At 39.9% G+C, this 111613-nt stretch carries 98 protein-coding genes and 2 tRNA genes (1 of these 100 running past the window's edge); 38 read left to right on the top strand and 62 right to left on the bottom strand.

The features are described 5' to 3' along the window. Positions 1-568, top strand: the 3' portion of a protein-coding gene (locus tag CWC16_RS07705; protein ID WP_138541121.1) for a Vat family streptogramin A O-acetyltransferase. It extends 71 nt beyond the left edge of the window; only the last 568 of its 639 coding nucleotides appear in the window; its start codon lies beyond the left edge, outside the window; it ends in the stop codon at positions 566-568. Positions 569-586: 18 nt separating this feature from the next. Here CWC16_RS07705 and CWC16_RS07710 read toward each other — a convergent pair whose 3' ends face one another. Continuing rightward, positions 587-1021 carry an ATP-binding protein gene (locus CWC16_RS07710; RefSeq protein ID WP_055014843.1) on the bottom strand — a complete coding sequence of 145 codons (435 nt, stop codon included), beginning with the start codon at positions 1019-1021 and terminating at the stop codon, positions 587-589. A gap of 283 nt (positions 1022-1304) precedes the next feature. On the opposite strand from CWC16_RS07710, the gene asnS reads away from it, so the two are divergent. Beyond that, a complete protein-coding gene (asnS, locus tag CWC16_RS07715; protein WP_138541122.1) occupies positions 1305-2702 on the top strand; it encodes an asparagine--tRNA ligase in 1398 nt (465 codons plus the stop codon). A 148-nt stretch (positions 2703-2850) separates the two neighbouring features. After that, a complete protein-coding gene (locus CWC16_RS07720) occupies positions 2851-3783 on the top strand; it encodes a PstS family phosphate ABC transporter substrate-binding protein (protein WP_138541123.1) in 933 nt (310 codons plus the stop codon). 49 nt (positions 3784-3832) lie between these two features. On the opposite strand, the gene CWC16_RS07725 is transcribed toward CWC16_RS07720, so the two are convergent. Both CWC16_RS07725 and CWC16_RS07730 read right to left on the bottom strand, forming a co-directional pair. Next, a complete protein-coding gene (locus tag CWC16_RS07725; RefSeq protein WP_138541124.1) occupies positions 3833-4759 on the bottom strand; it encodes an FAD-binding protein in 927 nt (308 codons plus the stop codon). After that, on the bottom strand, positions 4760-5509 hold the full coding sequence (locus CWC16_RS07730; protein WP_138541125.1) for an electron transfer flavoprotein subunit beta/FixA family protein: 750 nt from the start codon (positions 5507-5509) through the stop codon (positions 4760-4762). It lies immediately after the preceding gene. 206 nt (positions 5510-5715) lie between these two features. Here CWC16_RS07730 and CWC16_RS07735 point away from each other — a divergent pair, with 206 nt between their 5' ends. The 6 genes from CWC16_RS07735 to CWC16_RS07760 all read left to right on the top strand — a co-directional run bounded on the left by CWC16_RS07735 (position 5716) and on the right by CWC16_RS07760 (position 12549). Then, complete coding sequence (locus CWC16_RS07735) at positions 5716-7362, top strand: electron transfer flavoprotein-ubiquinone oxidoreductase (RefSeq protein WP_138541126.1); 1647 nt, start codon at positions 5716-5718, stop codon at positions 7360-7362. Between the two features lie 133 nt (positions 7363-7495). Next, a complete protein-coding gene (locus CWC16_RS07740) occupies positions 7496-7960 on the top strand; it encodes an acyl-CoA thioesterase (RefSeq protein ID WP_055014849.1) in 465 nt (154 codons plus the stop codon). A 239-nt stretch (positions 7961-8199) separates the two neighbouring features. Then, positions 8200-8769 (top strand): outer membrane beta-barrel protein, encoded by a 570-nt coding sequence (locus CWC16_RS07745; RefSeq protein WP_055019747.1) that lies wholly within the window; start codon positions 8200-8202, stop codon positions 8767-8769. Between the two features lie 191 nt (positions 8770-8960). Continuing rightward, positions 8961-9665 carry a tRNA (N6-threonylcarbamoyladenosine(37)-N6)-methyltransferase TrmO gene (tsaA, locus tag CWC16_RS07750; protein WP_055014851.1) on the top strand — a complete coding sequence of 235 codons (705 nt, stop codon included), beginning with the start codon at positions 8961-8963 and terminating at the stop codon, positions 9663-9665. 90 nt (positions 9666-9755) lie between these two features. Next, a complete protein-coding gene (locus tag CWC16_RS07755) occupies positions 9756-11480 on the top strand; it encodes a proline--tRNA ligase (RefSeq protein ID WP_138541127.1) in 1725 nt (574 codons plus the stop codon). A gap of 229 nt (positions 11481-11709) precedes the next feature. Continuing rightward, a complete protein-coding gene (locus CWC16_RS07760; RefSeq protein ID WP_138541128.1) occupies positions 11710-12549 on the top strand; it encodes a UDP-2,3-diacylglucosamine diphosphatase in 840 nt (279 codons plus the stop codon). Between the two features lie 17 nt (positions 12550-12566). Here CWC16_RS07760 and CWC16_RS07765 read toward each other — a convergent pair whose 3' ends face one another. The 4 genes from CWC16_RS07765 to CWC16_RS07780 all read right to left on the bottom strand — a co-directional run bounded on the left by CWC16_RS07765 (position 12567) and on the right by CWC16_RS07780 (position 18709). Beyond that, positions 12567-15623: an ATP-binding protein gene (locus CWC16_RS07765; protein WP_138541129.1), complete on the bottom strand. Its 3057-nt coding sequence runs from the start codon at positions 15621-15623 to the stop codon at positions 12567-12569. 287 nt (positions 15624-15910) lie between these two features. Then, positions 15911-17119: an ABC transporter permease gene (locus CWC16_RS07770; protein ID WP_055017670.1), complete on the bottom strand. Its 1209-nt coding sequence runs from the start codon at positions 17117-17119 to the stop codon at positions 15911-15913. Continuing rightward, entirely contained in the window at positions 17112-17900 is a 789-nt protein-coding gene (locus tag CWC16_RS07775; RefSeq protein WP_138541130.1) for an ABC transporter ATP-binding protein, read from the bottom strand. The genes CWC16_RS07770 and CWC16_RS07775 overlap by 8 nt, the downstream gene beginning before the upstream one ends. After that, the gene (locus tag CWC16_RS07780) at positions 17897-18709 is read right to left on the bottom strand and encodes a DUF3025 domain-containing protein (RefSeq protein WP_138541131.1); all 813 of its coding nucleotides are present in this window, start codon (positions 18707-18709) and stop codon (positions 17897-17899) included. The genes CWC16_RS07775 and CWC16_RS07780 overlap by 4 nt, the downstream gene beginning before the upstream one ends. A gap of 113 nt (positions 18710-18822) precedes the next feature. Here CWC16_RS07780 and CWC16_RS07785 point away from each other — a divergent pair, with 113 nt between their 5' ends. Together CWC16_RS07785 and CWC16_RS07790 are read left to right on the top strand one after the other, a co-directional pair. Continuing rightward, positions 18823-20448 carry a M28 family metallopeptidase gene (locus tag CWC16_RS07785; protein ID WP_138541132.1) on the top strand — a complete coding sequence of 542 codons (1626 nt, stop codon included), beginning with the start codon at positions 18823-18825 and terminating at the stop codon, positions 20446-20448. A 123-nt stretch (positions 20449-20571) separates the two neighbouring features. Beyond that, positions 20572-21741 (top strand): putative manganese transporter, encoded by a 1170-nt coding sequence (locus CWC16_RS07790; protein ID WP_138541133.1) that lies wholly within the window; start codon positions 20572-20574, stop codon positions 21739-21741. 68 nt (positions 21742-21809) lie between these two features. On the opposite strand, the gene CWC16_RS07795 is transcribed toward CWC16_RS07790, so the two are convergent. From CWC16_RS07795 to seqA, 7 genes are all read right to left on the bottom strand, one after another. Further along, entirely contained in the window at positions 21810-22175 is a 366-nt protein-coding gene (locus CWC16_RS07795) for a DUF805 domain-containing protein (RefSeq protein WP_138541134.1), read from the bottom strand. Between the two features lie 138 nt (positions 22176-22313). Next, a complete protein-coding gene (locus CWC16_RS07800; protein WP_138541135.1) occupies positions 22314-23900 on the bottom strand; it encodes a dihydrolipoyllysine-residue acetyltransferase in 1587 nt (528 codons plus the stop codon). Between the two features lie 8 nt (positions 23901-23908). Further along, positions 23909-24886 (bottom strand): alpha-ketoacid dehydrogenase subunit beta, encoded by a 978-nt coding sequence (locus CWC16_RS07805; RefSeq protein WP_138541136.1) that lies wholly within the window; start codon positions 24884-24886, stop codon positions 23909-23911. After that, complete coding sequence (locus tag CWC16_RS07810) at positions 24886-26100, bottom strand: thiamine pyrophosphate-dependent dehydrogenase E1 component subunit alpha (protein ID WP_138541137.1); 1215 nt, start codon at positions 26098-26100, stop codon at positions 24886-24888. The genes CWC16_RS07805 and CWC16_RS07810 overlap by 1 nt, the downstream gene beginning before the upstream one ends. A gap of 265 nt (positions 26101-26365) precedes the next feature. Then, entirely contained in the window at positions 26366-27418 is a 1053-nt protein-coding gene (gene astE, locus CWC16_RS07815; RefSeq protein ID WP_138541138.1) for a succinylglutamate desuccinylase, read from the bottom strand. Between the two features lie 79 nt (positions 27419-27497). Next, positions 27498-29135 carry a phosphoglucomutase (alpha-D-glucose-1,6-bisphosphate-dependent) gene (pgm, locus tag CWC16_RS07820; protein WP_138541139.1) on the bottom strand — a complete coding sequence of 546 codons (1638 nt, stop codon included), beginning with the start codon at positions 29133-29135 and terminating at the stop codon, positions 27498-27500. Between the two features lie 10 nt (positions 29136-29145). Next, positions 29146-29721 carry a replication initiation negative regulator SeqA gene (gene seqA / locus CWC16_RS07825; RefSeq protein ID WP_138541140.1) on the bottom strand — a complete coding sequence of 192 codons (576 nt, stop codon included), beginning with the start codon at positions 29719-29721 and terminating at the stop codon, positions 29146-29148. A 351-nt stretch (positions 29722-30072) separates the two neighbouring features. Between seqA and CWC16_RS07830 the strand changes: the two genes are divergently transcribed. The 5 genes from CWC16_RS07830 to fur all read left to right on the top strand — a co-directional run bounded on the left by CWC16_RS07830 (position 30073) and on the right by fur (position 32614). Beyond that, positions 30073-30840, top strand: coding sequence for an alpha/beta fold hydrolase (locus CWC16_RS07830; protein ID WP_138541141.1), 768 nt, complete (start codon positions 30073-30075; stop codon positions 30838-30840). Positions 30841-30935: 95 nt separating this feature from the next. Then, the gene (locus tag CWC16_RS07835; RefSeq protein WP_004586672.1) at positions 30936-31157 is read left to right on the top strand and encodes a DUF2788 domain-containing protein; all 222 of its coding nucleotides are present in this window, start codon (positions 30936-30938) and stop codon (positions 31155-31157) included. Between the two features lie 2 nt (positions 31158-31159). Next, the gene (gene ybfE / locus CWC16_RS07840; protein ID WP_004586673.1) at positions 31160-31438 is read left to right on the top strand and encodes a LexA regulated protein; all 279 of its coding nucleotides are present in this window, start codon (positions 31160-31162) and stop codon (positions 31436-31438) included. 14 nt (positions 31439-31452) lie between these two features. After that, positions 31453-31980, top strand: coding sequence for a flavodoxin FldA (gene fldA / locus CWC16_RS07845; RefSeq protein ID WP_138541142.1), 528 nt, complete (start codon positions 31453-31455; stop codon positions 31978-31980). A gap of 190 nt (positions 31981-32170) precedes the next feature. Next, on the top strand, positions 32171-32614 hold the full coding sequence (fur, locus tag CWC16_RS07850; RefSeq protein WP_055015979.1) for a ferric iron uptake transcriptional regulator: 444 nt from the start codon (positions 32171-32173) through the stop codon (positions 32612-32614). Between the two features lie 130 nt (positions 32615-32744). Here the strand turns inward: fur and glnS are convergent, their stop codons facing one another. Then, the gene (gene glnS, locus CWC16_RS07855; RefSeq protein WP_138541143.1) at positions 32745-34409 is read right to left on the bottom strand and encodes a glutamine--tRNA ligase; all 1665 of its coding nucleotides are present in this window, start codon (positions 34407-34409) and stop codon (positions 32745-32747) included. A gap of 208 nt (positions 34410-34617) precedes the next feature. On the opposite strand from glnS, the gene CWC16_RS07860 reads away from it, so the two are divergent. After that, entirely contained in the window at positions 34618-35688 is a 1071-nt protein-coding gene (locus CWC16_RS07860) for a DUF3083 family protein (protein WP_138541144.1), read from the top strand. 63 nt (positions 35689-35751) lie between these two features. On the opposite strand, the gene sucD is transcribed toward CWC16_RS07860, so the two are convergent. The 8 genes from sucD to sdhC form a co-directional block, all read right to left on the bottom strand. Then, positions 35752-36624 carry a succinate--CoA ligase subunit alpha gene (gene sucD / locus CWC16_RS07865; protein ID WP_004586678.1) on the bottom strand — a complete coding sequence of 291 codons (873 nt, stop codon included), beginning with the start codon at positions 36622-36624 and terminating at the stop codon, positions 35752-35754. Next, on the bottom strand, positions 36624-37790 hold the full coding sequence (sucC, locus tag CWC16_RS07870; protein ID WP_004586679.1) for an ADP-forming succinate--CoA ligase subunit beta: 1167 nt from the start codon (positions 37788-37790) through the stop codon (positions 36624-36626). The genes sucD and sucC overlap by 1 nt, the downstream gene beginning before the upstream one ends. A gap of 177 nt (positions 37791-37967) precedes the next feature. Beyond that, positions 37968-39491 carry a 2-oxoglutarate dehydrogenase complex dihydrolipoyllysine-residue succinyltransferase gene (odhB, locus tag CWC16_RS07875; protein WP_138541145.1) on the bottom strand — a complete coding sequence of 508 codons (1524 nt, stop codon included), beginning with the start codon at positions 39489-39491 and terminating at the stop codon, positions 37968-37970. Positions 39492-39494: 3 nt separating this feature from the next. Then, positions 39495-42314, bottom strand: a complete 2820-nt coding sequence (gene sucA / locus CWC16_RS07880) for a 2-oxoglutarate dehydrogenase E1 component (protein WP_138541146.1) — start codon at positions 42312-42314, stop codon at positions 39495-39497. 89 nt (positions 42315-42403) lie between these two features. Beyond that, on the bottom strand, positions 42404-43120 hold the full coding sequence (locus CWC16_RS07885) for a succinate dehydrogenase iron-sulfur subunit (protein WP_004586682.1): 717 nt from the start codon (positions 43118-43120) through the stop codon (positions 42404-42406). 10 nt (positions 43121-43130) lie between these two features. Continuing rightward, positions 43131-44903 (bottom strand): succinate dehydrogenase flavoprotein subunit, encoded by a 1773-nt coding sequence (gene sdhA / locus CWC16_RS07890; protein WP_055015984.1) that lies wholly within the window; start codon positions 44901-44903, stop codon positions 43131-43133. Then, complete coding sequence (gene sdhD / locus CWC16_RS07895; RefSeq protein ID WP_055015985.1) at positions 44904-45251, bottom strand: succinate dehydrogenase, hydrophobic membrane anchor protein; 348 nt, start codon at positions 45249-45251, stop codon at positions 44904-44906. Next, positions 45242-45619 carry a succinate dehydrogenase, cytochrome b556 subunit gene (sdhC, locus tag CWC16_RS07900; protein ID WP_082429331.1) on the bottom strand — a complete coding sequence of 126 codons (378 nt, stop codon included), beginning with the start codon at positions 45617-45619 and terminating at the stop codon, positions 45242-45244. The genes sdhD and sdhC overlap by 10 nt, the downstream gene beginning before the upstream one ends. Positions 45620-46035: 416 nt before the next feature. Here sdhC and CWC16_RS07905 point away from each other — a divergent pair, with 416 nt between their 5' ends. The 3 genes from CWC16_RS07905 to CWC16_RS07915 all read left to right on the top strand — a co-directional run bounded on the left by CWC16_RS07905 (position 46036) and on the right by CWC16_RS07915 (position 49089). Next, positions 46036-47322, top strand: coding sequence for a citrate synthase (locus tag CWC16_RS07905; protein WP_138541147.1), 1287 nt, complete (start codon positions 46036-46038; stop codon positions 47320-47322). 110 nt (positions 47323-47432) lie between these two features. Beyond that, positions 47433-48659 (top strand): aminotransferase class V-fold PLP-dependent enzyme, encoded by a 1227-nt coding sequence (locus CWC16_RS07910; RefSeq protein ID WP_138541148.1) that lies wholly within the window; start codon positions 47433-47435, stop codon positions 48657-48659. Positions 48660-48672: 13 nt separating this feature from the next. After that, positions 48673-49089 (top strand): SufE family protein, encoded by a 417-nt coding sequence (locus tag CWC16_RS07915; RefSeq protein ID WP_055019756.1) that lies wholly within the window; start codon positions 48673-48675, stop codon positions 49087-49089. Between the two features lies 1 nt (position 49090). Here the strand turns inward: CWC16_RS07915 and tcdA are convergent, their stop codons facing one another. Genes tcdA through CWC16_RS07950 form a run of 7 tightly spaced genes read right to left on the bottom strand, consistent with a single transcriptional unit; the run spans position 49091 to position 56552 of the window. Then, positions 49091-49894 (bottom strand): tRNA cyclic N6-threonylcarbamoyladenosine(37) synthase TcdA, encoded by an 804-nt coding sequence (gene tcdA / locus CWC16_RS07920; protein WP_138541149.1) that lies wholly within the window; start codon positions 49892-49894, stop codon positions 49091-49093. Beyond that, positions 49895-50566 carry a TIGR01621 family pseudouridine synthase gene (locus tag CWC16_RS07925; protein ID WP_064387338.1) on the bottom strand — a complete coding sequence of 224 codons (672 nt, stop codon included), beginning with the start codon at positions 50564-50566 and terminating at the stop codon, positions 49895-49897. Between the two features lie 2 nt (positions 50567-50568). Further along, the gene (gene kdsB / locus CWC16_RS07930) at positions 50569-51330 is read right to left on the bottom strand and encodes a 3-deoxy-manno-octulosonate cytidylyltransferase (RefSeq protein WP_138541150.1); all 762 of its coding nucleotides are present in this window, start codon (positions 51328-51330) and stop codon (positions 50569-50571) included. After that, positions 51318-51515 carry a Trm112 family protein gene (locus tag CWC16_RS07935; protein ID WP_055015993.1) on the bottom strand — a complete coding sequence of 66 codons (198 nt, stop codon included), beginning with the start codon at positions 51513-51515 and terminating at the stop codon, positions 51318-51320. Before CWC16_RS07935 ends, kdsB begins: the two co-directional genes overlap by 13 nt. Then, on the bottom strand, positions 51505-52485 hold the full coding sequence (gene lpxK, locus CWC16_RS07940) for a tetraacyldisaccharide 4'-kinase (RefSeq protein ID WP_138541151.1): 981 nt from the start codon (positions 52483-52485) through the stop codon (positions 51505-51507). Before lpxK ends, CWC16_RS07935 begins: the two co-directional genes overlap by 11 nt. Beyond that, complete coding sequence (gene msbA, locus CWC16_RS07945; protein WP_138541152.1) at positions 52482-54227, bottom strand: lipid A export permease/ATP-binding protein MsbA; 1746 nt, start codon at positions 54225-54227, stop codon at positions 52482-52484. Before msbA ends, lpxK begins: the two co-directional genes overlap by 4 nt. Positions 54228-54287: 60 nt before the next feature. Then, the gene (locus CWC16_RS07950) at positions 54288-56552 is read right to left on the bottom strand and encodes a DNA internalization-related competence protein ComEC/Rec2 (RefSeq protein WP_138541153.1); all 2265 of its coding nucleotides are present in this window, start codon (positions 56550-56552) and stop codon (positions 54288-54290) included. On the opposite strand from CWC16_RS07950, the gene CWC16_RS07955 reads away from it, so the two are divergent. Beyond that, positions 56532-57038 (top strand): DUF2062 domain-containing protein, encoded by a 507-nt coding sequence (locus CWC16_RS07955; RefSeq protein WP_055016018.1) that lies wholly within the window; start codon positions 56532-56534, stop codon positions 57036-57038. The two genes, CWC16_RS07950 and CWC16_RS07955, sit on opposite strands and share 21 nt — an antisense overlap. Before the next feature lie 59 nt (positions 57039-57097). On the opposite strand, the gene CWC16_RS07960 is transcribed toward CWC16_RS07955, so the two are convergent. The 23 genes from CWC16_RS07960 to CWC16_RS08070 all read right to left on the bottom strand — a co-directional run bounded on the left by CWC16_RS07960 (position 57098) and on the right by CWC16_RS08070 (position 88455). After that, positions 57098-58834: a DUF3466 family protein gene (locus CWC16_RS07960; protein WP_138541154.1), complete on the bottom strand. Its 1737-nt coding sequence runs from the start codon at positions 58832-58834 to the stop codon at positions 57098-57100. 11 nt (positions 58835-58845) lie between these two features. Continuing rightward, a complete protein-coding gene (gene uup, locus CWC16_RS07965) occupies positions 58846-60756 on the bottom strand; it encodes an ATP-binding cassette ATPase Uup (RefSeq protein WP_138541155.1) in 1911 nt (636 codons plus the stop codon). A 13-nt stretch (positions 60757-60769) separates the two neighbouring features. Beyond that, entirely contained in the window at positions 60770-61006 is a 237-nt protein-coding gene (locus CWC16_RS07970) for a glutaredoxin family protein (protein ID WP_138541156.1), read from the bottom strand. Further along, positions 60999-63116, bottom strand: a complete 2118-nt coding sequence (rlmKL, locus tag CWC16_RS07975) for a bifunctional 23S rRNA (guanine(2069)-N(7))-methyltransferase RlmK/23S rRNA (guanine(2445)-N(2))-methyltransferase RlmL (RefSeq protein WP_138541157.1) — start codon at positions 63114-63116, stop codon at positions 60999-61001. Before rlmKL ends, CWC16_RS07970 begins: the two co-directional genes overlap by 8 nt. Positions 63117-63205: 89 nt before the next feature. Beyond that, positions 63206-63736: a cell division protein ZapC gene (locus tag CWC16_RS07980; protein WP_055016001.1), complete on the bottom strand. Its 531-nt coding sequence runs from the start codon at positions 63734-63736 to the stop codon at positions 63206-63208. 130 nt (positions 63737-63866) lie between these two features. Beyond that, positions 63867-64877: a quinone-dependent dihydroorotate dehydrogenase gene (pyrD, locus tag CWC16_RS07985; protein ID WP_138541158.1), complete on the bottom strand. Its 1011-nt coding sequence runs from the start codon at positions 64875-64877 to the stop codon at positions 63867-63869. 117 nt (positions 64878-64994) lie between these two features. Next, a complete protein-coding gene (locus tag CWC16_RS07990) occupies positions 64995-69836 on the bottom strand; it encodes an NAD-glutamate dehydrogenase (RefSeq protein WP_138541159.1) in 4842 nt (1613 codons plus the stop codon). A 213-nt stretch (positions 69837-70049) separates the two neighbouring features. Next, positions 70050-72371, bottom strand: coding sequence for an efflux RND transporter permease subunit (locus tag CWC16_RS07995; RefSeq protein ID WP_138541160.1), 2322 nt, complete (start codon positions 72369-72371; stop codon positions 70050-70052). Further along, positions 72371-73366, bottom strand: coding sequence for a WD40/YVTN/BNR-like repeat-containing protein (locus CWC16_RS08000; protein ID WP_138541161.1), 996 nt, complete (start codon positions 73364-73366; stop codon positions 72371-72373). Before CWC16_RS08000 ends, CWC16_RS07995 begins: the two co-directional genes overlap by 1 nt. Before the next feature lie 127 nt (positions 73367-73493). Beyond that, positions 73494-74858: a DUF1329 domain-containing protein gene (locus tag CWC16_RS08005; protein WP_055016006.1), complete on the bottom strand. Its 1365-nt coding sequence runs from the start codon at positions 74856-74858 to the stop codon at positions 73494-73496. A 13-nt stretch (positions 74859-74871) separates the two neighbouring features. Further along, positions 74872-76965: a DUF1302 domain-containing protein gene (locus tag CWC16_RS08010; RefSeq protein WP_138541162.1), complete on the bottom strand. Its 2094-nt coding sequence runs from the start codon at positions 76963-76965 to the stop codon at positions 74872-74874. Positions 76966-77215: 250 nt separating this feature from the next. Further along, complete coding sequence (locus CWC16_RS08015; protein WP_055016008.1) at positions 77216-77437, bottom strand: DUF2835 domain-containing protein; 222 nt, start codon at positions 77435-77437, stop codon at positions 77216-77218. Continuing rightward, on the bottom strand, positions 77438-80032 hold the full coding sequence (gene pepN, locus CWC16_RS08020) for an aminopeptidase N (RefSeq protein WP_138541163.1): 2595 nt from the start codon (positions 80030-80032) through the stop codon (positions 77438-77440). It abuts the gene before it with no gap. Positions 80033-80075: 43 nt separating this feature from the next. After that, positions 80076-81536 carry a Na+/H+ antiporter NhaC gene (nhaC, locus tag CWC16_RS08025; protein WP_171037636.1) on the bottom strand — a complete coding sequence of 487 codons (1461 nt, stop codon included), beginning with the start codon at positions 81534-81536 and terminating at the stop codon, positions 80076-80078. Between the two features lie 183 nt (positions 81537-81719). Beyond that, positions 81720-83744, bottom strand: a complete 2025-nt coding sequence (prc, locus tag CWC16_RS08030; RefSeq protein WP_138541164.1) for a carboxy terminal-processing peptidase — start codon at positions 83742-83744, stop codon at positions 81720-81722. 26 nt (positions 83745-83770) lie between these two features. Then, positions 83771-84409, bottom strand: a complete 639-nt coding sequence (proQ, locus tag CWC16_RS08035) for an RNA chaperone ProQ (protein WP_138541165.1) — start codon at positions 84407-84409, stop codon at positions 83771-83773. A 15-nt stretch (positions 84410-84424) separates the two neighbouring features. Continuing rightward, positions 84425-84703 (bottom strand): hypothetical protein, encoded by a 279-nt coding sequence (locus tag CWC16_RS08040; protein WP_138541166.1) that lies wholly within the window; start codon positions 84701-84703, stop codon positions 84425-84427. After that, positions 84703-85161 (bottom strand): free L-methionine (R)-S-oxide reductase MsrC, encoded by a 459-nt coding sequence (msrC, locus tag CWC16_RS08045; protein ID WP_055016014.1) that lies wholly within the window; start codon positions 85159-85161, stop codon positions 84703-84705. Before msrC ends, CWC16_RS08040 begins: the two co-directional genes overlap by 1 nt. Before the next feature lie 128 nt (positions 85162-85289). After that, a complete protein-coding gene (locus CWC16_RS08050) occupies positions 85290-85670 on the bottom strand; it encodes a hypothetical protein (RefSeq protein ID WP_138541167.1) in 381 nt (126 codons plus the stop codon). A 579-nt stretch (positions 85671-86249) separates the two neighbouring features. Beyond that, positions 86250-87077 (bottom strand): CPBP family intramembrane glutamic endopeptidase, encoded by an 828-nt coding sequence (locus CWC16_RS08055; RefSeq protein ID WP_138541168.1) that lies wholly within the window; start codon positions 87075-87077, stop codon positions 86250-86252. A 119-nt stretch (positions 87078-87196) separates the two neighbouring features. Beyond that, positions 87197-88042, bottom strand: a complete 846-nt coding sequence (locus tag CWC16_RS08060; RefSeq protein WP_138541169.1) for a LytTR family DNA-binding domain-containing protein — start codon at positions 88040-88042, stop codon at positions 87197-87199. A 179-nt stretch (positions 88043-88221) separates the two neighbouring features. Beyond that, a tRNA-Ser gene (locus CWC16_RS08065) sits at positions 88222-88312 on the bottom strand. 52 nt (positions 88313-88364) lie between these two features. Then, positions 88365-88455, bottom strand: a tRNA-Ser gene (locus tag CWC16_RS08070). 251 nt (positions 88456-88706) lie between these two features. On the opposite strand from CWC16_RS08070, the gene CWC16_RS08075 reads away from it, so the two are divergent. From CWC16_RS08075 to CWC16_RS08105, 7 genes are read left to right on the top strand one after another with little or no spacing between them, the layout of a single operon-like run. Continuing rightward, positions 88707-89372 (top strand): Bax inhibitor-1/YccA family protein, encoded by a 666-nt coding sequence (locus CWC16_RS08075; RefSeq protein WP_004586716.1) that lies wholly within the window; start codon positions 88707-88709, stop codon positions 89370-89372. A 55-nt stretch (positions 89373-89427) separates the two neighbouring features. Then, positions 89428-89781: a sulfurtransferase complex subunit TusD gene (tusD, locus tag CWC16_RS08080; RefSeq protein ID WP_055014280.1), complete on the top strand. Its 354-nt coding sequence runs from the start codon at positions 89428-89430 to the stop codon at positions 89779-89781. Further along, positions 89778-90134, top strand: a complete 357-nt coding sequence (locus CWC16_RS08085) for a DsrE family protein (protein WP_055014281.1) — start codon at positions 89778-89780, stop codon at positions 90132-90134. Before tusD ends, CWC16_RS08085 begins: the two co-directional genes overlap by 4 nt. After that, complete coding sequence (tusB, locus tag CWC16_RS08090; protein WP_138541170.1) at positions 90131-90397, top strand: sulfurtransferase complex subunit TusB; 267 nt, start codon at positions 90131-90133, stop codon at positions 90395-90397. Before CWC16_RS08085 ends, tusB begins: the two co-directional genes overlap by 4 nt. A 3-nt stretch (positions 90398-90400) precedes the next feature. After that, positions 90401-90730: a TusE/DsrC/DsvC family sulfur relay protein gene (locus tag CWC16_RS08095; RefSeq protein WP_138541171.1), complete on the top strand. Its 330-nt coding sequence runs from the start codon at positions 90401-90403 to the stop codon at positions 90728-90730. A 14-nt stretch (positions 90731-90744) separates the two neighbouring features. Continuing rightward, positions 90745-91416, top strand: a complete 672-nt coding sequence (locus CWC16_RS08100) for a pseudouridine synthase (protein ID WP_138541190.1) — start codon at positions 90745-90747, stop codon at positions 91414-91416. Further along, positions 91409-91852, top strand: coding sequence for an NUDIX domain-containing protein (locus CWC16_RS08105; RefSeq protein WP_138541172.1), 444 nt, complete (start codon positions 91409-91411; stop codon positions 91850-91852). The genes CWC16_RS08100 and CWC16_RS08105 overlap by 8 nt, the downstream gene beginning before the upstream one ends. 54 nt (positions 91853-91906) lie before the next feature. Here CWC16_RS08105 and CWC16_RS08110 read toward each other — a convergent pair whose 3' ends face one another. After that, complete coding sequence (locus CWC16_RS08110; RefSeq protein WP_138541173.1) at positions 91907-93175, bottom strand: sensor domain-containing diguanylate cyclase; 1269 nt, start codon at positions 93173-93175, stop codon at positions 91907-91909. Positions 93176-93513: 338 nt separating this feature from the next. Here CWC16_RS08110 and mnmA point away from each other — a divergent pair, with 338 nt between their 5' ends. The 5 genes from mnmA (at position 93514) to CWC16_RS08135 (ending at position 98310) form a co-directional block, all read left to right on the top strand. Further along, the gene (gene mnmA, locus CWC16_RS08115; protein ID WP_055014287.1) at positions 93514-94614 is read left to right on the top strand and encodes a tRNA 2-thiouridine(34) synthase MnmA; all 1101 of its coding nucleotides are present in this window, start codon (positions 93514-93516) and stop codon (positions 94612-94614) included. Beyond that, on the top strand, positions 94614-95216 hold the full coding sequence (hflD, locus tag CWC16_RS08120; RefSeq protein WP_055014288.1) for a high frequency lysogenization protein HflD: 603 nt from the start codon (positions 94614-94616) through the stop codon (positions 95214-95216). The genes mnmA and hflD overlap by 1 nt, the downstream gene beginning before the upstream one ends. Before the next feature lie 32 nt (positions 95217-95248). Beyond that, positions 95249-96619: an adenylosuccinate lyase gene (gene purB / locus CWC16_RS08125; RefSeq protein ID WP_138541174.1), complete on the top strand. Its 1371-nt coding sequence runs from the start codon at positions 95249-95251 to the stop codon at positions 96617-96619. Positions 96620-96696: 77 nt separating this feature from the next. Continuing rightward, positions 96697-97842 carry a cupin domain-containing protein gene (locus CWC16_RS08130; RefSeq protein ID WP_138541175.1) on the top strand — a complete coding sequence of 382 codons (1146 nt, stop codon included), beginning with the start codon at positions 96697-96699 and terminating at the stop codon, positions 97840-97842. Positions 97843-97851: 9 nt separating this feature from the next. Then, positions 97852-98310, top strand: a complete 459-nt coding sequence (locus CWC16_RS08135; protein WP_138541176.1) for a GNAT family N-acetyltransferase — start codon at positions 97852-97854, stop codon at positions 98308-98310. 45 nt (positions 98311-98355) lie between these two features. Here CWC16_RS08135 and CWC16_RS08140 read toward each other — a convergent pair whose 3' ends face one another. Continuing rightward, positions 98356-98796, bottom strand: coding sequence for a DUF4826 family protein (locus CWC16_RS08140; RefSeq protein ID WP_138541177.1), 441 nt, complete (start codon positions 98794-98796; stop codon positions 98356-98358). 141 nt (positions 98797-98937) lie between these two features. Further along, complete coding sequence (locus CWC16_RS08145) at positions 98938-100341, bottom strand: M28 family peptidase (protein WP_138541178.1); 1404 nt, start codon at positions 100339-100341, stop codon at positions 98938-98940. A 230-nt stretch (positions 100342-100571) separates the two neighbouring features. On the opposite strand from CWC16_RS08145, the gene CWC16_RS08150 reads away from it, so the two are divergent. Beyond that, positions 100572-101369 (top strand): class I SAM-dependent methyltransferase, encoded by a 798-nt coding sequence (locus CWC16_RS08150; protein ID WP_138541179.1) that lies wholly within the window; start codon positions 100572-100574, stop codon positions 101367-101369. A 1-nt stretch (position 101370) separates the two neighbouring features. Here CWC16_RS08150 and CWC16_RS08155 read toward each other — a convergent pair whose 3' ends face one another. After that, on the bottom strand, positions 101371-101775 hold the full coding sequence (locus tag CWC16_RS08155; RefSeq protein ID WP_138541180.1) for a GFA family protein: 405 nt from the start codon (positions 101773-101775) through the stop codon (positions 101371-101373). Positions 101776-101973: 198 nt separating this feature from the next. Here CWC16_RS08155 and CWC16_RS08160 point away from each other — a divergent pair, with 198 nt between their 5' ends. Next, complete coding sequence (locus tag CWC16_RS08160) at positions 101974-102813, top strand: hypothetical protein (RefSeq protein ID WP_138541181.1); 840 nt, start codon at positions 101974-101976, stop codon at positions 102811-102813. A gap of 91 nt (positions 102814-102904) precedes the next feature. Further along, the gene (locus CWC16_RS08165; protein ID WP_055014296.1) at positions 102905-104752 is read left to right on the top strand and encodes an ABC transporter ATP-binding protein; all 1848 of its coding nucleotides are present in this window, start codon (positions 102905-102907) and stop codon (positions 104750-104752) included. A gap of 89 nt (positions 104753-104841) precedes the next feature. Here CWC16_RS08165 and CWC16_RS08170 read toward each other — a convergent pair whose 3' ends face one another. After that, entirely contained in the window at positions 104842-105261 is a 420-nt protein-coding gene (locus CWC16_RS08170) for an MAPEG family protein (RefSeq protein WP_138541182.1), read from the bottom strand. A 144-nt stretch (positions 105262-105405) separates the two neighbouring features. Then, complete coding sequence (locus CWC16_RS08175; RefSeq protein WP_249929196.1) at positions 105406-106551, bottom strand: endonuclease/exonuclease/phosphatase family protein; 1146 nt, start codon at positions 106549-106551, stop codon at positions 105406-105408. 240 nt (positions 106552-106791) lie between these two features. Between CWC16_RS08175 and CWC16_RS08180 the strand changes: the two genes are divergently transcribed. Further along, on the top strand, positions 106792-108054 hold the full coding sequence (locus CWC16_RS08180) for a valine--pyruvate transaminase (RefSeq protein WP_138541183.1): 1263 nt from the start codon (positions 106792-106794) through the stop codon (positions 108052-108054). A gap of 78 nt (positions 108055-108132) precedes the next feature. Here the strand turns inward: CWC16_RS08180 and CWC16_RS08185 are convergent, their stop codons facing one another. Further along, on the bottom strand, positions 108133-108579 hold the full coding sequence (locus CWC16_RS08185; protein ID WP_138541184.1) for a hypothetical protein: 447 nt from the start codon (positions 108577-108579) through the stop codon (positions 108133-108135). Between CWC16_RS08185 and CWC16_RS08190 the strand changes: the two genes are divergently transcribed. Beyond that, complete coding sequence (locus CWC16_RS08190) at positions 108564-109751, top strand: PQQ-dependent sugar dehydrogenase (RefSeq protein WP_138541185.1); 1188 nt, start codon at positions 108564-108566, stop codon at positions 109749-109751. The genes CWC16_RS08185 and CWC16_RS08190 overlap by 16 nt on opposite strands. Positions 109752-109897: 146 nt before the next feature. Here CWC16_RS08190 and CWC16_RS08195 read toward each other — a convergent pair whose 3' ends face one another. Both CWC16_RS08195 and CWC16_RS08200 read right to left on the bottom strand, forming a co-directional pair. Then, a complete protein-coding gene (locus tag CWC16_RS08195; RefSeq protein ID WP_055014303.1) occupies positions 109898-110290 on the bottom strand; it encodes a hypothetical protein in 393 nt (130 codons plus the stop codon). After that, positions 110278-111087 (bottom strand): hypothetical protein, encoded by an 810-nt coding sequence (locus CWC16_RS08200; protein ID WP_138541186.1) that lies wholly within the window; start codon positions 111085-111087, stop codon positions 110278-110280. The genes CWC16_RS08195 and CWC16_RS08200 overlap by 13 nt, the downstream gene beginning before the upstream one ends. Positions 111088-111613: the final 526 nt, after the last annotated feature.

Below are 111613 nucleotides of genomic sequence, written 5' to 3' on the forward strand. Positions count from 1 at the left end.
AAACTTTATTACCTCGCCTAATATAGTTGTGGGTGATTATACCTATTACGACGATCCTGACGGCCCTGAAAACTTCGAAAAAAATGTTCTTTACCATTTCGATTTTATTGGAGACCGCCTCATTATTGGGAAATTTTGCGCCATAGCTAAAAACGTAACCTTTATAATGAACGGCGCTAATCATCAAACCGCGGGGTTTTCTACCTATCCATTTTTTATATTTGGCAACGGCTGGGAAAAATCAGCCCCGCAGGCTGGCGAGTTACCCTTTAAAGGCAATACAGTTATTGGTCACGATGTATGGATTGGTTATGACGCAACTGTAATGCCGGGGGTTAATATTGGCAGTGGCTCTATCATTGCAAGTAAATCGGTGGTGACCTGTGATGTACCTGCTTATAGTGTGGTAGGTGGTAACCCAGCAAAAGTAATTAAAACTAGGTTTGATAGCAACACTATAAGCACCTTATTAGAAATAGCCTGGTGGGATTGGAGCAATGAAAAAATCACTGCTCATCTAGATGCCATTACTCAGTGTAACTTAAGCGCTTTAATAAAGCTTAAGTAATCCATAAGTAACACTCACCTACCATTCAAACATATACGCCATTTTGCTAATAGTTTTTAAGGGCACATTATGCGTATTGCGCTTGGCGTATAAGTGTTGCATAGATTTATCTTTAACCTCACCTACAATCACTTCTTTAACTTGGTAGCCAAGTGCATGAGCTGCTTGAGAGTACGCAATAAACTCCCATTTTTTTATATTGGTGTTATCAACAATGACAAGCGGAATATTTTGCGCTAACGCATTTATAAAGCGCGCTAAATTTAAGTTATGATATTGCGGTAATTTAAATTTATCAAAGTGGTATTCACCTTGCTCATTAACGAAGTAGTCATCGGTTGAACAAATCAAATACTGGCTTGAATCTACTCCACCTAGCTCATCTGCTAGGGTTTGGGCATAGTAAGACTTACCACTTCCTGGTAGCCCTCTTAAAATAAAAACTTGTTTCATAGCATCCATTTTTGGGTAATGGTAAACGTTTATACGAATATTTTAATAATGCCACAAAATCAGTAAATTTAAGAGTACCAAATAATAATAGTGGTAATTTAAAGCAAAAAACGCTGTAAAAGTAACCCACATGCATAAAAACTTTTAAAGAGTTGCTCACAATAGTTTTTTTATTTTATTTAACTAGGTAAGATACACGGTTCAAGTTCAACGCACTAAATTTAACCGCTGCGTTGAGTAGTTAATATTATACAGTTAGCCAACTTATATCATTGGAGTGAAGATGAGCCATTTAGCGATTTCAGAGCTATTAAAAGGCAATGTTGCGGTAGACAGCCAAGTAACAGTAAAAGGCTGGATCCGTACACGCCGCGATTCAAAAGCAGGAATATCATTTTTAGCCGTTCATGACGGTTCGTGTTTTGATCCTATACAAGCGGTAGTTCCTAATTCACTAAATAATTATGATGAAGTTACTAGCCTAACAGCCGGTTGTTCTGTGTCGGTTACTGGTGTGTTAGTACAATCTGCAGGTAAAGGACAGTCTTTTGAAATTCAAGCTAATTCTGTCACTGTGTTAGGTTGGGTAGAAAACCCTGATTCATACCCTATGTCGGCTAAACGCCACAGCATTGAATATTTACGTGAGCACGCTCACCTTCGCCCTCGCACAAACATGATTGGCGCAGTAACACGTGTACGTAACTGTTTAGCACAAGCTATTCACCGTTTTTACCACGAGCAAGGTTTTTACTGGATCAGTACACCAATCATCACAGCAAGTGACTGTGAAGGTGCAGGTGAAATGTTCCGCGTTTCAACGCTAGATATGCAAAACTTGCCGCGCACTGATAAAGGCGATGTTGATTACAGCGAAGACTTTTTTGGTAAAGAAGCCTTTTTAACTGTATCTGGCCAATTAAATGGTGAAACATACGCATCGGCCATGTCAAAAATTTACACCTTTGGTCCTACGTTCCGCGCAGAAAACTCAAACACATCTCGCCACTTGGCTGAGTTTTGGATGGTTGAGCCTGAAGTTGCATTTGCTGATTTAGAAGACATTGCAAAACTTGCTGAAAACATGCTTAAGTATGTATTTAAAGCGGTACTAGAAGAGCGCCGTGACGATATGGAGTTTTTTGCTCAGCGTATCGAAAGAACAGCGATTAGCCGTTTAGAAGAATTTGTAGAAAAAGACTTCGCGCAAGTTGATTACACTGATGCCGTAGAAATACTTAAGTCATGTGGTAAAAAGTTTGAATACGCAGTTGAATGGGGTGTAGATTTACAATCAGAGCATGAGCGCTACTTAGCAGAAGAGCACTTTAAAGCACCGGTTGTTATTAAAAACTACCCGCGCGATATTAAAGCGTTTTACATGCGCCAAAACGAAGACGGTAAAACCGTTGCCGCTATGGACGTTGTAGCACCTGGCATTGGTGAAATTATTGGTGGTTCACAACGTGAAGAGCGCCTTGATGTACTTGACGCGCGTTTAGATGAAATGGGCTTAAACAAAGAAGACTACAGCTGGTACCGCGATTTACGTAAATACGGTAGCGTGCCACACTCTGGCTTTGGTTTAGGTTTTGAACGCCTGGTTGCCTATGTAACAGGTATGGGCAACGTACGTGATGTAATCGCCTTCCCTCGTACTAAAGGTAGCGCGACCTACTAGTCAAGTTAATTGGTTTTAAAAGCCAGCTTTTTTGCTGGCTTTTTAATGCCTAGCGTATTTTAATGCCTGTGTAAGATACTGTATATAAATTAGAGATTTATAAATTTTGAGCTATAGTTTTATAACAAATTCGTTTTGGACTAATAGCATGATAAAAAACCTTATTTTAGCAGCTACCGTACTGCTTTCTTCATCAAACATAGCAACATCCGTTTCCAATATTGATCCACAACACAAACCGTTACTTATTGGTGGCTCCTCTTCGGTTACACACCTTTTGCATTTAATAAAACCTACCTTTGAAAAACAAACCAATACCGCCATGCAAATTCGCTCTATGGGAAGTACCAAAGGCATTAAAGCCATAGCAGAGAACATTATAGATATTGGCACGTCTTCGCGTTATTTAACCAACGCCGAACAAGAAAAATACCCTCACGTTCGCCAAATTATTATTGCGCAAGATGCGTTGGTCTTTTTCACTAACAAGAAAAATAATATCGACTCGCTAAGCATTGAGCAGCTTAGTAATATTTATGCGGGTAAATATAAAACATGGCAAGAAGTTAACCCAGATTATGTACCAGAGACACAAAGAGATAACAAAATTTTACTTTTTAGTAAGGCCTATAATCATGGCACATTTGATATTTTGTTAGAGTTTTTAAACCTAACGTTTATGCGCGTACCAAACGCCAATACCATTAAAATAAAGCAAACCGGTAACCGCGGTTTATTTCCAAAAACTGAAGTACAAATGTACGACGAATTTAACCAAGCGCTTGGCATAGTACAACGTATGCCTAATGCTATTGCCTTTGACTCTTATGGCGCTGTATCTCAACTACAGGGGTCTAAAAAAATTAATAAAATAAATTTACTGGGTATCAATGGCGTTGACGTTTCTGATGAAACCATTAAAAACGGTGAATATACGTTTGTTCGCCCCCTTATTTTATTAGTAAATAGTCAATCTAGCCGCTCTGTAGAACAAACCGATTTGTTGCTTAATTTATTAAAAAATAAACGTGTTTTAGATACTTTGTCAGCACATCATTACTCTATGGTTGAGGTGGAATAAAAAAGCCGCAGGAACCTAAGTTCACCGCGGCTTTACAACCAGAATATGTTTAAAGCGCGTTTTCAAGCTGCGGTAATACGTCAAATAAATCAGCAACTAGACCGTAATCTGCTACCTGAAATATTGGCGCGTCTGGGTCTTTGTTTATTGCAACAATGACTTTTGAATCTTTCATACCTGCTAAGTGCTGAATAGCACCACTAATACCTACGGCAATATATAAGTTAGGGGCAACAATTTTACCTGTTTGCCCTACTTGCATATCATTAGGAACAAAGCCTGCATCAACGGCTGCGCGCGATGCACCAATAGCTGCACCTAACTTATCGGCAATACCGTTTAATAACGCGAAATTTTCACCGTTTTGCATACCACGACCACCAGAAATAACCACTTCTGCAGCTGTAAGCTCCGGACGTTCCGACTCAGTTTGCTCAACGCTTACAAAGTCACTTAGCTGCACATCATTCGCAGCTTCCAATGCACTAATATTGGCAGGCGATTGTTCGTTTTGTAAGTCAAAGCTGCTCGCACGTACGGTGATTACTTTATTGTTATCTAGCGACTTAACCGTAGCAATGGCATTACCAGCGTAAATTGGACGTTTAAAAGTTTCGCTATCTACCACTTCAATTATTTCTGAGATTTGCGCCACATCCAAAAGAGCGGCCACGCGAGGCATAAAGTTTTTACCCGTGGTCGTTGCACTGGCAACAATATGTGTATAGTCATCGGCTATGCTTAAAACAAGCTCAGCCATATTTTCAGCTAATTGATGCTCATAAAGGGTATTGTCAGCGGTCAATACATTAGTAACCCCTTCAATACAGGCCGCTTTCTCACTCATTGCGCCTAGGTTTGACCCTGCTATAAGCACATCTATATCAAAACCTAATTTACTTGCCGCATTTATTGTTTTTGAGGTTTCTGGTTTTAGTGCACCGTTATCGTGCTCTGCAATTACAAGTGTTTTCATTTAAATCACCTTTGCCTCTGTTTTAAGTTTTTCAACTAGTTGGGCAACATCTTCAACAATAATGCCCCCACTGCGCTTAGCCGGCTCTTCTACTTTTATTAATTCTACGCGCGGTGTTAAGTCAACACCTAATGAATCTGCTGCTATGACATCGAGAGGTTTGCGCTTCGCTTTCATAATATTAGGCAGCGATGCATAACGCGGCTCGTTTAAGCGCAAATCGGTAGTTACAATAGCGGGCAGTTTTAGAGCAACCGTTTGTAAGCCACCATCTACTTCTCGGGTAACATTAACTGTATTGCCGTTTATATCTACTTTAGAAGCAAATGTACCTTGGCTGCGCTTAGTTAAAGCCGCTAACATTTGGCCTGTTTGATTGTTGTCTGAATCAATAGATTGCTTGCCAAGGATAACCAGTTCAGGAGCCTCTTGCTCCACTAATTTTGCTAATAATTTAGCGATGTGCAGTGACTCTAGTTTTTCATCTGTTTCGATGTGAATGGCTTTATCTGCACCTAATGCAAGTGCAGTGCGTAGCTGCTCTTGAGCAGCTTTTGCACCAATTGTTACTGCGATAACCTCAGTGGCTGTACCCGCTTCTTTTAATCGAATCGCTTCTTCTATAGCAATTTCACAAAATGGGTTCATTGCCATTTTTACATTTGCTAAGTCAACGTCACTGTTATCAGCCTTTACGCGTGCTTTAACGTTGTAATCGATCACTCTTTTTATTGGAACGAGAACTTTCATAGGAACTCCATCTATATTTAAACCTACAAGCTAACGTGTACGTCAACCTATTTATTTTATGAATTCAGACTACTTCCTGTTGACGTAAACGTCAACCTAAAATAACCTTAAAGTATTCACAGCCTGTAACATTTAATGTGCAAGTATTAAAAAGGCTGCATTGCTTATCTAATTTAGCTAAGCCCGTCATTGATTAAGAGGTTATTATGGTCGAACGTGAAACCATGGAATTTGATGTAGTTATTGTAGGCGCGGGCCCAGCAGGTCTTGCCAGTGCCATTAAGCTCGCGCAACTAGCTCAAGAAAAACAACAAGAACTGAATATTTGTGTAGTAGAAAAAGGCTCCGAAGTAGGCGCGCATATTCTTTCAGGGGCGGTATTTGAAACTAAAGCCTTAGACGAGCTTTTACCAAACTGGCAAGAACTTAACGCGCCTATTACAACGCAAGTCTCCCACGATGAAATTTATTGGTTTAATAACGGTGAAAAAGCCACCGCCCTCCCTCGCTTTGCGACCCCTAAAACATTTCATAATGAAGGCAATTACATTGTATCGATGGGGAATGTGTGCAGGTGGCTTGCAGAGCAAGCCGAAAACTTGGGCGTTGAGATATTCCCAGGCTTTAGTGCTCACTCTTTAATTATTGAGCAAGACATTGTCAAAGGGATTATCACGGGTGATATGGGTGTTGATAAAGATGGCAATGAAAAAGATGGCTATATGCCAGGTATGGAGCTTCGTGCCAAATACACGATATTTGCTGAGGGTTGTCGCGGCCATTTAGGGAAACAACTTATCAATGAGTTTGCGCTTGATAAAGAAGCTTCGCCACAACACTATGGCTTAGGCTTTAAAGAAATATGGCAAATTGATGCAAGCAAACACCAACAAGGCAAAGTAGTTCATGGTACGGGCTGGCCACTGAGTGGCGATACTAATGGCGGCTCATTTATGTACCATTGTGAAAACAATCAGGTGGTTGTAGGTTTAATTGTTGACTTAAATTACACGAACCCTCACCTAAGTCCATTTGATGAGTTCCAACGAATGAAACACCACCCTGTGTTTAAACACACCCTTGAAGGGGGGGAACGTATTGCTTATGGTGCTCGCGCTATTGCCAAAGGCGGCCTTTATTCATTACCAAAAATGCATTTTGCAGGTGGGCTATTAATAGGTTGCGATGCCGGTACACTCAATTTTGCCAAAATCAAGGGTAATCATACTGCAATGAAGTCGGGGATGGTGGCGGCAGAAGTTATTTTTAATGCACTTAACATGGGCCACGCCAATACAGATTTAGCTGAATACACAAACGAGTTTGAAAATTCATGGGCTTATAAAGAGCTATACCAATCGCGTAATTTTGGCCCTGCGATGCATACATTGGGTAAATTTGTTGGAGGTGCGTACAACACCCTAGATCAAAACATCTTCAACGGTGCTCTGCCCTTTACCTTTAAAGATAACACGCCAGATTACGACACGCTTAAAGATGCAGCTAACAGCCCTAACATTGACTACCCTAAGCCTGATGGCCTACTTAGCTTTGATAAACTCTCTAGCGTGTTTTTATCTAATACTAACCATGAAGAGTCGCAGCCTTGCCATTTAAAGCTTAGAGATCCCGCCATTCCTATTGCGGTTAATTTAGTAAAGTTTGATGAACCCGCACAGCGCTATTGCCCTGCAGGGGTATATGAAGTGCAACAAATTGAAGGTGAAGATCAGTTTGTGATTAATGCTCAAAACTGTGTGCACTGTAAAACCTGCGACATAAAAGACCCAAGCCAAAACATTACTTGGGTAACACCCGAAGGTGCTGGCGGGCCAAACTACCCAAATATGTAACTATTTTATGCATAAAGGCGTATAAAAAACGCCTCTTTTACATATAAATTATAAACTTATCCTAAATTGCAGGGGCTTCGGCCCCTTTTTTACGTTATGCTCTTAATTAAGTTTAACAAAGTGAGAGTTTAATATGCCGTCGTCAAATGTTGTATTTCGTTTTTTAGCAGAGCCAACCGATGTAAATTTTGGGGGAAAGGTCCACGGTGGTGTGGTCATGAAATGGATTGACCAAGCGGGCTATGCCTGTGCTGCCGGATGGAGTGGTCATTACTGTGTGACTGTTTCTGTAGCTGGGGTTAAATTTAGACGTCCTATCCTTGTAGGTCAAATTGTAGAGGTAGAAGCCAAAATAGCGCATACAGGCTCAACCAGCATGCAAATATTTATTCAAGTGCGCTGTGGCGATCCTAAAACACAAAACATGGTTGAAACTAACCACTGTGTTATTAGTTTTGTAGCTATGGACGAAACAGGTTACCCAGTAGAGGTTCCTGCATTTAAAGCAGTAACAGATGAAGATAAAAAATTAGAAAACTATGCAATTAAGATGAAACAGATTGCGATAGAAACAGAAAACTTGCTTCATAAAGTATAAACGTACAATGTAAAACTCACAAAAAACCGTGTAAAAGGTACAAACCTTATTTAGAAAACAAAAATTCAAAAAAGTTCACTCTGCTTATAAAAAATACAAAAACAACCTATATTAGCCGTAAATGTCCTTTTTGCGGCTATTTTGTAATCAATTATTGTTATTGGCATGCTCGCTGCAAATATCTAATTGTCGTTTGATAAGTTGGTCAAACATATATTATTTTTTAAAGGAGCTATACAATGATTAAAACACTTTCTCTTTCTGCAATTGCTTTAGCAACACTGGGTTTTAACTCTGCAGCACACGCTGATATTACGGATTTTGATTCTCCTCGCATTTATACAGGTGTAGGCTATGGTCAATACTCGTTTGAATTTGAAGACAGCGAAAATGACACTGAATTTGACGACGATGCACAAATGCTTAAAGGGTACATTGGTACACAGTTTAATGAACACTTTGGCCTTGAATTGGCTTATCAAAACTTTGATGAAGTAAGTGACATTGACAGTAAAGCGGAAGTCGATGGTGTATCATTAGCAGCCACTTTAGCGGCACCGCTTTCTGAAAGCTTTTCGGTATATGCTAAAGGTGGTTGGTTTGAATGGGATGCAGATGTAGAACAAGAGCTTCCTGTTGGTAGCATTTCAGCATCACAAGACGGCGGCGACGTATTTTACGGTGCAGGTATTCAGTACGCGTTTTCTAGCAATGTTCAAATGCGTTTAGAATACGAACGTTACGAATTAGATGATGACATTGACCCAGAAATGGACGTAGCATCAGTGTCAATTCAATACATGTTTTAATAGTAATTAAATTAAAGTTAAGGGTGAGCCATGTGCTCACCTTTTTTAATTAACCCATGTTTACCCACCACCTTAACTTTTGTTTTGGATGCATATAAACCATACGGTCTAAAATATTACCCTCTAACTGTACTGCTATAACTTATAAATAGAGGTAGAATACTCCCCTATTTTTTAAATAAATAAGCATTATGAGCGAATATAGCATTTCGGCAGTTGGTCACATTCAGTCTCCCTATAAACAAAAGTTTGCAATACCTAGACAACCTCGTTTAGTACCTCAAGCAAAAGCCAAACTTATTTTTACCACTGAGTTTAACCGCGAAGAATTTGTACGTGGTATTGAAGAATTTAGCCACATTTGGTTATTGTTTAGATTTCATGAAACTGCCGATAAAGGCTACTCTGCGATGGTGCGCCCTCCACGATTAGGCGGAAATGAGCGTAAAGGGGTATTTGCAACCCGTGCTACGTTTAGACCCAACGCTATTGGTATGAGCGCTGTAAAACTTGAAGGTGTAGAGTATAAAAACGGCCAACTTAGTTTACTGCTTGCTGGTATAGATTTACTCGATGGCACGCCTATTGTGGATATAAAGCCTTACTTACCGTATTCAGATGCAATGCATGACGCCAGTGCAGGCTTTGCCGATACGCGACCAGAAACACAAATGAGTGTTGAGTTTACACCCGAGGCAATTGACTTTATTGCCACACAAACACACTACCCAGAGCTCAAAGATTTTATTGCTAATGTATTAAAACAAGACCCACGCCCAGCTTATAAAAAACAAAAACAAGGCGAACAAAGTTATGGCATGACACTGTATAATTATAATATACGCTGGCAAGTCAACGGCGAGCATAACTTAGTAACAAGTATAGAAAATACCTAAAAAGTGCAGTTAGCGCTTTAGTGTAAAAGCAAGCGCTGGTAAACTTAGCGCCCTATTAAAAAGAACATATTACTTAATTTCGGAAAAATCATGCGTACCAGTCAATATATACTCGCAACACTTAAAGAAACGCCATCAGATGCTGAAATTATTTCGCATCAATTAATGCTTAGAGCCGGTATGATCCGTCGCGTCGCTTCGGGTTTATATACTTGGTTGCCCTCTGGTTTACGCGTACTTCGTAAAGTAGAAAATATTGTTCGTGAAGAAATGGATAAAGCCGGTGCAATAGAGATGCTTATGCCGGTAATTCAACCTGCCGATTTATGGCAAGAGTCTGGCCGTTGGGAACAATTTGGCCCTGAGCTGGTACGATTTAACGACCGTCATAATCGTGAATTTGCGCTTGGTCCTACTCATGAAGAAGTGATCACCGATTTTGTTCGTAAAGAAATTAGCAGCTACAAACAACTGCCTGTTACTTTGTACCAAGTACAAACTAAAGTACGTGATGAAAGACGCCCTCGTTTTGGTGTAATGCGTGCGCGTGAATTTACGATGAAAGACGCCTATTCATTTCACTTAAGTGAAGCGTGTTTAGACGAAACCTATCAAGTTATGCATAAAGCATACTGCAATATTTTTGAACGTTTAAACCTTGAATACCGCCCTGTGCTTGCCGATACAGGCTCTATTGGTGGTAGCTTGTCGCATGAGTTCCATGTACTTGCTGAATCGGGTGAAGATGCAATTGCCTTTAGTGATGCAAGCGATTATGCAGCTAACATTGAAAAAGCAGAAGCGCTAGCACCAACACAAAGTCGCCCTGAGCCATCTAAAGAGCTTAAAGCGTTTCCTACACCGGATGCTAAAACAATTAGCGAGCTTAAAAAGCACTACGGTGTTAAACCACACCGCGGCGTTAAAACATTAATTGTGTACGGGACACCAGATGAAAACGGTCAACGTGGTTTAGTTGCTCTTGTACTGCGTGGCGATCATGAGTTAAACGAATTAAAAGCTGAAAAGCACCCACTGGTTGATTCACCGCTAGAAATGGCAACTGAGGCCGACATAGTTGCTGCCGTGGGTGCAAAGCCTGGGTCACTTGGCCCTGTGGGCTTAACAATGCCTATTATCGTTGATAGAACTGCTAACGTAATGGCTGATTTTGTAGCTGGTGCTAATAAAGATGACGAGCACTTTAGCGGAATTAACTGGGATCGCGATGTTAAAGAATATCAAGTTGCTGATATTCGTAACATTGTTGAAGGCGATCCAAGCCCGTGTGGACAAGGCTCTTTACAAATTAAACGCGGTATTGAAGTTGGTCATATTTTCCAACTGGGTACAAAGTACTCAGAAGCCATGAAAGCAGGCGTACTGAGCGAGTCGGGTAAAAACCAAGTAATGACGATGGGTTGTTACGGTATTGGTGTATCGCGCATTGTAGCAGCGGCTATTGAGCAAAATAATGATGATTACGGTATCATTTGGCCACAATCTATCGCTCCATTTGATTTAGCGATTGTACCAATGAACATGCATAAGTCGCATCGTATTCCTGATATTGCTAATAACCTATACCAAGGTTTAAAAGATGCAGGCCTAGATGTTTTATTTGATGACCGTAAAGAGCGCCCAGGCGTTATGTTTAACGACATGGAATTAATGGGTGTACCTTATACTTTAGTGATTGGTGAGCGTAATCTTGATGAAAACAAGGTTGAGCTTAAAAATCGCCGCACCGGCGAAAAGTTAATGGTTGATCTAGACACCGCAATTGAGACTATCAAAGCGGCTGTTAAAGGTTAATAACATCTACGCTTAAGCACACTACGAGGCCGCATTTAAACATGCGGCCTTTTTTATGTGCCTTTAATCGTAATGTATATAAGAGCCGCTCGGCTAATCGCCTCTTCCAACACAATAAACTTTTAATTGCGTGGCATAAGATAATTGTCATGGAGGCTTCGCTAAAGTGTCTCATAAGTGTCATTAGATTTATCTACATTGTTTAATTATTGCACTATGGATGACGGGCATGACAAACAATCAACAGCGCAAAAAGCAACATTATCCAGCCGTTTGGATATCGGATGTACACTTAGGGTATAAAGACTGTAAAGCCGACTATTTATTAGATTTTTTAAACGCAATTGAATGCGATACGCTTTATTTAGTGGGTGATATTGTTGATTTATGGTCGATGAAACGGCACTTTTATTGGCACCCATCCCATTACCAAGTGCTTAGTTGCATTCAACAAAAAGCCCTTGATGGCACCCGTGTAATATATATACCTGGCAATCACGACGAGACCTTTCGCCACTACATAAATCAAACTTTATTTGGTGTAGAAGTCCACCAGCAGTTTATTCACACCACTAAAGCCAATAAGCGCTTTTTGCTGCTACACGGTGATGATTTTGACTCGGCAACCCGCTACAACAAGCTAATTAGTATTGCAGGCGATGCAGGTTACGACTTGCTACTGTTTTTAAATCGTTGGACTAACCGCGTTCGTAAAGTGTTTGGCGGTGACTACTATTCGCTTGCTGCGTGGATAAAAGCACGCGTACATAAAGCCCGTGAAGCCATTTCTGCTTTTGAAGATGCCGCTATTCATGAGGCAAAAAAACAAAAGGTCGATGGCATTATTTGCGGACACATCCACCACCCTAAAATTAAAGTGGTAGATGGCATAGTGTACTGTAATGATGGTGATTGGGTTGAAAGCTGTACCGCATTAGTTGAGCAACCAAGCGGAAAAATAGCGCTGTTGCATTGGTCTGATACGCAAAAAGTACTTGATACAGCCGATGTAACCAGCTTAGTTAAACCTATTCAAACTGATACCAAACCAAATAAGTCAGCAGCGTAACTGCTGACTTAACCTATTTAGTTTAACCAGGTTAACAGCCTATTTTTAAGCGTTTTAGGCTTTATTGGCTTGGTAATATAATCATTCATGCCGGCGGTAATACAGCGCTCTCTGTCGCCTTCCATAGCACTTGCGGTCATAGCAATAATTGGGATGCTAATATACTCAACCCCCGCTTTAGCATTTCTTATCTCGCTGGTGGTATCGTAGCCATCTAGGTTAGGCATTTGGCAGTCCATTAAAATTAAGTCAAACGGTTGCTCTTGATTAAATTTAAGTGCAGAGAGCGCTTCTATACCATCATTGGCACAGGTAATTTTTAAACCAGTGCGTTTTAAAATGGCTTTAGCTACCTCAATATTGATCATGTTGTCATCAACCAATAATACATGATACCGCGATAACTCCGGCTCTGGCTCTAAGTCATTTGGTTGTTTGGGTGCGGTTAAAACAAACTCACTATTAGCGCCAAAAATACTGCCAAGCTTATAAGTAAATTGATCTTGCGTGAGCGGTTTGTGTAAAATGTGGCTATGATCAGGAAACACTTTTTTAGATTGTTTATTAACTACCATGTCTCGCAATATAAGTACGTATTTTTTATCTGCCTTTTCGCAATAGCTTATTAGCGCATTAACTTGCGGGTGCTCGTCATCAATAATCAGTAAATCGGCGTCAAACTCACTGTGCTCGCTAAAATAGTCGAGTCGTGTAATGCGGCTTGGCAAGATTTTACAGGTTTGGGTTAGTAAACCACACACATTTTTAAATACATTATCACGTGCAATAAGTGCTGCAACGCTTACCTCTTTTGCAAGCTCAATACCCGTATTAAGTTTTTTCTGTTGCGCCACATGTAACTCTACCGTTGCAACAAATGTGCTGCCCACTCCTTTCTCACTGTTCACAGTGATATTGCCACCCATTAACTGTGCCAGCTTTTTACAAATAGATAACCCTAACCCCGTGCCACCAAAATGGCGCGTCGTGCTTGAATCCTCTTGAGTAAATACATCAAAGAGTTTATCTATGTTTTCAGGAGCAATACCAATACCAGTGTCTTTAATTATAAAGCTCATTAAAATTTTACTGTCGGTAATGTATTTAGAATTTAGCGTTAAACTTACTTCGCCTTTATGCGTAAACTTAAACGCATTATTGATTAAATTAATTAAAATTTGCTTAAGTCGGTGGCTATCTCCAATAACCATTCTATCAATAACATTTTGGGTATTTAAAAACACCTCTAACCCTTTACGCTGACCTTGAAGTGCAATCGAATTAATCATATCGCTGCAAACCGAGATTACGTCAAACGAGTGATTATCAATATCTAACTTACCAGCTTCAATTTTAGAAAAGTCTAAAATATCGTTAATTAAATTCATTAACGAGTGAGCGCTGTTATTAGCCAATTTTAAATAATGCTGTTGTTGCTCAGAGAGGCTGTCTTCTTTTAGCATTTCAAGCATGCCTAAAACGCCGTTCATAGGGGTGCGTATTTCGTGGGAAATATTAGCTACAAAGTCACTTTTTGCTTGGCTTGCAGCAAGAGCCTGATCAATTGCTCGCTCTAGCTCTACAGTACGCTGAGTTACCTTAAGTTCTAACGTGCTATTGAGCCCCTGTAATTGTGATTGAATATGCTTTAACGAGCTAATATTACGTAAAATAGCAGCCACTTGATAACGATTGCTAAATACATCAAATACACTGGTAAGCGTAATTGAATAATATTCTTTTGTGCCGTCATCATCAGTATACATCGCTTCAAATGGCATTTTAGAACCCTGTTCAATGGTTTCTCTAATACAGTCTTTGTCTTCATCTGCAAGGGTAAATAAGTCATTAAAGCGGATGGTGTCATTACCAAGCCTAGTTGCAAATACCTTTTTAGCGGTTTGATTACAATGAATAATAGTCTCATCATTGTTTATGGTAAAAATGGCATCGAGTGAATTTTCAATTACTTTATTATTTTGCTCTGTTAAAGAGTTTATCAGCAGCTTGCGGTTAATATAACGCAGGTACAATAACGTAATAATTATAAATATGGTAAAAAATGAAGCAATTATAGCAATAAAGCTTTCTCGCCTTTTTGCAACGCGTTCAAGTAACGTTTTTGAATCAATAGAAACCGCAAGCTCTAATGGCAGCATGGCAACATCGCCTTCAAAACTTACCCGTTTATTTAAAAAATACTGCTTTGGTATATCACCTATTAACAAGGTTTCGTGTAATTTCATATTTTGTGAAGGGCTAAATTCATCACCCCACGTTTTGCCTTGGTTAAATTCAAAACCAAAACGTAAACCAGGGTTTGGATGGTATAAAAACTCGCTTTCATTGTTAAGCAAGTAAATATTAACCCCAGGAGGGAGTTCAAAAGTTAAACTTTCAAACAATTTATCGGCAGAATAATTTGTCACCAAAATAGCAAATACTTGCTTTAAGTTATCAAAAACAGGTTTAGCTACACGGTATGTGCTTACAAAGGGCTTTTGTATTTCACCGTTTTCGCGATTGTAATTAATTGGCGATATATACACGCTTTTTTCATCAAGCATACTGGCTTTGAGTACATAATCTCGCTCCCCTTTTTTTTGTAATTGCGCGCCCTCAAGTCTATTTATATCTCCTAGCATGCGATCAACACGTACTATTTCTTGGCCGTTTTCTGCCAGCATAATGTATCGTGCTTGCAAAATAGAATCGTCTGTACGCATAAACCCACTAAAAATATCCGCAAGGCGGTCTTGCCATACAGCAATGGGGGTTTGTAAAAGTGGGTCAATTAATTGGTTGTCGGTTGCTCTAGAAATACCTTGAATGGGTGGTGTCGCGTTTAAAAAGCGAATAGCGGTAATACTGTCGTTTAAATGATTTTTTAAAGACGCCGCTTTTGTTTCAAGCTCACGACTAAGCTCATTGTGCGCATCGCTGTATATTTCTGCACGCACTTTTTGTTCAAACACATACGCTGAAGGCAATGCAATAACTAAAAAAACAATAATAGCAACAAGTAATAATTTATTACCTCTTGCTGCTGTTATAAATACATTCCTTTTTAGCATTGAACCCTTACTCCTCACTATTTTCTAGCTTAGATTATAGAGGATTATTTAATAAAAAATAGAAGTTAAAATAATTAGTTATTTAAAAATACGTAATTAAAATTCGAACAAATACTCTAAATTAATTACTTAGTATTACTATTGAGTTGCAGTATTAATTTAAGATGAATCAAAGACAAAAAACACACAAATAAGAGTGTTTTAAGAATAAACGCGCTAAAAAATTACACTTATAAAAATACACAAACGGGCAAGATAAAACCCTGCCCGCTTACAAAAGTATTTAATTACCTAAACAATACATCTTCGCGGTTAAACCACTTAACACAAAAGGCAAGTAATGCCCCGGCAATTAATGCCGTTGCTAAAAAGATTAAGCCTACTAAGGTGTAATCAACGGTGCCTTTTACTATTTCTTTTATAGCCAGTGCTACGTTAGTGACAGGTATGAATGCTGTTTTGGCTGTAAGTTCCATATTCGGCATGATAGAAACAATTATAGGAAAAAACACCCCCATGCTTAAAGGAGCCATATAATTTTGTGCTTCTTTAAAGGTGCGTGCATATATTGATATAGCCAATGCAAGGGCTGAAAATATAGCTGCAATGGGTAATAACAGAACAAAAATCATCAATAAGTCACTTACCGCAAGTGAACTAAACGCTGTTTTAATTACTTCTAGGTCAGCAAATGCAAGGGCTACGGCTATCCACCCGCCCATACTCAACACTGTTATAGTGGTAGATGCAATTGAGGTGGTTAATAAAGTGATAAATTTTCCCAATACCAACTCTGTACGCGTTATAGGTGTAAGCAGTAAAGTCTCTAATGTGCCGCGCTCTTTTTCACCTGCACCTAAATCAATTGCTGGGTAAGTCGCCCCCATCAAAACTAAAGGTATAAGTAAATAAGGTAAAAATCCGCCGAGCTTTTCACCTAGGTTTTCTCGTTTATCTGCGGTGTCAACTTTCACAACTTCAATAGGAGTAAGTAAAGCTGTGTGGGCCTTTTTATCAATACCAAAGCTTTCTAATTTTTCGCTTTGCAGCACGTCGCTGTATTCTTTAGCCAGCTCTTTTACACGCTGGAATAAAAAGTTTATAGACTTAGCATCATTGAATACTACTTGCCATTTACTTTGTTCAAATTGATCTAAAGATTGCTTAGCGTTGGCTGGTAAATAAATACCCATATCAATCTCACCATCAATAACACCCGCTTTTAGCTCTTCAATGTTGTTAAAGGTTCTAGACCCTTTATAAAGCTCAAAGCTTTTATGGTAAAACACGTTTTCGGTAAATTCTGGGGCGTATTCGCCATTAATAATTGCGTAGGTATGTACTTCTTGTTCAGCGTCTAATGCAGCTTGAGAGCTAATGAAAGCCATCACAGCAAACAAGAGTGGAAATACGGCAACAGGTAGTGCCACTACAAATAACAGGGTTTTTTTGTCGCGTAGGAGTTCTTTTAATTCCTTTTTAAACACTTCAAACATCATGCTTCTCCGTTAATATATTCATAAACGCTTGGTTTAGCTCTTCACTGTTGCCTTTTTGTTTAAATTCAGCAAGCGTGCCATCAAAACAGCTAACCCCTTCATTAATTACCGCTACGCGGTCACATAAAAGTGCGACTTCATCTAAATGGTGCGTTGAAAAAATAACAGGCGTGCCTTGCACCTTTAACCCTTTAATAAAGTTAATCACTGTTTGTGTTGTCATGATGTCGAGGCCTGTTGTTGGCTCATCGAGTACCACTACCTCTGGGTGGTGTACCACAGCGCGAGCAATATTGGCTTTTTGCTTCATGCCGGTAGATAAGTTTTCTGCACGTTTATCAATAAATTTATGCATGTCGAGCAAAGTAAAAAGCTCTTCACAACGCGCCGCTATCTGCTCTTTGTTCATGCCATGAAGCTTTGCAAAGTATTCAATATTTTCTTTAACAGTCAGACGACCATATAAGCCCGTCGAGCCTGATAAAAAACCTATTGATTTACGCCCTACTAACGGTTTTTTAATTATGTCATTGCCGGCAACAGTGATTGTACCTTCATCAGGCTTAAGTGCAGTTGAGAGCATGCGTAAGGTAGTGGTCTTTCCTGCGCCATTAGGGCCAAGTAAGCCTAATACTTCGCCTTTTGCGCATTGAAAGCTGACATCTCTTACTGAATGAAAAAAATCTTTATCTTCACGGGGGTCTATATCATCAACTTTATTTTTCTTATGATCCTTGGTTAACTTAAACTTTTTTTTAAGCCCTGCGACTTCTATCATTTTCGTATCCTTCGTTTAGCTCTAAAGTAGTCGGTATTATCATAGAACGATTCATTTACATTTGCGTCATGCCATCCTGGTACACCTAATAATGGCAATGGAGAAAGCTGTTTATTATCGGCTAAGCAATGCTCTATTTTTATCTTCTCATAAAGTAATTGGTCTAGGTACTGATATTGAGTAACTAAATCTTTACAAAATATTTCATCAGGTACACATACAAATAATGCTTTACCCGTGAGCCCTATATATGGCTTTGTCATCATTTCATAATTAGCATGTCCAAACATAAATGGTTTTATTGTTTTGCCCCACTCATCTCGGTGCGTAACAAATGCAGTTTTCCATTGGTGCTCTTTTAAAAGTGCTTGCCACTTAGACTCACTAATGGCAAGCACCACACCACATTCGTCAAACAAGGTAAGAGCATTGCGATGCTTAGTACGCTGTTTTAAACCATGTTGCGCTATTTCTTCTACGTGTCGCTGATTTATAAGTGCCTTTGTTTTTGGAAACAAGCACCAAATAAACCCACCAAACAAATCGTGCCAATTTTTAGTTCGGGTTGGGACTATGCCGGTTTCAAAAATAACTTGTTCATAATAGCGCTCACCAAAATCTATGGTTGCATCGTCTTCAAACTTTATTGGGAGGTTATTTGCATTAATGGCATTTAAATACGGGGCAAACCAATCAGGGCATGGCCAATCAGTTTGTTTATCAATATTAAACAGTGTTCGTAAGTGCTCAAACGCACCGCTTTTTAAACTACTAACTTGCCATTGCTCAGGCGGAGTAAAGCGCTTCATTTATACCTTTAACAATTTATCCTGTTAATTTGCGGGCAGTTTACCGCAAAAACTGGTTCTAATTAATAGAAGTTAATATACTAATCTCATCTTAGAACAAGAATAGAGCTACTATGAAACGATATTTCTCTCTCACACTGATTGCTGGCGCTGTTTTAGCTGGCTGTGCAACAACAAGTATTACGCCTACCGATGTAACAAATGGTTACAACAGTATTAAAGAAGATGAACTTGCTGCTCACATTAAGGTACTTGCATCTGACAAATTTGGCGGCAGAGCGCCTTCATCTGAAGGTGAAAAACTAACTTTAGATTACTTAACTACACAATTTAAAGCATTAGGGTTTGAACCCGGTAATGGTGATAGCTTTTTACAAGAAGTGCCGCTTGTTTCATTAGAAGCTGATTCAAATATGGTATTAAGTATTGGTGGTAAAGACTATCAATATAAAAAAGATATGGTTATGGGCAGTAGCCGTATCAGTGAACAAGAAGGCATAGAAAATTCAGAGCTTGTATTTGTTGGTTACGGTGTAAACGCCCCCGAATATAACTGGAACGATTACGAAGGCCTAGACGTAAAAGGCAAAACTGTTGTTATGCTAGTTAACGACCCAGGTTTTGCGACTAAAGATCCTGCGCTATTTACGGGTGATGCAATGACCTATTACGGACGTTGGACCTATAAGTACGAAGAAGCGAGTCGTCAAGGCGCCGCAGGTGCAATTATCATTCACGAGACAGCCCCTGCGTCATACCCATGGTCAGTGGTTGAAAACTCGTGGAGTGGAGAGCAGTTTGGCTTTCAAAAAGAAAACAACAATATGGACCGCGTTGCGGTTGAGGGTTGGGTCACCACGGATGTAGCTAAAGAGTTATTTGCTAAAGCGGGCCTTGATTTTGAGACTGCTAAGGCCAATGCTGCTAAAGGTGCTTATAACATTGATATGGGCGATTTAACTGCAACGGTTAATGTAAAAAACACGATTAAGAAGTCAGTATCGTATAATTTTATCGCCACGCTACCGGGTAGCGAGAAAGCAGATGAGCATGTTATTTATTCAGCGCATTGGGATCACTTAGGGACAGATACAACCCGTAAGGGCGATCAAATTTATAATGGTGCACACGATAACGCCACAGGTACCGCAGGGCTAATTGAAGTAGCAGAGGCATTTACTAAGTTGCCAACGCACCCTACTCGCTCAATGACTTTTTTAGCTGTTACGGCTGAAGAGCAAGGCTTACTTGGCTCTAAATACTACGCTGCAAACCCAGTTATTGCGGCTGATAAAACTGTCGCCAATATAAACATGGATAGTCTAAACTTATTAGGTAAAGTAAAAGACATGAACGTCGTAGGTTTAGGTAAGTCACAAATGGACGACCTGCTAGCAAAAGCCGCAAAAGAGCAAGGTAGAACCATAGCTGGCGACCCTAAACCTTCATCAGGTGGTTATTACCGCTCTGATCACTTTGCATTTGCAAACATGGGTATTCCGGCTATGTATGCAGGCGGCGGTACGATTGCCGCTGATGAGGATACAGCTAATTACCGAAAGCGTATGAGCTTAGTTCTACGTGGATGTTACCATCAGCCATGTGATAGATACCGCGACGAGTGGGATTTATCGGGTGCGGTGCAAGACTTACAGCTGTTTTATAAAGTAGGCTTTGATATTTCAGAGCAAGCACAATGGCCCTTATGGTACGAAAACTCAGAATTTCAACGTAAATAACAAATAGCCCGTAATCGATAAACTCAAACTGAGCCATCGATTTAAATAGATGCAAATGATATTGATTATCATTTGCAAAAATTATACAGTGTGCCCTAGATAAAATAAAACTGGGGCACACTTATGATTTTACTCTCTCAAATAGGATTTATTACGCCAGCTTCCAAACGGTTTGTTAGCCAAAATAAACGCTTACTCCTACCACTTTTTTTATTGGTATGTTTAGCTGTACCTAGCCTTCGCGAAATAACCATTACTGCACTCAGTGATGCGTTTTTTCAAGTTAGTGTATTTGTAGCAGCTACGTTACTTATTTACTACTACGCAATAGAACATATCCCTCAGTTAGAAATGAGCTACTTAAGCGCTAAATCTAAACCACTTGAGGTATTGTTTGCATCCGTCCTTGGCGCTTTACCTGGCTGTGGTGGTGCTATTATTGTGGTGACTCAATATACTAAAGGCCAAGCAAGTTTCGGGGCCATTGTTGCTGTACTTACCGCTACAATGGGTGATGCTGCTTTTTTACTGCTTGCTACGCGCCCTACTGAAGGCTTAACAATAATGGCTATAGGTTTAGTGGTAGGCACACTATGTGGGTTAATAGTCAATGCAATTCATACACCTGATTTTTTACGCCCAAGCGCACAAGAGCAAAAACACCAAGTAAAAATTTTGCCTACTAAAATAATAAAAGTAAGCAAACCTGTGTGGATGTTTGCCATTATTCCAAGTTTAATCATTGCACTTTTAATTGCATTTAATGTGGACTTTAGCCAATTTGGTCAGTATACCAGCACCGGAATTAGCTTATTTGGTGCAGCAATGGCCCTGTTTACGGTTGTTATTTGGGCCTACTCTTCTAAAGGTGAAACCTATAAAGAGATAACCTCAGAGGAGGATGAATGTAATCCGCCTTCAAAGCTTATAAAAGTACTTCAAGATACACATTTTGTTACTGCATGGGTGGTTGCTTCGTTCATGCTGTTTGAAATATTAGTCAGTGTGGTAGGCCTTGATTTAAAAACGTGGTTTATGCACTACGCCTATTTAGCACCGTTGATTGCAGTCATCATTGGTTTTTTACCTGGCTGTGGGCCACAAATAATCGTAACCACACTTTATATACAAGGCATTATTCCTTTTAGTGCATTAGCTGCTAATGCAATTTCAAACGATGGTGATGCACTATTTCCAGCAATTGCAATGGCGCCAAAGGCAGCTGTAATTGCTACCTTGTATACGTCTATACCTGCTTTAGTTGTTGGTTACGGGCTTTACTTTTTAAGTTAACAGTTTTAAAAATCATAAGTACAAAAAAGCTCAGCAATTGCTGAGCTTTTTTAATACTCACGTGTTATTTATACCGAAGCAGGTTCAGCCGTTAACTCTTTAGGATTTGGACCAAAATCATTCTCACCTTCATGTGAGTCTTGCGCAAGGAACACAATTAAGACAATCCAACCAATAATTGGCACTAACCAAAGTAGCTGCCACCAGCCAGAACGGCCAGTATCGTGTAAACGGCGTGCGCCAGCGCTCAATTGAGGTATTAACAGTGCCAAGCTATAGATAGTGCCAATTACAGCTACACCCATTAGCTCATCAACAAAACCTAGTACAATGCTAATTAATAAATTTATTAAGTAAAACATCCAAAATGCTTTACGGCGATTACGCCCTGAAAAATCTGCGTAGCTACGCAGCGCGTTCATATAATGTTCCATTACAATTCCTTAGTGTTAGTTTTTATATTCCCTAGCGGGTTTTAGTTATTACTTTTTAGTAACAATTGTATCTTAATTAAAAACACAGCGTTTTAAAACAAAAAACCAGCAAATTGCTGGTTTTTTACGAGGCTAATTTTAGCTCATTGCCATCATCATTACTGATGGGTTTTCTAAATACGACTTCCACAAATTATTGAAGCGCGCAATTGTACCGCCATCAATAACACGGTGATCACCCGACCAACTTACTTGCATAATAGCTTTGCTAACAACTTGGCCGCTTTCATCAAAACGCGGTAAGTGTTGTAACTTTCCTAGGGCAACAATTGCAACCTCGGGCTTATTAATGATTGGGGTCGCAATAGTGCCACCAATTGCACCAATATTTGAAATGCTAATGGTGCCCCCTTTTAGGTCATCGGGTGATACGCGCCCTTCGCGTGCAGCATCAGTTAAGCGAGTTAGGCTGTTTGCAAGTTCAACAACACTCTTAGATTGGCACGATTTAATGTTAGGGACTAATAAACCCACCTTGGAGTCCACCGCTACCCCTATATTGTGGTCGTCATAGTAGCTAAGCTCAGTGCAGTCATCATTTACTTTAGAATTAAGCACTGGGTACTCTTTCATCGCAAGTGATAACGCTTTGATAAAAAATGGCATCATAGTGAGCTTTATGCCTTGCGCTTTATACTGCTCTTTTAAGCTGGCTCGTAGGGCAATTAATTGCGTTAAGTCTATCTCGTCACTAAAAGTAAAATGCGGGATTGTTGAGACCGAGGCCATCATTTGCTTTGCCATAGCCGCTTTAATGCCTTTAATTGGCTCTGTACGCATACCCCCGCTTTGTGTTTTTGGTTCTGTGCTTTGTGTCACACTATTTTTAGAACTAGCGCCGCTAAGTGGTGATGTATCTATTGTGTTAGGTACCTCACCTTTAATAAATTCTTCTATGTCTTGTTTATAAATACGGCCATTTTTTCCGCTGCCCGGCACGCATGTTAAATCAACATCTAACTCGCGTGCTTTTCGCCTTACAGCAGGTGAGGCAACCGCTTTTTTATTAACAATTTTATTTGCTGCTGTTTGTGGCGTTGCCACAGCTTTATCTGCCGCTTTGCTTTGAGCTTTTACAACGGCTTCGTTTACATCAACATTTGGTTTTGCTGAACTGCCAGCTATGCTCATTTGAAATAGCGGGCTGTGTACTTGGGCAATTTCACCTTTTTGATAGTAAAGCTTTTGCACTGTACCTGTATATTTAGCAGGAATTTGTACCAGCGCTTTGTCGGTCATTACATCACACACAGCCTGATCTTCTTGTATTTCATCGCCTTCGGCTACCAGCCAATCGACAATTTCACACTCAACAATTCCTTCACCAATATCCGGTAGGATAAAATCTTCTAATTGTGATGAGGATGAGGTATCACTTTGTGTATTTTTTACTTCATCTGTGGGAGTTTCCTCGCTTTGGCTTTCGCCAACTACATCCATAGCAAACAAGGGGGCATGAACCTGCGCTATCTCCCCTTTTTGATAATACAATTTGGTGATTACGCCATCGTGCACAGCCGGTATTTGTACGAGTGCTTTGTCTGTCATTACATCACAAATGGGTTGATCTTCTTTTACTGTGTCACCCTCTTGTATTAGCCACTCAACCACTTCGCACTCAACAATGCCTTCACCAATATCGGGTAATATAAAATCTTTAGCCATGGTATCCCCTAAAAATCCATTGATTGTTTAATTGCGGCCATTACTTTTAGCGCATCAGGTACATATTCTTTTTCAAGCGCAAGTGGATAAGGTGTATCTAAACCACAAACCCGCATAATGGGTGACTCTAGGTGTAAAAAGCATTCTTGCTGAATAGTCGCCGCAATTTCGGCGCCAAAACCATTGGTAATAGGCGCTTCGTGGCTTATCACTAAACGTCCTGTTTTAGTGACAGACTTAGCAATTGTCTCAACATCCCACGGTAATATGCTTCTAAGGTCAATCACCTCACAACTAATGCCTTGTTCATTGGCTTGTTCTGCAGCGCTTTCAACAATTTCCATTTGCGCACCCCAAGCAAGCACGGTGATATCTGTGCCTTCTTGTACGACTTCGGCTTTACCAAGCTCAATGCTGTAATCACCCTCTGGTACTTCGCCGGTAGAAGCGCGGTATAAGCGTTTAGGCTCAAAGAAAATGACGGGGTTATCGTCTTTAATGCAAGCGCGTAGTAACCCTTTTGCTTGGTAAGGGTTACGCGGCACCACTATTTTTAGCCCTGGCGTATGGGCAAAATAGGCCTCTGGTGATTGTGAGTGATATAAGCCCCCCGCAATACCGCCACCATACGGTGTGCGAATCGTTAAATTGCCCACATTAAATTCATTACCACTACGGTATCTAAATTTGGCAGACTCATTCACTATTTGGTCAAATGCCGGAAAAATATAATCAGCAAACTGTATTTCGGCAAGTGCAGGTGCGCCAAACGCAGCTAAGCCATTGGCAAAACCTAAAATACCTTGCTCTGTAAGCGGGGTGTTAAATACGCGGTGTTTACCGTACTTTTCTTGCAAACCTGAGGTCGCTCTAAAAACCCCCCCAAAATAGCCAACATCTTCACCAAAAATACACGCCTGAGGGTGCTCATTCATGGTGATATCGAGTGCAGAATTAATTGCGTGTAGCATGTTCATTTTAGCCATTACTTAATTCTCCCTGCTGTGATTGGGTACGCATCTGGGTGCTGCTTTATATGTGCTTTTAAATCGTTATATTGGCGCTCAAGTGAAGGAATTGGCGTATCGTAAACATCTGATATTAGCTCTTCAAGCGCTGGCTTTTGCACTTTTTCAGCACGTTTAAGGGCGGCTAAAATATCTTCTCGAATAACCTCTTTCGCTTTAGCATCGTCCTCTTCGTTTAACCACTCTTGTTTGATCAACCATTTTTTAAATTTATCAATTGGGCAAACTTTATGTGTAGCTTCTTCATCTTTTGAGCGATAGCCACTTGGATCATCTGAGGTTGAGTGAGCGCCTAATCTGTAGGCTATTGACTCAATTAATACCGGCTCACCTTGCGTTGCTGCAATGTCGCGAGCCTTTTGTGTTGCTGCAAACACAGCTAATGCGTCTGAACCATCAACACGTATGGTTTTAATACCATAGCCCACACCGCGAGAAGCAATGCCATCACCTTTAAATTGCTCATCAGCAGGCGTTGAAATAGCATAACCATTATTTCGTGCAAAAAATATCACAGGGGCTTTGTGCACCGCAGCCATATTTAACCCCGCATGAAAGTCTCCTTCAGATGCCGCGCCTTCACCAAAGTAACATATCGTTACATTATCTATGGTGCTTGCAAGCTCGCCGGTTTTTGCGTCAATGTGTTTTACTTTTTGGCCATAGGCATACCCTGTCGCTTGAGGGATTTGCGTACCGAGAGGCGATGATATGGTCATATAATTTAATTCTTTTGAACCATAATGAATCGGCATTTGGCGCCCTTTTCCTAAATCTAATTCATTAGAAAACATCTGATTCATAAATTGATCAAGCGTAAACCCGCGGTAATGCAAAGCGGCTTGTTCGCGGTATTGCGCCATAATCATATCGTTTTGGTCAAGTGCAGCAGCAGACGCTGTAACAGCAGCCTCTTCGCCTAAACACTGCATATAAAAGCTTACGCGGCCTTGGCGCTGCGCGCCTTGCATACGCTCATCAAGTAAGCGAATAAAACGCATTGTTTCATAGAGTTTAAGTGCTGTGTGTTTAGAAATAGTCGGTGCGGTAGCACTAGGATGAATGTCGCCGTCCTCAGTTAAAATACTAAGGGTTGGAATAGTTAGCGCATGACCGTCTATAAACTCGAGGTCGTGGTTAATATTCAGCGATACGTTATTTGGATTACTCATAACCTACCTTCTCTTGTTGTCTGTGATACAGCACCCCTTTTAAGTTTTTGTTATGGGTGAGGCTTGCGAATAAACTTTGCAGCATCTGCGCTGTATTTAATTAAAGCTGCCACCACCTTACGTTAACGTAAGCTGTTATTCAACACGTGTAAGACGAAACAAAAGTAAAATACGATTAAAAATATGGAAAGTTAACTGTACGCATTTATTAAACCAATAAAAACATACAGTTAAACATTTGAGGCGAGTGGTCTGATGAGCTTTATTAGACGAAATTACTATCTACTTGCATAGGAGTAACGGTAAGCAATGCCCTTTGCCCAAGCGCAACGTGCGCATTTGGAAAAATAATCGCTTCCCCTTCCACATCGGCATAATAAGGGGTATCGCCGTCTGTTGCTAGCAACTCACCTTTAGCAAACCCTGTGAAATTTTCTGCATCATCAGAAAACGGAAAGCTAAAGTCCTGCTGCGTTCTATTAATTGTGCGATGCACGGCAAACAGCTCAAAGTCACTTGCATTAAAATGTGGGTATTGCACTTCTTTTTGGCTAATTAATGCAGTTAGCGTTTGCTTAGTTTTTGCAAAGCGTGCCATGTCGTTTTCACCAAACGGTTTAACTTGACCTAATTCAACCGTAAATGAATCTGCGCCGTGCACATACGAAGAATAATAACTAAATGTGGTTGCTGGTGATTTCATCATCAATACGGTATTTACACCGCAGCTAAGTAAAAATTGTAACTGCGATTTTTTCCATGGTTTACCATGAAGATAAGGATACACAGCAAATTTTTCATTTTTTGAGCCACGAATAGCAGTATGCAAATCATAATGGTATCGAGCACTGCCATGCTGACCACGAGCAAAGAAGTCAGTTACATATTGCTCTAGTTTTGCCGCACGTTTGCGCTCGTCATTCATTGGCACACCTTCAACAGTGTGGTGCCCGTTAAACAAACGATTTAAGTTTTCTTCTACAAAACGCAGGCCAATATTTATTGATTTTGGGTTACCAAAAATAAAGAGCACACGCTGATTTAATTCAAGCTCACCTTTTATTATTGTTTTTATTAAATCGTCACATATTTCTATGGGTGCGGTTTCGTTACCATGTACCGCACTTGACAGTACTATATCTTTTGACGTTGTAACCTTTGGTTGAAACTCAATAACACCTGTATCGTGAACAGTAACGCCTGTGCCATTCTCTAACGTAAATTCACTTGCCTCTAAATGCCATTCATTATTACGACTAAGCGTTAAAAAATCACCGGTATTTTTTAAATCATTTAAATAATTTGGTTTGGCTAACATGATAAGCCCTTTTCTAATGTGAGAGATACAAACAAAAACGGCTGAATAAATCAGCCGTTTTAAACTAGTTTTACTTGTTTTAGCTGATCACAGAATCAACTAATTGTTTAGCTTCTTTTTCCAGTAGCGCCAAGTGTTCTTCACCTTTGAACGACTCAAGGTATATTTTATAAATATCTTCGGTTCCTGAAGGGCGAGCTGCAAACCAGCCATTTTCAGTCACTACTTTTAAGCCGCCGATCGCTGCATCATTACCTGGAGCATGCGTCAGTTTTTGTAAAATAGGTTCGCCAGCCAGCGTATCCGCTTTTACATCACTTGCACTAAGCGCTTTTAAGCGTGACTTTTGTTCACTGCTAGCAGGGGCATCTAAACGCTTGTATAGCGGAGAGCCAAATTCTTGCTCTAACTCTTTATAAAGCGCTGATGGTGTTTTACCCGTCACAGCTAGTATTTCAGCTGCAAGTAAACCCATAATAAAGCCGTCTTTGTCGGTACACCACACGCTACCATCGAAACGCAAAAATGCAGCGCCAGCACTTTCTTCTCCACCAAAAGCAAGTTTGCCTTTATTCAAGCCATCTACAAACCACTTAAAGCCAACCGGTACTTCTTTAACTTTGCGCTCGTTGCGAGCAACAACACGGTCAATCATAGAGCTAGAAACCAGCGTTTTACCAATTTCTACACTGCTGTCCCAGTCGCGGTGCTTTAATAAATAATCAATCGCTACAGCTAAAAAATGATTAGGGTTCATTAACCCATCTGGCGTAACAATACCGTGGCGGTCGTAATCTGGGTCATTGCCTATGGCAATATCAAAGTCGTCTTTTAACTTAATTAAATTTGCCATTGAATACGGTGATGAACAATCCATACGGATTTTGCCGTCTTTATCAAGGGGCATAAATGCAAAACGCGGATCAACACTGTCGTTTACTACGGTTAAATCTAAATTATATTTTTGCGCTATTACCGGCCAAAAGTTAATACCAGAGCCACCAAGCGGGTCAATACCCACTTTAATACCCGCATCGCTAACAGCTTTTAAATTAACAATATTTTCTAAGTCATTAATGTATGGCGTCATTAAATCTTCGTATTTAATAAAACCAGAGCGAGATGCTTTAGCAAATGGAAATAGCTCAACTTCGACTAAATCTTCTAATAGCAATTGATTTGCTCTATCTTCAATCCATTTAGTTACATCGGTATCTGCTGGGCCGCCGTTTGGTGGATTGTATTTAAAGCCACCGTCTTCTGGCGGGTTATGTGAAGGTGTTACCACAATACCATCGGCTAATTCGTTAGGGTTTAATTTGTTATGGCAAACAATCGCATGGCTAATAACAGGGGTCGGAGTGTAATCGTGATTTTGCTGGGTGATTACTTGCACCTCATTAGCGACTAATACTTCTATGGCAGAGTTAAAAGCAGCTTCACTTAACGCATGTGTATCTTTACCTAAGAAAAGCGGACCAAAAATATCGTTTTGCTTTCTGTAGTCACAAATAGCTTGTGTAATGGCTAAAATATGAGATTCGTTAAACTTAACATCGTAAGAGCAACCACGGTGACCCGACGTACCAAAAGCAACACAATGCTCTGGGTTTTGTTCTAAATCTGGCTCATTTAAGTAATAAGCCGATACCAATTTTGGTACGTTAACTAAAGATGATTGTGGCGCAGATTTCCCAGCACCTGAATGAATAGCCATGTTTATTTCCTTACAAGTAATCGCGAATTTCTTCTGCTTGCTCTGCTGAATAACCTAAGCACAGTGCAACCTCGTGTAGCATCATTTTTTTACGTGTTGTGTTTGAATTCGTCATAACCCAGTACTCACTGTCAGTAATATTTTTAGGATTCATACTACTGCCGCTATTAATTAAGTCTTCTTTGCTGGTGGCAAAGTAAACGCGGTCACGCCCTTTTATATCAAGCACAGCACTAAATTCTTTTTTATGTGTTCTATAAAAAGCACTTAAAATAAATAAAAACCTACCGACAACCCCTTTTTGCATTGCTAGTTCTTCTTTATTTAAGATATTAAATACATTAGCGTTTGTTTGCTTCACGGGTGTGACAACCTCTTGCTCTTGGCTGTCGTCGTTAGCTGGCGTGTCATCAAGTGGGGCTTGAGTCGTTGTTTGGTTGTTTTGATTGTTGTTAGCAACGGGCGTGTTGTCAGTGCCGTTTAGATTTAATAAACGACGTAAAATAGTGGATGCGCTTTCGCCAATACTTTGTGTATTGCTAGCAATATACTGATATAACTCGTCGTCTATGTCGATTTGTTTCATGTTGTTCCTGTCATTACGGGCCACATTTTTCTTTCCCCGTGATTATACCCAAACCAAATATAAATGCGAGTTACAACAAGCACTCGCATAAATATATCCGTTAAGCGCGTAAATTGAAGTGTGTTGTTTATTTTTTCATAAACCCAATGTAGTAAATATCAGTCACTAAAAATTTAAAGTGTTTACTTTGTTTATTTATAAACCGCTTTGGACTGATATCTCTAAATAGCAAAAGTGGCGTAAAAATAAACTTTCTGTCGTTTAAAAACGCGTACAGCAAAGTTAGCCGCTATATTTTTTGCTTTTTAAAGCAATGCTCGGCAAACTAAGCCAAAATTTGAGGAGACGGTCATGCTTTTAAACTATAAACAATATGGTGAAGGCCCTGATGTAGTGATTATTCATGGTTTATTTGGCTCTTTAGAAAACCTAAATGTTATTGCAAAACCATTAAGCGAGTACTTTAGGGTAACTAATGTGGACTTACGTAACCATGGCGCGTCACCGCATAGCGAAGAAATGAACTACCCAGCAATGGCGGCGGATATTGTTGAGCTGATGAACGCATTAAATATTAATAATGCGCACCTGATTGGCCACTCAATGGGCGGTAAAGTGGCGATGGAAGTGGCGCTAATGCATAGCCAAAAAGTAAATAAACTGGTGGTACTTGATATAGCCCCTGTGAGTTACCCTGCCCGCCACACACAAATTATTAGCGCACTTAAAGACGTAGCAACCAGTCATATTACTGATAGAAAACAAGCCGATGCAATTATGAGCGAGTACATTAATGAGCTAGGTGTTAGGCAGTTTTTGTTAAAAAGCTTGGTTAAAAACGAAGATGGTGAGTACCACTGGCGTTTTAATTTAGATGTACTTGATAAAAAATATTCGACGATCACAGCCAATGTTAATGAAAACAATTCTTGTTTGTGCGATACTTTATTTATCAAAGGGAATGACTCTGATTATATACTGCCAGAATACCGCGATGAAATAACAAAGCGCTTTAAAAATACTCGAGCAAAAATTATACACGGTGCAGGACATTGGCTTCATGCACAAAAACCTGTTGCGGTTAATAAAGCAATAAATGACTTTTTAACAGGGCTTTAATGCAATTTTAATCATGTGTTTTTGGTTATCCGTACTAAATTAATGCATATTTATATGCTATAGTACGCGCCGTTTAATTTAAAGGTTATACGTTGATGGTCAGTCAGTTTATTAACGAATTTGATACCCTAGGGTTGTACTTTGGCTTAGCCGGTATTTTTGTATTCATCGGCTTGGCAATTAAAGACGTACTTAATAGTGGTAATGTACCTAAGTTTGGTCGCTACATTGTGTGGGGCGTCCTCTTTTTAGGTTGTTCTGGCTTTATTGCGAAAGGGCTTATACAAGTTTTTTGGCAAGGCGCAGGTGTAGGTTAGGCATGGCGAAGTCAGAAACAGATAGAACAACTCCCGATTTATTTGAATACGAAAAGCGCCCTGGTAGGCCGAAAACAAACCCTTTACCAAGGGATATGCAGTTAAAGGTTAATAAACGTAATCAAATAAAACGAGATAAAGCACGTGGTTTAAAGCGTGTAGAATTTAAAGTTTCATCACAGTTATATCAGGCACTGAGTGATATGGCGGATGCACAAAATATTAGCCGTAGTGCGCTGATTGAAACAATTTTACAAGAAAGATTGGCTATTGATAGATAAAAGGTTTGAAGTCCATGGCAAGTGTAGGCATTTTTTTCGGAAGTGACACAGGTAATACAGAGCACGTAGCAAAAATGATCCAAAAAGAATTGGGTAAAAAGCTAGTGGCTGTTCACGACATTGCAAAAAGCTCTAAAGAAGAGATTGCAGAGTTCGATTTAATCTTATTCGGTATTCCTACTTGGTACTACGGTGAAGCACAATGTGATTGGGATGATTTTTTCCCTGAACTTGAAGAGGTAGACTTTGAAGGTAAGCTAGTGGCTATTTTTGGCTGTGGCGACCAAGAAGACTACGCTGAATACTTCTTAGATGCTATGGGAATGATTAACGATATCGTTACCGAGCGTGGCGCTATTGTTGTTGGACATTGGTCAACTGAAGGATACGATTTCGAAGCATCTAAAGGCATGGCCGATGACACCCATTTTGTAGGTTTAGGCATTGATGAAGACCGCCAACCAGAACTGACAGAGCAACGTGTTAAAGCATGGTGCGCGCAAGTGTATGACGAAATGTGCTTAAGCGAACTAGCAGACTAACCTCCCCCCCCTTTTTATCGCTAACTGTTTAAATATTTATCAAACAGTTAGCGACTTTAGATTTAATAGCAAAATTGATCAATTGTTCTTTGCACTCAGTGCTTAGGCGCGTTATCCTTGTTATTGCTAATGTGTCGTGTGCATCTGTAAGAGATGTCTAGTATAACCAAACAAATTTGAGACAGATTTAATGACTGATCATAACTTGGAACTTAAAAAAGCCGGTCTAAAAGTAACTTTACCGCGTATTAAAATCTTAGAAATTTTACAATCTCCAGATAACCAACACATCAGCGCTGAAGATGTATACAAAATTCTATTAGATTTAGGTGAAGAAATTGGTCTTGCGACTGTTTACCGCGTACTAAACCAATTTGACGACGCAGGTATTGTAAGCCGTCACCATTTTGAAGGCGGAAAATCAGTATTCGAACTTTCTGGCAGCACTCACCACGACCACCTTGTGTGTTTGAAGTGTGGTAAGGTTGTTGAATTTGAAGATGACCTAATTGAGCGTCGCCAGTTAGAAATAGCCGAAGAAAACGGCATCACGCTGACGAATCACTCTTTATACCTATACGGTGAGTGTCAAGATAAAGTAGCGTGCAAAGCATTTAGCGATTCAAATAGCTAACAACAACGCTTAATGAATTATAAAAAAACCTGCAATTGCAGGTTTTTTTATGTTCTAAATTAAGCATTTAAACTATGTTAAATACCAATTTGCAATAATGATATATTATGCAAATTGGTATTTTAAAGCGTTACTGCTTCTCGATTTTAGCCCAAGAATCTCTAAGGCCAACCGTTTGGTTGAATACTAAATGTTCTGATTTAGTATCACGTGAGAAATAGCCGGTACGCTCAAACTGAAAACCTTGTGCTGGTTCTGCTTTAGCAAGCGACGCTTCTAGTTTTGCATTTGCAAGTACAACTAACGAATCAGGGTTTAATGTAGATTCGAACTCTTCAGCCGCAGCTGGGTTTGGCACATTAAATAAACGGTCATACAATCTAACTTCTGCATTAACCGATTCAGGCACTGAAACCCAATGAATAACCCCTTTTACTTTACGGCCATCAGTTGGGTTTTTACCTAAAGTTTCGCTGTCGTAAGTACAGTAAATAGTGGTGATTTCACCACTTTCGTCTTTTTCTACACGCTGAGCTTTAATTACATAAGCACCACGTAAGCGTACTTCTTTATCGAGTACTAAGCGTTTAAATTTATTATTCGCTTCTTCGCGGAAATCTTCACGCTCGATGTAAAGCTCACGAGTAAACGGTACTTCACGACGCCCCATTTCTTCTTTATTCGGGTGGTTAGCTACCGACAATGTTTCTACTTTATCTGCATCAAAGTTTTCTATTACCACTTTAACAGGATCGAGTACTGCCATTGCCCGTGGTGCATTTTCATTTAAGTCTTCACGGATACATGCTTCAAGCATGCCCATTTCAACCATGTTTTCTTGCTTAGTCACACCTATACGTAAACAAAACTCACGAATAGAAGCCGGTGTATAACCACGACGACGTAAACCAGCAATCGTTGGCATACGTGGGTCATCCCACCCTTCAACATAGTTATTCACAACTAAATCGTTTAGCTTACGCTTAGACATAATTGTGTATTCAAGATTTAAGCGCGAAAACTCAATTTGTTGTGGGTGGCATTCAAGGCTAATGTTATCAAGTACCCAATCGTATAAACGGCGGTTATCTTGAAACTCAAGCGTACACAATGAATGGGTTATGCCCTCAAGTGCATCAGAAATACAGTGCGTAAAGTCATACATTGGGTATATGCACCACTTGTCACCTGTTTGATGGTGGTGAGCAAAACGAACGCGATAAATAATTGGATCGCGAAGCACCATAAATGAGCTTGCCATATCAATCTTAGCGCGCAGAACACACTCGCCTTCTTTGAATTCACCCGCACGCATTTTTTCAAATAATGCCAGGTTTTCTTCTACTGAAGTGTCTCTGTATGGGCTGTTTTTTCCTGGCTCTTTCAACGTACCGCGATACTCACGTGCTTGATCGGCAGTTAAAAAACACACATACGCTAAGCCTTTTTCAATAAGCTCAACTGCATAGCCGTATAGAGTATCAAAATAGTTTGACGAGTATTTTATCTCGCCACTCCAATTAAAGCCTAACCACTGTACGTCTTCTTTGATTGAATTAACGTAGTTAATATCTTCTTTTTCTGGATTTGTATCATCAAAGCGTAGGTTACATAAACCATCGTAATCTTTTGCAATGCCAAAATTCAAACAAATTGATTTTGCATGGCCAATATGTAAAAAGCCATTTGGTTCAGGTGGAAAACGTGTATGCGTAGTTGCATGTTTGCCACTTGCTAAATCTTCATCAATTCGAGTTCTTATAAAGTTACTTGGGCGATTCTCAATTTCCGCCATAGGAGTGCGATCCTCTGAATATTCGTGATAACAAAACTAATGCATTATTACAAAAACAAACACTAACATACAGCACTAGATGCGCCTTTATTCTAGTTATTATGGCAATGCTGCATTAGTTTATTACTTAAATTTGTTTTAGCGCAATATTTGAGTCATGAAAGCCATTTATAGTACCTAAACTTAAGCACCATAAAAGGATTCTAAAATGGCCAGTTCTACACAACACAGAGTTTATATTCCAACAAATGCGCGCGCTAATCACTATTTACTCGCTGAAATTACCCCCTCTGATGACTTTTATACTAGCTTTACAAACATTGATAGTTGCTATAACCGTATTGCTAAACAGCTATTCGCAAGCTGTGATGAATACGAGCTGCATAATGTACACTTACTGGCTAACGACAAGTTACCCGTTGTGAGATTTCATGATGAGTCGTATCAATTAGAAACAGCAAAGCAAATGTTATTTTTTTACAACCCGCGTTACCACGAAGCGCATAAACTACACTACACCCCTACTTTTAAAAGTAAAAAAATTCGCTTGTTATTTTTAGCTACTGGTGATGATTTACGTGCAAGCTCGGCACAGTTTCACGGCAAAGTGCAAAAAGTGTTAGATAATTTACAATCCCAATTATTTATTGAACAGCCTCAGTTTAAACTTCGCGATCACCAACATTTAACCTATGACTTATTTGCTAAGAACAAAGGCTGCAACCAAAGTTACGGCTACAAGCTAAGAAGCCTGTATCCTCGCTATTTAGCTCGCCAATGTAAAATACCCGCAGAGCATGCAGAAATGACCTATGCAACATTTTCTATACCGGTTTCTCGGGGCATTAAAACGCAGTTTCAAAGCTTAATAAATAAAAATAACTACACTGATTTTTACAATTACTTTGCCACATCTTTTAAAGACTGCTGTGAGCGATGCGCTTTAACTCACGGTGCTATGGTTGCCAACGGTGCAAGGCCAATAGTGCGTAATAGCCAAATAGATAAAAATGATGGGAATGCAGAATTACAAAAAATAAGTTTTGATGTAAATGGTACAGCCACACAAATACATATTTTTTTCAATGCTGAAAAGTTAGTTGAGTCTCTACATTTTGTGATTGTTGCCACTCATAAAGATAAACATGAAATGGGCTATGGCCGCTTTATGAATCAAGTAGAGAAAACAATACACGCTATGTGCTCAGAATTGGCAATAAATAAAGAACGGCAAGATTTATCAGTACGATTTTTTCAACACATTAGTTACCCGTACTAATTTTTTAACTAATAACAAAAAGGCTCGCATTCGCGAGCCTTTTTTAAAGATTAAGCAAACTGATTACCAGCCTGTTTTCTCTTTAAGTGCCTTACCAATATCAGCAAGTGAACGTACAGTTTGTACGCCAGCAGCTTCAAGTGCAGCAAATTTTTCATCAGCAGTACCTTTACCGCCTGCGATGATTGCGCCAGCGTGACCCATACGCTTACCTTCAGGTGCAGTTACACCCGCAATGTAAGAAACAACAGGCTTAGTTACGTTAGCTTTAATGTACTCTGCAGCTTCTTCTTCTGCAGTACCACCGATTTCACCAATCATCACGATTGCTTCAGTTTGTGGATCTTTTTCGAACATTTCTAGCACGTCGATAAAGTTAGTACCTGGGATTGGGTCGCCACCAATACCAACACACGTAGACTGACCAAAACCAGCGTCTGTAGTTTGTTTAACTGCTTCGTACGTTAAAGTACCAGAGCGAGAAACAATACCTACTTTACCAGGTTTGTGGATGTGACCAGGCATGATACCAATCTTAGTCTCGCCCGGAGTGATAACACCTGGACAGTTAGGACCGATCATACGAACACCCGAGTTATCAAGCTTAACTTTAACGTCAACCATGTCGAGTGTTGGGATACCTTCAGTGATACAAACAATTAGCTCGATGCCCGCATCGATAGCTTCTAAGATTGCATCTTTACAGAACGGTGCTGGTACGTAGATAACTGACGCTGTTGCGCCTGTTTCTTTAACTGCATCGCGTACTGTGTTGAATACTGGAAGACCAAGGTGCGTTTGACCGCCTTTACCTGGGCTTACACCACCAACCATTTGTGTACCGTACTCAAGCGCTTGCTCAGAGTGGAAAGTACCTTGACCACCAGTGAAACCTTGACAGATAACTTTTGTATCTTTATTGATTAATACAGACATTATTTGCCCTCCGCAGCAGCTACAACTTTCTCAGCAGCGTCTGTTAGTGATTCAGCAGCGATGATATCAAGGCCTGAGTTCTTAAGAACGTCACGACCTAGTTCAGCGTTAGTACCTTCTAAACGTACAACTACAGGCACGTTTACACCTACTTCTTTAACTGCGCCAATGATACCTTCAGCAATCATGTCACAACGTACGATACCACCAAAGATGTTAACTAAAACAGCTTTTACGTTATCGTCAGAAAGGATGATTTTGAATGCTTCAGAAACACGCTCTTTAGTTGCGCCGCCACCAACATCTAGGAAGTTAGCTGGCTTGCCGCCGTGTAGGTTTACGATGTCCATAGTACCCATCGCTAGGCCAGCACCGTTAACCATACAACCTACGTTACCATCTAGTGCTACGTAGTTAAGCTCGAAGCTTGCTGCGTGTGCTTCACGAGCATCTTCTTGAGATGGATCATGCATTTCACGGATTTTTGGTTGACGGTAAAGTGCATTACCATCGATACCGATTTTGCCGTCAAGACAGTGAAGGTTACCTTCGTCTGTGATTACTAGCGGGTTGATTTCAAGAAGTGCGAAATCAAAATCGTTGAACATGTTGCCAAGACCCATAAAGATCTTAACGAACTGCTTCATTTGTGTAGGGTTAAGACCCAGTTTAAAACCTAACTCACGTGCTTGGTAAGCTTGAGGACCCACTAATGGATCGATCTCTGCTTTGTGGATAAGCTCTGGAGTTTCTTCAGCAACCGTTTCAATTTCAACACCGCCTTCAGTAGACGCCATGAAAACAACTTTGCGAGAAGCACGGTCAACAACTGCACCTAAGTACAATTCGTTAGCGATATCTGTACAGCTTTCTACTAAAATTTTAGCAACAGGCTGACCATTTTCGTCTGTTTGGTAAGTAACTAAGTTTTTACCTAACCAGTTAGCAGCGAATTCTTTTACTTCTTCGATTGTTTTAACTAGCTTAACACCGCCAGCTTTACCACGGCCACCTGCGTGAACCTGAGTCTTAACAACCCACATATCACCGCCGATTTTTTCGGCAGCTGCTGCAGCTTCTTCAGGTGTATCGCAAGCGAAACCCTGAGAAACTGGTAAACCATATTCGGCAAAAAGTTGTTTTGCCTGATACTCATGCAAATTCATGATGCTTTATCCAATTTTTTATACTAAAAGAGCTGAATATTTATGCAAATAAACAGCTATCCCAAATTGCGCACCTAGTATAGATCCCAAGGCTTAACATGAAAACCCCAGTAAGACCAAAGGCGCAAAAAAAAAGCTGTGAATTGTCATTCACAGCTTATATTTCATACTACTCGATTAAACATCCAGTAATAAGCGAGTTGGATCTTCAAGTAACTCTTTAATAGTCACTAGGAAACCAACTGATTCTTTACCATCGATTTGGCGGTGATCGTAAGATAGTGCCAAATACATCATTGGAAGAATTTCAACTTTACCATTTACAGCCATAGGACGCTCTTGGATTTTGTGCATACCCAAAATTGATGACTGTGGTAAGTTGATAATAGGCGTAGAAAGTAACGAGCCAAATACACCACCGTTAGTAATGGTAAAGTTGCCACCTGTCATATCGTCAAGTGTTAGTTTACCGTCACGGCCTTTAAGGGCTAATTCACGAATACCTTTTTCGATTTCTGCAACAGACAACTTGTCACAATCTTTAAGTACTGGTGTAACCAAACCACGTGGCGTAGATACAGCGATGCTGATATCAAAGTAATTGTGATAAACAATATCATCGCCATCAATTGATGCATTTACTTCAGGGAAGCGTTTAAGTGCTTCAGTTACTGCTTTCACGTAGAAAGACATAAAGCCTAAACGAATACCGTGACGCTTTTCAAATACTTCTTGGTACTGCTTACGAAGGTCCATAATAGGCTTCATGTTTACTTCGTTAAACGTAGTTAACATTGCTGTTGAGTTTTTCGCTTCTAATAAACGATTAGCAATGGTTTTACGTAAGCGCGTCATTGGTACACGTTTTTGTGTACGGTCACCCATAGGTGCAGCTGGTGCTGAAGTATCTTCTTTCTTAGCCGCTGGAGCAGGCGCTTTTAGGAAAGTATCAACGTCTTCTTTCGTCACGCGGCCATTTTTACCTGTGCCTTTAATTTTAGACGCATCAAGACCTTTTTCAGCAATTAAACGACGTACAGAAGGCGTTAACACATCTGAGCTATCGTTAGACTCACTTGCAGCAGGCGCTTCTTCTGCTTTAGCTGTAGGTGCTGCTGGAGCACCGCCCGCTTTAACGTTACCAATAACTTGTTCACCAAGTACAGTATCGCCTTCTGCGTTTAGTTGCTCGCCCATGATACCGTCTTCTTGAGCTACTACTTCAAGAACAACTTTATCAGTTTCAATATCTACCAAGTTTTGGTCGCGAGTTACCGCTTCACCTGGTTGTACATGCCATGTAGCAATTGTTGCGTCTGCAACTGATTCTGGAAGTACAGGTACTTTAATGTCCACTTCTTTACCTTCTGATGCTGGAGCTGATTGCGCCGCAGGCGCGTCTTCTGATTTTTCAGGTGCGGCTTCTTCTTTTGCCGGAGCACTGTCACTTGCTGGTGCTGCATCAGCATCATCAAGTAAACCGATAACTTGATCACCAAGTACCGTTGCACCTTCTTCTTGTGATATTTCAGTAATTACACCGTCATTTTGTGCAACCACTTCTAAAACCACTTTATCTGTTTCAATGTCTACTAAGTTTTGGTCACGGCTTACTTTGTCGCCTACACTTACATGCCATGTAGCAACGGTAGCATCTGCAACCGACTCAGGAAGAACAGGAACTTTAATTTCTGTGCTCATTGCTTATCCTTTCTTTTGTATAGTAAGCGCGTCTGCAACGAGCGCTTGTTGTTCTTTAGTATGTACTGACATGTAACCACACGCTGGAGATGCTGATGCCTTACGTCCCGCGTAAGTTAATTTAGCACCTTGTGGGATTGCATCAATAAAGTGATGTTGCGAACAGTACCAAGCACCTTGGTTTTGTGGCTCTTCTTGACACCAAACAAAATCAGTAACGTGCTGGTAACGCTCCATAATCGTGTCCATTTCTGCATGTGGGAACGGGTAAAGTTGCTCCACACGTACAATAGCAATGTTGTCTTGCTCAAGCTTACGACGCTCTTGTAATAGTTCGTAATAAACTTTACCACTACAAAATACCACGCGCTCTACTTTCTCAGGATTAATATCATCGATTTCGTCGATCATATTATGGAATACACCCTGTGAAAGTTCTTCGAGCGAAGATACCGCAAGTGGATGACGAAGTAATGATTTTGGTGTCATTACAATCAGTGGTCGACGAAGTGGTCTAACAGATTGACGACGTAGCATAGCGTAAACTTGTGCAGGTGTTGAAGGAACACACACTTGCATGTTGTGATCAGCACATAGTTGTAAAAAACGCTCTAAACGTGCAGAGCTATGCTCTGGACCTTGTCCCTCGTAACCATGCGGCAGTAAACACGTTAGGCCACATAAACGACCCCACTTTTGTTCGCCAGAACTTAAGAATTGGTCAAATACTACCTGTGCACCATTAGCAAAGTCACCAAATTGGGCTTCCCACAGTACTAATGAAGTAGGTTCAGCTGTTGCATAACCATACTCAAAAGCAAGCACGGCTTCTTCAGATAATACTGAATCGTATACTTCAAACGTACCTTGTTCTTCACTTAAGTGCTGAAGAGGTAAGTACGTTGAACCATCTGATTGACTATGCACTACAGCATGGCGGTGGAAGAAAGTTCCACGGCCTGAATCTTGACCCGTTAGACGAATATCAGTGCCTTCAGAGGCAATTGTTGCATATGCAAGTGTTTCTGCCATACCCCAATCTAGTGGTTTTTCGCCATTGGCCATAAGCTTACGGTCATCGTAAATCTTTTTAACACGAGACTGTGCTTTATATTCTTCAGGGAACTGCGCAACTTGTTCGCCAAGTGCTTTTAGCTTGTCTACCGGTACGCTTGCGTCGTAGTCAACGTTCCACTCGTGTCCTACATACTTAGCCCAATCAGATGAGTGTGAAGTCTCTGGCTGGATTTCTTCAACAACACAGTTACCTTCATCTAAGCCGTTACGATATTCATCGGCTAAAGCTTTCACCTCATTCTCTGTGAATGAACCTTCAGAAATAAGTTGATCAGCGTAGATAAGGCGAGGTACCGCATGTTTTTTAATTTTTTGATACATAAGAGGCTGTGTAGCATTAGGCTCATCAGCTTCGTTATGGCCATGGCGGCGGTAACATACTAAATCGATTACTACATCACGTTTAAACTGATTTCTGAAATCAAGTGCAAGTTGAGTAACAAATGCAACGGCTTCAGGATCATCAGAATTAACGTGGAAGATTGGCGACTGAACCATTTTTGCAATGTCAGTACAGTAATCAGTAGAACGTACGTCATCTTGTTTTGAGGTTGTAAAACCAACTTGGTTATTTACAACTATACGGATACTACCACCACATGAGAAGGCGTTTGTTTGTGACAAGTTAAATGTTTCTTGTACAACACCTTGGCCTGTAATTGCCGAGTCACCGTGGATGGTAATTGGTAATGCTTTACTACCTGAGCTGTCACCTAAGCGATCTAAACGAGCTCTTACAGAACCCATAACCACAGGATTAACAATTTCTAGGTGAGATGGGTTGAACGCAAGCGCCATGTGAACATTGCCACCTTTGGTCGCAAAGTCAGAAGAATAACCCATATGGTATTTAACATCACCCGAGCCTAACGTATCGTTGTGTTTGCCAGCAAACTCATCAAACAACTCAGATGGGTTTTTACCTAACACGTTAACTAGTACGTTTAGACGCCCGCGGTGAGCCATACCGATAACAGCTTCTTTTTGCCCGCTTTCGCCAGCACGGTGAATAAGTTCTTTAAGCATAGGAACTAACGCATCACCACCTTCGAGTGAGAAACGTTTAGCACCAGGGAACTTTGCACCTAAATATTTTTCAAGACCATCTGCTGCGGTTAATCCTTTAAGGATACGCAATTTTTCTTCTTTAGAAAAAGTAGGTCGTGATTGAACAGACTCTAAACGCTGTTGTAACCAACGCTTTTCTTCTGTTGATGTGATGTGCATATACTCAGCACCGATAGAACCACAATAAGTAGTTTTTAGTGCTTGGTATAGTTCACCTAAAGGCATAGTATCGCGGCCTACGGCAAACGATCCTACATTAAATTCGCGGTCAAAATCAGCTTTAGATAAGTCGTGGTACTCTAGCTCTAAATCTCGAACACGCTCTCGTTGCCAAATGCCTAGCGGATCTAGGTTAGCATTTTGGTGTCCTCGAAAGCGGAAAGCATTAATAAGTTGTAGTACTCTGACCTGTTTAAGATCACCGCCACTACCCTCAGCTACCACTACCTCTCTATGCTTGTTTTTAGCAAGCGCCGCAAACTGTGAACGAACTTCTGAATGCTTTACTTCAACATCCACACCATCTACTTTTGGTAATTGTTCGAACACTTCTCGCCATTCTTCTGGCACAGAAGTCGCATCATCTAAATACGCTTCATAAAGCTCTTCTACATAAGCAACGTTGCCGCCGTTTAAATGTGAAGATTCTAGCCATGCCTTCATCACACCTTCGTGCATTTATAAGCCCTTTTCTTTAGCGCAGAAATTAATAGTTGTTATAACAAGATGGCTAATAAAAATATTAGCCATCTTACGTTACTAAGTGATTAAACCGCGCGGTTTAATAACATAGATTTGATTTGTCCAATTGCTTTGGTCGGGTTAAGACCCTTAGGACAAACGCTAACACAGTTCATGATACTGTGGCAACGGAACACACTGAACGCATCGTCTAAGTCTGCTAAACGCTCTTCAGTTGCCGTATCGCGGCTATCAGCCAAGAAACGGTAAGCATGAAGAAGGCCTGCTGGACCAATGAACTTGTCTGGATTCCACCAGAACGAAGGACACGATGTAGAACAACATGCACATAAAATACACTCGTAAAGCCCATCTAATTTATCACGTTCTTCAATAGATTGAAGACGTTCACCAGCCGCTGGCTGATCGTTAATTAAGTATGGTTTAACTTTTTCGTACTGAGTGTAGAACTGACTCATGTCAATAACAAGGTCACGTACCACAGGTAAGCCAGGTAAAGGACGAATTACAATAGTACCTTTGCCACCTTTTTGCAGCGTAGATAATGGTGTAATACATGCTAAACCATTTTTACCATTCATGTTAACGCCATCAGAACCACACACGCCTTCACGACATGAGCGACGGAATGATAAAGTAGGATCTTGCTCTTTTAGTAATAAAAGTGCGTCCAATACCATCATGTCCTGACCTTCCTCTGTTTGCAAAGTGTATTCTTGCATTCGAGGTGCGTTATCAACGTCCGGATTGTAACGATAAACTGAAAATTGTACTTGTGCCATCGTCTCGCTCCTAGTAGGTACGTGCTTTAGGTGGGAACGCTTCACGCGTCTTAGGCGCGTAGTTTACTTCACGCTTGCTCATTTCATCCGTAACAGGATTGAATACTGAGTGACATAGCCAGTTTTCGTCATCACGATCTGGGTAGTCAAAGCGAGAGTGTGCACCACGGCTTTCAGTACGGAAGTTTGCAGCAACTGCAGTCGAGTATGCTGTTTCCATAAGGTTGTCTAGTTCAAGACATTCGATACGCTGCGTATTAAAGTCAGATGATTTATCATCAAGACGCGCATGTTGCAGACGTTCACGAATCTCTTTAAGCTCTTTAAGACCTGTCGCCATAGAGTCACCTTCACGGAATACCGAGAAGTTAAGCTGCATACATTGTTGTAAGTCTTTTTTGATTTGTACTGGGTCTTCACCTTGACCAGCCGTTGAATTTTCCCAACGATTAAAGCGAGCAAGCGAAGCATCTATATCAGATGCAGAAGGCGCTTTAGTAATTTCAACTTCGTTTAGGTATTTACCTAAGAAGTTACCAGCAGCACGACCAAACACAACTAAATCAAGTAATGAGTTACCACCTAGGCGGTTTGCACCATGCACAGATACACAGGCAATCTCACCAACTGCAAACAAGCCTTCTACTACTTTTTCGTTACCATTAGCATCGATTTGTAGCGCTTGACCATTTACGTTAGTTGGAACACCACCCATCATGTAATGACACGTAGGTATTACCGGAATTGGCTCTTTAGCAGGGTCAACGTGAGCAAATGTTTTAGCAAGATCACAAACACCTGGTAGGCGTAGATTAAGCGTCTCTTCACCTAAGTGGTCAAGTTTCAACTTAATATGTGGGCCCCACGGACCATCACAACCACGACCTTCACGGATTTCAGTCATCATTGAACGTGCAACTACATCACGAGACGCTAAGTCTTTTGCGTTTGGTGCATAACGTTCCATGAAGCGTTCGCCATCTTTATTTAAAAGATAACCCCCTTCACCACGACAACCTTCTGTTACAAGTGTACCAGCACCTGCTATACCCGTTGGGTGGAATTGCCACATTTCCATATCTTGCATAGCAACGCCAGCGCGGGCTGCCATACCAACACCATCACCCGTATTAATGTGGGCATTAGTTGTCGATGCGAAAATACGACCAGCACCGCCGGTTGCAAGCACAACAGCTTTTGATTTGAAGAAAGTGATTTCACCTGTTTCAATCTCAATTGCTGTACAACCTACTACATCACCATTATCGTTTTTAACTAAATCAAGTGCATACCATTCAGAGAATACATTGGTTTGGTTTTTTACGTTTTGTTGGTATAGAAGGTGTAATAAAGCATGACCAGTACGGTCAGCTGCTGCTGCAGTACGTGCAGCTTGTTCACCACCAAAGTTTTTCGATTGACCACCGAAAGGACGTTGGTAAACACGGCCATTTTCAAAACGCGAAAATGGTAAACCCATGTTTTCTAATTCAGTAATAGCTTCTGGGCCAGTTTGACACATGTATTCGATAGCGTCTTGGTCGCCGATAAAATCGGAACCTTTAACGGTATCGTACATATGCCATTCCCAGTTATCTTCGTGCGAATTACCTAGCGCTACTGTAATACCACCCTGTGCAGATACAGTGTGAGAGCGTGTTGGGAATACTTTAGATATTAACGCACACGTTTTGCCTGATTCAGTAATGGCAAGAGCGGCGCGCATACCTGCACCACCTGCACCAATTACAACGGCGTCAAATTCACGAACAGAATATTTCACTTAAACACCCCATAAAACGATTAGACCAATAGCTACGTAAGCAACGGCCATCAGGTTTAATACAAAGCCTAAAACAGCGCGTAGTTTAGCGTTTTTAACGTAATCCGTTAAAACTTGCCAAAGGCCAATGCGGGTATGAACCATCATGCATACTAGGGTAATTAGCGTAAAACCCTTCATAGCAAGATTAGAGAATAGGCCTGTCCAGGCTTCGAAAGTGACTTCTGGCATTGCTAAAAAATAGCCGATAATAAAAATCGCATATGCGGTGATTACTAGAGCCGTGGTACGTAAAGATACGAAATCTTGTACACCATCACGTTTAAGAGTTGCTTGATTTAAGACCATATCCACACCCCTGCCAGTACGGCAAATACAACGCCAAGTGCCATTGCAACTTTAGCGCTCAGGTTACCCGATTCAAGTTCTTCCCAGTGGCCCATATCCATAATGATGTGACGGATACCACCAATAAGGTGATAACCCAATACAGAAAGTGTGCCCCAAGCTATGAATTTGGCAATGAATCCGCTAAACAGACCCTTGACGAATTCAAAACCTTCAGCTGAAGAAAGAGACTCAGACCAAGCCCAAATGACAAACGTTAAAGCAAAAAATAATGCAACACCGGTGACGCGGTGAAAAATTGATGCTTTAGCCGTTGCCGGCATAGATATAGTTGTTAGATCTAGATTTACAGGTCTTTGCTTTTTCACAGTTACTTGCCCATCTTGCTCACATTGGAGCTCATCTACTTGTTTTTCTAAAACCCACCAAAATTTCTGGTGGAACTATCAAAGTAAACGTGTCAATACAGCAAAAGTTCACAAATCTGCAAAAATTACGCTGTAAAAATATGTTTACCTAAATACAAAGCGGTTTAAAACCTCCGATAGTATATATACCCAAAGGTTGTTTTACAATTCTTGTTTAGTTAGAGACGTTTGCGAATTAGCCGATAGTATAATATTTAATTGATGGCGAATATTTATTATACATATGTGCATAATGTTTATAAAAATTGACTTTAACCCCCTCTTTCACGTTAAAATGCGAAGATGTGCTTAAAACAAGATTTCAGAACTTTAAAAATCTAAAAATCAGAATAGATATCTTAATAGGAGATACATAGATGGCAGATAAAAAAGCCACAGTCCATATTGATGGACTAGATCCAATCGAACTTCCAATTTATCAAGGCACTGCTGGCCAAGATGTAATCGACGTACGTACGTTAGGTTCACACGGTCACTTTACTTATGACCCAGGTTTCATGTCGACTGGCTCTTGTGAATCTGCAATCACCTACATTGATGGTGGTAAAGGTGTATTACTTCACCGTGGTTACCCAATTGAGCAATTAGCTGAAGACTCTAACTACATCGAGCTTTGTTACTTACTATTAAACGGTGAGTTACCAACTAAAGAGCAATACGATTCATTTGCAAAAGAAATCACGCATAACACCATGCTTGATGAGAAAATTGCTAACTTTTTCCAAGGTTTCCGCTTCGATGCTCACCCAATGGCCATGTTATGTGGTGTAGTAGGCGCATTATCTTCTTTTTACCACGAAGATCTTGATATTACTGATGCAAGCCAACGTAAAACAAGCGCTATTAAACTTGTCGCTAAATTACCGACTATTGCAGCTATGGCGTACAAAACAAACATTGGTCAGCCGTTTGTTTACCCACGTAACGATTTAAGCTACGCAGAAAACTTCTTACACATGATGTTCTCTGTACCGGCTGAAGAATACAAAGTTAACCCTGTAACAGCTAAAGCAATGGACAAAATCTTCATGCTTCATGCTGATCACGAGCAAAACGCTTCAACGTCAACAGTACGTTTAGCCGGTTCTTCAGGCGCTAACCCATATGCATGTATTGCAGCGGGTATCGCATCTCTTTGGGGTCCTGCTCACGGTGGTGCTAACGAAGCATGTTTAAACATGTTAGAAGAGATTGGTTCTGTTGATCGTATTGATGAGTACGTTGCAAAAGCAAAAGATAAGTCTGACCCGTTCCGTCTTATGGGCTTTGGCCACCGTGTTTACAAAAACTTCGACCCACGCGCTACGGTAATGCGTCAAACATGTCATGAAGTTTTAGCAGAGCTTAACATTCAAGATCCACTTCTTGATATCGCTATGAAGCTAGAACAAATTGCCCTTGAAGACCCATACTTTGTAGAGAAGAAACTTTACCCTAACGTTGATTTCTACTCAGGTATTATCTTAAAAGCGATTGGTATTCCAACAAGCATGTTCACTGTAATTTTTGCAATGGCACGTACAGTTGGTTGGATCACTCACTGGGATGAGATGCTATCTCAACCTGGCCATAAGATCAGCCGCCCTCGTCAAATGTATACTGGTTACACGCAACGTGACTTCGTATCAACTGACAAGCGCTAAACTTAGTTAGTTAAAAAAGGCCGCTTTTGCGGCCTTTTTTGTGCGCTTTGCTTGTCAATTTTATGAAACCGATTACAATTCCTGCCTAAATTTATAGATGTTGAATAGCCATGCCTTCTCAAGAGTTTGATATAACAAAAATCCGCAATGACTTCCCTACTTTAAACCAAACCCTTAATGGCAACCCTTTAGTTTATTTAGACTCTGGCGCAACGTCGCAAAAGCCACAAAGCGTGATTGATGCAACCACTCGTTTTTATAATTTAAGCAACGCAAATGTTCACAGAGGCCGTCACACCTTAAGCGAGCGCGCTACTGAGCAGTATGAAGCAGCAAGATTAAAAATAGCAGATTACTTTAACGTAAAGGCTAATGAAATAGTCTGGACAAAAGGTGCAACAGAGGCGCTAAATTTACTTGCTCATGGCCTACAAAGTCAAATTACTCACGAAGATACGGTATTAATTACGCCACTTGAGCACCATGCTAATATCGTTCCTTGGCAGGTATTAACGCAAAATACGGGGGCAACGCTATCTGTACTCCCTCTTGAGCAAAACGCGACGTTTAATATAGCGCGCTGCATAGACTTTATCACACACACTAAAGCAAAGGTGCTATGTATCAGCCAGGCCTCTAACACATTAGGTAATATTACCAATTTAGCTCCACTAATAGCTGCAGCGAAAGCAGTCGGCACATTAGTTGTTGTCGATGGCGCACAAGGAGCTATGCATTTACGCCCTAATTTAAAACAGCTCGGGTGCGATTTTTATGTTTTCTCAGCACATAAAATGCTTGGCCCTACGGGTGTTGGGGGCTTATATGGACGCTATGAATTACTCAATGCGCTTACCCCGTACCAAACGGGTGGTGAGATGATTGATACCGTTACCCTTGAAAAAAGCACCTACCGAGCCGCTCCTGCAAAATTTGAGACTGGCACCCCAAACATAGCCGGAGTAATTGGCTTTAGTGCAGCAATTGATTATTTATCAGCCCTAAACATACAACAATTACAGCGCTATGAGCGGACAATTTTTAATTATGCAGCGACACAGCTAAGCAAAATTGATGGGGTTACTATCTATAGTGACCTAAACAATAATATTGGTACCCTTAGTTTCAATTATAAAGCTGAACACCCTTACGATTTGGCAACTTTGCTTGACGGATTTGGCGTTGCAGTGCGCAGCGGTCACCATTGTACGCAACCATTAATGCATCATTTAGGGGTAAAAGGCACTGTTAGAGCAAGCTTTGCATTTTACAATACTCATCAAGATGTAGATAATTTCATCCATGCCTTGAAAGAATCGATTGATTTATTAGACTAATTTAGGATAACTCATGACAAATACGTTTAACAGCGTAATTAAACCTATACAACATGCGCAATCTTGGCAGCAAAAATATCGCGAAATAATGCTTTTGGGCAAAACACTTCCCGCTTTAGCGGATGTACTTAAAACCGATGACGCACTTGTTCCTGGGTGTGAGAGCAAAGTGTGGATGTTTATGGAGTTTGACGATAGCGAGAATCGTTTAGTGGTTATTGGCGATTCAGACACCCGCATTGTAAAAGGCTTATTAGCGATAATTTTAGCGCTTTATAATGGCTTAACACCTGAAGAAGTCGTGAATATTAATGCGTATGACGAATTTGAAAAGTTAGGCTTGATTAAACACCTTAGTGCATCTCGTGGGAACGGAATAAAAGCCATGGTAGAGGCAATTCAAAGCATGGCAGCAAACAAGCTCAATTAAACTATTGAGCTTGTTGTAAACGCTGTTTTTTATCTAAATATTTACGTACCGCTTTAGCCGCTACAAAAAAGCCAAAACTTCCTGTGATCATAGTGACCGAGCCAAACCCGTTATTACAATCCATATTCATTGTACCATCAGCATTTTGTTTAGCATGGCATACACTGCCATCACTGCCTGGGTAAACTAGTTGCTCAGTTGAGTACACACAATCAATATTAAATTTGCGTTTTGGGTTGTTACTAAAATTATATTGTTTGCGTAAAATATAACGCACTTTAGCAAGTAGCGGATCTTGCGTGGTTTTAGCCACATCACCAAATGTTATTTGGCTAGGATCAGTTTGCCCGCCCGCGCCGCCTGTAGTAATAATAGGCATTTTATTGCGCTTACAATGAGCAATAAGCGCTGCTTTTTCCTTAACTGCATCAATACAGTCAATAACGTAATCAAAACCTTGAATATGCTCACGAATATTTTCAAGAGTAATAAAGTCATCTATCACAGTTACTTCACACTCTGGGTTTATCAGTTCGCAGCGACTTTTCATTGCATCTACTTTGGCCTGACCAATACTGCCGCTAAGCGCATGAATTTGCCTATTTACGTTCGTCGCGCAAATATCATCTAAGTCAATTAAAGTGATCTTACCCACGCCTGTACGTGCTAAAGCTTCGGCGGTCCAACTTCCTACACCGCCTATTCCCACTACACAAAAATGGGCTTGTTGTAGCCAATCAAATTGTTGGTTACCGTATAGGCGTTTAATTCCGCCAAAACGAATATCGGTTACTTTTTCGCTCATTTACCAATCCAGTTCCCACGGCGATTGCCATGCTTGAAATTCTTGATGATTAATTAATTGCTGGTACTCATCACCCTTAGTAGGCAGCAAAGTGCAATTAATTTGCTCCCCATGCCATACAAAACTTAACGCATAGGCATGAAGATACGCTCGCTCAGCTGCGCTACCGCTATAGAGTGAATCGCCTAAAATTGGCGTCCCTAAACTTTTTAATGCCACTCTAAGTTGGTGAGTTTTACCCGAATATGGCTTTAATATATACGCCCTAAACCCCGGCTTATAACTAAAAGAATAAAAGCGGGTAATGGCTGGGTTTTGCATGGTCGGTAAAAGCTTAAACATGCCCCTGCGAGACTTAGCCATATCACCTTTTATCCACCCTTGCTTTTTTTTAGGTTTAGCATTGCTTATTGCTAAATAAAACTTGTTTATTGCATGCTCAGTAAAAAGAGACGTAAATTTAGCAGCGGCATCTTTATTGCGACTAAGAATAATAAGGCCAGAGGTCACTTTATCAAGGCGGTGAACAGCAAATAATTTTTCGCCCGTTTGCTGCTCAGCTAATACCACAAACCCTTTTTCACCTTCTGAGTGAAAATTAAGCCCCGCTGGTTTTTCAAATATGTAAAAATCAGCGTGGCTAAACACGATGGGTAATTCTCTTTTTACCATTATTAAGCTTGCTTAGCTTTTAGGTAGGCAATCACTTTTTCTAGATCCTCGGGCGTATCAACCCCAGCATGTGGCGTTACTTTAGCCTGCTCAATTTTGATAGCGTAACCATGGTATAACATCCTAAGTTGCTCTAGCGACTCAAGTACTTCAAGCGGCGATACACTTAGCTCAATATACTGCTTAATGAAGCCCGCGCGATAAGCATATATACCCACATGACGTTGAAAAGGCGTTATATCTAACACACTGTCGTTATTTAACATTGCGCTTCTGTCAAACGGAATACTGGCACGTGAAAAGTACAACGCATTTTTATTAATATCACTAACTACTTTCACTGCATTAGGATTAAATACTTCCTCTTGTTCTTCAATGGCTACACTTAATGTTGCCATTGGCGCGCTCGAATTATTGAGTAAAGTGGCAACTTGAGATACGTTTTCGCTGGCAAGTAATGGCTCATCGCCTTGTACATTTACCACCACGGTTTCAGCATCTAGCTTAAGTAAGTCAACCACCTCTGCCAAGCGCTCAGTACCTGATTGATGATCTTCTCTTGTCATGAGCACATCATTTGTGAACGATTTAACAGCATCAAACACTTTTTGATGATCGGTTGCAATAACCACTTTACTTGCACCTGACAAACACGCTTTTTCATACACATGTTGAATCATAGGTTTACCGCAAATGTCGGCTAATGGTTTGCCAGGTAAACGGGTAGACGCGTAACGTGCAGGTATTACAACTACGAATTCCACTTATCAACCTCATCTTGAGATAGCTCACGTGCTTCATTTTCTAAAAGTACTGGTATATCGTCGCGTACAGGGTATGCAAGTTTGGCTGCGGTGCTGATAAGTTCTGCATTGTCTTTATCAAAACGAAGCTTTCCTTTACACACAGGGCAAGCAATTATTTCAAGTAATTTTGTATCAAAGGCCATTGAGGATCCCTTTTTGTTTTAATAATAAATCTAATTTATGTATAACAGCGTCTGTAGGTTTTGCATTAACAGGTAGGTAGTACCAATTATCTTTTGCAAAGTCTCTACATTTTACCGCATCTTTTTCTGTCATTAATACGTTGTCGTCATTAAATTGAGTAAAATCAGCCAAACTATAAGCATAGTGATCTCTAAAATGATGCGTTGAAAGCAGCTGAATATTTTGATCTTCTAGTGTATTTTCAAAACGCTTCGGGTTACCAATAGCACTAACCGCATGGCCTTGTTCAATTGTTTTGTTCACTGAAGTATTGTCAGCAACGTGCCTGAGCCCACTCGTTTTTAAAACGTAGCTATGTGGTGCGCCCCCACCATTTTCAATCACTAAATCAACGCTATTTAATCTGTGTTTTGTTTCACGTAATGGTCCTGCGGGCATAACAAAGCCATTGCCAAACCGCCTTTGGCTATCAACAATGCAACACTCTATATCGCGCGCCATTTTATAATGTTGCATACCATCATCAGAAATAATGACATCCAGACAAAATTGCTGCTCTAATAATGTAATATTGGCTTCTCTATCCGGCCCAACCACTAGAGGACACTTTAAACGATTAAATAAAAGTATTGGCTCATCACCGGCTTGCGCACTTGTTACACCGCGCTCTACCACCAGCGGGTAGCTTTTTGCTTTACCGCCGTAGCCACGGCTAATAATACCCACTTTTAGGCCTTGCTCTGACAAGTATTCGTACAGCCATAATACAAATGGCGTTTTGCCATTTCCACCTACACTTATATTGCCCACCACAATCACTTTAGATTTAGCTTTAAAAGATTTAGCAATACCACATTGATAAAACCCTTTTCTAATACTGGCAATTAACCAAAAAAGTGCAGCTAACGGCAATAAAAGTAGTGTTATAAAACCAAATGGTTTATACCAGCTTTGCTCGATTTTACTCACCCGTGTTCACCAAATTGCATTTTGCAAAGCGCAGAATACGTGCCGTCTTTGGCAAGTAAACTTTGGTGATCACCACTTTCAATCACCCGGCCGCCGTCGATAACGTATATTTTGTCGCTGTTTTCAATTGTTGATAGACGATGCGCAATAACAATCGACGTTTTATCTTGCATTAACGTATCTAGTGCTTGCTGAATGAGCTTTTCTGACTCGGTGTCTAGTGCTGATGTTGCTTCATCTAAGATTAAAATAGGCGCATCTTTTAATATAGCGCGCGCAATTGCTATACGTTGACGTTGACCACCAGAGAGCATCACCCCGTTTTCACCAACCATGGTATTGAGCTGTTCAGGTAAATCTTTAACAAATTCCCATACGTGGGCTTGTTTGATCACCTCTTCTAACTGCTGCGGTGTTATTTTACGGGTTAGTCCATAACAAATATTGTTAGCAATTGTGTCGTTAAATAACACCACCTGCTGAGATACCAAAGCAAACTGGCGGCGTAAATCTGCCAGTTTATATTTATCAAGTGCAACGCCGTCGAGCAAAATTTCACTGGGTGCTTCTAAGTCATAATAACGTGGTAATAAATTAGAAATAGTTGACTTACCCGAGCCTGAACGCCCTACAAGCGCGATGCTTTCACCGGCTTTTATACTTATTGATAGGTTATTTAAAACAGCTTCATCTTTAGTGGGGTATTTAAAGGTCACGTTTTTAACCTCAATTTCGCCCTTCACTTTATCTACGCTGTAAGTACCTTTATCTTTTTCTATTTCTTCATCTAAAACTAAAAAAATACTTTGCGCTGCAGAAATACCACGCTGCATATCACTGTTCACATTTGCTAATTGTTTAAGCGGGCGTAAAAGCATCATCATAGATGAAATAAGTACAACAAAATCGCCAGAGCTAATCGTATCTATCATAGAGGGCATAGAAACAACCCATAAAATAACAGCCATTGCACTGGCCGCTAGTACTTGAATGACCGACACGCTTAACGCTTTAGTGGCATCCATTTTAATTCGTTGCTGGCGATTATGATTATTGATTTTAGCAAACTGGTCGATTTCCTGTTGTTGGCCACCAAACCCATGAATAACCTTATGGCCACTCAACATTTGCTCAGAGCTTCGGGTAACCTGGCCCATGGCAGACTGTATGTTCTTCGAAATATGGCGAAAACGTTTAGATACAAACGTAACAATGATTGCCACTAAAGGAATGATCACTAAAAATATCAGTGAAAGCTTCCAGCTGGTATAAAACATAACGCCAAGTAAAAAAACCACAAAAGCGCCTTCACGTACTACAATTAGTAATGCTTTAGTAATTGCTTGCTGAACTTGTTCTGTGTCAAAGGTGATTTTTGAAATTAAATCACCTGTTGAGTTTTTATCATGAAACGACACAGGCAAATGTAATATGTGTTCAAATAACTGCTGGCGTAAAGCGCGTACTACTTGCGAGCCTACATAGCTTAAGCAATAAGAAGACATAAAATTAAACAGGCCACGCCCTATAACTAACGCAATAACTACAAAAGGAGCATAAGCTAACACTTCGTTATTTCGTTGATTTAGGCCTTCATCAATAAAAGGTTTCATTAATTGAATAAATAAAGCATCCATACCTGAGTAGCCGATCATGCCAATAATAGCAACGAAGGCAACGCTTTTATAATCACCGACGTAAGAAATCAACCGCTTATAGATTTGTGTAGTACTTTGACTCATATTACTCTCGTTATACAATTTCAGCCCTTATTGTATCCTTCAAACAGCCAAAACTAAACGTCAATCTTCTATAAACCAATAACTTTCGTGTTTGCGAGCCGTTGTCACTTCAAAGCCATCTTTATATATACTCACAGTAATTTGCCCATCAAGAGCAGTCACATATTGTTTAGCATTTATTGCTTTGTAGCGCGAAACCACGCTTTCACTTGGAAATTGCCACTGTCCTTCAAAGGCTGTTGAGTGAATAACGGTGTGCGGATTAACATGGTCGATAAATTCCATGCTAGAAGACGTATCACTGCCGTGATGAGGGCTTAAAATCACATCGGCTTGCAATGAATGAGTTTTAATAAGGCTCAGCTCACGCGCTTTAGAAATGTCACCCGTTAATAGCATCGTAAATTGTGGCGATTTAACTAATAACACACAGGAGTTATCGTTTTCATTATCATATTTATCACTCGAAAAACTACTGATATGCAAGTCATTAAAGTTATAGTCCAAAGAGTTACATCGCGTGGTAGTGCCATGTGGATGAAACCGTTTAAAGCTATCCCCAAATCCCGCTTTAATAAAATGCGCTGCTCCTCCTGCATGGTCATTATCTTGATGGCTTATTATGGAATCACTAACAGTTAAATTGTGGGCTTTTAAATACGGAATTAACACACTGTATGTACGGCTAAATCGGTTGAAGTAGCTAGGTCCAAAGTCATAAACCAATGCTTGATTATCTTTTTCAAGTAATGTCATTAGCCCGTGCCCCACATCAAACACATGTAACTGCCAAAGCGGTTTAGGTAAAAACATGTAATCAACCAATGCAACACACAAGGGAATAATTGCCAAACGTTTAAACGGGCTAAACCACGCTATTAAAATAAATATATAAGCCGCAATTAAATACAGCGTGCTTGGTTTCGCTATATCTAACCACTTGTATTGCCAAGGTATAGTATCCATATAATCAAGTAAAATGCGCAGCATATTATCGAACAACACTATCACAGGCGTTATATCTACCACCGTACTAATAATCATAATTAGCAGCAAACATGGCATAATTACTACGCTTAATAATGGAATGGCTACTAGGTTAATAATAAGCCCTACAATACTTACACCACTAAAATAAATAAGGGTAATAGGCATAAGCGCAATAAACAAAGCAACCTGAATAATACACAGCGTCAATAGCACGCTAAGCCAATTATATTTCGTTTTAGGAAGTCGTTTTATAACTAGATAAATAATTGCAACAGCAATAAAAGAAAAATATAACCCGGGGTTTAAAACATTAAAGGGGTTAATAAGTAATACCGCGACCAGGGCATATAATATGCTTCGCCATCTTAATGGCTGTTTAGCCACAAAGTACAGCACCCAAGCGCATGTTAACATTATAAAAGCGCGAGTGGCTGAGAGTAAAAAATCACTTAAATACACATAAATAAATGCTGCAAACCAACCGGTAAAACTATAAAAAAATGTTAAGTTGATGGACTGTGCTACTCTAACTTTCAAAATGTATGCTGTGTACTTACATAATAAATAAAAACAGCTGAATATAAGCCCTATATGTAACCCTGAAATCGCTAATAAATGGCTCAAGCCTAAGCTTTGCATCGTTTGCTTATTTTCAAAGGACATAAGGGACTTGTCACCACTTAATAGTGCATAATAAAGCCAGTTAAGTGATGTTTTTTGAAATGTGCGTTTTAAAAATTCTCTATATTTAATAATTATTGAAGGAGAAGCCCCATGCGAAATACTGAGTTGTTTATTCAGTACTTTCCCTTTAAATAGTATGCGCTGTTTAAATGCATGCACGTTGTTATCAAACACGTTGAAATTTTTTATTGTTCTAAATTCTTTCAACGCTATTGCTGCATCAAAGGTATCACCGTGCTTAATGAGTTGCTCAGAATCGACACTTAACATCGCTTTTGGCGCTTTAAATTTATGTATTTCATCCCCATTAAGCTTTAATAACGTTGCTTTTATATACTGTGGTTGCTTTGCTGAGATGACTTCATCAACATAGATTGTGGCTGGATAAGCGTAGTTATTTTCAACATTTGGCAACTTATAGCTATAAAACAGGTAAAAGTGCACAACAATGCAGCAAATAGCTAAAATAAACCCTAACAAAACATTTAAAAACGGCTTAAAATAGGCGCTCGCAATAAGGACAGATATTGTGATGACTGTAAACTCAAGGGTTTGATAATAAAATACGGTTGAAATACAGCCAATTACAAATCCAAGACTAATCCACACTGAAGTAAATGGTTGCTTGAAATGCCTAAGAAAACGATTCAACGATTTTTACCTGATCCTAATAAAATTAGGCATCATAAAACACTTAGAATATTCGGCCGCCTATTACAAGACGCCAATCTATGGCATTTGAACAGACGCTCTGCAAGAGGCGCATTTGCAGTAGGTTTATTTTTTGCATTCATCCCTGTTCCTTTTCAGATGGTTTTAGCAGCCGCAGCAGCCATTGTTTTTAGAGTAAACTTACCTATTTCTGTTGCATTAGTATGGCTTACCAACCCACTAACAATGCCGCCAATATTTTATGGCTCATACCTTGTAGGTACGCTCGTTTTAAACCAACCAGAGCAGCATTTTGCATTTGAAGCCAGTTGGGCATGGTTTTTAGAAAGCCTTTCTACCATAGGCCCTGCATTTTTAATTGGCTCATTGGTCTGTGCTTCTATCGCTTCTGTTATTGCTTATTTTAGTATTGATATTATTTGGCGCCGCTCTGTACGAAAAGCATGGCTTGCGCGTAATCAGTAAATTATAGCCGAAAAAAAACCAACTTTTATAAGTTGGTTTTTTTATCGACAGGCTTAAGCTTAAAATCTAAATACTCTTCGTAAGCCAACAAGCGGTAACAACAGTAGTGTATACCATGGGAAGCTTGCAGAGCTTCTTTCATAAAGCTCTTCTTCAATAGCGGCACAGTCTTCTACTTCGCCATCAATAGGTGTAAGTTTTACTGCAACAGCAACACTTTCGTACTCGATATTACCTTCAAGATCAGTTTCTACATTACCAAAGGTATCGCGCTTTTCAACGGTTTTAGTAGCTACACCAAAGATTTCATTATCTTCATTGATAACCTTTGCTTCTGCCATCGTGTAGGCGTAGTCTGTTTCACCATCTGTTTCGTAACAAGGGAGCAAATCGTTTAGATTGGTAATCTTATCGTCACCAATTTTATAGATAAACGCTTCTTTACGGCGGCTGTTTTCAGATGTACCCACTTCGCCTTCACCAACAGCATACCCTTGGTTATTAATGTCATTACCATAAGCACTTGAGCTATTAAAGTAACCAGTAGGGAAAACGGTATTGCCCGTACTTATATCATGATAGAAAAACTGATCACGAAGTGTGGTTTCAATGCGTTTTGATGCATAACCAACAATTATATCATTGTCATTTACTGCAAGTGCTTTACCTGAAAGCCAATCGTCTTCTTGGTCTATAAAATTAAACACGTCACCATTTTTAAAATACACAGGCATTGTTAAAATCGTGTCGTCATTTTTATAGTAGCGAGCATTAGACGAACCTACAATTGTGCCATTGTTATTAAGTGCAAGCGCAGTGCTTGTAAAGGCAAAATCGTCATCATCTTCTGGCGTTAAGGCCAAACCCAGTATTTCAGTAGAAGTGATATTAAATGCTTCATCAAGCTCCCACTTTACCGCACGCTCATCAAATACGCCTGTAGTAACACTCGAATTTAATAATTGTACACATGTAGAGGTTGGTTCGTCTTCGTTATCACAGTTATCTTCAATATTATCAAGACGATCTTCAGGAATACCTGTAGAAACATAGCCAACTACCGTATAGCCGTCGTTTGTTTTTATAATATCGTTAGCGCGGCTAGTACCGCCGTAATCGTCAAAATCAGGAACTAGCTCAACCTTTTGCGTGCCATCTTCAGAAATAACAATACCGCGTTCTATAAAGTCATGAGTAAACCATGTTTCTTCTTCATCTTCACCATCTGGGGTAAATGAAACTTTATCGTATGGTGCTGCACTCCAGCCAACACTCACGCCATCTTCGCTTACCGCGTTATAAAAGTTACTAATAGAACGTGTTAAACCATCGTAATCAACCGACTCTTCGTCAAATAAAACTTGCTCAGTAACAATGCCATCGTCAAATTTAATACCCACTACCGCACTTAGTTTTTGGTATTCAAAATCAGTGGGCCTGCCAGCTAAAAAGCTGACCATAAATGAATGTGCATCGGCGTTATTAAAAACAGCATCGTTATTTTCTATATCATCAAGTGTAAACGTGATTTCTTTATCACTTAATTCAAAATTGTACTCTTCACTGTCGTATGCATTTTCAATCACGCTTTCGGTAAAGTCGATATAGCTTATGTCGATTGGTAAATTATACAATCCGTTGGCAGTACCAATAATGTGCCCGCTTTCGCTTACGTCAGTTACGTAAGAATGTTTAGCGCCGTCAAGAGTACCTAGTTCTGTTAATTCATAGGTTGCACTTAATGCAGATGTACTCAATGTCGCTAAAATACTGGCAGCGAGTAATTTATATTTCATTTTAATCCTTACTACTGATTCTGTAATTCTTCAAGTTCTTCCCAGCGCTCAAACGCGGCTTCAAGGTCAGACTCAAGTTTTGCTAAATGGTTCAATGCATTAGTGGTAACGTCACTATCTTGTTTGAAAAAGTCAGGATCGCTCACTACAGCTTGCTGCGCTTCTACAGCGGCTTCAAGTTGTTCCATTTTATTGGGTAGTTGCTCTAATTCAAGTTTTAATTTGTAAGAAAGCTTAGTGCTTTTGTTTTCAGGTTTTTTAACAGAAACAGGCGCAGGTTTTACGTCTTTTTTTGGTGCTTGCTGCTGTTTTTCTTGCTCGGCTAAATAACTTAAATAAGCTTGGTAATCGGTATACCCCCCCACCATATCAGTTATTTTACCATCCCCTTCAAACGCCCATACACTGCTACATGTATTATCAATAAACTCACGGTCATGGCTTACTATAAGCACAGTTCCTTGATACTGATTAATAATTTCTTCAAGTAACTCTAATGTTTCAATATCCAAATCATTGGTTGGCTCATCGAGTACTAAAATATTGGAAGGTTTTAAAAATAATTTCGCGAGTAAAAGTCTATTTTTTTCACCACCAGAGAGTGCTTTTACAGGTGTACGTGCACGTGCCGGTGGAAATAAAAAGTCTTGCAGGTAACCTAGTACATGACGAGAACGCCCGCCCATCATTACCTCTTGTTTACCCTCGGCAACATTATCTTGAACAGTAGCCTCTTCATCAAGCTTTTGTCTGTATTGGTCAAAGTAAGCAAATTCAAGGTTCACCCCTTGCTTAACATGCCCACTATCAGCTTCTAACTCACCAAACAGCAGCTTAAGTAGTGTTGTTTTACCAATACCATTTGGGCCGACTAAACCAATGCGATCTCCCCGCATAACAAGGGTAGAGAAATCATCAGCAATTACTTTATCTTTAAATGCATGACTCAAGTGCTTTGCTTCAAATACTAACTTGCCTGATCTGTCTGCCGTTTCAATATTAAAATCAGTTTTACCTACTTGCTCTACGCGGGCTTTGCGTTCAACACGTAACTGTTTTAGTTCACGTACACGGCCTTCGTTGCGTGTACGACGCGCTTTAACCCCTTGACGGATCCATGCTTCTTCTTCAGCTAAGCGTTTATCAAAAAGCGCATTTTGTGTTTCTTCTACTTTTAAGTCGTGCGCTTTTTGTTCGAGGTAGGTTGCGTAATCACCTGGGTAAGATATAAGTTTACCGCGGTCTAAATCTAAAATACGCGTTGCAACAGCACGAATAAACGCACGGTCATGAGATATAAATACAATACCGCCTTTAAACTCTTTTAAAAACTGCTCTAACCATTTAACGCTGTCTACGTCTAAATGGTTAGTTGGCTCATCGAGCAACAGCAAATCAGGCTCGCTGACTAATGCCCGAGCTAAAGCAACTTTACGCAACCACCCACCCGATAGTGATTCTAACTTAGCATCCGGGCTAAGCTCTAAACGCGTTAATACTAGTTGAATTCGCGAATCAAAGCGCCAACCGTCACACGCTTCTAATTCGTTAGATAATCGCTCAAGTTTATTTAGTAATTTGTCGGTACAATCAGTTTGTAGTTGCGTGCTCACATGATGATAATCAATTAATAAATTGGCTATATCAGGCATGCCTTGCGCTACGTAATCAAATACTGAGCCGTTTGCCCCTTTAGGTGGATCTTGCTCTAAACGAGAGATTTTAATGCCACCTAATTGGTTAATTTCGCCATCATCTAAAATTACTTGGCCATCAAGTACTTTTAAAAGTGTTGATTTACCTGCGCCGTTTCGCCCTACAATACAGACGCGCTCGCCACTTTCAATAACCGCATCGGCATTATCTAATAGTGGGTGGGTGCCATAAGCTAACTGCGCTTTTTGTATTCTTATTAAATCCATAAATACTGCTCTTTTATTCTTGCGCTAAAAATTCATGCACTGTTTGTGCATCAAACGGCCAATACAAAAGTTGGCCAGTTTTGCTCTCAAATACAGGAATACTTAACTGAAAACGCGCTAATAATTGCTCATCAGTCATAATATCGGTTAATTGAAGTGTGTTTTTATTACCTAAAACTGATAATAAAACCTGCTCCGCTTGCTCACATAAATGACAGCCATCAGTGTGGTACAAAACATAACTAGCCATGGGTAATCAACCAGCTGTTGTGTATTTTTTTATTACGTTTGAAGTCAGGTGATAACGTTTTGTCTGAAATATTTTCAGCTTTTAACCCCAAGCCCATTAAACCCACTTCATCCATTACAAAACCACGTTTGTTATTAGAAAAAATTAATGTACCCGACGGGCTCAAGATTTTTTTAACCCAAGTAAGTAATTTAATATGATCGGTTTGCACATCAAACGCATCTTTCATTCGTTTAGAATTAGAAAACGTTGGGGGATCTAAAAATATTAAATCGTATTGGCCTTGAGCGTATTCTAGCCATTTTAAACAATCAGCCTGCTCAAAACGGTAACGGGTATTGCTAATATCATTTAACGCAAAGTTATCTTGGCCCCACTTGAGGTAGGTTTTTGATAAATCAACAGTGGTAATTGCTTTTGCACCACCAAGTGCCGCGTGCACAGAGGCTGTACCTGTGTAGGCGAATAAGTTTAAAAAGCGTTTGTCTTTTGCATTTTGCTGAATATAACGACGTGCTAAACGATGGTCTAAAAATAGTCCTGTATCAAGATAATCAAACAAGTTTACTTTAAACTTAGCGCCAAACTCTTCCACCACCATAGTACGGTTTTGTTTAGCCATTGGGGTGTACTGCTCTTCCCCTTTTTGTTTTTTACGCACTTTAACGGCTATGTTTTCAGGCGCAATGCTTAGCTGCTGTGCAGTTAAGCTAATCACATCTTGAAGACGCTTTTCTGATGTTTTTTCGTCAATTTCTTTAGGTGCTGCGTATTCAAAAATAACAGCAGAGTCGCCATAAATATCAACCGCTACGTTGTACTCAGGAATATCAGCATCATAAACGCGATAAGCTTGTACTTCGTTTTGTTTAAGCCAATTTTTGAGGCTCTGTTTATTCTTTTTTAGACGATTAGCAAACGACATCGAGCCTTCAAAATTAAGCGCCGGTTTGTCATCACTTGTCAGGCTTACTTGTTTATCATCTAACTGATATAAATTTAGCTCTACATCTAATGGGCCATTTTTAAATTTATAACGCTTTTGTTTAACCAGTTTTAACAGCTTAAATAGGCTTTCATCCATGCCTAGTAACGCAAGCTTCCAATGATTAAAGTGCTTTTTAAAACCCACGCCCATGCTGCGATGTAAATTTACCAGCTCGGCCATAGAACCAATACGCTCACCGTACGGTAAGTTAGAAATTACCACGCCAGGTAATTTAGCGACAGAGGTAAGCTTAGTCGCATCACTTTGCTTAAACTTAATAACATTACCTAGCTCTGCTCGCTCAGCATTGGCAATGGCTTTATCAAGAACTTGCGCATCGTAATCATGGCCAATTAACCACAATTTAGGATCGGTAATTTGCGCAATTAATTCCTCACGCAGTTGTTTAAATTTAGCCGCTCTAAAACTGGGTAAACGCTCAAACGCAAACCCTTCTCTAAATAAACCAGGTGCTTCATTGCGAGCCATGCCCGCCGCTTCTATTAAAATTGTGCCGGCACCACAACATGGGTCAAATAAAGGTTGATTTACATTTTCAAGCCAACCACTGCGTTTAATAATCGCTGCCGCTAAATGCTCTTTAATTGGGGCTTTACCTTGGCCTTGGCGATAACCACGCTCGGATAAACGAGGACCCGAGTAATCAATATACAGAGCAACACCATGACGGTTTAAACGCGCAACAACACGCACGTTGGCATCTTGCTTATCCACATTTGGGCGCTGTTCGTATAAATCATTAAAATAGTCAACAATTGCATCTTTAATTACCAAGCCTGAGAACTGGGTATTTTTTAAAGCGTCGTTGGTACCAGTAAAATCAACAGCAAATGTTTGTGTTGGTCCAAACCATTCTTGCCATGGCTGAAATCGAGCAAATTTATACAGGCTATCTTTATCATTAACGCCTTCTTTTTCTTCAATAAGCATCAGCACACGTGTTGCATAACGAGTTGATAGACAAACCTTTTGCGCCAATGTTGAATCTGCCTCAAAGCGAACAGAACCCACAGTTTGTTTAGACACAGCAGCGCCTAGTTCTGTTAGTTCATCAACAAGTAAATTTTCGATTCCGATAGAAGTAAGTGCGATAAATTGCAAAGTAATAACCCTTAATAGCTAATTGCGCAGGATTATAACATAGGTTGGCTGACAAACACTTGATAAACGCAGCTCGATTTATAAATTAGCTAAGCTGATTTACTCTGGTATTGCTCAAGTAATAGAGGGTGAACGCGGTTGTTTAAAACGCGGATAACTTCAAATTGCTCAAGAGACAAATTATCATCAAGTTTGAATGTTTCGTTAAGGTTTAGGCAAATTGACGCATCAGGGCAATGTTCAACAATTAAAAACTCACCGGTTTGTGCTTTTGAGGTAAGTTTAACGATGGCTTCTGTACTTGGCTGGGTGCCAGTGTACTCTTCAAAAAACCAACTTTTAGCCAGAACCGGTTTTAAGTGAAATTTTACAGCAGTGGCATTGAGCGCAATTTGGCAAATTTGTGCAGGCTTATACAGCTCAAAACCATCTAAGTAATTGTATACTTGCTCATAAAAAGCAGCATCTTCTAAGCTAAAACGCGGGTTTTCAAATACACAGTCGGTGAGTTGTCTTAATTTATACGGTGTGCATAGTTGCATATCGTCATTTAAATCAAGTAGTAAGCGGTTTTTATTTGCACATGCAATCCACTGCCATTGTTTTGTTGCTTGTAACATTTGCCTCCTCCTTGTTTAAAAATTTATTTTTAATTAAGACATTAATATTAGATTATAACGGCTTTTGACCATTTTTAAAACATTTGTTTAGAACATTTATTGAACGATCAAAAGCTTACATAACTGATCCTTATAAGGAATCAACGATCGATTTTACCAATTGTGGCCCTTTGTAGATGAACCCAGTATAAACCTGCACTAAATTTGCGCCTGCATTTAGCTTTTCTTGAGCGGATTGCGCATCATCAATACCACCTACACCAATAATTGGCAATTTACCTTGTGTTAAACGCTTAAGTTCGCTAACTACCTGCGTAGAGCGCCCTCTTACCGGGCTGCCAGATAAACCACCGGCCTCATCGGCGTATTGCTGACCCATTACTGCACTGCGTTCAAGCGTAGTATTTGTGGCAATAACACCATCAATTTTATTATTTAAAAGTGACTCGCTTACCTGCTCAATTTGTATTTCATCAAGATCTGGCGCTATTTTAACCAGCATAGGTACTTGCTTATTATGTTTGGCAATTAAATCGAGCTGCTCATTTTTTAAACTTTGCAATAGATCATCAAGTGCAGTGCCATATTGTAAATCACGCAGACCTGGCGTATTAGGAGAGGATATATTGACAGTAATATACGAAGCATGCTCAAACACTTTACGCATACAATGAATATAGTCGTCTTTGCCTTGCTCATTTGGAGTATCTTTATTTTTACCAATATTAATACCTAAAATACCGGTGTATTTAGCATTTTTTACGTTATTAACTAAATTATCAACCCCTTTGTTATTAAAGCCCATTCGGTTAATAATGGCATTTGACTGAGGTAACCTAAAAATACGCGGCTTATCATTGCCTGCTTGCGGGCGCGGGGTAACCGTGCCTACTTCTACAAAACCAAAACCCATTTGGCTAAAGGCATCAATACATTCAGCGTTTTTATCTAAACCTGCAGCTAAACCTACAGGGTTTTTAAACTCAAGGCCTAAAAAGTTGACTGGTTTATCTTGTAATTGTTGAGACCAAGCTGCGTTTAAAGGGGTGTGAGCAAAACGGCGTAAGTTATTAAGTGCAAACTCATGTGCCCATTCAGCATCTCGGGTGAACATAAAACGGCGGGCTAGATCGTAAAACATGAATTGTTCCTCTTAAAATTACAGACAAAAAAATACCTCAGACTAGGCTGAGGTATTGTATAACAATTTTAACAATTAACTGATTATTTACTGAATAAATAACCCATTAAAGCTAAATTATTTTCCTGAAGTATCACAGTTGTGGCTTAACAACATCAATTCGCGCAGTGCAACTGAGAACTTAGCAAAGTCATGGCTTTGTGACGTTTTAAACTCAGCTAACATTTGCTTCCAACGCTGTAACAATAGATCTTGGCTTGCCATCCACTGATCAATTTGATTATCAACATCGTTTTCGTCACCTTCAAAGCTGTTTAGCACAACATGAGAAAGTGTACGTTGTTGCCAATCAAGCTCTTCACGATACGACGCTCGAGCTAGTGCTTGCCAATGGTTAGAGACAGGCTGATTAGTAATTTGGTCTAAGAACCAGTGTAAGCCCATACGCGAGCCAAGTTTAAAGTAGGTATTAGATACCATCGCCACGCTGCGGCCTGAATTATGCGCTATTTCAGCAATATCCATAACAGAAAACAGGCTAGAAAGGTCAATAATACGCTTAGCAATTTGCTTAGGCACACCTTTCTCTGCTAGCTCGTTAACCTTACCCGCAAGGCATTCGTGCTCTTTATCTTGCATGTACGTATTTAAGTTTTCGCTTAAATCTTTAAACGTAGGTGCAAAAAACTCGATTGCTTGTTCAATTGTTTGTGATTTATTACGATGACGTAAGAACCAGCGTGTTGCACGGCGAACAGTACGACGTAGTTGGTACAACATTTCTGTTTGAACTGCAGCTGGGATTTTATTATCTAGCGCGCTGATTGATGACCAGGTTTCACGCATTTCAAAAATTTCACTCGCAATTGAGTAACACATAGCGATTTCAGCTTCGTTAGCACCGGTCTCCTCGTTCATGCGTACCATGAAATTTAAGCCCATGTCATTAACGATATTGTTCGCCAGTTTTGTTGCAATGATTTCTTTGCGCAGTGGGTGGTTATCCATCGCGTCGTTAAATTTCTCACGTAGTGGACGCGGGAAAGACTTAACTAGTAGCTGACGGTAATAAGGGTTTTCAGTAATTTCATCTGTCACTAAAGACTCTTTAAGCACCATTTTTGCGTACGAAACTAATACAGAAAGCTCTGGACGTGTTAAGTCTTTACCTGCTGCAGCGCGCTCTGCCAACTCTTCATCAGTTGGTAAAAACTCAATTGCACGGTTTAGCTTGCCTTCTTTTTCAAGGGCATGAATAAAGCGGATCTTTTCTTTAAGCGTTGATGCACCTTTAGACTGTGTAATCGACAATGTATGTGTTTGACGGTAACAATCTTTAAGTACAAGCTCAGATACTTCGTCGGTCATAGAGTAAAGTAACTCGTCACGTTGTTTACGTGTTAAATCACCTTCTGAAACTAAGCCGTTAAGTAAAATTTTAATATTTACTTCGTTATCTGAACACGCAACACCGCCCACGTTATCAATAAAGTCGGTATTTACACGCCCGCCTTTGGCTGCAAACTCGATACGCCCTAATTGGGTTGCACCTAAGTTACCACCCTCACCTAAAATTTTAGCGCCAAGGTCTTTACCGTTTATGCGCAGCGCATCGTTTGCCCGATCGCCTACATCAGCGTCTGTTTCGTGGCTGTTTTTAATGTAAGTACCAATACCACCGTTCCACAGTAAATCAAATTCCATCATTAATGAGGCTTTGATTAACTCGTTCGGTGTCATGCTTGCTTTTTTAGTACCCAACATTTTTTTCATTTCTGGGCTTAAAGAAATCGATTTAGCTGCGCGCGAGAAAATCCCACCACCCGCTGAAATCAGATCTTTATTGTAATCTTCCCATGATGAACGTGGCAGATTAAACAAGCGCTCACGTTCTGGGTAAGACGTTGCTGCATCTGGTGTAGGGTCTACAAATATGTGCATATGGTTAAACGCAACTTGCAAGCGAATGTGCTTAGACAATAACATGCCGTTACCAAATACGTCGCCGGCCATATCACCAATAGCAACCACGGTGAAGTCGGTAGTTTGACAGTCAATATCCATTTCACGGAAATGACGTTTAACAGACTCCCATGCACCTTTTGCTGTTATGCCCATTTTCTTGTGGTCATAACCTACTGAACCACCTGATGCAAACGCATCACCTAGCCAGAAGTTGTATTCGTTAGCAATACCGTTAGCAATATCAGAGAAGGTAGCAGTCCCTTTATCGGCTGCAACTACGAGGTATGGGTCGTCTTCATCGTGACGTGTTACATTAGCTGGCGGTACAATTTCACCACGCTCAATGTTATCGGTAATGTCTAATAAACCACGAATGAAAATTTTGTAACACTCTTGACCTTCTTTAATAAAGGCTTCGCGCTCACTCGGTAGCTGCTTACATACAAAGCCACCTTTAGAACCTACAGGAACAATTACAGTGTTCTTAACTTGTTGTGCTTTTACTAAGCCTAGTACCTCAGTACGGAAATCTTCACGACGGTCTGACCAACGAAGACCACCACGCGCAACTTTACCACCACGTAAATGCACACCTTCTACACGCGGAGAGTATACAAAAATCTCAAATGCTGGCAGCGGAAGCGGCATATCAGGAATTAAGCTAGGCTGTACTTTAAACGACACGTAAGATTTAAACTGACCTGATTCATCTTTTTGGAAGTAGTTTGTACGCAGTGTTGCCACTATCATATCTACGTATAAACGTATAATACGGTCATCATCAAGGTTCGCTACGTTTTCAAGCTCTAAGTAAATTTGTGCACTTAATTTCTCAAGTGTTTTAGGGCTTGCAGGGCTTTTTACTGAGAATTTTTTAGCAAATAAGTTAACTATTTGCGCAGCAATATGCGGGTAGTTTGCAAACGTGCTCTCAATGTAGGTCTGTGAGAAAGTAACCCCAATTTGGCGCATATATTTTGCATAGGCACGTAATATAGAGGCTTCACGACCTGTTAAACCACCCATTAATACTAAGCGGTTAAAGCCGTCGTTTTCAAGGCGGTTGCCCCATACATTAGTTAATGCAGCGCGAAAACGAGCAGAAATCTTATCAAAGTCGGCCATCCCTTTGCTGTCAATCAGCATAGAGAAATCCATGATCCAATTGATACGACCATCACTTGTTTTAACAGAATATGGCGTTTCACCTACAACGCGTAAACCAAAGTTCTCTAGCATTGGCATAACATCAGATAAGTGAATTGGCTCATCTTTATGGAACAAGCTTAGGCGTACAATATTGCTGTTAGCTTCTTCTTGCGGACGGTAGAACAGCATTTCTAGTTTGTTCTCGTCGTTTAACAATTCTAGTTTTTCAATATCGACAACCGCAGCACTCGGTAGTACTTCATCTTTGTAAGAGCGTGCAAACGCGTTGCAATATTTACGATTTAGCTCATTACCGCGGGCTTCCCCTGCTGACTCTAACAGTGCAGATTGTAATTTATCTTCCCATGTACGAGCAGCTTCTACTAGGTTGTTTTCGATGTCTTTCACGTTATATTCGATATTGTTATCGGTCACACGAACGGTGTAATGTGTACGCGCCAGTGTTGACTCAGAGAAATAGGTAGTAAATTCGACTTTTTCGTCAGAATTAAAGGCGTCAGCTAAAATATCTTGTGTTTCACGGCGCAGCGCTGTGTTGTATCGCTCACGTGGCACATACACCATGCAAGAGAAGAAACGCCCGTAAGCATCTTTACGCACAAATAAGCGACACATATCGCGCTCTTGTATTTGTAAAACGCCCATCGATACTTCTAATAATTCACTTTCGCGCGCCTGAACAAGCTCATCACGAGGGTAAGTCTCTAAAATATTTAGTACCGCTTTGTACGCATGTGTTCCTTTAGCAAAGTCACACATATCCATAATACGGTTAATTTTAGTTTTTAGAACTGGCACATCTGCTGCGCTGTTGTTGTAAAAACTTGATGAGAACAAACCAATAAAGCGGTCTTCACCGACTACATTACCTTCGTCATCAAAGCGTTTAATACCAACGTAGTCAATGTACGCTGGGCGATGCACGCGAGATACAGAGTTAGTTTTCGTTAACACCAATAAATTGCTGCTTAGTGCTTCTTGACGGGCAAATTCTGGTAATTCAGACAATAAACGTGTGTGCTCATCTGTTGAGTTTTTCATTAAACCCAGGCTAGTTTCCATTTTACCTTTTAATTGGTAATCACCTTGCACTGGTGTTAATTCATACTCGCGATAACCCATTAATGTAAAGTTATCTTTAGCTAGCCAGTCTAAAAATTCAACGGCTTCAGATACTTCGTTTTTATTTTTATTGTGCTTACGTTTAGGTACTTCTTGAGTAACTGACACAAGCTTTTCGCGAATTGGTTGCCAATCGTCTACCGCAATAGAGACATCAACTAACACAGATTCTAATTCTTTTTTAAATGATGAAATAACAGACGCGTCTGTTTGACGGTCAATTTCGATAAAGAATACTGTTTTAGTCGAGGTAGATTCTTGCTCTGCTTTTAAATTTGACAAGCCAGAAATTTTAGCGTTTTTGTCACGCTGAATTTTAAGCGGGCTGTGAAGTAACAAGTGAGAAGCTATATTTTCACGGGTCATAGCCATACGAACAGAATCAACTAAGAAAGGCATATCTTTAGCGATGATTTCTACAATTGTATGCGATGACTGCCAGCCATCTTTTGCTACTTCAGGGTTGAAAACGCGAATTACTGCGTCGTCCGTGGTGTTTTTTTCTAGTGCATTCCAAAGGCTGAGTGCAGCACCGTATAAGTCACTGTCATTGCGATTTGCCAAATCCTCTTTAGACATGTTGCTGTACAAGGCTTTGGCGAATTTCTCAACGAGTAACACATTATCAGCGTGAACTTTTTTCTGGATAAGCTTACAGACATTATCTAGGATAACCGAGGCTTGGCCTTCATTTCGTGTCATTGTATGTTCCTTAATCTATTACTGCTTTTAGTTAAGCAGAATATTTGTACAGCCATTTATTAGCGTGGAGTCAGTTAAATTCTAACCCTTTTAGCGCTAATAAACAGCCTTTTCGATGAAAACATTTTAAGCATTTCAGCTATTTGGTCATCTATTCACAAAATATAGATATAAATGACCATTACTGGTCATTTAGGAGCACAATTATTCACTTTATTTTTTCTGGTCGGTCCACAGTAAGCTACCTATCGCAGGTAAAAGCAGCACTGCACCTAACATATTCACTAAAAACATGAAGGTAAGTAGTATTCCCATATCTACTTGAAACTTAAGATCAGAGAATATCCACGTGCTTACACCTATCGCAAGCGTAATACCGGTAAATAATACTGCACTACCACGCTCAACAAGCGCGTTACGGTAAGCCACACTAAGCGGTACATTTTGCTTAAGCTGCCCCATCATAGATGACAAAATGTAAATGCCGTAATCAACCCCAATACCTACACCAAGCGCTATAACAGGCAATGTAGACACGGTTAGACCAATTTCAAGCTGTACCATCAAGGCTTGCGCGAGTGTTGATACAATATAAAGCGGTAATACCACAGCAATTGTTGCTTTAACACTTCTAAAACTCATTAAACATAACACTATTACGGCGCCGTAAACGTAAAGCATCATCGGAATTTGCGCAGCAGATACCGACTCATTTGTAGCAGCCATTACCCCAACAGGGCCCGAAGCTAATTTAAAGGCAAGCTTATCTGTGCCCTCTTCTTGTGCAAATTGCTTAACACTTTGAATTACAGTATCGATAGTTTGCGCTTTGTGATCATCTAAAAAGATAATCACCGGCATGACAGAACAATCACCATTAAGTAAACCGGTGCTGGTTTCTACTCGTGCGGTAGATTGTACTAAGCTGGCTGAATTACGCGGTAAGCTTTGCCATTTTAAGTTACCTTCGTTGTAACCTGCATTCACCGACTGCGCGACCGAGCTTAAACTAACCGCCGATTGCACCCCAGCTACATTTTCTACTTTGTATTGAAAACGACTAATACGCTCCATTACATCGTGCTCTGTACATGCTGCTGGGTAAGCTTCAACAATCACTTTTAAAATATCTGACGAAATAGTGTATTTGTCCGATATTAAAAAAGTATCCTGATTATAGCGAGCATCTTGGTGCAGTGAAGGCGCACCTGCATGTAAATCACCTATACGCATTTTATCTGCTTGCCAGTAACCTAATGCAAATAAAACTAACGTAAAGCCGATGATCACTTTAGCGGTTTTAGGGTCTGTTGCCTTAACTAATAAATTACGAATTGCATCAAGCATATTTGGTTTTTGAGCATCACCAGCTTGAATATGCACTGTATTTGCAAAGTTTAAGTACGATGCCCACACAGGTAGTAAAATTAAATTAGTAAATATAATTACAGCCACACCTAAACTGGCCGTTATAGCAAGTTCACGAATAATACCAATATCTATGGTAAGGAGTGTTAAAAAGCCAACTGTGTCAGAAAGAAGCGCAATACCACCGGGTACAAGTAATGCTCTAAAGCTTGACTGACAGCAAATACGCGTACTTTTACCTTCGCCTACTTTTTTGCCAATCGCGTTTATCATTTGCACGCCATGGCTTACACCAATCGCAAACACTAAAAATGGGACCAAAATAGACATAGGATCAAGGCCAAACCCTAAGCTTGAAAGTAAACCCATTTGCCAAATTACGGCAATAATAGAACAGGCAATTGGTAAAATAGTGAGCTTAAGGCTGCCACAAAATAACCAAACCATAATAAATGTAAATGCAATTGCGATTGCAAAGAACAGCACAACACCTTTAGCACCTTGTGCTATATCTCCTGCCATTTTTGCAAAGCCAATAATATGAATGCTCACTTTGTCTGTACTTAGTGGCTCTCTTAGTTGGCTTTCGAGTTTTTCAGCAAAAGCGAGTGTATCTAACTTTTGCTGTGTTTGCGGATCGGTCTCTAATAGCTGTGCTGTCACCATGGCACATGAGTAGTCGCTGGCAATCATACGCCCTACTACTTTTGCTTTTTCAATGTTTTCTTTTACAACCGCTAAGCCTTTTTGATCAGCTTTAAAGTTTGCAGGAATAATAGGGCCGCCAGCAAAGCCATCTTCAACCACTTCGACAAAACGCGCACTAGGCGCAAAAATAGAGTTAACTAATGGACGGTTTACACCAGGAATAAAATACAGTTGATCGTGTACTGCTTTTAATTGGGTGAAAAATTCGGGATTAAAAATGTTGCCACTGTCATCACACACCGAAATTAAAATGCTATTTGCGCCGCCAAATTGTTTTTCATGCTTTGTGTACACTTTCATGTATTCGTGATTTAGCGGTATATTTTTGTTAAACGAGGCGTCTAATTCAATGTGAGTGGCTTTATAACCTAAAAAACATGTTATAAACGCAAATACGATTAACATGATTGTACGGTGTCTAAATACCGCTTTTTCTAAAAAATCTAAAAACGTATGCATTAAGGGGTCAACTCCTTCACTTTAATGCCATCTTCTGTTGCCATGACCAATTTATTATTAATTATTACGCCATCTAGTATCGCTTTGCCATCGGGACGTTGTTCATGAGTCAGTAAGCCATCTTTTAAATGAAAAATAACGCCACTGTTAGCAAGTAATAACCACTGCTCGTTATTATAATTTATGATGTTGTTTACTGTGGCTGTTTTCACATTTTCAAAATGTTGCCACTGCTGCTCGCCTTTACTTTTAGCAAACACATTACCTCGTAAACCTGCCACTATTTCTTGTTCGCTATCAGATGCAACGGCAAAAAAAGAGCCAGGATAAATCTCATCAAGGCGTTGCCAAGTGACGCCGTTATCTTGGCTGCGTGCCATTAGCCCCATTTCGCCAACCAACATTAAGCCATTATCTGTTTTTTCAATGCGATTAAAGTGCGGCAAAATAGAAGCGGTTTCAGCTTCGTAACCCTCAGGGTCATTTTCTTTTAAGTCGTTTAAATACTCTCTGTCTTCGCTAAATAATAAAGAGTCTAAAAAGCGTTTTTGCCAATGTTGTCCACCATCGGTTGTTTGGTAAAACATCCCGTAAGCACCAACAGCAAACCCCTTTGAGTCATCCTCAAAGTAAATATCTAAACACGGCTTATCGAGCTCTGGCTTTGCTTGTTGTAATTGCCAGTTTAACCCACCATCGGTGGTGTTAATTATTGTGGCATCGTGCCCGCATGCCCAGCCGTTAGTCTCGGTGCTAAAATCGACGGCAGTTAACAAAACTTGCGTAGGTACACTTTGTGCCTGCTGCCACTTTTCACCATTAATGCTTTTTATAACAGTACCGTGTTTGCCAACTGCAACAAGGCCAGCGCCTGTATTTGTAATATCGGTGAGGAGAGTTTTATTTGCGTTAATTGCGCTAATAGCTTGTAAAGGTGCATCTTGTGCAACACTTGCACCGCTTATAATCAGGCTGGCATATACCAAATACTTCATAAATTTTAATCGCCTTGAACTGAAGAAATGTTTGTCTTGTTTACTGAGGAAAAACCTGCGCGTCATAAAGACAAACGCGATGAGAAAGAAAAAGCAGCTAACGGGCTGTTAGCTGCATATTAGGATGTTACCTACCTTCACGGCGCAATGCGCTTGAAGTGAACTCGTTATCGTTAAACGATTCTGAAAAATCGTACATTTTTTCTTGGTTATCTAAACCAATTGCTAAATAACGACGCGAATTTAAATCGTGATAAACTTCAAGTGTACTCCACTGCGTAGGTACTTCGTAGTAGTTAAGACCATAAGCCATAGCTACACGATAAAGTTGGTCACGGTTATCATAAATGTCGGTAACCTGTACTTGCCAGCTATCTTCGTCTATGTAAAACACACGCTTTTTGTAAATGTGGCGCGTATCATCTTTTAAGTTCGCTTCAACAACCCAAACACGGTGTTTTTCATAGCGTGTATGCTCAGGATTAATATGACCAGGTTTTAAAATGTCATCGTATTCCAGCTTGTCACTATGCAGCTTATAACTATTGTACGGAATGTATAACTCTTGCTTGCCTTTAAGTGTCCAGTTGTAACGATTAGGAGAGCCATTAAACATATCAAAATCATCGGTAGTACGTAAGCTATCTGCCGCTGTACCTGGTGCGTCATATGCAACATTTGGTGCACGACGAACACGACGCTGACCTGAATTATATGTCCACGCTTGGCGAGGCGTTAAAATTTGATCCATGGTTTCGTGTACAAGTAGCGCTGTACCGGCAAGGCGTGCAGGCTCTGTCACCTTTTGTTTAAATTTAAACAAAATGTTTGAGTCTTGAAGCTCTGCAGGCGTCGCTTTAGGATCTGAATATTTAACCAATAGTTGTTCATCAAAGCCCACATAATTGTACGAACCCGATGCGGTGGGTGCAGCTTGTCCACCAAAACGCTCTATTGATTGTCCACGATAGCGTAATAAGTGATTCCAAATAGCCTCTAAGCCAGATTTAGGAATAGGAAATGGAATACCAATTGCGGTATTTTTTATTCCGTTGCCACCTTCAATAAGCTCAGCCGTTGCAGCAAACTCTTTTGTTGCATCGTATACAAACTGTGGGTAAGAGGCGGAGCGGCGCGTTTCATAAACAGGCATTTTAAACGTATCTGGGTATGCTTCAAATAAAGCAATTTGACCAGGGCTTAAGTTAGCTTTGTATTTATCAAGGTTTGTTTTATCAATAGTAAACAACACTTTGTCCGCTGAGTAAGGGTCGATGTGGTGCATACCAGGCTCGTAACCTTCTGGTGCAGTTGTAATACCGCCATTCCACGCTGGAATAGACCCATCAGCATTGGCTGCTTTTTCTGCGCCAAACGGCGTTAAGTCTTGTCCTAAACGTGCAACTTCTTCAGCGCTCATTTTTGCCATTGCCGCTGAACTTAAAAACATGCTACACAAAGCGGTAGCGATGAGGGTAGGTTTTTTAATCATACTAATATTACCCCTAAATAGAATATTTTAAATTGAAAGAAACGTAGTCACGATCTGAGAAAGTATTGATATCGCCACCACCCCAAAATGAGTTGTAGCTCACATCAAGTGACCATGCATTTTGGTAATTAAAGTTCATCGTTACACCCAGCGATTTACGGTCTTCAATAAACAAGAACATAGGATCAGGTGTGTTACCGTTTACATCATGAGAAAATACAAATCGTGGAGAGAAGTTAATACCGTTGTAAAGGTTAAAGTAATCACCTTTAGCAATTAGGCGGTAACCCCAAGACGAGGCCGTAGCAAACGACTTTTCTTCTGGGCCATTAGAAAGGCCTAGTTGTAATGTTGTGTAGTCAGTAGTGCCTGGGCCTGTGATCACACCGCTTCGACCTGTACCCGACACATTTAAACGCATTTCGTCGTAATCAGGCATATCATGAATTTTCACAGCGCCGACTTCGCCTACTACAGCCCAACTATCAGCACCTAATGACGGGCCAAATAAATGTGTTGCAGTAAACTGAATTTGTGATGTGTCGCGTTCAATATAACCTTGCGCAACTTCACCTGCAGCCACTGAGCTAATTGCATCACCAAAACTCATTTGCGAAATACCCGCAAAGTCTGGGCGAATGCCAGCCAGTGCTAATTGTTCAGGCATGGCGGTGTAAAGTAGCTCTACATCGTCTATTTGTAATGGCTCATCTTGACGGTAGGCAAACTCACCCGCAAATGCGGTCTCACCAATACTCGTATTAAAGCTTAAACCGTAAAGTTTAATATCTTCTGGGTATTCATTTTCGGCTTTAGAAAACGCGACGAGATCTGCTACGTTGTCATCAGTAATTTCGGTTGTTGCAATCATTGCTAAATCTTGTGCAATTGCAGCTTGTGAAAAGTTCGATACACGACCAGAAATAAGCGGACGACGACTGTGATAATTAACATGATATAAAGCGACCTCTGTGTCGTTCCACTCAGGTAAAAATACACCTAAACGTAAACCATATTGACCGCCGTCATCTGGCTCTGTTTTACCGTTATCGCCTTTACCTTTAAGCGCCACTTTAGTGGGATGCGCTAAATACATATTTGCTAGTAGAGCTTGACCTTCAGCACTTGTTGGATCAATGCCCTGTGCAGCCGCTACCTGTGCAAAGTTAGTGTACAGGTTATTAAGGCTATCTGTTAAAAATGCCATATCAATATCAGGGTTTGAGGTAAAGCCTAACTGTACATTTTGTTGATAGCCGTTTTCTGCCGCAAAATCATTGGTAGAAAAATAAGTACCTGCAGCTGGCAGGCGTGTTTCATGCCATTGATACTGGTAAAAACCTTCTAGGGTAATATTTTCAGTAATACCTAATGACGCCCAAAGCATACCCACTGGGATAAATGCTTCTTTAAGCTCAGCACCCGGTGCTTTTAAGCGGTCAATGTCAACTGGGTTTACGTTAATACCATGAGAGATAAGCGTACTTTCACCCCAGTTAACGACTTGTTGGCCTAAACGAATTGAAAGTGGATTATTGCCATCATTTAAATCAAAGTTAGCCCAAACGTAAGCGTCTAATAAACGAATGTCGGCACAACTTTGCTCTTTTGTGTCGTCGTCATCACATGGATCTACGCCTTGTCCTGAGGTTGGGTTAACGTAGGCTCTATCACTATCCATTAACTCAAAATCGTAAAAGTACATAAAACGCGTGAATAAGCCATAGTTATCTTTATTAATTGAAAGGTCGTGTGTGCCTTTCAACAATTTTGAAAACGAATCACCGCTATCAAAATTAAGATTACCTGCATCGCCATTATTAGAGTATGAGCCCGGTTGAGCCCAAACATCTTGAGAAGAATAAATTGTATTTAATGAAGGATTATACCCAGTCCAATCAAATGCAGGATTATTGCTTTTACCAATAATGTCGAAATCTCTGTCTTCAACACGGACGCTTTGACCATAGGAAAAAGTTGAGTCGAAGGTGATATCAAAGCCCCCTACCTCAAAATTTGCTGCATTCGCTGCTGCTGATAAACCCAAGCTTGCGGCTGCTAAACCTATAGCTATTTTGTTTTTAACAAAAAGCGATCTTCTTATCATTGTGTATCCCCCCTGTCGTGGGTAATTATGTGTGATCAAGTTATTGTTTTTAGTGTAATCTTAACGATAGAAGCGATTATAAAAAATTACAAATGGTCGCGTTCAATCAATTATTATATTTTTTGAGCTGACGTTTACGTATTGGTAAGACGTCATACCAGATATTTTATACACGTAAATTAACAATAGAACAAATTGAAATTAACAAAAAGATAATATTTTTATGTATCTATAACATAAAAACAGTAGGTTAGGCGATACGTTCGAGACGAATAAATTTATTCTCAGGGGTTAGTAAAAGTCTAAAGCGCCCTCTAATTCCAATAGATGAAATATAAGGGCGTAGGTGTGACGCGGCAAAACGTATTGTTTTGCCATTGTCCTCAACCACTTGTACAGAGCTATAACGGCCATGATAGTAATCCATGCATTTGTTATAGCTCAAGTTTAGGTAAAAGTAATACTCAATCATTTAATTAAGTGCTTTTTCAACCTTCTCATATAAGTCAGCACTCAGTCCTTCAAGGCTTGCTAAGCGTTGCAATTGCGCTTTCATTGCTTGAGCACGTGTTGCATCAAATCGTTTCCACGACATGAAAGGCGTTAACATTCTAGAGGCATTTTGCGGATTAATCGCGTTTAGCTTAATGAGTAAGTCCCCTAATAATGCGTAACCTTCACCATCTTTTCGGTGAAATTGCGCGGTATTAAAATGACTAAAGCTGCCTACTAGTGCACGGACTCTATTTGGGTTTGAAAAGTCAAAACTAGGATGCTCATAGAGCGCTTTAATATTCTCAATAGTACCAGCACCGGACTGCATAGCTTGTAGTGCAAACCATTTATCCATTACTAAAACGTCATGACGCCACTGGCTATCAAAATGATCTAACAACGCATCTCTTAATGGGTGCGATGATTTTACTACCGCACTCAATGAGGCTAAAACGTTGGTCATATTCGGTGAATCTGCCGATTCTTTAATAAAGCGGTCAACTTGCTCAGAAGGTATTTTAGCTAAGTAATGTAAACACACGCCTTTGAGTGCTCTTATAGCGACCGCGTCTGGATTAATACTGCCATCATCAACTAACGAACTGTAACATGCCAAAAGCTCATTAAATAATTGTTCAGCAATTTGCTGTTCAAACAGTTTTGTAACAGTGATAATTTCATCCACAGGGATCGTGTCAAACTCAGCAGCAAACGTGTCAAAACTTGGGAGTTTAATCAGTTCAGCAATTAATGCTAAATCACCACTTTTCTCGCTAATTAAAACACGTAATGCATTGATAACGTTATCACTAAGTGCGGCATGTTCAGGTGCATTAACGCCCTGCTTAACTGCCTTAATAAATAACTGTTGCTGTGCGTCCCAACGCGAAAAGTCGCTGCGTGCAAAACGCATTATGTGCAGTAAGTCATGCTCTGAATTTTGCTGACTTAAAATACACGGCGCTGAAAAATCTTCAAGTAACACAGCCACTGGACGAGCAGGTATTTGATCAAAGTAAAACGTTTGCGTTGGCGCAGTTACGTTAAGCACGTGGTCGCGTTTTTCACCTTGATGAGTAAGTGCAATACTTTGCCCATTTTCATCTAATAATTCGATGGCAAATGGAATGTGAAGGCTCTTATTATCTGGCTGATTTAGCGGAGATGATTGCTCAATTGTTAAAGTATAAAGTTGCTTATCGTGATCATAGTGCTGTGTTGCATTTAAACGAGGTGTACCTGATTGGCTATACCAGCGTTTAAATTGTGATAAATCTATGCCTGAAGCATCACTCATTGCAGCAACAAAATCATCACAGGTAACCGCTTGACCATCATGACGTTCAAAGTAAAGCTGCATCCCTTTTTGAAAGTTAACCTCACCTAACAGGGTGTGCATCATTCTGATAACTTCAGCCCCTTTATCGTAAACCGTTACGGTATAAAAGTTATTCATTTCGATAACTTTTTCAGGGCGAATTGGGTGCGCCATTGGCCCCGCATCTTCACTAAATTGATGTGTACGCATTACTTTAACGGCATCAATGCGATTAAGTGCACGTGAGCCTAAATCGCTACTAAATTCTTGGTCTCTAAATACAGTAAGCCCTTCTTTTAGCGATAATTGAAACCAGTCTCTGCAGGTAACGCGGTTGCCTGTCCAGTTATGAAAATACTCATGCCCAACAATCGACTCTATAGTATGGTAATCTTTATCCGTTGCGGTTTCTTGGTTAGCCAATACACATTTACTATTAAATACATTTAACCCTTTGTTTTCCATTGCGCCCATATTGAAAAAATCCACGGCTACAATCATATATATGTCTAAATCGTATTCTAGGTTAAAGCGCTCTTCATCCCATTGCATTGCTTTTTTTAATGAGCTAATTGCATGCGGCGTTTTAGATAAATTGCCTTTATCAACAAATAACGCAAGTTCAATTTCGCGTCCGCTTTTTGTAGTGTAGGTGTCTTTTAGTACATCAAAATCGCCCGCTACTAATGCAAATAAGTAACTTGGTTTTTTAAATGGGTCTTGCCATTTAGCGAAATGGCGGCCATCAGCTGTTTCGCCGCTGTCAATTTGGTTACCATTTGATAGTAAATGCCTAAAGTTTTTATCTGCAATAATTGTTACATCATAGGTACTTAGCACGTCAGGGCGATCTAAAAAGTAGGTTATTTTTCTAAAACCTTGCGCTTCACATTGGGTGCAATACGCCCCGCCAGATAAATACAAGCCTTCCAAAGAGGTATTGGTTTCAGGAGAAATTACTGTAACTATTTTCAGCTGGCATGTGTGAGGTAAATCATTAATGATTAAGTGCTCACCTTCAATCTTATAATTTGTGTAAGCAATATTGTCTACGTGTAGTTCCAGTAATTGTAAGTCTATACCGTCTAAAACAAGTGCAGAGTTTTCATTAGTTGTTCTTTTAAGCGTAAGTAGCGCAGTCACTTTTGTATTAAGGGGTTGTAAGTCAAAAGTGAGTTCTGTGTGCTCTATTGAAAAATTAGGCGCCGTGTAATCTTTTAGATATTGCGCTTTTGGCTTTGCCGAAACAGTCATAGTTACTCCCACGAAAGCCCCTTAAAAAAGGGGCTATTAAGATTTAAGCAGGTTGCTTAGGTTCAATGCGTAAAATTTTAATACCTACGTACGCATAAATAATAGCTAAGAAAGGGTTAATTAAATTAAAGAAAGCATACAAAGCATAGTCAAATGGATTTATTAATAAAACGCTTTGCATGTAGGCACCACACGTATTCCAAGGAATTAACGGGCTTGTTATTGTTCCGCCATCTTCTAAAGTACGCGATAAATTAACCGGTTTTAATCCTCGATTTTTATACTCTTCTTTAAACATACGACCAGGGACTACAATAGCGATGTATTGATCCGCTGCAATTAAGTTTGTACCCACACAAGTTGCAATGGTTGATGTAATAAGCGAACCTGTGCTTTTAGCTATTTTTAAAATACTCTTAACAAAAATATCCAGTAAGCCGGTTTTCTCCATTATGGCGCCAAACATAAGTGCCGTCATGATCAACCAAGTTGTGGTTAACATACCTGCCATACCACCACCACTGAGCAATGAATCCATTTTTTCATCGCCCGTATCGATACTAAATCCATCGAAAAAAGTCGTCCAAATAATTTTAAAATAACCAACCAGCTCACCTTGAGACAAGTCAATTTGTGTCGCGATTAAATCTGACTGAAACAGCATTGCCCACACAGCACCAATTACAGCGCCAATCGAAATAGCCGGAAACGCTGGCATTTTTTTAATAGCTAAAACTAGGAGCACAATTAATGGAATTAACATTTCAAAGCCAATATTAAAGCTTTGCTCTAAAATTACCGTAATTTCGTCAATTCTACCGGCTTCGTTAGAAGCTGTTGCATTAAAGCCCATAAAAATAAAAATGATCAGTGCAATGACAAAGCTAGGAACAGTCGTCCATAGCATATGGTGAATATGTTCGAATAAATCAGCGCCTACAACAGCCGGCGCTAAATTAGTCGTTTCAGAAAGTGGGCTTAGTTTGTCTCCAAAGTAAGCGCCCGAAATAACCGCCCCTGCCGTCACCGTTTGGTCTAATCCAAGGCCAGTAGCAACACCTAAAAGCGCAACACCTATGGTGGCAGCTGTAGTCCAAGAGCTGCCGATACTCATTGCAACAATGCCACAGATTAAACAGCTGGCAGCATAAAACCAACTAGGGTTAATAACCTGTAAGCCATAATAAATAAGAGTTGGCACGGTGCCCGACAACAGCCAAGTACCAATTAAAGCACCCACCATCAATAAAATTAAAATTGCCCCCAATGATAAAGTAATACCTTCAATCATGGCTTCTTCAAGCTTTTTCCACGTATAGCCATTTTTAAGCCCTATTAGTGCCGCCGCAAAAGTGGCAAATAATAACGCTATTTGGTTGGGGCCTGACGACGAGTTATCGCCAAATAAATAGACCGCTGCGCCTAATAGGCAGATAAGAACAGAGATAGGAATAAGTGCGTCAAAAAACGAGGCGGGTTTAATCGGTTTTTCTAAAGGCTTCAAAATAGTGACTCCTGCACACCACATACGAGGGCGTGTTTATTTATTATTTTTAGCGTATCAGTGCTTTTTTTAAGCCACAGTAATGTAACTCAATTAAGTGATTCGCGATTATAGCAATTTAGCAAAATTTAGGTAACAAAAAAGGCGCAAAAAGCGCCTTTTTAAAAGGGGTATACACGTATTTTATTTCTTAGCGATACGGCCAAAGTTAATATAGTCTTGCGTAATGAGTGCTGCCTCTTCCAAGAAAGGGTCTAACTCTTCAATTACCTCTGGTACATCATCTAGGTTTTCAATCGGATCTTTACCTAAACGCTTTAAACGTTCATTAGTGCGCGCTAAAGTACGTGCTTCATTTTCATCTTTTTCTTTAATACGGTCTGCTTCAACTAAAGAAATAGTTTTACGGTCTTTTTCTTCATTGTAACGAGCAATATCATCAAATACATAACCAAATTCGGGCTCTGTTTTAATACGTAGTTCGTGTTGTTTCTCTAGATAACTAATCACAGGGGTTAAATTACCCTGCTTTTTATACTTAGCTCGTACTATGCTATCCCAAGGTAATGCATTATCTTGCTTGCTCTCACCCCATTCTGCTGGGTCTATCGCCGAAGGGAAGGAAATATCAGGAATAACCCCTTTGTGCTGAGTACTGCCACCATTTATACGGTAAAATTTAGCAATAGTGTACTGTACACTCCCTAAATCGTTGTCGTATAAATCATACGCACGGCCTAAGCCTTTGTGTTGTTGAACCGTTCCCTTACCAAAGGTTTGCTCGCCAATAATCACTGCACGGCCATAATCTTGCATTGCGGCGGCAAAAATTTCAGAGGCTGAAGCACTGTAGCGGTCAACTAAAACAGTTAGTGGGCCATCGTAATAGGTAATGCCATCACGATCTTTTTGCTCTTCAATACGGTTATTTAACGTATGAATTTGTACTACCGGACCTTGATCAAAAAAGAGGCCTGATAGTTGCGTAGCTTCATATAGTGATCCACCGCCATTTTGGCGCAAGTCAATAATAATACCGTCTACATTTTCTTCTTTGAGTTTAGCTAATTCAACTTTAACGTCTTTCGAAAGGTTGTTATAAAAACCAGGGATCTCAATAACACCGATTTTTGACGTTAAATTTGAGTAACTGGCCTCAAATACTTCAGATTTGGCCGCTCTGTCTTCTAAGCGAATTTTATCACGGGTGATTTCAACAACTTTTGGTGTGCCATGCGCATCTGAGCCTTTAAGATATTGTAAACGTACCTTGGTTCCTTTCGGGCCTTTGATTAGGTCAACAACATCATCTAAACGCCAACCAATAACATCAACAAACTCTTTTTGATCTTGGGCAACACCAATAATTTTGTCGTCAGCTTTTAGCTGCTCTGTTTTATCGGCGGGACCACCCGGTACTAAGCTGCGAATAACGGTGTAATCTTCATCCGGACTTAAAACGGCGCCAATGCCTTCAAGCTCTAAGTCCATATCCATTTTAAATTGTTCTGCGCGGCGCGGCGATAAGTACGACGTATGTGCCTCGATACTACGCGCTAGCGAGTTCATTACAATTTGAAATGCATCTTCTGAATTTGTTTGCACTAAACGTTTTTGTGCATTTTTGTAACGCTTGGTAAGAACTTCCTTAATACCTTCCCAATCTTTACCTGTCATTTTTAAACGAAGGGCATCGTATTTAACACGTTCACGCCAGATTTCATCAAGCTCAGCTTGCGATGCTGGCCATGGCGCATCTTCACGATCAAAAAAGTATTTATCGTCTTTATCAAACGTCATTTCTTTATCTAGTAACGATAAAGAGTAATCATAGCGTTCAAAACGACGCTTTAAGCTTAAGTTAAAAATATCAAACGTAAAACCAAGTTTGCCCGTGGTAATCGCATTATCAAAATCGTCGCGGTATTTTTCAAACGTTGCAATGTCGCTTGCTAAAAACACGCTTTTGTTAAAATCAAGGGATTCGATATAACGATCATACACTTTACTGGAAAGCGCATCGTTAAATCGAACCGGTGTATAGTGTGAACGAGCAAATAAGTTAGCCACTCGTTTGCTGGCAGTGCCATGTTGACTTTCTTGTTTAAGTACAGGCAAGTCTTCAAGTTTTGCCGCTTCTACGGAAGCGAATAAAGAACCCGAAAACAGGGCAGCCACTAACGGAATGAGCGTAAACTTTTTACTCATACACAACTCCTTAATTTATTTACAACTTAAATAATGTATAAGCTGTCAGCTTTGGTTTTAACTTGCATGCCTGTTACTAATTCAACATGAACTTCGTCTTTGTTTACTTCAGTAATTACCGCATTTACAAGTGCTTGGCCAAGTTTAACCTTAACCTTGTTATTAACCTTGACCTCACTTGCAGGTAAAGGTTCAACTTTTCCTGAACGTTTAGCAGGGGCTGCTTTAGCTGGTTTGTTAGCTGGAGCATTATTTTTGCTAGCGTGGGCTGGCTTTTTCTTGAAAGATTTAGACTCTGAATCTTGGCGTGGACGCTGTTGTTTTTTGCGTTTAGCCATTTTAGCACGGCTTTCTTCTAGTGCTTTTTGAGCGTGGTCAATGTGCTCTTGCTCAACTTTTTCACCTTGATTACCATCAAGGTCAATACGAAACTCTGACTTGGTCACAGCTTCTAAATAACGCCAATTAGACGTGTATTTTCTAAGTGCTTGGCGTACTTGTGTCTTACTTACTTTTTCAGACCCTTCGATACGCTCGGCAATATCTTTAAAAATACCGACTTTAAGCGGTTTAATACCGTCTTTTTGTTTAAAACATTGTGGAAATTCTTGATAAAGAAATTCCAACACTTCATTAATATCTTTTAGCTTGTTTGTGGTTTCCATTTTAGAACCTATTTTTCACATCTTTTCGTCAAGGGAGGAATCAACATAGTGTATTAACCAGTCAATTAACTCTTCGAAGTCAGCTTCTAGTACTGCCAAGTCACCTCGAAGGTGTTCCCAAATACCATTTATTATTTCATCGATTGATTCACAGTCTAAATCATCTGGGATTTTATCCCAGGCTATGTGAATCAAATCATTGAGCGTTTCCGCTACATGTTCTTCATCCCCTTCCCAATCGCCTACATCTTGTACTGCGAATAGGTAGTCTTGAACATTTAGCAAATCTTTCATTACAAGCTTGCCTCTAAGCATTTAACTAATGCTTCTAAACCAGCTTGGTCATCAGTATCAAAGCGACCAATAGTTGGGCTATCAATATCAAGAACAGCTACTATCTTATCATTTTTCATGATAGGTACAACAATCTCAGAATTAGACGCTGCGTCACAGGCTATATGACCTTCAAACGCATGCACATCTTCAATTAACTGTGTTTCTAGGGTTGCCGCAGCCGTACCACACACTCCTTTACCAACAGGAATACGAATACATGCAGGGTTGCCTTGAAAAGGCCCAAGCACTAATTCACTCGGCGAATCCATAAAGTAAAAGCCCGCCCAATTTACATCTTCTAATGAGGTAAATAATAGCGCACTTACGTTAGCCATATTAGCAATGACATTAGATTCACCAGCGATTAGTGATTCAGTTTGCTTAACTAATGACTGGTAAAAATCGTGCTTTTGCATACCAAACTACTTCTTATTAAACATACAGTAGCTAAAGGTACTCTTTGTCGTGAAAAATTGAAACCTTTTACAAGTAAAAAAACAGAAATAGCGCCGTTTTTCAGCACGCTTGATTAATAATTCTGCAATTATTTTTTTGCTGATTTACGCAGGCCAAATAAAAATAGTCCTGCGGCAAAAGCGGCCATTACACTATTAATTAAAAATATCTCGCCTGATGTCGCACTTAGTAAGTAACTAAAAATTGCGCCGCCCAGCAGCCCAAGGGTAAGTACCCCTGAATAATTGACTTTTGCATACTTAAACATAAGCAAATAACCCGGTACGACAAAAGCGGCCATCGTAAGACCAACAATATGTGCGTTCGCAATTGCGCTCATTAATAGTTGCAGAAAAATGGTAGTGGTATCACCATTAACAGTAAGCCCATAATAAAGACCTAGTGTACTACCAACTATAACGGGGGATAATAAAGAAAGCGCGACACTTTTGGCTAGTTGATGTTTCATATAAGTTCCTAATTACACACTACAAACATTATCTTAAGCATGCACCAAGTTCTTAAGGTTAGAAACAGAGACTATGGTCGTAATTTATGATGGGAAAACAAGCACTCTTTAAACGTCTGTTATTAGGGCGTGTTGATCTTTGATGGTTGAATTTGCAGCAGTATGTTTGGTCTTTAGGCAAGGCGGAGCCTATGAAGTGTGGTTATTCCCCATTAATAGGCGATAACGCAGCATAAATGCCAAACATGCGCTGCCTTTCGGGTTCTGCCTAGGGGCGATAAACTCTTTGTTACTCGGTTTTTACTTAGCCCACTAGGTTACAAACCTCGCGCCGCGATTTAATCTCCTCTAGATTGAACAAATTTCAATCCGCAAAGTTCAATACGCCCTAGACATTTTAACGAATAGTTTTGCTAACTAAAAACAGACACCTATTTTGTTGGCAGCTCACGCTTACTTTTAGCTGTTTATTCGCCCATAACGTAAAGCTCACTACCTTACAGGCGCTAACCTCAATAATAACATAGCCTTAAGGTTGCAATATAAATGCGTTCTTAAATTAATGGCTAATTTGTGCATTTAGGCTTCGGCAGTCATCTGCGGTTTGAACGGGGTATTAAGCGTCGATGCTGATGTATTAATAAGTAATGAGGCCATAGTAACTTCACGTTTTTTCCCTCGGCGGATCAGTGCTTCAACATACACGATACTTAATACAATAGCAGTGGCTTTATAAAGGTTGCCGTGCAAATCACCCACGGCACCACCCGACATACTAAAGATGCCATAAGCTGCATTCATAAAAATATGCATCCACATAGGAAACCAAATTTTATAACCACACTCACAATAAAGCCACGCAAACCAAGTGCCTGCAACAGTGGTTACTGCTACCGCCATTAGTGCAGAAATGGCATCGCCACCTTGGTACATGTGCCCTACTCCAAATACTACCGAGCTTGTCAACGCTGCGGGAATGAACCCCCAGCGGCAAAACCGGTATAAAGCACCAAATAAAGCCGCCCTAAATATTAGCTCTTCAAAAAAACCAGCATAGATTGAGCCTGTTATTAGTCCAGACAAAGATAAATTTAAATTACTACTCAAGTATGCATAGCCAAGTGTCATAGGTATACAGCACAGCAAAGCTGCAAAGGTATAGTTATTAAAGCCTTCGGTGTTAAGGCCAATTGCGTCAAGCATGTTATCTCTTTTAAATAGCAATGTGGTTATCACTAATAAAGGAGCATATAAAAATAAGTATTTAGCGGGGATAAATAAAACCCCAGTAGACGCATCGGCCTGGGTTAATATTTTCGTCCATTCGCTACCCCAAAAGCTTTTCATTATGTAATGGCAAAAAACAAACGTGGCTATCACTAACAGTGATTTTAAAATAGTGTTCATAGTAACCTTCTTAAGTTGTATTTTTTAGTTCAACTTAAGCATGCCTACTCCAGCGTAAAACTACGAACTGTTAGGGATTAACAACATTTTTAGGTATCAAATACAAGTATTTGGGCTGACTAACAAGCACTTGGGGTGAGTAACAAAGCCGCTTTTATATTATCTACGTAGCTTCGCGATACCGGAACAGGCATGGGTGTATTTTTAAGCGTTAATTGCAAGCCGCCAGCGTTGCCACTATACGAGTGAATAAAGGCTACATTAACTGCATAAGAGCGATGGCACCTAATAATTGCAGTATTATTTGGGAGCTGTTTAAGTAAGCGAGTTAAAGAAATACGCAGTAAAGTTTGCTGTATTGCGTGTCCGTCATAAACACTAATTTCGCAATAATTATCAGCCGCTTTTATAAACAAAACACGCTCTAATACTATGCTGATTGCATCATTTTTATTATCGCCAACTAACGTAATTTTCTCGAGTTCTAAAGGAAGGGCTTCACATTGCTTGATTTGTTGCCGCTGTGGTGTTTCATCAATATTAAGCTGCCTAACATGGCGATTTAACATATACATAAAAATTAGCGGAAATACGCCAATAGCAAATATATAGCCAATAAACAGCATCTGATTCTGCCAATGCCACTGTCCTAAAAATGCCACAACAAAATAAGCGTGGTTAAATAAAGCACAAATTAAAATATAAAAGCCGCTTATAAGCATAATACGAAGTGGCTTATAAAAATCATAACGTAACAGCGCTATTTCAATAAAGCCCGATAATAGCAACGCAACAAAAGTGACTAAACCATAACCTGAAAGCCTGAGTATTTTATATGACGATGTATCGTTAATTGTACCAAAAGGTTGGAATACGAATAAAACAAACAACGTTACCAACGAGAACATCATTGCACGATAAACAATAAGTTTTCTTGAATGTAAATCATCCTTGAGCCACAACATACTATTTTAATTACCAATTTTAAAATCTAAAAAATAAAAGTAGCACATTAATATGTTAATAATCTATTAATAACGGCTAATAGCAAACCGAAACGGGGAAATAAGCGAGAAAACCTAAAGGTGGTCTGATAATAAATCGTAGATACAAAAAAGCCCGCTCTAAGCGGGCTTTAATATAATGGTGGAGAGATAGGGATTTGAACCCTAGATGGGCTACAAACCCATGCCGGTTTTCAAGACCGGTGCATTCGACCACTCTGCCATCTCTCCGAAAGTGCTATAAACTACAAGTAAGAGTGTACTCATAGTTATTGTAATTAGGTGGTGGAGAGATAGGGATTTGAACCCTAGATAGGCTACAAACCTATGCCGGTTTTCAAGACCGGTGCATTCGACCACTCTGCCATCTCTCCGCACGGCCTGCATAATAGGGAAACCCATTGCCTTTGTGAAGCTTTTTTTAAAAAAAATTGTTTAAGTGCTTAAAAAACAATTAATTTGTTTAAAGATAAAACAAAAAACTCATTTTTGGTGGTTAAGTGAACTTTAATTAAAAAATAACACTCTATTGATCTACAAAGGTTTGCCCAAACATATAAGAGTTGGTAATCTAATTTTAGTTAAATTATCGAAACAAACATGTTTCACTTAAAGGAGCTCTACAATGGCATTTAATCATTCGTACAATACCGCTAAACCGGTAATGTCGACCATTGAAACAAACAAGGTACTTAAAAACACCTATTTCTTACTGGCCATGACATTAGCATTTAGTGCTGTTACGGCGGGTATTTCAATGGCATTACAATTACCTTACTTTATGGGAATTGTGTTCACACTGGTTTCGTTTGGTTTATTATTTGTTGTAAACAAAAAAGCAGACTCAGCTTCAGGCGTATTTTGGGTGTTTGCTTTTACAGGCTGTATGGGCGCAGGCCTTGGCCCACTTCTTAACTATTATGCGGCTATGCCTAATGGCCCAATGCTTATTATGCAGGCACTTGGTTCTACTGCATTAATATTTTTTGGACTATCGGCTTATGCATTAAACACTAAAAAAGACTTCTCATTTATGGGTGGTTTTTTAACAGTAGGTTTATTAGTGGTTATTGTCGCAAGCATAGTTAACATATTCATTGGCAGCTCGCTAATGTTTATGGTGCTTAACGCAGCTGTTGTGTTAATTATGTCTGGCTTAATCTTATTTGATACTAGCCGTATTATTAATGGCGGCGAAACTAACTACATTCGCGCTACAGTGGCTTTATACTTAAACGTGTACAACTTATTTACTTCTTTACTGCACCTTCTTGGCGCAAGTGATGACTAATTAAATAGTTCTGTTAAAATAGCCCCTTTATTGGGGCTTTTTTATTGGAATTGTTTTGGCGCGATTTGTTCTTTCTTTACATACTCCTCCTTCAGATCATGACTCAACGCAACGTATTATAAAGTTTGCACATGCATGTTTAGCACAAGGCCACACCATAGATGCACTTTTTTTGTATCAAAATGGTATTTATCACGCATCAACTCATTTTGAGCTGGCCTCTGACGAGCTGCAAATCCCTATGCATTGGCAACAACTTGCAGACAAAAATATTAATTTAATGCTTTGCGTTACTGCAGCAGAAAAGCGCGGTTTAAGTACAAGCCAAACAGGTGTGTTTACAGTTGCTGGGCTTGCAGAATTTGCCATGCTAGCCAGTGATGCAGATAAATGGATACAGTTTAAATGAAAAATGTTTTAGTCATGAGCCAATCCAGTCCCTTTGATGAACTTAATACCCGCGATGCCCTAGACATGTCGCTTATATTTGCCGCAGTTGATCAAAATATTAGCTGGCTATTTAGCGGCCCCGCCGTGCTTGCTTTAAAACATAATCAATCAACAGAGCAACTGGGCGTAAAAGATTTTTTTAAAAACATCAAAACGCTTGAAATCTATGAAGTAGAAAATATATACGTATGTGAAAAATCATTACTTGATTATAACTTAAACAAATCTCAATTAATTATTGATTCAATCAGCCTCAATTACACTGAGCAACAACAGTTGATTTGCCAGCAAGATTTTGTGGTGAACCTATGAGTACATTACATATTTTTTCTAAGCCGCTGGCTTATTACGACTTAACCCAGCTTGAAAACTTAATTAAAGACACTGATAAAGTACTCCTTGTTGGTGATGCCTGTTACGCCGCTAAGCAGTATTTTCAATTAAACGATTCGCCATTGTTGCTTTTAGAGGATGCACATGCACGCGCGGTTAAACTAAGCTCTGGCCAATCAATTATTAATTACGATGAGTTTGTTGCCCTGACACTATCTACTAACCAATCTATTACCTGGTAAGCTATGCTTGAATTTAATAATCAACAAATCGATACAGATAAACAAGGCTACTTGCTCGATTACACCGTGTGGACAAAAGAGTTGGCCCCTATTATCGCCGAGCAAGAAAACATTATCTTGAGCGAACAACACTGGGAAGTGATTAATTTTGTTCGCGATTTTTATTTAGAATATAACACCAGCCCAGCGATAAGAATGCTTGTTAAAGCCATGGCTAAAGCACTTGGCGAGGACAAAGGCAATAGTATTTATTTGTATAAATTATTCCCGAAGGGGCCTGCAAAACAAGCGACTAAAATTGCCGGATTACCTAAGCCCGCTAGGTGTATTTAATAGTGAATAAACCAATGCATAATCGCGCAACTAAAAGCACTAACAAACGCACTACGGGTAGAACTTACTCACGCAGTGCATTCACTAAAAAAAGCACAACTTCGCGTGAAGTTAAACCCGCGATAGCAGCTAAAGATAGAAAAATTGTTTTATTTAACAAACCCTACGATGTGCTTTGTCAATTTACAGATGATGCCAATAGAAAAACGTTAGCTGAATTTATTCCCATTAAAGATGTATACGCAGCAGGCAGATTAGACCGCGACAGTGAAGGGTTATTACTTTTAACAAACTGCGGAAAGCTTCAAAATACCCTTACCGCACCAAGTAAAAAAACCAATAAAACCTATTGGGTGCAAGTTGAAGGCGAGCCCAGTGCAGACGCTGTTAACGCCCTATGTAAAGGTGTTGAACTAAAAGATGGTATTACCTTACCCGCAAATGTAAAAATTATTGAAGAGCCTGAAGTTTGGCCTCGTGTGCCACCGGTTAGAGAGCGAAAATCGATTCCTACAACGTGGTTAAGCATTACAATTAACGAAGGACGTAATAGACAAGTTCGTCGTATGACTGCGCATGTTGGGCACCCCACATTAAGGCTTATTCGCTACAGCATTGGTAATTATTCGCTTGATGGCATTGAGAGCGCTCAGTACAGTGTTATCAAAGGTGATAAAAATGCATAAGCCCCATGTGACGGTTGCTGCTGTAGTAAAAAAAGGAGACCGCTTTTTACTTGTAAAAGAGCGAGATAAATTTACTGCTACTATTTGCTATAACCAACCTGCCGGCCATTTAGAACTAGACGAAACACTGGCTCAAGCAGCCAGCAGAGAGCTTTTTGAAGAGACAGGTTTAACCTTAACCCCAATTGGTTTAGTCGGTATTTACAACTTACATGCGGCAAACGGAATACATTATTTACGCTTTTGTTTTCTATTTGATGGCGCTCAAATCACTACTGAGCCCTGCCCAAAAGATGCAGATATAATGAGTGCTGGCTGGCACACTTTAGAGGACATAAAAACGCTGCCTCTCAGAAGCCATCTCGTTTTAAAATGTATTGAGGACAGCCTGAATCGCCCTATTCAGGACGTTAGCTTTATTTACGACGATAATTAAACATTTTCACTTTGTATAATTCTCAAAGCTATATAAATAGTCCACGGCTATAAATTAACTTAATGCTAAGCAATTTCGTCCCTGCCTTTTTGAATAATAAAGTGCGCTATCGGCGGCCTTAACAAACTCTTTTTGATCGCAATTATCATCTTCACCAAACGCGTTAATACCCATACTAAGGGTTAAGTAACCGGTAAAACTATCTTCATGAGGGATACGGAGCTCTTCAATTGCCTTTTGGATATGCTCAGCTATAAACAAAGCCCCTTGTTTATCTGTTTGTGGTAGCAATACAACAAACTCTTCACCGCCATAACGCGCTACAAAATCTTCGGTACGGCTTACCGTACACGCTATTGCTTGCGCCACGTTATACAAACATAAATCACCTTCAACATGTCCGTAGCGGTCGTTAAATAGTTTAAAGTGATCAATATCAATTAAAATAATCGCTAAATCGTCACCACATTCAACAGCTTTTTCAAACTCTTTACTTAGCTTTTCATCAAAACGACGTCTATTTGCTATTTGCGTTAGTGAATCTAAAAACGCCATATCGCGTAAAATATTTTGATCTTCCAAACGTTTGGTCGCATCGTTAAATACAGCAATATATTCATCCCCTAAGTTAATGCCTGATACTTCCATCGTAATCGTATTACCGTTTTTACATGTAACATGGTAATCATGCGCGGGGATGTCTTGCCCTGTTTCATTGCCCACTTCTAACGCCGCTTGCCACGTTTTTTTCACGGATTCTCGATAGTGAGGGTCTGGGTATGCATTAACCCACCATTGCTCTAAGTTAGGTAAGTCATCGACGGTGTAACCAAATACATCTATAAAGCGTTGATTAACCCTAATGATATCACCTGTTTTCGCACATACATTAGAGATAGGCATAGGCAAAATAGTAAATAAATGGGCGTAGTGGCTCATCTCGTGGCGCTTCATAGGATGATGCATTTTTTTAGATAAGAAACTGTACGGCGCATCTTCTTTTTCGTGCGAAAGCGAATGTTCCATTGTTAATACAAAGTACCACTCTTTCCACCACTTTTGTGTTGCTTCAATTAAAGCTACTTCAGATTGGTTTATTAAATCTAGAGAACTGGACACAGAATTAAAAATATCATCAACTGGGCAAGCGTGTTGAAAATCTACAGGTAAGGTATGTTTAAAAATTTCATGAAAAAGTTTATAAGCTGATTGCTTAAACTCACTCGTCGGGTTTTCTAGTAACTGCTTCACGTGAAAACTAGAATTTGTGGTATAAAATGTTATTAAAGTCGAAAGTTTTTTTACCTGAAAGGCGTAGTTCATATATTCATTCCATTGAAAATATTAAGGCTATAAATCCAGAGTTAATACAAAAATCCTGCTTGCCTCTTAAATTATTCTGCAAACACAAGGTAATATACTCAACATTATTATGTGCTCGGACAATAATGGCACCGAAATAACTTTTTACAATGGCTTATTTAAATTTTTCATCATTTTTTATTTCAAATGCGATTCAGTCTTATTTGCTATTTGTTATATGAATAAAATAACGACAAAAACGTGCGTTTGCGCTACTCCTCCCTTTAAGCAAAAACAAAATGCGTGCTATAATCGCGGCCTTTCCAAGTTAACAGCAATCTGTATAAGCGAAATTATTCATGAGCGAAAATAGTCACATTAAAGTCATCGTTGGTATGTCCGGCGGTGTTGATTCTTCTGTATCTGCATATTTATTACAGCAACAGGGCTACCAAGTAGAAGGCCTGTTTATGAAGAACTGGGAAGAAGACGACAATGACGAATACTGTGCAGCCGCTGAAGATTTAAAAGATGCGCAAGCAGTGTGTGACAAATTAGGCATCGAGCTTCATACCGTTAACTTTGCAGCAGAGTATTGGGATAACGTTTTTGAGTACTTTTTAGAAGAGTATAAAGCGGGCCGTACGCCAAACCCTGATATTATGTGTAACAAAGAAATTAAATTTAAAGCGTTTTTAGAATTTGCTGCCCAAGCACTTGGCGCCGATTTTATTGCTACAGGCCATTATGTTCGTCGTGAATTACGCGACGACAAATACGTTATGTGCCGAGGCTTAGACGATAACAAAGATCAAAGCTATTTCTTATACACTTTAAGCCATGAGCATATAGGCCAAACCCTTTTCCCAGTAGGTGATATAGCTAAACCTGAAGTACGCCGTATCGCAGAAGAGCAAGACTTAATCACCCACGATAAAAAAGACAGCACCGGTATTTGTTTTATTGGGGAGCGCAAATTTAAAGACTTTTTACAAAAGTTTTTACCTGCTCAACCAGGTGTGATCGAAGACACAGATGGCAACAACGTAGGTGAACACGAAGGGCTTATGTATCATACACTAGGCCAGCGTAAAGGGTTACTAATTGGTGGCATGAAAGAAGGCTCTGGCGAGCCATGGTATGTTGTAGATAAAGACGTTGAGCGCAATGTACTGGTTGTAGGACAAGGTAAAGACCACCCTCGCCTTTACAGCAATGGCCTAAACGCTAATCAATTACATTGGGTAGACCGTGTTGGCCCGCAAGGCACCACGCGCTGTACCGTTAAAACTCGTTACCGCCAAGAAGATATTAATTGTACCCTTCTCGTTGGCGAAGATGGTATGGCACGCGTATTGTTTGATGAGCCACAAAAAGCCGTTACACCGGGTCAGTCAGCTGTATTTTATGCCGATGAGGTGTGTTTAGGTGGTGGTATTATTGATTCGGTGATCAAGTAATGAATGAACACCAAGTCATGGCGCTTGCCGCCATGTGCCAAGTGGCTAAACAAGTACAAAAAATTGCCCAGTACGGCAGTGCAAACGATTCAGATTTAGATGTGCTTTTTACAAGTATTGTACAAACATCTCCCGCATCACCGGTTGATGTTTATCAAGGTACGCATAACTTACGCGACGGCTATAAAACATTAATGGCACAGCTGACTGCTGGCACTCAAAAAGATGTCGAAATAGTTAAGTACGTAGGTGGTTTAATGCAACTTGAACGTATTTTAAATAACGAGCCAAAAAGCTTAGCTGAACTTGGCCGCCGTATCGACGACATTCATCGTCGCTTAGATCACTTTGCCATAACCGATGACACCGTAGTTGCCGGTTTAGCAGATATATACTCGTCGGTGCTAAGCCCCCTTGGGCACCGAATTCAGGTTTATGGTAAACCCGAGTTATTAAAACAGCAGCAAACGCAAAATAAAATTCGTGCACTTTTATTAGCAGGAATTCGCAGTGCTGTATTATGGCGACAAATGGGCGGTAAACGCCGTCACTTTTTCTTTGCAAAAAGAAAAATTCTCGCTATTGCAAAAACAAAAATTTAATTATCGTTCAAAACTAAAATTTAGGAGTTATTATGGAGCTTTCAGCGTTAACCGCTATCTCTCCAGTGGATGGTCGCTACGGCAGCAAAACCACTGAACTACGCAGTATTTTCAGCGAATTTGGCTTAATCAAATACCGCGTAACCGTTGAAGTGCGTTGGTTGCAAGCCTTAGCTGCAGCAAGCGATATTAAAGAAGTACCTGCATTTAGCGAACAAGCCAATGCACTATTAAATGCCATTGTTGATAACTTCAGCGAAGCAGATGCACAGCGTGTAAAAGACATTGAACGCACCACAAACCACGATGTTAAAGCGGTAGAATACTTACTAAAAGAAAAAGTAGCCGATAACAGCGAAATCAACGCTATCAACGAGTTTATCCATTTTGCTTGTACCTCGGAAGATATTAATAACCTATCTCATGGTTTAATGCTCACAGAAGCTCGCGATAAAGTATTATTACCATACTGTGACCAATTACTTAACGCCATAAAAGAAAAAGCCATTGAATACAAAGCAGTGCCTATGATGACGCGTACCCACGGCCAGCCAGCTACACCATCAACTATGGGTAAAGAGTTTGCTAACGTATACGTGCGTTTAAAACGCCAACGCGACCAAATCGCACAGGTAGAAATGCTAGGTAAAATTAACGGTGCTGTAGGTAACTACAATGCTCACCTGAGTGCTTACCCAGATTACGATTGGCACACTCATGCAAGTAACTTTGTAACAAGCCTTGGTTTAACGTTTAACCCGTTCACTACCCAAATAGAACCGCATGACTACATTGCCGAGCTATTTGATGCTATTGCTCGCTTTAACACTATTTTACTTGATTTTGATCGTGACGTTTGGGGTTACATTGCCCTTAACCACTTCAAGCAAAAAACCATTGCTGGTGAAATCGGCTCTTCAACAATGCCGCATAAAGTAAACCCTATCGACTTTGAAAACTCAGAAGGCAACCTAGGCATAGCAAATGCTATATTTGCTCACCTTGCACAAAAACTGCCTGTTTCTCGTTGGCAACGTGACCTTACCGACTCTACAGTACTGCGTAACTTAGGTGTGGGCATGGGCTACACGCTTATTGCTTATCAATCGACACTTAAAGGCGTAAGCAAACTTGAAGTAAATGAGCAACGCTTACTCGAAGAGCTTGATCAAAACTGGGAATTACTTGCAGAGCCAATTCAAACGGTTATGCGTAAATACGGTATTGAAAAACCATACGAAAAACTTAAAGATTTAACGCGTGGTAAGCGTGTAAATCAAGAGATTATGGCCGACTTTATTGATGGTTTAGACCTGCCAGAGCATGCAAAAGTTGAAATGAAAAAACTAACACCAGCCAACTACATTGGCCGCGCTGTTGAGTTTATTGACGATTTAGTTTAGCTAGTCAATTGCAAATATAAAAAGCGAAAGGATAATCCCTTTCGCTTTTTTTGTACTAAAAATTATAGGTCAACTCTATGTACCAATTAAAAATAAACACCCTCAGTGAACAAGAATTTTTAAACCAATATTGGCAAAAAAAGCCACTATTGATTAAACAAGGTTTTACAGACTTTCAAGACCCAATAGAGGCAGAAGAGCTTGCCGGTCTTGCAATGGAAGAAAGTATAGAGTCGCGTATTGTTACTAACCATAATAACGATTGGCAAGCATACCAAGGCCCATTTGAAGACTTTGAAAAACTTACTGAGCAACACGCAACTTTACTGGTACAAGCGGTTGATCATTGGCATAGCGATGCTGCACAACTGCTAGAGCCGTTTAGATTTATACCTAACTGGCGAATAGATGACTTAATGATCAGCTACTCTAGCCCTAAAGGTGGAGTGGGCCCACATTTAGACCAGTATGACGTATTTATAATCCAAGGTGAAGGTAAGCGCCATTGGCGTGTTGGCTTGCCCGACCCTACTCTTAAGCAATTTACGCAAAATAAAAAACTACTACAGGTTGAGCAATTTGAAGCGGTAATAGATTGTATTTTAGAACCCGGCGATATTTTATATATACCACCTGGGTGCCCACATGAAGGCTATGCTATAGAAAACGCCTTAAATTATTCAGTGGGTTTTAGAGCGCCTAACCAACAAGACTTATTTTCGAGTTTTGCCGATCATATTATTGATACTGACAGCGGCCAAAAACGCTATTCCGATCACACATTAACGCTAAGAGACGCTAAAGGTGAGCTTTTAGATAGCGAAGCCAATAAAGTTAAAACCCTTATGCAAGCGCTTCTTAATAACGATGAGTTATTTAAACAATGGCTGGGTAACACCCTAAGTCAGCCCAAGCACGAAATGGACTTAGCACCGCTTGAAGCCCCCTTAACTTGCGAACAAATGAGTGAATTAATAGCCAGCAATAACGATGAGTTTGAGCGTTTAGGTGGCACACGTGCTATTTTTCAGCAATGTGAAGATACCTTACTGCTAAGCATTAATGGTGAGAACTATTTATTACCCCTTTCGGATTTAAAAGCCGTTAGACTTTTAACTGATAATAGTTATTTTAACACTGAAGATTTAGACCAAGCCCAACCTAGCCTAGTTTTTATTCAAACTTTTACTACACTAGTTAATGAGGGAGTTTGGTTTAACTAGGGGTGTTCTATGAGCTATCAAGTTAATAAAGTAGAGTGGGATATACAAAAAGACCTGCTACAACAAATACGTGAAAAGGTTTTTGTATACGAATTACACATCCCCAAACGCATAGAATTTGATAGCCTCGATAAAATTGCTCACCACGTTTTAGTGACTGATGAATGCAAATTGCCTGTTGCTACAGGCAGGCTTTGTACCGACGGGTTAATAGGCCGAATTGCTGTACTGCCAGAGCACCGAAATCGTCATGTATACACATCGCTACTGACCTTTATTGTTCAACTAGCCGCAAACGACGGCCATAAAGCAATTAGTATTAATTGCATATTAAATGAAGTAGAGCGTTTTAAGCGAAATGGGTTCAAGCAGCAAGGCACTGTATTTATGGAAGCAGGCATACCCAGACAGCGTATGCTCTGTGAAGTATCGCAGTTTGTTACCAAACCCTTTACGTTAGTACATTAAAAAAGGGCGTAAATTGCCCTTTTATATGTTCATACATGCATCATTCTATTTTGGCTCATTGGCCCAAAGTTGCTCGTTTTCATGCATTTCGTATAAACCATGAGCACGGTTTATAAGTAAGTTAGCAAAATCGACCTGGGTTTTATCACGAGCACCCACACTCATTATTTGATCGGCTTTTAGCTGCCATTGTAACGAAAAATAACGCATGGCATCGCGTGCATCTTTTGCTGCACTTACTTCAGCATGATCTGTTGGTAAGCGCCCTGTTATTACCCAATAGCTCTTACCGTTTTGTGCTTTAAATTTCCACATAGCACACAGTGGCGCTAAAAAACGGCTATCTTTGTCTATTACTGATTTAGGCATAATGCCTTTTTCTGCTAAATATTTTTGAGCGTTTTGAAAACATTCGCGTTGCCAAGCAACACGTTGCTGCTCTATTTGCTCTTGCGCTGTTAATGGTTTTTTTTCTTCTTGCTGCATTTTATTAACCTTTACTGCTTTTTTTTACACTCTAAGTGCATAACAAATAAGGTGCAAGCATAAAACAGCTGCTTTGCACCTTAAATACATCATTTGATTTGTTTTTGGCCACAATTACGTTTAAACAATAATAAATCGCTGTTATTTTATATTGTGATCAAACGAGCCCACATCACCTGGGAACACCACTGGCGATTCAATCCCGTCTTTACTTATCGCTGCAACACCAAAATAGTAGTTATCAATAACCACATTTTTAAGTGTGGCCGTTGTAACTTTCCCAACATCTTGGCTAAATTGCCATTGTGGCTCACTGGTATAGCGCCAATAAATACGATAACCAGCTATATTATCATCATCTGACTTTTGCCACGAAAGCGTGGTGTTAGCATTAACCGCGCCTTCAATTTTCACCTGCTTAGGGGGTGCTGGGGCCCACGCCATTGAAGCCATAGTTACAGCGTTGAGCGAGGTAAGTTTTGCAGTGTAGTCAAAATCAACACCATCTATTGTATCCCCATAAACCACGCCATTTTCAGTGCGTAAGTCTTGATGCTGTCGGTCGTAATGCTCGTTAGTTTCCATAATTCTGACTGCAGCAAAACCTGCATCGTTAAAGGGTCTATGGTGCCCGCCTCGGCCAAATCTATCTAACCTGTAAACTAACATTGTATCTAAATTTGGGATGTACCTATCAGCAATAATATCTATATAGCGGGCTAAATTACGGCTCGCTGAGTCTACCTCACCGCCGGTAAATCGCCTTGTACGCGCCTGCTCTTTAGTTTCTACTACTCGTGTGCCTTCAGAAAATATGCGTGCCGTTGTATTGTCGGTAACGCCATTAATACCGGTAATGTTGCCAATCATATCGTTATTTAAAACGCCATGAACTTGCCAATCATGCTTTTGCGCATACGCTGTGAGTATTTTACCACCAAACAGGCCTTGCTCTTCGCCCGAAAGTGCCGCATATACAACTGAGCCATTAAATTCATATTTGCTAAGTATACGTGCAGCTTCAATAACACCTGCCACGCCCGAGGCGTTATCATTGGCACCTGGTGAATCACTGGTAAAGTCCATAACATCACTCACGCGCGAATCAATATCGCCCGACATAATCACCATTCGGTTTGGCTCAGTACTGCCGCGCTGAATTGCAACAATGTTTACTACTTCAACAGGATTAGGGATTCGTTTTTCACCTGATATGGTGTCTTTAACTTCAATTACTTCTAGGCAGCCACCACATTGTGCTGATATTTTCTCAAACTCTTTTTTGATCCAACGCCTTGCAGCGCCTATGCCCCGTGTTTCAGACTTAGTGTCTGAAAGCGTATGGCGAGTTCCGAAATCCACCAGCGTTTGTATATCACTCCCAATACGCTTAGCTGATACCTCGGCTGCAATATCATGTAGCTTTTGTTGTTCTTCATATTTTATGCTGGCATGAGCGTGTGCTGTTAACCCTGCCGTACAAGCAAAAGCTAATGCACTCAATTTAATAAGTTTAGTTGTAATAGAAAAAGGGGTTTTGCGCATTATAAGCTCCTTATTTTTTACCTTACCTTTACTCAACAACCTTGTTAGTGCAACTATTTTGAGTTAAAGCTTTGTACAAGTAAGCTCAACTGTAAAAATTAACCACAGTTACACACTCCTCCCTCGTTTATGCAACCGAGCGTATTACAAACCTTGTTACATAAATATGTTACATACATTGCGTGTTTTCGTGGCAAACTAATGGGGTGTTTTATTTGTAATTGTAATCTATGCGCCAGCTTAAAGCCGATACGGTCTCTGCCAATTTAATAGCTTTTAGTAACAACCAATATGGGCCTATTTGTGTTTATCAAAATACGGCCTATCGCTGGTTAACACTTGCCCAAAATGCGCATAGCGATATTACTATTCAAGGGGTAATGAGCCTTAATAAAAATGAACAACTACTGATTGCGGTTAATCAATGTATGCTGTTATTTTTACTAAAAACAGCAGAGCCACTTCGGGTTTTAAATTTAGGTTTAGGCACTGCGGGCATTGAACGAGCTATTTATTATTTACATAACAAAACAGCTTATATAAATAACGTAGCTGTGTTTGAGAGTGTAGAAATAAACCCCGCGATGATAAGCGTTGCTAAGGAGCATTTTAGCTTGCCCGCTAATCATACGGTGCACGTACAAAATGCAGAGTTGTTTGTTGCAACGTGCACGCGTACATACAATGTCATCACAATTGATATTTTTAGTGGCGATGTACACCAAGACTTTTTATCAGATAGTGTATTTTGGCAAAACATACGTCGCTGCAGTGAGCAAAACGCACAAATTATTATAAATTTAAACCCTAAAACAGGAAAAGAGCTTCAAGCTTTACTCGTCCTGTTTAGGCAACACTTCAGCTGCATCGCCCTTATAGAGTTTAACGAGTACAAAAATATTGTCGTGATACTTTCTCAGCAAAGCTTAATACACATCAATAAAGAAGAAATAGCTCATTCGCCATTATTTAAAACATGGGCGCCCACCCTTCACAGCGACATAAACAGCATTTATCACATAGAGTAATTTATCGCCCAGGTTCGTGTTTTTCATAGCATGGTAAACGGGTTTCTAATTGCTCCCAATTGGCTTTAGAGGTAACAAAATTATGCGAAATGACCTGTTCAGTTATATCACTGTCTATCAACCCTAGACGTATACGCAAGCGTGATTTATCCTCAGCGTTCGCACTGTAAATGGGCGATCCACATGTTTTACAAAAAAAGCGCGCACGCCCAGGTTTAAAATTAAATTCAGTTAAATTATCTTTACCTTTGGTAAGTGTAAAATCGCGAGTATTTACAAAACCATTTGTGGCAAAAGCAGTCCCGCTGTTTTTTCTGCATAGTGAGCAATGGCAATGAATGATTTGAGAAATAGGCCCTTTAATTTCAATGCTTACCGCTTTACATAGGCACGTTCCTGTATACATATAATCCCTTTATTATTTTAATTTGTGTGTTGTTAGCTATTTTACCCGTTTAAAATATAAACGTCAGCACAATAGATACAACACAATATTGGTTGACTAATCCACAGTAAGTTGGTTATATAAATTTTAAGGTTTAAAAATTAAAACCCATGTAATTGGTATACCAATTTACGTACTTACATTAGTAAAAGAGGGATTATGCGCGTTAAATACAGCTTACTATTAGTGGCCTGCTCAGGATTATTAGCCTGTAGCCAAAACAATCAAAACGCCCCCTCTGCAAAGTGGCTACTAGTAGATAACTTTGAACAACCACTAAAAGGCTGGACAAAGGCCGACACAGACAATCAAACTCAACCTTATGTCGCTAACCCACAAGTGACTAAAATAGAGGTTGAGGACACAACCAAAGGGATTAACCATTTTTTAATTAAAAAGCCCGCCGAAAAGGGTATTGTTGGAAACCGTAAAGCCCTTAGCTATAAAAAGCTGCCAAAAACAGTGCCAGTTGGCGAAACCTACACTTTTTTTACACGTATTAACGTTGCCTCTTTTCCAAATAACCATGCTTTTGGATTAAGTAATTTAGAGCCAGAGCAAATAAACGTTCATGGCTACGATGCCTTCGAAGCCACTCTTCGGGTTACAGATAAAACCGAATCAAACGGTTTAGTTAATACCGGGGCGCTAATGGTCAAAACTGATAAGGGCTATAGTAATATCCAAAACTATGCACAAGCGCAATCGGCTCAACCACTTGATACAAACAGTTGGTACAACATTTGGTACGTTGTTAATAATGCATCGGTAAAAATGCAAGGTCAGCAATATAATGTATACGTGCAAGGCGGCGAATTTAAAAACCAAACCTTAGTGTATAAAAATGCCACCATTAGAATGAAACGCGAACGCCCACTTAGCTACTTTTTAGCTAACTGCAATACGGGCCCTCACAAAAATCCTTACGGAAATGGGGGGTTACGCTATGACGACATTTACATGATTAAAGGCGTAAACCTTACAAACCCTCTTCGATAAAATTAGCTGTGTCATTTAGTCATTAAAGTTCTACAGCGCGCTCCTTAAATGGTATGATCATTTTCTATTATTTGTCATTTAAGTTTATAAAATGTATCGATTATTCGAAAAAATGACCAACGCATTTCCTGAGCAAAAGCCAACGCAGCCACCCTCTACCTTATTTGCGTTTTGTCGTCATTACACTAAAGGCATGGAATTGTCGCTAGTTTTAATGTCTGTTAGTGCTGCCCTGCTTGCTATTTTAGAAGTGTCGTTGTTTAGCTATATGGGCCAATTGGTTGATTGGTTGGGCACCTACACACCACAAACTTTGTTTGAAGAGCAAAAAGCCGAGCTTATAAAAATGGCAGTAGTGCTTTTAGTGGTGTTGCCTATTGTGGTGTTTTTTCACTCGGCTATTTTACACCAAGCATTACTGGGTAATTACCCTATGTCGATTCGTTGGTTGGCGCATAGATACTTATTACGTCAAAGTGTGAGCTTTTATCAAAACGAGTTTGCAGGGCGTATCGCCACAAAAGTAATGCAAACATCACTGGCCGTGCGCGAAGCCGTAATGAAGCTGCTCGATGTACTAATGTACATAGTGGTTTATTTTGGCGCTATGGTGTTTTTAGTTGCCGAAGCAGACTGGCGTTTAATGCTGCCACTTTTAGTGTGGGTAATTGCTTATGCCGCCATTCAAATGTACTTTGTGCCAAAACTTAAAAAAATTGCCAGCTCGCAGGCCGATGCACGTTCAGAAATGACCGGCCGAATAGTCGACAGCTATACAAATATATCGACCATTAAGCTTTTTTCGTACACGCAACGCGAAGAACAATACGCTAAACAAAGCATGGATGTTTTTTTAAAACCTGTTTATAAGCAAATGCGCTTAGTAACCAGCCTTAACTTTGCCATTAATAGCCTAAATTACTTATTAGTATTTAGCGTGGCCGCACTCTCTCTTTATTTGTGGTCGTTAAGTGCAATTAGCGCAGGCGCAATTGCAGTAGCAGTAAGTTTATCGCTTAGATTAAATGGCATGGCGCAGTGGATCATGTGGGAAATAAGCAGTTTGTTTGAAAACATTGGTACCGCCACCGATGGCATGAAAACCTTATCGACGCCAATAAAAGTAGCTGACAAACCCAATGCGAGCACGCTTGAAGTTACTAAGGGCAATATTGAATTTACAAACGTGCATTTTAACTATGGTAAAGCCGCTAACGAAACCAATCGTGGCCCTGTAATGAACGGCCTAAACCTACATATAAAACCCGGTGAAAAAATTGGCTTAGTGGGCCGCTCTGGCGCAGGTAAATCAACCTTAGTTAATTTATTACTGCGTTTTTACGATACTGACTCTGGCACCATTAAAATTGATGGCCAAAACATTACCGACGTAAGCCAAGAAAGCCTTCGCCGTTATATAGCTATGGTTACCCAAGACACTTCCCTGCTGCATCGCTCTGTAAAAGATAATATTTTATACGGCCGACCCGATGCCTCAGAAGCTGAAATGCTCAGCGCTGCCAAGCAAGCTAAAGCGCTCGACTTTATAAGTGATTTAGAAGATAGTAAAGGCAATAAAGGGTTTGATGCACAAGTTGGCGAGCGCGGTGTCACCCTATCTGGCGGGCAACGCCAACGTATCGCTATAGCGCGGGTATTACTTAAAAATGCACCTATTTTAATACTCGATGAAGCCACCAGTGCGCTGGATTCAGAAGTAGAAGCTGCCATACAAGCAAGTTTAGATGACTTAATGACAGGAAAAACGGTTATTGCAATTGCCCACAGGCTATCGACTATTGCGCAAATGGACAGACTTATCGTACTTGATAAAGGTGGTGTGGTAGAGCAAGGCAGTCATGAAGAGCTTATTGCACAAAATGGTATTTATGCTGGCCTTTGGGCGCACCAAACCGGTGGGTTTATTGGTGTAGATTAATCTCAGTTAAAAACAAAAAAGCGAAAGGACTAATTACAGCCCTTTCGCTTTTTTATACAAACGCCTAAATAGCCTTTAACCACGTGATATTAAGCCATTAGCCTTAAGCCAATTAAAATTAGCATGACAATATTGGCAATAAAACTGATTAAAAAGAAGTAAGTGCGTGGGCTTGGGTTTTTCTCGGTAGCTATAACGTAATACAACACCATATGAATTAATCGCGCTATTACATACACCCAAACACACATAGCAAATATAGGGCTTTGGTAATTTATAACAAATGCAAACAGCACAGTACCAATAAATAGCGCACTGTTTTCTAGTGTGTTATGAAAAGTACGATGAGCCCTGAATATAAAACTGTCGTGCGATAAATCATCGCTTATTTTACCTGGTACAGCATTAGGTTGTTTAGCTTTGCTAAAGGTAGCAACCGACCACTGTACCACTAACATTATTAAATAAACGTAAAACGCCATATAGGCAGAAAGCGCAACTTCAGTCATTTTTGTGTCCTTAAAATTGTTTTAACTCAGTAGTTACAGCAAGTTTCAAGCCTAAAATAAGTCATTTATAATTAATTACTTATAATTTATAGGGTCAGTAATAATGTAAAAGCTGCAAACCTATTTATAAATGTTACCCACGTATTAACTCCTTAACGTTAGCGTAATTGATACCACTGCATGATCGGTTGTTAAATCGTCTCGTTCGTATTCTGGGTTTATTAAATGCCTGTCGTATGTATGATAATCACTCACTTCATAAAAGCTATCATCGTAACTTGGGTCAAACTCACACGAGAGTAAAATATAATCAAGTACCGAACTACTTGTTCCATAGTAATGGGTGGGGCTGCGCATTAATAACGGCGCAGTATTATTTATTTGCGAAGTAGCTTCGTTTATTGACTGTTGCGGCGCAGCAGAGCCATTACTTTGTTGAGCATTTGTATGGCTGCCAGCGTTTTGTTGTGTGTTGTGCGCCGTAAATTGGCTCATTCTTAGTGTTTTAAATAGCTGCCACGCATCATTTAAACAATATTTAGCAAGGTAGGCCTTAACGTCAAACGCTGGGGCAAATCGCAATGTATTCGTTAATAAATGACTCAACACGCCATCTGCTAGGTCGTTATTAAAATCGCCCATTAACACCATTGGCTGTTGTGTGGCTTCGCGTCGGGTAATCATTTCTATCATTAGTAAGGTGGCTTCACTACCGCGCTGAATGGTTGAGCCCCATGAACCGGCCACATTTGCTTTAAACGCTTCAATTATGCTTTTTTCGGGCGAAAGTTCGTTATTTGTGATTGCCAATGATTTCGTGTTTTCGTCAGGCTCTAATAATGGCCGTTTAGATTTAAAGTGAACAACGTAGCAATCAGTATTACCTACATGGGGCAATGAAATAGTGGCTCTTAATACTTTACGGCTAAATGTAAAGTCACTGCAAAGGCCAAGAACACTAGCAAGGGCATTACTGTGCTTAACCGCAGCAACCTCAACAATCTCAAATTTAGACGCTATAGCAACTACCGGGCGTTTAAAAATAAAGTCGTCAATAATCTCTGGCGAGTCAACCACAGCAAAATACGCGTAACCTTGCTGCGCCATTAACACTTTTAGCGATTCAATACTAAATACTTCTTGAAAACCGACTACATCAGGCGCGTACTCATTTAAATAATCTACTATCCAACGCTGTTTGCGTGCCCATTGCTCTGCGGTATAAATTTTTTCAAAATCGTAATACGCATTAGGCGGCTCAAGGTAGTTAAACAAATTAAACGTAGCCATTTTAAATTGCGTGTTTTTTACTACAGGCTCATTTAAATCGTCGGAAGATTCAGCCTCAAGCGCAGTGTGATGTAAAGTCGATTCAAAATTACTGATAACAATAGCCTAGCGTATTAAAGTGCGTTAATTATACCCTAAAGAGTTTAAAGTTCTAAGCCCGTGAATTATTCTCAACATGCAATTTAAAGCCGTAATTTACGCTATACTGCCCTCCTCGTTATTAGCGCACACATAGGTATTATGAACTACTCAAATTTTGGTACTAAATTTACACAACCCAACGGAATAACGCAGCTTATGGAAGATTTAGGCAGCGCTAACGCAAGCAATAATCCAAATATTGTTATGTTAGGTGGCGGTAACCCCGCACACGTACCACAGGTTAATGCCGTATTTTTAGATGAATTACAAAAGCTAGTAGCCAGTAATAAAGTATCGCAAGTATTTGGTTTGTACGATGGGCCAACTGGCAATGACGAGTTTAGAGCTGCCCTTGCTAAACAGCTCAATAGCGAGTTTGACTGGGGTTTAACAACGCAAAACATAGCACTGGGTAATGGCAGCCAAGCTAACTTTTTTGTGTTGTTTAATATGCTTGCGGGCAAAATGAGTGATGGCACTAATAAGCGTATATTGTTTCCGCTTGCACCTGAATACGTAGGTTACGCCGACCAAGGTTTATCTGATGATATGTTTGTGGCAATCAAGCCCGACATCGAAATTTTAAATACACTCAGTGGCTCTAAGCAATTTAAATACGTGATTGATTTTGACGCGGTTGAAAATGTACTTGCTGAAGATAGCAGTATTAGCGCGCTGTGCGTATCGCGCCCTACCAACCCAACTGGTAATGTGATTACCGATGAGGAAGTACGCCACCTTGACGCCCTAGCACACAAGTACAATATTCCCCTAATTATTGATAACGCCTACGGCGACCCTTTCCCTGGCTGTATTTACACCGATGCAAACCTTACTTGGAACTCAAACATTATATTATGTATGTCGCTTTCAAAATTGGGCTTGCCAGGCCTGCGCACTGGTATTGTGGTTGCCAATAACGAAATAATTAAAGCCATTGGCCGTGTTAATGGCTCAATGGTGTTATCGCCTAATGCGATTGGTCCAAGCTTAGTAACCCGCTTAATTAACGAAGGCGAATTACTGCCTTTATGTAAAAATACGGTATTACCTTTTTATAAAAATAAAGCAGAGATAGCCATAAACCTGTTTGATGAAATTTTTGCAGACTTGCCTGTTTACTTACATAAACTCGAAGGCGCGTTTTTTATGTGGCTATGGTTTAAAGACTCAAAAATAACCAGCGAAATGCTTTATCAAAAACTTAAAGAGCAAAACGTATATATAATTCCTGGGCATAACTTTTTTATTGGCATTGAAGATAGCTGGGAGCACAAACACCAGTGCGTACGTATTAACTACGCCAACGATGAAGCCACTCTCAGAAAAGGTTTAGAGGCAATTAAAGCGCTGATTATGTAGCGCTTTAATTAACGTTTTTCATCTTATTTTTACGAGGTGGTTAATGCTTAGCGTTAGCCACTGAGTTTTGTATTTAACCTACTGTTTAGGGGCTAACGCCTTAGTTAACAGGGCAAACAGCAAGCCACCTAGCGCACCTGCTAGTAACTGTAAATAAAAGCCCCATCCACGTGCGCCCGCTATAATATGAATATTCATAATCGACTCAATAGCCACTAAAACCACAGCAAAAGCAGTAATACCCGCTGCAATAAATAACACCATACTGTATTGTTTAACTTTTTTAGTAAGCTTTACAGTCACTAAAAACGCAATGGCAAGCGCTATGGCAATAATAGCGCCATAGGTAAGTAATAAACCTAACCAATCATCTAGCGTTAAATTGATACGATCGCTTAAGCTCACTACGATACCTACATTAACTAATTGATTGACAACGTATTGGCTATGAAACAAGCTAGCAAGGGTAAAGGTAAGTAACCAAGAAACTAAAAATATAGGGAGTACACGTGTTAAAAATGGCATGGTTATCTCAACTTAAAATAAAGCTTTTTTCTTACAGTAGCAAAGGCTTGCAATGTAAACAACGACTCTCTCAATTAGCGCTATGGCTGTTTGTAGGACTATTTGCATCTACCGCCAGTGCAGCTGAGTTACCTAAAGAGCAATACAGTACTCACACACTCGCAGCACAATTAAACTCGCCGTGGAGCATGGTTAAACTTCCAAACGGGACATGGCTAATCACAGAGCGCGACGGCCACGTTGTTATTGTAAAAAACAATCAGCAAACAAGAGTAAATTTAAACCTTGAAGGCTTATACGTTGCAGGCCAAGGCGGCTTACTGGATATAGTGCTGTCGCCTAATTTTAACACTACTAAAGAAGTTATATTTACTTATGCGCAAGGCACTGCTGAAGCTAACCGCCTTGTAATTGCCAAAGCCACCTTTAATGGCACTGACTTTTCAAAGCCTAACGTTATTTATAAAGTAGCGACTGATAAAAACACTCCACAGCATTACGCTGGCCGCGCCCTTATTTTACCCGACAACACCCTACTGTTTTCAACCGGTGATGGCTTTGATTTTAGAGAGCAAGCACAAGTGATAACCAGCCAACTAGGCAAACTATTGCGTATAAATCTAGATGGCACTATCCCAAAAGATAACCCGTTTATTAATCACAAAAACCCCAATGCACACGCTGTTTACTCGCTCGGTCACCGTAACCCACAGGGCTTAGTATATGATTACGATACAGAGCAAATTGTCAGCCACGAGCACGGCCCCGCCGGTGGCGATGAGCTAAATTACTTAACGCCAGCTACCAACTACGGCTGGCCGGTGATCACCTATGGCAAAGATTACTCGCAAGCACGTATTTCACCCTTTACGGAATATAAAGGTATGCAAAAGCCAAGCGTAGATTGGACGCCCTCAATCGCCCCGTCAGGCATGGCGTATTACGGCACTAAACAGGCCGCATTCCCTTCACTTGCACAACATGTACTCATCACCACGCTTGTTGATAAAAAGCTCTACAGCGTTAATTTGGCAAATGGTGAATTCACCCAGTCTCACGTATTTCCACAAGCAGCAGGAAGATTAAGAGATGTTTATGTAACCACGCAAGGTAATGTAGCGATATTAACCGATGGGAAAGATGCGAAGCTGATGTTGATAAAGCCAAAGTGATACTCACTTAAATGAATGATGATTGTCTCGTAAGATTTATTTTAATGATGTTTAACTTTTAAAATAAATCTTACAAGACTAAACATGGTGCCAAGCTAAATTTATACTTAAAGTCAGATCCTTTAGGTAAGCTTTACAAAAGGTTTTTATGGTGTGTTTAAATTAACTTTCCTCTCGCAGGCTTTTTGAAAATCATCCGGAGAAATTACGATTTGCCGCGTTGTATTTTTAACCTTCTTTTTTACCTCTTCTCTATTAAAAGCTATGTAACAGCCACTGTCGTCACTTATCTCAATTGAAGATAAATATTTATCCATTATTTTTGATTCACTTGATGACTGCTCATATTGCCAAACATTTACTTCACCTGCTTTTAATGGCATGTCCATTACCTGAGTACCGTACTCAGTTTTAAAGACCAATTTAACCATTAACTCTTCAGCTGTAGAGTTTTTAACACTAGCCCAGTAAATGCTTGAACATGAGCTCAATACAAAAGTTATTAGTAATCCAAAAATTAATACCTTTAATCTTTCCATAGGACCTCAGAACTCCAAATTAATCTTTTTATATCAACTTCAAGCGCTTCACTGCGTGTAATGCGTTGCTTTAGATTAGCCGTATTTTTTGTGTCATTGTAGTACTTCATAAGATCAATCTTTCCTTGATTGGGATAACCTGGAGAAGACGCTTTAACATTTTGAAGGAGAACATTTGTACTACCTTTATGACCCCAAGATAAATTAATACCTCCTACATAAATAAGTATAGAATGGCCAAACTCATGCGCTGAAACCAACTTAAATTCATCATCGATCAATTTTGATGGTATTCCAGCTGTTACAGCTCCTCTTTGATAAATAAAACTCGCATCAATACCTAATATAGCTGGATTCATTGAACGACCATAACTTTCACTTTCTTCTATCTCTAGGTCTACAGGAATGGCATCAGAACTACTTTTATGTAAAGGATTAATTATTACATTAAAACGCACACCCGCCACTGTAATTGTATTTGACCAATATTGTTTAATACCAGCTATAGCCAACGTTTTTAATTTAAGGTAATCGCCTTGTTGCAAACTGTTTTGTTTAAAATTAAGGTAAACATCAATATTGATGGTTCTTAAGCGGCTATTAATGGTCGTTTTAGCCCAAGTTGCCTTATGAGCCCCGTTATGAACTTTTAGCTTTCTACCTCTGCCATTTCGGGAGGGTCCTACCCGTACCATACGATAATTAACAGTGGGTTTATCAATTGCTTTATGAAGATGCTCTTCAAAAATATCGAGCGTAAGAGAGTGTTTTTGAGGGTTCGCAGCTGTTGAATCCATTTTATATTCCATTATAGTTAGTAACAATTGCTAAGATGCTTTTTGTTTAACAATTCTATTAGTTCCTCTAAATAGCCCAATATACTTTTCAAAGATTTTAGTGTCAAGAGTACCTATCTCAAAAACAAATTAAACAGACACCCACTATAATTTAGCAAGCAAAGCTGAGTCTCTAGATTTATTTTTTAGGTCAATAATTGATTTTTCACAACTGCGTTACTTCCTTTCATATAGTAAATGAGCCATTTTACCCTTAAATCCTAAATTATAAGCATGAAAATGATTGCATAACTGCAATTTTAATTTTTTACTTTGTGGTTTTTAATCTACGCAAGCAACTTTACACAGTTACCAATCTTCGCGGAAGATATAGCTTAACTAGACACCCACTCTAATTTAACAAACAAAACAGTATTATTAGATTTACCTTTTTTACTCAGCGTTTATCTCTTTTTTTATCGTTATTCGTAAAGTACTCATTAAATAAAACATTACCGCTGTTAAACTAAATTACACGCATAAAAAT

Source organism: Pseudoalteromonas sp. S3776 (assembly GCF_005886915.1).
GTDB lineage: Bacteria > Pseudomonadota > Gammaproteobacteria > Enterobacterales > Alteromonadaceae > Pseudoalteromonas.

Coding starts and splice junctions, on each gene's coding strand:
- msrC (WP_055016014.1), bottom strand. CDS start 85,161: ATGCAAAAGCACGATTTTTACCAGTCATTAGTTAAGCAAACTGAATCA.
- CWC16_RS08000 (WP_138541161.1), bottom strand. CDS start 73,366: ATGAAGTATTTGGTATATGCCAGCCTGATTATAAGCGGTGCAAGTGTT.
- CWC16_RS07755 (WP_138541127.1), top strand. CDS start 9,756: ATGCGTACCAGTCAATATATACTCGCAACACTTAAAGAAACGCCATCA.
- CWC16_RS07775 (WP_138541130.1), bottom strand. CDS start 17,900: ATGATAGAAGTCGCAGGGCTTAAAAAAAAGTTTAAGTTAACCAAGGAT.
- CWC16_RS07970 (WP_138541156.1), bottom strand. CDS start 61,006: ATGGCTAGTTATGTTTTGTACCACACTGATGGCTGTCATTTATGTGAG.
- CWC16_RS07745 (WP_055019747.1), top strand. CDS start 8,200: ATGATTAAAACACTTTCTCTTTCTGCAATTGCTTTAGCAACACTGGGT.
- glnS (WP_138541143.1), bottom strand. CDS start 34,409: ATGGCGGAAATTGAGAATCGCCCAAGTAACTTTATAAGAACTCGAATT.
- CWC16_RS08155 (WP_138541180.1), bottom strand. CDS start 101,775: ATGTATACAGGAACGTGCCTATGTAAAGCGGTAAGCATTGAAATTAAA.
- CWC16_RS07730 (WP_138541125.1), bottom strand. CDS start 5,509: ATGAAAGTTCTCGTTCCAATAAAAAGAGTGATCGATTACAACGTTAAA.
- tcdA (WP_138541149.1), bottom strand. CDS start 49,894: ATGAGCGAAAAAGTAACCGATATTCGTTTTGGCGGAATTAAACGCCTA.
- sucD (WP_004586678.1), bottom strand. CDS start 36,624: ATGTCTGTATTAATCAATAAAGATACAAAAGTTATCTGTCAAGGTTTC.
- sucA (WP_138541146.1), bottom strand. CDS start 42,314: ATGCACGAAGGTGTGATGAAGGCATGGCTAGAATCTTCACATTTAAAC.
- CWC16_RS08055 (WP_138541168.1), bottom strand. CDS start 87,077: ATGAACACTATTTTAAAATCACTGTTAGTGATAGCCACGTTTGTTTTT.
- CWC16_RS08105 (WP_138541172.1), top strand. CDS start 91,409: ATGCATAAGCCCCATGTGACGGTTGCTGCTGTAGTAAAAAAAGGAGAC.
- CWC16_RS08200 (WP_138541186.1), bottom strand. CDS start 111,087: ATGGATTCAACAGCTGCGAACCCTCAAAAACACTCTCTTACGCTCGAT.
- ybfE (WP_004586673.1), top strand. CDS start 31,160: ATGGCGAAGTCAGAAACAGATAGAACAACTCCCGATTTATTTGAATAC.
- CWC16_RS08130 (WP_138541175.1), top strand. CDS start 96,697: ATGTACCAATTAAAAATAAACACCCTCAGTGAACAAGAATTTTTAAAC.
- CWC16_RS07785 (WP_138541132.1), top strand. CDS start 18,823: ATGAAACGATATTTCTCTCTCACACTGATTGCTGGCGCTGTTTTAGCT.
- CWC16_RS07760 (WP_138541128.1), top strand. CDS start 11,710: ATGACAAACAATCAACAGCGCAAAAAGCAACATTATCCAGCCGTTTGG.
- CWC16_RS07735 (WP_138541126.1), top strand. CDS start 5,716: ATGGTCGAACGTGAAACCATGGAATTTGATGTAGTTATTGTAGGCGCG.
- CWC16_RS07765 (WP_138541129.1), bottom strand. CDS start 15,623: ATGCTAAAAAGGAATGTATTTATAACAGCAGCAAGAGGTAATAAATTA.
- CWC16_RS07995 (WP_138541160.1), bottom strand. CDS start 72,371: ATGCATACGTTTTTAGATTTTTTAGAAAAAGCGGTATTTAGACACCGT.
- seqA (WP_138541140.1), bottom strand. CDS start 29,721: ATGAAACAAATCGACATAGACGACGAGTTATATCAGTATATTGCTAGC.
- CWC16_RS08185 (WP_138541184.1), bottom strand. CDS start 108,579: ATGCCATTTTTAACACGTGTACTCCCTATATTTTTAGTTTCTTGGTTA.
- CWC16_RS08100 (WP_138541190.1), top strand. CDS start 90,745: ATGCATAATCGCGCAACTAAAAGCACTAACAAACGCACTACGGGTAGA.
- CWC16_RS08175 (WP_249929196.1), bottom strand. CDS start 106,551: ATGGCTACGTTTAATTTGTTTAACTACCTTGAGCCGCCTAATGCGTAT.
- fldA (WP_138541142.1), top strand. CDS start 31,453: ATGGCAAGTGTAGGCATTTTTTTCGGAAGTGACACAGGTAATACAGAG.
- CWC16_RS07710 (WP_055014843.1), bottom strand. CDS start 1,021: ATGAAACAAGTTTTTATTTTAAGAGGGCTACCAGGAAGTGGTAAGTCT.
- CWC16_RS08040 (WP_138541166.1), bottom strand. CDS start 84,703: ATGAAAGATTTGCTAAATGTTCAAGACTACCTATTCGCAGTACAAGAT.
- pgm (WP_138541139.1), bottom strand. CDS start 29,135: ATGGCTATTCATTCAGGTGCTGGGAAATCTGCGCCACAATCATCTTTA.
- CWC16_RS07800 (WP_138541135.1), bottom strand. CDS start 23,900: ATGGCTAAAGATTTTATATTACCCGATATTGGTGAAGGCATTGTTGAG.
- CWC16_RS07830 (WP_138541141.1), top strand. CDS start 30,073: ATGCTTTTAAACTATAAACAATATGGTGAAGGCCCTGATGTAGTGATT.
- CWC16_RS07915 (WP_055019756.1), top strand. CDS start 48,673: ATGACAAATACGTTTAACAGCGTAATTAAACCTATACAACATGCGCAA.
- uup (WP_138541155.1), bottom strand. CDS start 60,756: ATGGATTTAATAAGAATACAAAAAGCGCAGTTAGCTTATGGCACCCAC.
- CWC16_RS07925 (WP_064387338.1), bottom strand. CDS start 50,566: ATGGTAAAAAGAGAATTACCCATCGTGTTTAGCCACGCTGATTTTTAC.
- astE (WP_138541138.1), bottom strand. CDS start 27,418: ATGTTAGCCAAACCAAATTATTTAAATGATTTAAAAAATACCGGTGAT.
- CWC16_RS08135 (WP_138541176.1), top strand. CDS start 97,852: ATGAGCTATCAAGTTAATAAAGTAGAGTGGGATATACAAAAAGACCTG.
- CWC16_RS07780 (WP_138541131.1), bottom strand. CDS start 18,709: ATGAAGCGCTTTACTCCGCCTGAGCAATGGCAAGTTAGTAGTTTAAAA.
- CWC16_RS08150 (WP_138541179.1), top strand. CDS start 100,572: ATGCGCCAGCTTAAAGCCGATACGGTCTCTGCCAATTTAATAGCTTTT.
- CWC16_RS07835 (WP_004586672.1), top strand. CDS start 30,936: ATGGTCAGTCAGTTTATTAACGAATTTGATACCCTAGGGTTGTACTTT.
- sucC (WP_004586679.1), bottom strand. CDS start 37,790: ATGAATTTGCATGAGTATCAGGCAAAACAACTTTTTGCCGAATATGGT.
- CWC16_RS07720 (WP_138541123.1), top strand. CDS start 2,851: ATGATAAAAAACCTTATTTTAGCAGCTACCGTACTGCTTTCTTCATCA.
- fur (WP_055015979.1), top strand. CDS start 32,171: ATGACTGATCATAACTTGGAACTTAAAAAAGCCGGTCTAAAAGTAACT.
- CWC16_RS08140 (WP_138541177.1), bottom strand. CDS start 98,796: ATGCAGCAAGAAGAAAAAAAACCATTAACAGCGCAAGAGCAAATAGAG.
- CWC16_RS07935 (WP_055015993.1), bottom strand. CDS start 51,515: ATGGCCTTTGATACAAAATTACTTGAAATAATTGCTTGCCCTGTGTGT.
- CWC16_RS07990 (WP_138541159.1), bottom strand. CDS start 69,836: ATGACACGAAATGAAGGCCAAGCCTCGGTTATCCTAGATAATGTCTGT.
- CWC16_RS08195 (WP_055014303.1), bottom strand. CDS start 110,290: ATGGAAAGATTAAAGGTATTAATTTTTGGATTACTAATAACTTTTGTA.
- CWC16_RS08180 (WP_138541183.1), top strand. CDS start 106,792: ATGAACTACTCAAATTTTGGTACTAAATTTACACAACCCAACGGAATA.
- CWC16_RS07725 (WP_138541124.1), bottom strand. CDS start 4,759: ATGAAAACACTTGTAATTGCAGAGCACGATAACGGTGCACTAAAACCA.
- CWC16_RS07905 (WP_138541147.1), top strand. CDS start 46,036: ATGGCAGATAAAAAAGCCACAGTCCATATTGATGGACTAGATCCAATC.
- sdhD (WP_055015985.1), bottom strand. CDS start 45,251: ATGGTCTTAAATCAAGCAACTCTTAAACGTGATGGTGTACAAGATTTC.
- CWC16_RS08085 (WP_055014281.1), top strand. CDS start 89,778: ATGAAAAATGTTTTAGTCATGAGCCAATCCAGTCCCTTTGATGAACTT.
- CWC16_RS08095 (WP_138541171.1), top strand. CDS start 90,401: ATGCTTGAATTTAATAATCAACAAATCGATACAGATAAACAAGGCTAC.
- proQ (WP_138541165.1), bottom strand. CDS start 84,409: ATGGAAACCACAAACAAGCTAAAAGATATTAATGAAGTGTTGGAATTT.
- CWC16_RS08050 (WP_138541167.1), bottom strand. CDS start 85,670: ATGAAACATCAACTAGCCAAAAGTGTCGCGCTTTCTTTATTATCCCCC.
- CWC16_RS07740 (WP_055014849.1), top strand. CDS start 7,496: ATGCCGTCGTCAAATGTTGTATTTCGTTTTTTAGCAGAGCCAACCGAT.
- CWC16_RS07860 (WP_138541144.1), top strand. CDS start 34,618: ATGGCCAGTTCTACACAACACAGAGTTTATATTCCAACAAATGCGCGC.
- tsaA (WP_055014851.1), top strand. CDS start 8,961: ATGAGCGAATATAGCATTTCGGCAGTTGGTCACATTCAGTCTCCCTAT.
- msbA (WP_138541152.1), bottom strand. CDS start 54,227: ATGAGTCAAAGTACTACACAAATCTATAAGCGGTTGATTTCTTACGTC.
- CWC16_RS08145 (WP_138541178.1), bottom strand. CDS start 100,341: ATGCGCAAAACCCCTTTTTCTATTACAACTAAACTTATTAAATTGAGT.
- CWC16_RS07805 (WP_138541136.1), bottom strand. CDS start 24,886: ATGGCTAAAATGAACATGCTACACGCAATTAATTCTGCACTCGATATC.
- CWC16_RS07810 (WP_138541137.1), bottom strand. CDS start 26,100: ATGAGTAATCCAAATAACGTATCGCTGAATATTAACCACGACCTCGAG.
- tusB (WP_138541170.1), top strand. CDS start 90,131: ATGAGTACATTACATATTTTTTCTAAGCCGCTGGCTTATTACGACTTA.
- pyrD (WP_138541158.1), bottom strand. CDS start 64,877: ATGTTTTACGATCTAGCCCGCCGTTTTATGTTCACCCGAGATGCTGAA.
- CWC16_RS08015 (WP_055016008.1), bottom strand. CDS start 77,437: ATGATTGAGTATTACTTTTACCTAAACTTGAGCTATAACAAATGCATG.
- CWC16_RS08060 (WP_138541169.1), bottom strand. CDS start 88,042: ATGTTGTGGCTCAAGGATGATTTACATTCAAGAAAACTTATTGTTTAT.
- CWC16_RS07770 (WP_055017670.1), bottom strand. CDS start 17,119: ATGTTTGAAGTGTTTAAAAAGGAATTAAAAGAACTCCTACGCGACAAA.
- CWC16_RS08075 (WP_004586716.1), top strand. CDS start 88,707: ATGGCATTTAATCATTCGTACAATACCGCTAAACCGGTAATGTCGACC.
- CWC16_RS08010 (WP_138541162.1), bottom strand. CDS start 76,965: ATGATAAGAAGATCGCTTTTTGTTAAAAACAAAATAGCTATAGGTTTA.
- mnmA (WP_055014287.1), top strand. CDS start 93,514: ATGAGCGAAAATAGTCACATTAAAGTCATCGTTGGTATGTCCGGCGGT.
- prc (WP_138541164.1), bottom strand. CDS start 83,744: ATGAGTAAAAAGTTTACGCTCATTCCGTTAGTGGCTGCCCTGTTTTCG.
- CWC16_RS08170 (WP_138541182.1), bottom strand. CDS start 105,261: ATGACTGAAGTTGCGCTTTCTGCCTATATGGCGTTTTACGTTTATTTA.
- CWC16_RS08005 (WP_055016006.1), bottom strand. CDS start 74,858: ATGATTAAAAAACCTACCCTCATCGCTACCGCTTTGTGTAGCATGTTT.
- CWC16_RS08165 (WP_055014296.1), top strand. CDS start 102,905: ATGTATCGATTATTCGAAAAAATGACCAACGCATTTCCTGAGCAAAAG.
- hflD (WP_055014288.1), top strand. CDS start 94,614: ATGAATGAACACCAAGTCATGGCGCTTGCCGCCATGTGCCAAGTGGCT.
- purB (WP_138541174.1), top strand. CDS start 95,249: ATGGAGCTTTCAGCGTTAACCGCTATCTCTCCAGTGGATGGTCGCTAC.
- odhB (WP_138541145.1), bottom strand. CDS start 39,491: ATGAGCACAGAAATTAAAGTTCCTGTTCTTCCTGAGTCGGTTGCAGAT.
- CWC16_RS07795 (WP_138541134.1), bottom strand. CDS start 22,175: ATGGAACATTATATGAACGCGCTGCGTAGCTACGCAGATTTTTCAGGG.
- CWC16_RS08160 (WP_138541181.1), top strand. CDS start 101,974: ATGCGCGTTAAATACAGCTTACTATTAGTGGCCTGCTCAGGATTATTA.
- CWC16_RS07980 (WP_055016001.1), bottom strand. CDS start 63,736: ATGTTACAAGCAACAAAACAATGGCAGTGGATTGCATGTGCAAATAAA.
- CWC16_RS07885 (WP_004586682.1), bottom strand. CDS start 43,120: ATGGCACAAGTACAATTTTCAGTTTATCGTTACAATCCGGACGTTGAT.
- CWC16_RS08110 (WP_138541173.1), bottom strand. CDS start 93,175: ATGAACTACGCCTTTCAGGTAAAAAAACTTTCGACTTTAATAACATTT.
- CWC16_RS07790 (WP_138541133.1), top strand. CDS start 20,572: ATGATTTTACTCTCTCAAATAGGATTTATTACGCCAGCTTCCAAACGG.
- CWC16_RS07960 (WP_138541154.1), bottom strand. CDS start 58,834: ATGAAATATAAATTACTCGCTGCCAGTATTTTAGCGACATTGAGTACA.
- asnS (WP_138541122.1), top strand. CDS start 1,305: ATGAGCCATTTAGCGATTTCAGAGCTATTAAAAGGCAATGTTGCGGTA.
- CWC16_RS07955 (WP_055016018.1), top strand. CDS start 56,532: ATGCCTAAGAAAACGATTCAACGATTTTTACCTGATCCTAATAAAATT.
- pepN (WP_138541163.1), bottom strand. CDS start 80,032: ATGACTGTTTCGGCAAAGCCAAAAGCGCAATATCTAAAAGATTACACG.
- CWC16_RS07910 (WP_138541148.1), top strand. CDS start 47,433: ATGCCTTCTCAAGAGTTTGATATAACAAAAATCCGCAATGACTTCCCT.